Raw genomic sequence first — 115,343 nt, forward strand, 5'->3', positions numbered from 1 at the left:
GCCTCCACCTCGGCCGTCACCTCGGTCAGGGCGAACCCGGCCGCCCACATCGAGCCCTCGTCCAGCTTCGCCAGGTCGCTGAACCCGAGCGTCGCGTAGCGCGCCTTGAACTTCTCCGCGCTCTGGAAGAAGCACACGACCTTGCCGTCCAGCGCGTAGGCGGGCATTCCGTACCAGAGCTTCGGCTCGAGGACCGGGGCGCCGGCTTTGACGACCGCGTGGACGCGCTCGGCCATGATCCGGTCCGAGTCCTGCATCTCGGCGATCTTCGCGAGTACGTCCCGCTCAGCCTCAGCCGCCTTGTCCGCGCGCGAGGTGCGGCGGGCCGCCTTCTTCAGCTCTTGGGCGTGGTCCTTCATCGCGGCCCGCTCCTCGGCCGAGAATCCCTCGTGCTTGCTGCTTTCGGTGCTGCTCATGGCAGATCTCCCCCTTGAGAACCTGATGTGCTGCATCTTGGGTGCGTGGGTGGCGACCTGCCGCCACACCCCCATCGGCACGCACAGTGCCGATCATGGCTGAATATTGCGCGGAGCCCTCCCGGATTGTCAACGGCACGCTGCGTGCCGTTAGGGTGGCGACATGACCGACCCACCCGCCACGCCGAGGCGCCGAGGCGCCGCGCGCACCGAAGAGCTGCTGGAGGCAACCCTCGAACTGGCCGCGGAGGTCGGCTACGCAGGCCTGAGCATCGAGGCGGTCGGCCGAAGAGCCGGGGTCGGAAAACACACGATCTACCGGCGCTGGCCGTCCATGCCGACACTGCTGCTCGACGCGCTCAGCCGCGCGTGGACCAGCGACCTGGGCTACCGCGACACCGGGGACGTCCGCGCGGATCTGCGCGAACAGTTCCTGCGCTCGGGCCGCGCCCTCTCCAGCCCGCCGATCGGCCCCGTCTACCGCGCGGTCATCGCCGAGGCGCAGGCCGATTCCACCCTGCGGGCGACCCTGCACGAACGGTTCCTGGTCACCGTCGAGCAGCGCACTCTGGACCGGATCACCCGCGCCCAGCGCACCGGTGAACTGTCCGCGGAAGCGAACCTGGAATTCGCCGCGGAGGTGCTGTGCGGCACGCTGTACTACCGCAGCCTGCTGTCGACCCGCCCCATCGACGAGTACGCGGTCGACGGGCTGCTGGACATGTTCATGGCCGCGTATGGAACCACCGACTAGGACTCGAAGGCGCCTCAGGCAGGTTCCGCGGTGGTCCCGCGGACGACCAGGCGTGGGGTGAGGACGACTTCGCGGGGTTCGGTGCGGTCCTGGTCGAGGCGTTCGACGGCGGCGGTCACCGCGTGCCTGGCCTGCTCCTGGGCGCTCTGACTGACGGTGGTGAGATTGAAGCAGCTCAGCCGGGAGAGCGTGTCGTCGTCGTAGCCGACCACCGAGACCTCGCCCGGGACGGCGACACCGGCGCGCCCGAGGGCGGCCAGGACACCGATGGCACTCTGGTCGTTGAACGCCACGACGGCGGTGGGCAGTTCGGTGCCGCCGAGGAGGTGGCGGGCGGCGCGTTCGCCGGCCGCTTCGGTGTGGTCTCCGGTCAGGACCCGGATGTGCTCGTCGAGGCCATGGCGACGCATGGCCGTACGGTAGCCGCGCCGGCGGTCGGTGGCGATGACGCCCTTGCCGCCGTCGACGTAGACGATCTCGCGGTGACCGAGGCCGGCCAGGTGGTCGACGATCTGGCCGACACCTTCGTCGTCCGCGGTGCGCACGACGTCCAGGCCGACATCGGCTATCCGGCGGCCCACGGCGATCACGGGTGACTTGCGGTCGAGGGCCGCGAGCGTGTCGGCCGGGGCGGTGGGACCGAGCAGGATCAGGGCTTCGCTGCGGAACGCGAGCAACGTCTCCACGGCGGTGTGTTCGTCGCGGGTGCGGGTCAGGGTGCTCAGGACGAGGTCGTACCCGACCTCCTCGGCGGCCGTGTGCAGGTGCTCGACCAGTTCGGCGTGGAAGGGGCTGTGGATGTCGACCATGACTCCGAGCAGCCGGGTCCGTCGGCTGGCCAGCATGCTGGCGGTGCGGTCCACCTGGTAGCCGAGGTCGGCTGCCGCCTTGAGGACACGCTGCCTGGTCCGCTCACTCGGACCGGGCACACCCCGCAGCACCAGGGACACCGACGCCGTGGACACACCCACCCGAGCGGCCACGTCCTCCAGCCTGGGGCGCTTGTGCGTGCCGTTCCCATGACCCGCGGAACCCACATCCACCACTGTGCCTCCCCGGGCAATCTCCTCGCGCAACACCCTTGACACGCTCGCGAAACAAGGCTGATAGTACCAGAACTTAAAGCGCTTTAAATTGTCCTGTTGTACCGACGAAGTCAGCTCGTGAGCGCGGCACCGGATCATCCTCCCCACCCGCTTCCCGCAGCCCCGACCGAGGCCGTCGCGGCCACCCGGCCCACCCACGACCGGCGATCCCCATCCCCCTTCCCGTCGCTTCCAGTCGCACAGTGAGGTGCACCATGAACCGCACGTCTCGTCCTCGTACCCGCAGACTCGTCTCCGTCGCCGCCGTGGCCGCCGCGGCCGCCCTGGTCCTGGCGGGCTGTTCCAGCAGCTCCGGCGGCAAGAACGCAGAAGAGGAAGCCGGCAACGTCTCGGCGGGCAAGGCCGACACCCCCCGCATGACGATCGCGATGGTCACCCACGCACCCTCCGGCGACACCTTCTGGGACACCATCCGCAAGGGCGCCGAGGCCGCCGCCGCCAAGGACAACATCAAGCTCATCTACACCAACGACGAGACCGCGGGCGACCAGGCCAACCTGGTGCAGAACGCAATCGACCAGAAGGTCGACGGCATCGCCGTCACCCTGGCCAAGCCGGACGCCTTGAAGGCCGTGGTCGCCAAGGCCGAGAAGGCCGGCATCCCGGTCGTCGGCCTCAACGCGGGCCTTGGCGTGTGGAAGCAGCAGGGCCTGCTGTCGTTCTTCGGCCAGGACGAGTCCGTCTCCGGTCAGGCGCTCGGGGACAAGATCAACGGCACCGGCGCGAAGCACGCGCTGTGCGTGATCCAGGCCCAGGGCGACGTCAATCTCGAAGAGCGCTGCGCCGGTGTGAAGAAGACCTTCAGCGGCAAGACCGACATCCTCTACGTCAACGGCACCGACATGCCGTCCGTGAAGTCGACGATCACCGCCAAGCTCACGCAGGACAGCTCCATCGACGAGGTCGTCACCCTGGGCGCTCCGATCGCACTGACCGCGGTGCAGTCGGTGTCCGACGCGGGCAGCAAGGCGAAGGTCGCCACCTTCGACCTCAACAAGGACCTGACGAGCGCCATCAGCAAGGGCACCATCCAGTTCGCCGTGGACCAGCAGCCTTACCTCCAGGGCTACTTGGCGGTGGACTCGCTGTGGCTCTACAAGACGAACGGCAACTACAGCGGTGGCGGCGAGGCACCCGTGCTGACCGGACCGGCCTTCGTCGACAAGTCCAACGTCGCCAGCGTCGCCGAGTTCGCCGCGAAGGGCACTCGGTGACCAGCACGGCTCAGCAGGCCGGGCCGGCGGCGATCACGCCGCCGGCTCCCGGCTCCGGGAAGACCGACGGGCGGGCCGCGCGGCGCTCCCTGGCGCTTGGACTGCTCGCCCGTCCCGTGGCCGATCGGCCGCCGCCCCCACTGACACACCAGAAGGCACCGTCATGAAGATCGCCCTGGATCCCTACATGATCCGTAACGTCCCGTTGCTCGAACTTCCCGCTGTGGTTGCCGAGTTGGGCTACGAGTGGATCGAGCTGTCCCCCCGCGAGGACTTCATCCCGTTCTTCCGGCACCCACGCGTCGACGACGCCACCGTTCGCAGGTTCCGCAAGGCGCTGGACGCGGCAGGCGTCGGCATCTCCTCCCTGCTGCCGCTGTTCCGCTGGTCCGGTCCCGACGAGGACGACCGGCAGGCGGCCGTACGGTACTGGAAGCGCTCCATACAGATCGCCGCCGACCTCGGCGTGGACAGCATGATCTCCGAGTTCAACGGCCGCCCCGAGCAACCCGGCCGCAGCGAGGCGCAGTTCTGGAACTCGCTGGACGAACTGCTGCCGCTCCTTGAGCGGGAGGGCATCCGCCTCGCGCTGGAACCGCACCCGGACGACTTCATCGAGAAGGGCTACGACGCCGTCAACCTGATCCGCGGGATCAACCATCCCAACGTCAGCTTCCTCTACTGCGCCCCGCACACCTTCCACATCGGCAACGACGCCCCCGGCATCATCCAGTACGCCGGGGACCTGCTCACCCACGTCCATCTGGCCGACGCCCTCGACCACACCGCGTCCTCCGGGAACCGCTACATCCTCAACCCGCCCGGCACGACGGCCCGGGTCCACCAGCACCTGGACATCGGCCAGGGCGAGGTCGACTTCGACGAGCTCTTCCGCGAACTGCGCGCACACGGCTTCGACGGCACCCTCACCGCCTGCGTCTTCGCCTGGGAGGAACGGGCCAAGGAGTCCTCGGTGTTCATGCGCAAGAAGATCAACGAATACTTGGCGACCTGGTCCTGACGGAACGCCGGTTTCAACTTCCCCACTTCCGGCTGAGATCTGCCGATCCCTCCCCCAAGGACACACCATGACCACGCGCAGCAAGCCGATCTCCGTCGCGGTGATCGGAGCCGGCATGGCCGGCCGCAGCCACGCCGCCGGATACCGCAACGTCAACACGGTCTTCGGTGCCGGTCTGCCGCCCGTCCGCCTGGCCGCGATAGCCGACGCCAACGTCGAGCTCGGTGAGGACGCCGCCCGCCGCTACGGCTACGAGAAGGCGCTCCCCAGCTGGGAAGCCGTCGTCGAGGACCCCACGATCGACGCCGTCAGCATCGTCGTCGGCAACGCACTGCACCGCCCCATCGCGGAGGCGCTGGTCGCCGCGGGCAAGCACGTGCTGTGCGAGAAGCCACTGGCCGGGTCGCTCGAAGACGCCCGCGCGATGGCCGAGTTGGAGCGCACCGCCGATGTCGTGACCGCCGTCGGGTACACCTTCCGGCGGTCCCCCGGCATCGCCGGGATCCGTGACCATGTGCTCCACGGTGAGCTGGGCGATCTCACCCTGTTCAGCGGACGCTACTGGTGCGACTACGCGACCGACCCGAACGGGCCGCTGAGCTGGCGGTTCAAGGGCGGTGCCGGTTCCGGCGCGCTCGGGGACGTCGGCTCGCACATCATCGACGCCGCCGAGTACGTCGCCGGTCCCATCGTGTCCGTCTCCGGCGCCTTCCTCTCGACGCAGATCCCCAAGCGGCCGCTGCCGCTCGGCGCGGTCGTCGGGCACAACGGCGCTCCCGTCTCCGACGAGTTCGGCGAGGTGGAGAACGAGGACACCGCGTCCTTCACCGCCCGCTTCGAGTCCGGGCTCGTGGGCACCTTCTCGGTGACCCGCACCGGCTTCGGCCTGCCCAACGGACTCGCCTTCGACGTCCTGGGTGTGGGCGGCCGGGCCGCGTTCGACCAGCACCGGCCCGCCGAATACCTCTTGGACGACGCCCAGCCCGAGGCCCGTACGCGCGGCGCCCGGCAGATCATCGCCGGCCCACAGCTGCCGTACTTCGCGGGCGGGGTCCCGATGGATGCGCCGGGCGTGGGCGCCGGCAACGCCGACAACTTCACCTACCAGGCCCGGGCCTTCCTCGATCAGGTCGCGGGCGTCGCCGAGCCGCTGCCGGCCTGCGCCACGTTCGCCGACGCGCTGCGGACCATGGAGATCATCCGTGCGGTCGTCGACTCCTCCCGCAACGGCGGCGCGCTCACGCCGGTTCCGCCGGCCTCCGCCTGACCATCCGCATCGCCGTTTCCGCCGTATCGAAGGAGTACGCACATGGCCCTCAAGCTCGGCGCCTACACCGCCTGCCTGCACGACCGCCCTCTCCCCGAAGCCCTCGACATCCTCAAGGAGAACGGTCTGACCTCTGTCGAGGTCAACACCGGCGGCTTCATCCCCTCCCCGCACTGCCCGGTCGACCTGCTGCTGTCCTCGGCCACCGCCCGCGAGGAGTACCTGGCGGCCTTCGCCGACCGCGGCATGGAACTGACCGGGCTCAACTGCAACGGCAACCCGCTCAACCCGCTCCCGGGGGTCGGCCCGAAGCACGCCGACGACCTGCGCCGCACCATCCGCCTCGCGGGCCTGCTCGGCGTGAAGCATGTTGTGACCATGTCCGGCACACCGGGTTCCGACCCCGACGCCAAGTACCCCTCATGGGTGGTGAATCCGTGGGACGGCGTCTACATGGACGTCCTGGACTACCAGTGGGGAGTGGCCGTCGGGTTCTGGAAGGAGATCGACGCGCTGGCCCGGGAGAACGGCGTGCGGGTGGCCATCGAGATGCACCCGCACAACCTGGTGTTCTCCCCGGTCACCCTGAAGCGGCTCGTCGACGAGGCCGGCACGACGAACATCGGCGCCGAGATGGACCCCTCGCATCTGATGTGGCAGGGCATGGACATCGTCGCCTCCATCAAGTGGCTGGGCCCGCTGGTGTTCCACGCCGCCGCGAAGGACGCGACGCTCTGCCCCGGCGCGGACATCCGTGGCGTACTGGACACGTCGTTCACCCGCGTGCCCGCCGACGCGCCCGGCAAGGTGCCGACCGGTTACGGGTTCTGGTGCAACGCCTGGCCGGAAAACCCGGCGTGGAAGTTCGTCGCCGTCGGTGTCGGAAACGACGTCCCCTACTGGACGGAGTTTCTGCGCGCGCTCGCCGAAATCGACCCGGACATGGCCGTCAACATCGAGCACGAGGACGCCGCCTACTCCCAGACCGAGGGACTCGCCCTGGCCGCCAAGAACCTGCACAGCGCGGCGGCCGCTCTGTAATCCGCGGGGGAGTACGGCGGGTCCTTCCTGAGCTACGGCCGGACGTGCGGTACTTGGGCACCTCCGGCCGTGCAGCGCCGACAGTGACGGTGTGTCATTTCTCGGCGAGGATGGTCTTGCTCTGGTTCTGCATGTCCTTGAATATGCTGTCGCCCTTCTCCCCGGCGAAGTACGCCTCGAAGAGCGGCTCGAACTCGGCCTCCAGGGCTGCACCGTTGGTGAGGCTCGGGGCCGGGTAGAGGACCTTGTTGTTGAGCATGTCGGTGAACACCGACAGATCGACGCCCTCGGCCTTGAGGGCCTCCGCGGAGGCCTCCATGGAAGCGGGGATGGACGGGAAGAAGGTGCCGGTCAGCGACGCTTTGGACTGGCAGGCTTCCGAACCCATGTAGGAGACCCACTTCCAGGTCAGGTCGGGGTCCTTGGTGCCCGCCCAGATGTTGTTGCCGTTGGAGTTGCTGAACACCGCGCGAGTCTTGCCGTCGGGGCCGAGCACGGTGGGCGCGATGCCGACCTCGACGCCCGGGATCTTGGTGAAGGTGGATGCCGACCAGGAGCCGCCGGTCTCCATGGCGATCTTGCCGGAGGAGATCAGGTCGACGTCCGAGACGCTGTCGGTGAATGTCCCGATCGCCGGCGCGTATCCCTTTTCGACGAGGGAACGGACCCAGTCCATCGTCTTGATGAACGTCGGGTCGTCGTAGTTCAGGGTCGTGGGCCAGCTCGGCTTGTTGCTCAGCCGCCAGCCGGTGGTGGAGACGAAGGAGCTCCAGGTGGTGTCGCCCAGGAAGTCCTTGGCGGCTATCTGCCCGAAGCCGTACGTCTTGACGTGGTTCTTGTCGAACCCGGGCTCGTCGCCGCGGCGGCCCTCGGTGTCCAACGTCAGGTGGGCGATCATCTTGCCCACGGTGCCGCCGTCGTCGGGGTTCCAGTTGAGCGTGTCGACGTCCGCCTTGCTGTAGCCCGCGTCGGTGAGCATGTCGGCGTTGTAGTAGATGCCGGTCGCGGCCCAGTCCAGCGGCAGGCCGTACTGCTTGCCGTCGGTGTACTTCCACGAGTCCACGCCGACGGAGAAGCGGGACAGGTCGAAGCTGTCCTTCTTGATGAAGTCGTCCAGCGCCAGCAACTGGTTCTGGTCGGCGTACTCCTGGAAGTACGTGATGCTGTCCTGGAAGGCGTCGGGGGCGTTGCCCGCGACGAACCCGGCGGTCAGCTTCGTGAAGTAGTCGGCGACGGCGTACTGCGAGATCTTCACGGTCACGCCGGGGTTGGCCTTCTCGAAGTCCGTCGCGCAGACCTCGTACGCGGCGGCCTGCTTGTCGTCCCAGGTCCACCAGTTGACGGTCTGGGAACCGGAGCCGGAGTCCGAGCCCGAGGAGCAGGCGGAGACCACGGCGGTCAGGGTGAGGGCAGCGCCCAGCGCCACGACCTTGCGAACTCTCATGATTCCTTCTTTCGCTTTCTGGGGCAGTTCGGCTTTTGAGCCCGTACTTGAGGCCCTACTCGAGCCCTTACTTGAGGCCGTTGAAGCCGATGGAGTTGACGATGCGTTTGCCGAAGGCGACGAAGATCAACAGGATCGGCAGCGCCGCGATGAGGGCGGCGGCCATCAGTCCGGCCCAGTCGGGGGCGGCCTGAGGCGAGGACTGCTTGAACACGCCGAGGCCGAGCGTCAACGGCTGTACGTCCTGGGAACTGGTGACGAGCAGCGGCCAGAAGTAGTCGTTCCAGGCGTTGACGAACATCAGCAGTGAGACGGTCGCGATCGGAGCGGACGACATGGGCAGGATGATCCGGAAGAAGATCCGCAGTGGCCCGGCGCCGTCGATGATCGCGGCTTCCTCGATCTCGCTGCTGAGCCCGAGCATGAACTGCCGCAGGAAGAACAGCGTGAACGCCTGGAAGAGCCCCCCGGGCAGGATCAGCCCGGCGAACGAGTTCAGCAGCCCGAGGTCCTTGATCATCACGAAGTTCGGCAGCAGCGTGAAGACGGTCGGAACCATCAGGGCGGTGATGAGGATGTTGAAGACGAGGTCGCGGCCGCGCCAGTGCAACCGGGCGAAGGCGTAGGCGCCCGCGGCGGAGAACAGCACGATCAGGAAGGTCTGAGTGGTCGCGTAGACAAGGGAGTTGCGCAGGAACAGGGCGATGTCGAGGGAGGCGCCCGAGCCTCCCTGAGCCTGGGCCTCGGCGGCGGAGGCGATACCGAGGGCGCGTTCGAAGGCCCCCCAGGTGAAGCCGACCGGGAGCGGCGAGGAAGGGTCGGTCGAAAGGAGGTAGTTGTTGGACAGCGCCGTGCGCAGGATCCAGTAGAACGGGAAGAGCGTGACGGCCATGACGACCGCGAGGTACGTCCACGCCGCGATCCGGCCGGGCGAGGCTTTGCGGAACCGGCTCGGGGCATCCGGGCGCTGCCCGTTGCGCGTGGGTGCGAGGGTGAGGGCCATGACGGTTTCCTTCAGTTCAGATCGGATTCGTTGGCGCGGGCGAGTCGTAGCTGGGTGAAGGTGACCGTGATGAGCAGGGCGAACAGGGCCAGCGACATAGTGGCGGCGTAGCCGAAGTCGAACTGGCTGAAGGCCTTGTCGTAGATGTACTTCTGCAGCACGTTCGAGGCGTGGGCCGGACCGCCCTTGGTGGTGACCTGCACGATGTCGAAGACCTGGAAGGAGTTGATGACGGTCAGCACGACGACCATCGCCAGGATCGGGCGCAGCAGGGGCACGGTCAGGCGGCGGAACATCTGCCACTCACTGGCGCCGTCGACCCGGGCGGCTTCGTAGATGGTCGGCGGGATGGTCTGCAGGCCGGCGAAGATCAGCAGGGCGTAGTAGCCCATCCACTTCCAGACGCTGATCGCGGCGATGGCGGGGACCACCCAGTCGCCGCTGCCGAGGAACAGGATGGATTGCCCGGTCAGGTGCTCCAACGCGATGTTGATGATCCCCATCGTGGGGTCGAGCATCCACTGCCACACCAGCGCGGCGATCACGTTGGAGATGAGGAAGGGCAGCAGGATGACGCCGCGCAGTGTCGAGGAGCGGGTGACCCGGTGCAGCACCACCGCCGTCAACAGCGACATCAGCGTGCCGAAGACCACCGACAGAAGTACGAAGTAGACCGTGACCCACAGCGACTGCCAGAAGACGTCGTCGTGCACCATCGTCCGGAGGTTTTCCAGGCCCACCCAGCTCGGCGGGGACAGTACGCGGAAGTCGGTGAAGCTGAGGTAGATCCCGCGGAAGGTCGGATAGGCGTAGAAGACCAGGAAGCCGACGACCGACGGGACGATGAGCAGCAGCGCGACGGGCAGGTCCCTGCGGCGGGCCGCGAACGACCTGGTGGGCGTGGACCGTCGTACCTTCGCGAGTTTGCCGCCCTTCGCGGGCCGACCGTCCTTCTTCGTGAGCAGTGAGGTGGCCGTGGTGACCGCCGCCCCGGCTGCGCCGGACGATGGTTTCACCGGCGTCGTGTGGTTGCCCTTGGATGTGACCACCACGGCACTCTCCTTTGCGTGTGGTGCGTAGAGCGGGTGGAACGGTGAGCGTGAGTCAGACGGTGATCTTGTCGATGTCGGGCGCCCAGTCCACAGGGTTGGTGAAGGTCAGGGAGTTGCTGCCGGCCTTCAGCTCGATGGGCATGGTGATGGTCTGCGCGGTGTCCCAGTTGTTGTCGTTGGTGCCGGCGAGCGGGACCTGGACGGTTTTGCCGTTCACGGTGATCTCGATCCCCCGGCTGGAGTCGCCGTCGACGTAGTCGAGTTTCATCAGGTAGGTGCCGTCTTTGGGCGCGGTGACGTTGTTGACCGCCACGGCACCCCACGGGAGGTTGCCGACCTTCTTGCCGCCGGAGCAGCCCGAACAGTCGAAGACGCTCGCACTGCCGGTGAGGGTGTTGGCAGAGGCCTCGGCCTCATATCCGGTCGGCCCGCCGGCCGCGGGCGTGGTGACGGGGACGGCCTTGCTCGGGGCGGACCGTCTGCCCTTGGTGTCGTTCGCGACGACGGTGAAGGAGTAGCCGGTGGCGGCGCGCAATCCGCTGACGGTGGTAGCCGTGCCCTTGGTGGTGGCGACCTTCGTGCCGTTCGCGTAGACGGTGTAGCCGGTGACGGGTGAAGCGCCGGAGTTCACCTTGTCCCAGGCCAGCGACACGCTGTTCGCGGTGGAGGCGGTGCCGTGCACGGCGAGCGGGGTGCCGGGAGCGCTACTGCCCTTCGGGGTGAAGGTGAACAGCCGGGAGCCGTGCGCAGGAAGGGTCTCGGTGAGGCTTCCGGAGACGTTGCCGAGGTTCTTGTGGCTCCACAGATCGCGTACCGACGCCTTGCCGCTGATGCCGAGGTCGGAGAAGTCCGCGGTGACCTCGCCGGCCTCGCTCCCCAGGTTGAACAGGGCCACGGTGTAGCTGCCGTCGGCGTTGCGGGCGTACCAGACCTGCTGCTGGGAGTTCTGGTCGACCGGCTTGGCCGGGTTGCCCGCCTGGTTGACCGCGATGACCTCGTCGTTGGTGAGCAGCGACAGGCCGTACGCGTCGAGCTTGGTGAGGTCGTCACCGGAGTAGAGCGGCGCGGACTCGATCGCCCACAGGGTGGCGTAGCTCTGCCTCTCGGCATCGGTGATGCCGTCCATGGCTCCCACGCCGACGTTGAGGGCGTCGAGGTTGTTCCAGTAGCCGGGGCCCGCGTCGTCGATCCACTGGACGACGTCGTTCCAGCGTCCCTTGACGGAGTTGTTCCAGGTCACCAGCGTGTCGCAGTAGCACTCGACGTCCGTGTCGATCCGCGCTCCGTTGGAGTTGGCCTTCCACACGTCGGCCTGGGTGTGGCTCAGCGACCAGGACAGGGTCAACTCGATCGGGCGGCCCGTCTGTTGCAGCGCCGTGTGCCACGCCTTCACGTCGGAGGTGTTGTCGTGGTCCGCGTCGCCCTGCCACGAGCCCGGGCCGACGCCGTCGACCTTCAGGAAGTCCGCGCCCCAGCTGGCCAGTTGGTCGGCGAGGGAGTCGATGTACTTCTGCGAGCACGGATCGCTGAAGTCCATCTTGTACGCGTAGTTCCACCCGTTGGTCTTGCGCAGGTCGGGGTAGACGATGTCCGCGGTCGTGCAGCCGGGCGCGTTGTGGATGGGGGTCTTGCCGTCGTTGTACGCCGCGGGGTCGAGGCCGACCGCCAGGTAGAGGCCGAACTTCAGGTCCTTGGCGTGCAGATAGTCGCCCAGGGACTTCATGCCGCTGGGGAACGTGTCGCTGTTCGGTACCGGGCGGCCGTACTCGTCGAAGCTGGTGGCCCAGCCCGCGTCGATGTTGACGTACTCGTAGCCGTGGGACTTCAGCTTCGAGGCCATCACGTCGGCCTGCTCCTTGACGTGCTCCTCGGTGAGCCAAGGCACCCCGTAGCCGGGGTACTTGGTCGACTCCAGGCTCCAACTGCTCCAGCCCATGTACGGCTTGGCGGCCAGGATGGGTGTGGCGCCCTGGCCTCCGCCCGCAGGGGAGGGAGTGGCCGCGGACGCGGCGGTCGGCACCGCCATCGACGCCGCGAGGATCGTTGCGGCGACAACGGGCAGGGCGAGTTCCCTGATGCCTCTGGGGCGCAGTCTGTGGCGTGCGTAATCTGCGGGTTTTGCTGGACGAACCATGGGTTACTCCATCTCGGCGCTGAAATGGCACAGCGGACTGCCGGGCGAGTCCGTGTAGTGCCCATGCACGGTCAGCCGCATGAGGAATTGGTTGGCCGGGGCAGCTCGGGCCTGCCCCTCTTGCCCTCATCAGCGGTGGCCGTCCCGGAACACCGCTGAAGGGTGACAACAACGCGGCCGGACGGGGAGGAGACCGGCCGCCACCTGCGCCGGAGGAGTATCTGGTCCACCTGACGCAAGGTGCGGCGAATGTAGTCAGGCTTTCCTTCCAGCGTCAACATATTGCGCGACGCGAATAATGAACATTCGTCTAAAGAATGGGCCGGACTGGACCAGGAAATGGACTAAGAGGCGACTATCCGGGCTGTGCAGAATTGCTTTCTTATTTTCCGTTGGAAATGTATGGTCGCCGCATGACGCTCGCCGACCAGCCACCCGCGGCCGCCCTGGTCTTCCAGGCCCTGCTCGCCCACGGCCCCCTGACCCGGGCCGAGGTCGGCCGACGCACCGGACTGTCGCCCGGCGCGGTCACCAAGGTGGCCACTCCCCTGCTGGCGGACGGCTGGATCACCGAGTTGGGCCGGCCCGCCGTCGAGCGGGCACACGGCCGCCCCGCCACCCTGATCTCGGTACGCGCGCAACGTGCCCGCTTCTTCGGTGTGAAGGTCACGGCGGACGAGCTCATCGGCGTCGTCACCGATCTCGTGGCGCAGCCGCTCGCCACCGCTCGGGCCGGCCTCGCCTCGCGCGACGTGGGCACCGTCGTACTCGCCATCGCTCAGCTGATCGCGCGGCTGGGGAACGAGGCGGGAGCGCTGGAGGAGAGCGTGGTGCACGGTGTCGGCGTCACCATCTCCGGGGACGTGGACGGCCAGAACGGCACCGTGCAGTACTCACCGTTCCTCAACTGGCGCCGGGTGCAGCTCGGCAGGCTCGTCGAGGCCGCCACCGGACTCCCGACGGTGATCGAGAACGACGTACGGGCGCTGACCGTCGCCGAGCAGTGGTTCGGCGCCGGGGCAGGCCTGTCTTCGTTCGCTCTGGTCACCGTCGGCGCCGGCATCGGCTGCGGGCTGTCCCTCGGCGGCCGGGTGGTGTCGGGTGCGCACGGAGTGTCGGGAGAGCTCGGACATCTACCGGTGGGCGGCAGCGACCGCGTATGCACCTGCGGCAACACCGGTTGCGTAGAAGCCGTCGCCTCCACCCACGCCATCACCGAACAAGCCCGTCAGGCCAGTGGCAACCCCACTCTGACCATGGACGAAGCAGTCGGACTCGCACACGCCGGCGACCCCGCCGTACGCGCCGTCTTCTCCCGCGCCGGACACGCCATGGGTCTCGCCCTGGCCTCCGTCGCCAACCTCATCGGCCCCGAGCGCATCATCATCTCCGGTGAGGGCGTGGCTTCGTACGCCCTCTACGAGGACCAGATCCGGCAGACCTTCGGGGCCCAGGTGTTCGGTGCGGCCTCCGACTGCGACCTCGTGGTCAGACCGCTGCCGTTCGAGGAATGGGCCCGCGGCGGGGCCGCGGTCGCCGCCCAGCACCTCTTCGCGCCCACCAAGTGACGCCTGCGGACGACTCGTTCGCATGAGCCTGCAGACGACTCCTTCGCATGAGCCTGCGGATGACATCCGCCCTCCCGCATACGCACTCCCTCGACCGTCCGGCTTCCGCACTCCTGGAAAGTCCACGCCATGCTCAATCTCGCTTCCGAGTGGAAGTCCCCCGGCACCGACGCTCCGTCCGGCGCTCTCTGGTACGCCCGCCCGGCCACCCGCTGGTTCGAGGCGCTCCCCATCGGCAACGGGCGCCTCGGCGGAATGGTCTACGGAGGTACCGACCGGGAGAGAGTCCAGCTGTCGGAGTCGACGGCCTGGTCCGGCGAGCCGTCGACGGCCGATGTGAGCGCCACCGCACGGCAGTACCTCGCGGACATCCGCGAACTCCTCTTCGCGGGCCGCCACGGAGAGGCACAACAGCTCGCCACCGAACACCTCGTGGGCAGACCACAGTCGTTCGGGACCAACCTCCCCCTGCCCGAAGTGCAGTTGGACTTCCTCTCCGAGGCCCCGGTCCTGGACTACCGGCGGACCCTGGACCTCGACACGGGCGTCGCGTCCATCAACTACGAACAGGACGGCATACGCGTCACGCGCGACGTCTTCGCCTCGAATCCGCACGGCGTCATCGCGATCCGCCTCACCGCCGACCGGCCGGGTTCGATCGGATTCTCCCTCTCGATCCAGGACGGGGTGATTCCCGGACGCATCACGGCCACCGACACCGACGTCGTCCTCCGCGGCCACGCCTACGAGAACCTCCACAGCAACGGACAGCAGGGGGTCGCCCTGGAGATCCGCACACGCCTCGAAGCCGAGGGCGGTTCCGTCCGGTGTGTCGACAACACGGTGTACCTGGAGGGCGCGGACTCGGCTGTGGTCTACGTCGCCGTCGGAACGAGTTGGGCAGGGGACGACCCGGGGTTCCGTACCGACGTACTGCTGTCAGCGGCAGTGGATGCCGGGTACGCGGCGGTCCGCGCCGCACACATCGTGGATCACCAGGCCCTGATGCGACGGGTCTCCATCGATCTGGGAAGTGCCCCGGCCGACGCGGCGGCTCTGCCGACCGACGAGCGCCGTGCGCGGCTCGCTTCCGGGGAAGCCGATGCCGAACTCATCGCGCTGTACTTCCAGTTCGGCCGCTATCTGACCGTCGCCGGTTCCCGCCGCGACTCACCTCTGCCGCTGGCCCTCCAGGGACTCTGGAACGACGGCCTGGCCAGCAGCGCGCCCTGGACGAACGACTTCCACCTCGACATGAACACACAGCAGAACTACTGGGCAGCGGAGGTGACGAACCTCGCCGAGTGCCAGGAACCGCTGTTCCGCCTGATCGAGACCACAGCCGCACACGGGCGTACGACCGCCAAAGAGATGTACGGCGCTCCCGGTTGGGTCGCGCACACCGTCACCAACGCCTGGGGCTACACCGCACCTGGATCAGGCATCGGCTGGGGCCTGAATGTGACGGGAGGGGCCTGGATCGCCCTCCAGTTGTGGGAGCACTACCAGTACGGGGGCGACGAGGTCTTCCTGCGTGAGCGCCTCTACCCGGTCTTCCGCGAGGCCGCCGAATTCTTCCTCGCCCATCTGGTGGCGGAGCCGGAGCACGGCTGGCTGGTCACCGGCCCCTCCGAGTCACCGGAGAACTGGTATCTGGCGCCTGACGGAAGCCAGTGCTCGGTCTCCATGGGCGCCACCGCCGACCGGGTCTTCGTGGAGGCCGTACTGCGTATCTGCGCCGAGAGCGCGGAGTTGCTCGACGTCGATGCCGAACTCAGGGCCCGGATCGCCGAAGCGCGCCGTCGACTGCCCCCGTTCCGGATCGGGCGGCACGGGCAGTTGCAGGAGTGGCTGCACGACTACGAGGAGGCCGATCCGAGCCACCGTCACACCTCGCATCTGAGCGCTCTCTTCCCGGAACGGCAGATCACTCCGCGCGACACACCGGCCCTGGCACATGCCGCGGAGGTCACGATCGAGCGCAGGCAGCAGGCCCCGGGCTGGGAGCAGACGGAGTGGGTCGAGGCGAACTTCACCGTCTACTTCGCCCGCCTGCTCAAGGGCGACCGGGCACTCGCGCACCTCACCAACCTCATCACGGACGCGAGCGAGGCCAACCTGATGTCCTACTCCGCGGGCGGGGTGGCCGGGGCGGCGCAGAACATCTACTCCTTCGACGGCAACGCGGGAGGGACCGCCGGGATCGCCGAGATGCTGCTGCAGTCCGACGGGAGCGAGATCGAACTGCTGCCGGCACTCCCGGCGAGTTGGCGGGACGGATACGTCCACGGACTGCGTGCCCGCGGCGGCTTCACCGTCGATCTCCGCTGGCGCGACGGGCGCCTCGATGCCGCACGCATCCGCTCCTCCTCCGCCGCCGGGAGCACCCGACTGCGCTACGGCCAGGAGATCCTTGACGTGAAGTTCGACAAAGGGGAAGCGGTTGTCGTCCGTTCAAGCTGACGACAACCCCTTCTCCCGGTGGTCACTGGGCGATCTGACCGCCGTCGACGAGAAGCGTCTGCCCGGTGACCGCGGACCCGTCGAGGGCGATGAACGCCACGGCCGAGGCGATCTCATCCGCCTCGAGCAGCCGACGCATGGGGATCTGCTCGATCCACTGCGTCATCCGCTCCGGGTCGTCCATCCCGACCGTGTCGAGGATCGGCGTACGGGTACGGCCCGGCGCGACGGCGTTCACCCGTACCCCGTACTGTGCCCACTCCACCGCGAGCGACCGCGCCAGCTGGGCCACGCCGGCCTTCGCGACGTCGTACGCGACGTGGTACTCGGGGTTGGATCCGATGAAGGCCGCGATGGAGGAGATGTTCACGATCGATCCGGAACGCTGCCGGACGAAGTGCCGGCCGAACTCGCGGCAGGCCACGAAGGTGCCCGTCAGGTCGACACTGAGGATGCGGTTCCACACTTCGTCGGTCACGTCGAGGGCGTCGTCCTCGTGAGCTATCCCCGCGTTGTTGACAAGGATGTCTACGCGTCCGAACTGCCGCACCACCTCGTCGGCCGTCGCGGTGACGGCGAGCGGGTCCGACACGTCGAGCGGCAGGAACACGCAGCCAAGTTCCTTCGCCGCGGCGGCTCCTGTGTCCGGATTGCGGTCGGTGACGACAACGCGCACACCGCGGGCCACCAGGGCCGCGGCGATGGAGTAGCCGATCCCCTGGCCCGCGCCGGTGACGACGGCGACTCTCTCCTCGGACCGGTGCGGCTGCGACTCAGACATGTCAGTCCCTTTTCGTTCGTGTACGTCGGCTCTGCGCGCCCTGGGGCGGCTCTGATCGTGGAACGGATGCGGGCGCACGGCGACTCTGCGACCGCGCGTGCGTCACAACGTCCTGTCGGCTCCCACTCCCGGAATCTGCCAGCGGACCCGCGCGGACGGAGCGATCGCGGTCGAGGCGCCCGGACTCTGCGGACGCTCCAGCAGGCCCTCGTGGACGATGCTGCGTTCGACGAACGCCTCCTGGGTCCACGGGATGAACTCGACGAGGGGAGGCACTTCGGAAAGGACGGTGCCTGCCAGGTGCTGGTGGACCTGCATCATGTCGCCGGCGTGAGGTGCCAGCCGCAGTCCTCTCGACGCGGCATGGCCGGCGATCTGCAGCCACTCCGTGACTCCGCCGACCCGGGTGACGTCGACCTGTACGACCCGGATGGCGTCCGCCGCCATGAAGGAGGCGAACTGGTGGTAGGAGTAGATGCTCTCCCCGGCGGCGACGTCCAGCCGGGTGGAGGACTGCAGCCGGGCGTGTGCCTGAAGATCGTCGGCATGGAACGGCTCCTCGACCCAGTCCATCGCCGCTTCCTCGAGGGTCGGCATGATCTGGTTCGCCGTCGACAGGTCCCAGCGCTGGTTGGCGTCGCACATCAGCGTGACGTCGTCCCCGATCGCCTTACGGACGGCACGCACCCGTCGTGCGTCCTCCTTCCAGTCGGGGCGGCCCACCTTGATCTTCACCCGGGACCATCCGTGGTCGATCAGCGACGTGAGGTCCCTGACCAGGTCCGCGTCGGAGAGGTTCAGCCAGCCTCCGTCGGTGTTGTACGCCTCGATGCTGTCCTGCGTCCCGCCGAGAAGCTGCCACAGCGGCATGCCGGCGCGCTGCGCGGCGAGGTCCCACAGGGCGATGTCGACCATCGCCAGGGCCATGTGGACGACACCGGCGCGACCGATCCAGTGCGTCGGCAGCCAGTAGAGGCGCTTCCAGGTGCCCAGGATGTCTTCCGACGAGGTGTCGAGGAGAGCGTCGGCGTAGTACGAGGTGATCACGTCGGTGAGGAGTTCGGGGGCGCAGTGGATGCCGGAGATCCCGGTCCCGACAAGGCCGTCGGCGGTGCGGATCTCCACCACGGGCACCGTCCAGTGCGTCATGGCGGCTGTGGAGTCGGCGATGGGCCGCTGCAGGGGCACGGCGAGGGCATACGTCGTGACGGACGTGATCACCGCACCGTCGTCGCCGCGCGGAAGGTCGGCGCCGTGTACGGAGAGAAGCCCGCGGGCGATACCGAAGGAAGTCTGATCGGTCATTGTCCCAGTCGGCCATGGCCGCTGGGGCACGTCAACGTCGATATGCGTATGCGGGCGATCTGCCTCGCAGATGTCACGCCCATGGATTGTCGCGCGGACAGCGGTAAAGCTGTTGCCCTGAGGAGGTTTTGTCAATGGCACTCGAGTTGGCCTGGCTGCGTACATGGGTTGAAGTCGTGGATGCCGGCGGATTCACGCGAGCGGCTGAGCAGATGCACTTGTCGCAGCCGCGGGTCTCGGCGCACATAGCGAGTCTCGAACGCGAACTGGGTTGCTCGTTGATCGAGCGCCGGATAAGGCCGCTCACTCTCACCGACGACGGCCGTGCGTTGCTGTCGAGAGCCCGGGCCGTCCTCGCGGCAGCCGACGAACTGGTCACCGCGCGCCAGACGGACCGCGGCACCATCGCGGGCAACGTGAGCGTGGCGAGTTTCGCCAGCGGAAGCTCCGAATTCCTCCCGGGTGTCATCACCGAACTGCGGGAAAAACACCCGCAGATCCATGTCGCGGTGCTCGACGGAGACGTCGCCTTCATCGAGGCGGCACTGTCCGAGCGACGGGTCTCCGTGGCGCTCCGGCCGGTCCGCCCCGAGCCGCACGACCATGCGTTCACCATGCGTCCGCTGTGGCGGGAGCCGTTCGTCATGCTCGCTCCGACCGGCCATCCGCTGCTCGAGAAGAGCGAGGTGGATCTACAGGACTTCGTGAATCAGCGGGTCATCACCATCGGCAATCCGCTTGCCAACACGGTGGTCGGCTACGAAGCCGAAGTCGAGCTGAGCATCAAGGACACGGTCGCCCCCTACGGCACCGTCTCCCATCAGCCGACCACACTCGGCGCGATGGTGCGGGCCGGACACGGTATCGGAATCATCAACTACCTCGGTGCGGTGATGATTCAGCGTGAGGGCATGGAAATGCGCCCTATACACAACCTGAACCGATACCGAGATGTCGGTATCTGGTGGCATTCGCAACGCCCCTTGGGCGCGGCCGCACAGGCGTTTATCCGTGCGGTCATCCGGGCGCCGCGACCAGAGGGCACAACTGCTATTCCACCGCTCTGATTTCCGCGGTGCGATTCGCGGTTCGGATACCGGTCATCCGGGACTCACCATTGACGTGGCGGCTTCTCGGGGCAAGGTTGGTCGGCAGCGGTCCCCCGCGTGGGAGCAGCCCGATTGTCGGCTGCCGAAAGCAACGAACGGAGTCGGGCATGACCAATGTTCGGACCTACTCGGATCTCGATGTCGCGGTTCGCAGCGACACGTCGGACGTGGGCGAGGGACCCGTCTTCGATCCTCGCACCGGCCGGCTCGTGTGGGTCGACATCTACGGCTGCAAGGTCTACGAGGACGACTTGTCCAGCGGCCGGCAGACCGTGACCGAGGTCGGCATGATGGTCGGTGCCGTGGCGCCGCGTGCCGACCATGACGGCTTCGTCGCCGCGGTGTCCGACGGGTTCGGCTTCATCGTCGACGGTGAACTGAAGGTGGTCGACCCGGTCCTGCCCGAACCGAACCTGCGCATGAACGACGGCAAGGTGGACTCGCGGGGACGATTCTGGGCCGGCAGCAACGACATGAAGTTCGCCCCCGACCAAGGACGGTTGCACCGCTGGGACGGCGAGTCCCCGAGCGTCGTCGAGGTGGGCGGTCTGGTGCTGCCGAACGGTCTTGGCTGGAACGCCGACGACACGGTCATGTACCTCGCCGACAGTTACGCCAACCTGCTCTACCGGGCGGACTTCTATGCGGAGCCGGGGTCTCTCGGTCCTCTCGACGTCCTTGCCGAGACCGAGGGACCGGGCGTTCCCGACGGCCTGGCGGTCGACGTGGACGGCTGCTTCTGGGTGGCCATGTTCGGAGGCCGCGAGGTACGCCGATACGATCCGGCCGGGCGTGTGGTCGGGGTCGTACCGGTGCCCGCCCACCAGCCGTCGAGCTGTGTCTTCGGTCAGGACGGCCGTCTGTACATCACCTCCGCGCGCAACGGCTTGTCCGCCGAGGAACTGGCGCGCTACCCGCTGTCCGGTTCCGTCTTCGTCGTCGAGACCGGCACGACCGGGGTTCCCGTACAGCCGTTCCGGGCCTGAACTCCTCCGCCCGACCCGGGAGTTCACCGCTCCCGAATCCGCGACCGTCAAGCATTCGGCCACCCGCATCGTGTGCGGGTGGCCGTCTCCATGCCGCCGGGTGGCGCCCTCGTCTACCAGCGCAGGGTCACCGATTCGCCGCGCCCGAGCCGTACGGTCAGGGTCACTCCTCCCGCGGTGACCTCGGTGGTACGGCCGCCCACGCTGCGGATCACCGCTTGCCTGACCTTGCCGTCGCGCCAGGACACGTCAACTGAGAAGCCACCACGGGCGCCGACACCGGTGATCCGCCCCTTCTCGGCCCACGCGTCGGGCAGCGCGGGCAGCAACTCGATCCGGCCCGGCCGGGAGTGCACCAGCATCTCGACCATGGCCGACGGAGTGCCGAAGTTCGAGTCGATCTGGAAGATGCTGCTGGTGTCGTCGAGCGGCCATACGTCGAACAGGTTGAGGGCGGATCCGCCGGTGCTGCCCGTCGAGGGCCGCAGATTCGTCATGATCATCTCGTACGCCTTCTCGCCCTCCTTGAACCTGGCCCAGCACAGCGCACGCCAGGCGTTGGCCCAGCCGTACAGGCTCGTGCCACGGTCGGTGAGCAGCTTCCGGACACCGGTGAGGAGTTCGGCGGGTGAGGACTCCAGGCTGATGCGGTCGCCGGGGAAGAAGCCCATGAGCGGCGAGAGGTGGCGGTGCTGGACCTCGCCAAGGTTGTCGGGGGTCATCCACTCCTCCAGCCAGCCGGTGGTGGGGCTGACCTGCGGGAGATAGAGGCGGTCGCGCAGGCCGTCGATGACCTTCCGGTAGGCCTTGTCCTTGCCGAGCGTCGCACTCGCGGTGTGGAAGTTGGTGAACAGCGCCCACACCAGTTCCTGCGCGTAGGTGATGCCCATGGCATCCTGCGGTCCGTGCTCGGGTGACCAGTCCTTGTCGTTCACGAGGACCTCGCGCGACTGCCCGGTGGCGGGGTCGGTGACGGTGACGGGCACCAGCCGGGCTTCCCAGAACTCGCAGGCGCCCTTGAGCAGTGGGTAGATGCGGGCGAGCAGCCGGGTGTCCTGCGTGTACTCGTAGTGCTCGAAGATGGTGTTCACGAGCCAGGCGCTGCCGGCCGGGTGCCACTGCCAGCCCGAGCCGCCGTGGATGTTGGTGGAGATGCCGACGGTCCAGCCGGCGACCTTGCCCGAGGAGTTGCGGAAGCGGTTGCGCGGGTCGTTGAAGAGCCGCACCGTGGTGTCGGTCCAGGCCGGCAGTTGGGCCAGGCAGTAGTCGGTGAGGGCGTCGAAGCAGCTGGGCAGGCCGGTCCGGTCGGCCATCCAGTAGTTCATCTGGATGTTGACGTCGGTGTGGTAATCGCCCATCCAGCCAGGGGTGTTGGTGTCGATCCACGCTGCCTGCAGACCCATCGGTACGCTGTCGCGCGAGCCGCAGATCATCAGGTAGCGGCCGAACTGGAGGTAGGACGCCTCCAGTTCGGGATCGGGTGCGGCGCCGTCCTGGGCGCGGGTCTGGAGGCGGGTCCAGGTGTCGAGTTGGCGCTGCTGTTCGGTGGAGGTTCCGAGCGACAGTGTCATCGCGTCGAAGAGGTTCCGGTAGTCGGCTATGTGGGTGTCGGCGAGGCTGTCGGGCGTCTGACGAACCGCCGTACGGACCTTCTTCCGGGCCAGGGCCTGGGGGTCGACGGACGGGTCGCGGTAGCCCTGGGCGAAGTCGGGGGCGTAGTCGGTGCCGCCGCTGAAGATGACGGTCAGATCGCCGCAGCCGGTGAAGTCCACGCCGGAGCCCGTGACTTCGACCTGACCGGTGCCGCTGACCGCCGTGATGGCGGCGCCGTAGCGCAGGCCGTTGTCGAATTCGGCGCTGAAGGAAGCGGTGGCGTCGGAGGTGTTGGCGACCGTGTTCTCACCGTGGGTGCCGGCCAGGGTGATCCGACCGGTGTAGGTGCCGCCGCCGCTCTGCGAGAAGCGTACGACCACGACGTCGTCCGGGTGGCTGGCGTACACCTCCCGCCGGTAAGTCACGCCGTTCTGCGCGTAGGACGCCGTGACCAGGCCGTTGCTCAGGTCCAGGGCGCGGCTGTAGCCGGTGACGGAGTCCAGGGTGTGGCCGGGTATCTCGACGGTGAGGTGGGCGAGTTGAGTCAGGGTGCCGAACGCCGTCTGGTCGTAGGGGAACTGGCCGTCGCTGCTGAGCACGTCGTTGCGCCCGCCGGTCCACATGGTGGCGTCGGTGATGAAGAGCGCTTCGTCGGCGGGGTCCCCGCCGACGAGGGCGCCGAGCCGTCCGTTTCCGATGGGCATGCCCTGCTGGATCATGTTGCCCGCGGCTGCGGGCGCCGTGTGCCACAGGCGCACCGCCGTGCTGTCGTCCACCCGGGGGTCGGTGGCGGGCCGGTGCGGCTCGGCCGCGGCGGCGGTGAAGGCCGGCAGTCCCGCGAAGGCGGCGAGGGTTCCCGCGGCGCCGGAGCCGGTCAGCTCAAGGAATCTCCGCCGACTCGGGAAGTCCGGGTGGGCAGGCTGGCGCGAGCTCATGAGGGCTGTTCCTCCTGGGGAGTTCTGATGCGCAAAGTGCTGCTCAGAAAGGCAGGAGAAACATAGATCCGGTAATTGGGGAGCTCAAGGTCCCTGACATTCGCATAGAGCATCCTGGTTATTCGCGGAATGTCCTTCGCGTCGGTGCCGGTTCCCTCCCCCATCGAGGACCGTCGCGATCACAGCACCGCTCCGATCCGCCACGGGGCGATCTCCTCGGAGCCGAATCCAAGCAACTCGGACTTGCTCGGCTCGCCCGAGGCCAGGTCCACCAAGCGCTCGAACAGCCTTACGCCCGTGGTGATCTGCTCCTCGCGGGTGAACGCGGCCCCGGCGTCGAAGTCCATGTCGCCGGCCATGTGCTGGTACAACCGGCTGGTCGTGGTGATCTTGAGGCAGGGGGCCGGGCGGGAGCCGAACACCGAACCGCGGCCGGTGGTGAAGGCCAGCAGGTTCGCCCCGCCGGCCACCATGCCGGTCGCCGACACCGGGTCGTAGCCGGGGGTGTCCATATAGGTCAGACCAGGGGCCTCGACCCGCTGGGCATAGTCGACGACTGCCCGCAGCGGGCTGCTGCCGCCCTTGAGGACCGCGCCCAGCGACTTCTCCCAGATGGTCGTGATGCCCCCGTCGCGGTTGCCGCGCGAGGGATTGTTGTCCAGTTCGGCCCCGTTGGCGCGGACGTACTCATTCCACCACTCCAGGATCTCGTCGAGCCGATCGGCCAGTCCCGCTTCGGCGGCCCGCGCCACGAGCAGATGCTCGGCCCCGAAGATCTCCGGTGTCTCCCCGAGGATCGCCCGGCCTCCGGCGGCGACCAGCAGGTCGGCGGCAACTCCCAGAGCGGGGTTGGCGGTCAGGCCGGAGTAGGCGTCGCTGCCGCCGCACTGCAGGCCCAGGGTGAGCCCGGACAGCGGCAGCGGCTCCCGGCGAAGCCCGGCGACCCCCTCCGCGATCACCGCGACCTGCCGCAGCGCCTCGTTCACCGTCGCGACCGACCCGCCCAACTCCTGGATGGTCAGCTGCTCGACCGGGCGGTGCAGGTCCTCCAGAAAGTTCTCGGGCTGGTTGACCTCGCAGCCGAGGCTGACGGAAACGACCCCGACGAGGTTGGGATGGGCGGCATACCCGCGCAGGGTACGGCGCAGGATCTCGTCGCCCCGGCCGCCCTCCGCCAGGCCGCAGCCCAGGTCATGGCCAAGGGCGATCACCCCGTCCAGGCCGGGGGTCCCGGCGTGCGCGGCCTCCGCCGCCTGGGCGACCATTCGGGACACCGTGGCGGCGCAGTTCACCGACGGCAGGATTCCTATGTAGTTGCGGGTTGCCACGGCGCCTCCGGGCCGCTTGTAGCCAAGGAAATGGTCGCGCGTCGGGGCCACTGGCGGCGTCCACGGGACGGCGGTCTGCCGGGCGCCGCCGCGATTGGGCGAGGCCGCGCCCCTGACCTCCACGTTGTGGACGTGGACATGACTGCCCGGCGTGATCGGAGCCGTCGCGTACCCGATCACGGCTCCGTATTTCACGATCGCCCGGCCCGCCGGGATGTCGGTCAGCGCGACCTTGTGGCCGGCCGGAATGTCCTGAGTGATCGGGATCCGCACCGGATCGGCATCGCAGACCGCCCCCTCGCGCAGATCGTCCAACGTCAGTCCGACGTTGTCGGCGCTGCGGTCGGCCACCAGTAGCCGAGGCCGCCCTAAAGCGGGCACGAGGCCGTCCGTCGTCTCACTCACTCGAGCTCCTTCAAACTGACGTACGGCGTCCGCTGCCGAATCCGGCACCTTCCGCTGTCGTGGCGCAAACGCTAGGCGGCGATTGCTGCTGTTGAGAAGCGTGAAAATCGGATGGAAAACATCTGTCAGACGACTGACGCAGACAATTGCACGCGCAATGGCTCATGGCGACCACCATCCGGTGGTCCACTTCAACCTGCTCGGTCGCCGACCGGTGGACCTTCGCCGGCGCGGTGATGAGGGTTTCACGCTCAACGCCGACGCGTTCCGACGGCCCGAACAAGCCTGAGCCGCGAACTGCCGCGCACAAGAACCCCTCAACTCACTTCCGCCGCCCGGGAGTTCCAGCCTGCGCTTTCGCCACTCTGGACCCCCGTCGCCTCGAGAGTGACCCCCGCGCACTTCCTGCACGCTCCCTTGACAGCCCCTGCGCCCCCTCCCGAAACTACCGAACATTCGGTTGATGACTACGACTGAGTCAGCTGCAGATCCTCACCAACCTCAAGGGAGCCCCATGACAGGGTCCAAGGTCGGAAACAAGGTCAAGCTGTCGCGCACAGCCTCGGTACTGGCCGGCGGTTCGGCTGCGCTCGCCCTCTTGGTGGCGGGACAGACAGCGACCACCGCCGCGCCCGCATCAGCTTCTGCCTGGCAGCCGCCGGCGCCCACGTTCGCGACGAGCGCGCCCGTGCGCACCACCGTCACCATGGACGACGGCGTGAAAATCGCGGTCGACATCGTCTATCCGACCGACCCGAGCACCGGGGCACGCGCGTCGGGCGATTTCCCTGTGCTGCTGGCGCAGAACCCCTACGGCACGCAGCCTTCCGACCCTGCCGACAACGGCACCTACTTCGTTCAGCGGGGATACGTCTTCGTGGTCTCCGCGGTACGGGGCACCGGTGACTCCGGCGGACAACTCGACTGGTTCGGCGACCGGCAGGGCAAGGACGGAGCCAACCTCGTCAACTGGGCGGCCCACACGCTGTCGGGGTCCAACGGCAAGGTGGGGCTGGAGGGTTGCTCCTACCTCGGAGTGAACCAGTGGTTCACCGCCGCGGCTGTGGGCAAGAACTCCGCCCTCAAAGCCATCGCACCGTTCTGCACCGATTCGGACTTCTACAACGACCTCACGGCCAACGGCGGCATCCCCACCTCTTTCGTGGCCAACATCGCCCGAGCCCAACCACGCGGTCCAGAAGACGACCCTGCGACCGACCCGCAATCCGTGACGATCACCCAGCAGGCCAACGGCGGCTCACGCTCGTACAACGATGCCTATTGGCGGGCGCGAAACGTCCAGAAACTCATGCCGCGGATCGTGAGCAACAACATTCCGGCGCTCAGCCAAGCCGGGTGGGAGGACCTGTTCCCCGGTGGGAACCTCGGCGCTTATGTCGCGGCCCAAAACGCCTACTTTCACCGGCCGTTGACCGATCCGATCACACCGGGCGACCCCGTCACCGGCCGGTACCAGGCGATCGTCGGGCCCTGGACCCATGGCGAGCACGTCAACGAATCCACCCTGCAGGCCATTCGCCTGGAATGGTTCGACACCTGGCTCAAGAACGCACCCACCGGCATGGCCGCCACCTCGAAGCCCCTGCACCTGTTCGAGAACGGCGCGAACACCTGGATCGACAGTTCCGCATGGCCGCTGTCTCTGGACGCTCGGACCTACTACCTCGGCAACGGGTCGCTGACGGCAACCAAGCCCACGGAGCAGGGAAGCGAAAGTCTCTCCTGGGGCGCGTCGACCGCAGGAAACACGCTGACCTACACAACGGCCCCGCTCGCCGACACAGCCCTGCTCAACGGACCGGCCGACGTCACTCTCTACGCCAGATCAACGACCGTCGAGACCGAACTGACGGCCACACTGAACATCGTTGCGCCGGACGGCACGGTGACCAAGCAAGCCGACGGAATTCTCCTGGGCAGCCAACGCGCCGTGGACACCGGCGAAAGCTGGTACGGCAGGAACAAGGCACTTCTCAAGCCCAGCCACCCCTTCACCCAAGCCTCGCAGCAACCGGTGACACCCGGCCGGACCACCCGGTACGACATCTCCCTGCTGCCGAACTTCACCAGGATCCCGGCCGGTTACAGGATCCAGGTCACCATCAACAGCCAGCCGCCGGCCGACTTCCACTTCCCGGTCTCCCCCACCCCGCAGCAACTGGCCAACCTGACCGGCGGTCTGTACACCGTTGAACGCTCCGCGGAAGCGGCATCGTTCGTCAATCTTCCGCTGACATCACCCGGTGCGGCGGCCCCCAGCAACGACAACTGGGGGCCGGCGTCCTGACCCGACCGCGTGGGCACGGGCAGTAGCGGTTCAGAGCGGGTTGAGGCGGGCCTTGAGCAGGCAGAACTCATTGCCTTCGGGGTCGGTCAGGACATGCCACTGCTCCTCCCCCGTCTGGCCGATGTCCGCCGGGCGCGCACCGAGCTTCAGGAGGCGTTCGAGTTCGGCGTCCTGATCGCGGTCGGTGGCGTTGACGTCGATGTGCAGCCGGGACTTCCCCTTCTCCGGCTCATCCCTGCGACTGAGGATGATCGTCGGCTGCGGACCGCCGAACCCTTCGCGCGGCCCGATCTCCAGCGTGCCGTCGTCCTCGCGATCGAGCACGACGAAGTCCAGGACCTCGCACCAGAACCGCGCCAGCACCTCGGGGTCGCGGCAACCCAGCACGAGCTCACTGATACGACATGCCATAACGAAACCTGCTCTCAGCCTCGGAACTGCAGGGGAGGCCACAAGCGAACCTTGTGGGCTCCCAGCAGTGAAAACAACCCCGCGACCGTACCGGACGAGGCGCGCACCGGCGAAGTGATTTCAGGGTGCTTGACTTCAGTCGAACAGATCGGGCTGTTCCGCGGTGATCTGGTCCCACAGGGGGCGGAATTGGAACCAGCCCGGAAGCGCGCCGGAGATCTGTGAACGCACCATCCGCGCCGTCTCGGAGTCGATCAGCTTCGGCTTGCCGGCGGCCATGGCCAGGAGCTGCGCCTGGCAGGACCGCTCCATGGTGATGAAGTACCAGGCGGCCTCGGCCACGGACTGCCCGACCGTGAGCAGCCCGTGGTTCTGCAGGACGACGGCCTTGGCGCTGCCCAGAGCCACACCGATCTTGCGGCCCTCCTCCGTATCGTTCACGACCCCTTGATAGTCCGAGTAGAGGCCGTGATCCTCGAAGAAGGCACAGGAGTCCTGCGTGATCGGGTCCAGCCGGATACCCAGGCTCGAGAAGGCCTTTCCGTGCAGTGAGTGGGTGTGCGCGGCCGCGACCACATCGGGCCGCGCCCGGTGCACTTCGGAGTGGATGCAGAAGGCGGCGTTGTTGACCGGCCGCTTCCCCTCCAGCAGGGTGCCGTCGTGGTCGACGAGGATCAGGTCCGAGACCCGTATCTGGCTGAACGCCATCCCGAAGGGGTTGACCCAGAAGGCCGTGGGGTTCTCCGGGTCGCGTGCGGTGATGTGGCCGGCCACCCCTTCCGAGAAGCCGAAGCGGGCGAACACGCGGAAGGCCGCCGCGAGTTCCTGCTTTCGGACTTGCCGCTCCTCCTCGACGGACAGGTTCTCCGGCGGCAAGGGCAGGGTGACGCCCTCGGGCATGGGGCCGACGGATGCCTGCTGGACGGCTGTGGGTGTCAGGGACATGGGTTTCCTGCCTCTCAACGTTCCTACGGGTCGGGCTACTTCTTGTTCTTGTGGACGCGGCTACTGCTCGTTCGTGCGGGTGCCGCTACTTCTGGTCGGAGCGCAGGCGTTTGCCGTACATGGCATTCACCAGCCGCAGGATGAAGCGATACGACGAGGGGGCGAACGGGAGCATGTGAAGGTCGCGGCGCATCGGGAACCGGTTCACGGAGATCGCCTGCAGCTTGGTGTACTTGCGGAAGCCCTCGGCACCGTGCCGGACACCGACTCCCGACGCCTTCCAACCCCCCATGGGCAGGCCGAGGGCCAGGTAGTTGCTCTGGGCGTCGTTGATGGTGACGCAGCCGGCCTCCAGTCGCGCGGCCAGCTGCCGAGCGCGGGCCATGTTCGAACCGATGATGGTCGCCTGCAGGCCGTACTCGCTGTCGTTGGCCAGCCGAACGGCCTCCTCGGCGTCGGCGACCTTCATCACGGGCAGCGTCGGGCCGAAGGTCTCCTCGCGCATGCACTTCATGGTGTGATCGACATTGACGAGCAGCGTGGGTTCGAAGAAGCGACCGGGGCCGGGAGCCGCATGGCCCCCGACGAGGACACGCGCACCGCGACTCACGGCGTCCGTGACCTGGTCCTCGACGATCCCCATCTGCGGCGGGAAGGTCATGGCGCCCAGATCGGTGCTGCCCAGTCCCGCGGGCCTGCCCATGGTGACCTCACGGAACCGCTCTTCGAGCCGGGCGACGAACTCGTCGTACACGGGGGCCTCGACGTAGACCCGCTCGACCGAGGTACAGGTCTGGCCCGCGTTGAACAGAGCGCCGTGGAGGGCGACGTTCACGGCCCGTTCCACGGAGGCGTCCGCGAGGACGATCAGCGCGTCCTTGCCGCCGAGTTCCAGCGAACAGGGGATGAGCCGCTCGCCGGCCCGGGCCGCGACGGCGCGGCCGGTCTTCGTCGACCCGGTGAACATCACGAAGTCGGCGGCTTCGACGAGGGCCTGGCCGGTGGCGCCCGCGCCGGTGACGACCTGGAACACGCCGTCGGGCCAGCCGCATTCGCGGGTCATCTGCTCCATGAGGCGCGCGGTCAACGGGGTGTATTCGGAGGGTTTGAGCACGACGGCGTTGCCTGCCGCGAGGGCTGGGATGGCGTCACCGAAGGAGTTGATCAGCGGGTTGTTCCAGGGGCCGATGACCCCGACGACGCCGACCGGTGCCCGGCGGGTGTACATGCTGCGCCCCAGCACGAAAGGTGACAGGGACCGCACCTTCGTGTCGGCGAGGAGGCGTCGTGCGTGCTTGGCCCAGTAGGCGAAGGCGCTGACGCAGTAGACGACTTCGACGATCGCGTCCTCCTCCGCCTTGCCGTTCTCCGCGACGATGGAGTCCGTGATCTCCTGCCGGTGCGCCAGCAGCCAGCGGCGGCTGCGCGTGAACAGCTCCGCACGCGTTCGCGGGCTGAGCCGCGCCCAGCCGGCCTGCGCCTGCCTGGCCCGGAGGACCGCTGACACCACCTCTTCCGCGGGCGTGTCGGCCACGTGTCCGACCACTTCCCCGGTGGCGGGATTGTCCACCGCGATGCCCGCGGGCGCCGAGTCAGCGGCTGCGGTAACGGTTCGAGTCTGAGTCACGGAATCTCCTGCAGGAACGTTGACTTCGGTTCATCCAGAATGGGACGGTCGTTTGTGCAAGTCAAGAGTCTTGGACAATTGACCAACTTCATCGCAACGGGGAAAGTTCCCGCGTCGCCGCCAAGGAGCATTCGGAATGAAACGGACAGCGTCGATCACACTCAACGGCTTGGGCGTCCCCGAGTCGCTGCGTTGGCATGAGAACGCCCTGTGGTTCTCCGATCTCGCGCACGGCACAGTCCACCGCTGGGACGGGAGCGGAGAGGCGAAGACGATCGCCAAGGTCCCCGGACGCGCCGGCGGACTGGGCTGGCTCCCGGACGGGAGGATGCTGGTCGTCTCGATGGACGGCGGCTGCGTCTACCGCCTCGAGCCCGATGGACAGCTGGTCGAACATGCGGATCTGCGCCACCTCGTCGGCGGCCCGGTCAACGACATGCTCGTCGATCCGAAGGGGCGGGCATACGTCGGAAACTTCGGCTTCGACTACCACGCCTTCGTCCGGGAGCACCCGAACTCGATGCTCTACGCACCCCCGGGTCCCCCGAAGACCCCGATCGCCTGCCTCGCCCCGGACGGGGAACTGATCGGGCTGACGGAACCGACCCTGTTCCCGAACGGCTGTCTGCTCACCCCGGACGGTAGGACCTTGGTGGCCGCCGAAACCCTGGGCATGCGCCTCACCGCCTTCCCCGTCCATCCGGACGGCACTCTCGGCACCCCACGCCCCTGGGCAGCGCTGATCTCACCGCTGCTGTGGCGCATGGTGAACCATCCAGGGCTGCCCGGGCGGATCACGCGCAGAGTGTCAGCGGCGCTGGACCACCCGGCCATCGCCAAGCGTTCCTCGTCGCCGATCGCCCCCGACGGGATCGCCTGGCACAGCGACGGCGAAAGCATCTGGATCGCCAACGCCCTACGAGGTGAGTGCGTGCGCGTGGCGGAGGGCGGCCGAGTTCTGGATCGCGTCGCGACGAGCCAGAACACCTTGAGCTGCCTGGTCGCCGGGGGTGACGGCCGCACATTGTTCGCGGCGACCGTTCCGACCGACGACCCCGTCCGCGCCCGCGAGCTCAATGGCGGCCGCATCGAGATGTACCGACTGTGAACCGTCCGATAACGGTCCGGTTCAATCTCATGTCGGACAGTTGACTTGGACACTCGACCAAGAGACGCTGTGAGCATGAGCCGAAACTCGGAAAGAAGCCAGGTCGTGCTGGTGACTGGGGCCGCCGACGGGATCGGCGCGGCGATAGCCGCGCTGGCGGTGGCCCGCGGTCATCGCGTGATGCTGACGGACGTCAACGGGGAAGCCGTCCATTCCGCCGCCCGCCGACTGGGCGACCGCGCCGCAGGCTGCGTACTGGACATCAGGGACCCGGAGGGCTGGGCCAAGGCGTTCGACGCGACCGAAGCGCAGCTCGGTGCCGTCGATGTCCTGATCAACAACGCGGGGATCACCCACACCGGACATGCGCGGGACCTCAGCCTCCAGCAGCACCGCGACATCGTCGAGGTCAACCTGCTCGGGACCATCACGGGCGTGCATACGGCGCTCCGCCGCATGACCGAGCGGGGCAGCGGCCACATCATCAACGTCTGCAGCATGACCTCGTTCCTGCCCCTGCCGGGATACTCCACTTACGGCGCCAGCAAGTACGCGATGCGGGGCTTCCACCACAGCGTCGCGCTGGAGGAGCGGAACGGCCCCCTGGACTTCACGATCATCCACCCGCCGTCCACCCGGACGAAGATGCTCGACCAGGAGATGGCCGACCCCACGTCCGCGATCTCCTTTGCCGAGAAGTCGTACGCGCCGGAGCAGATCGCGAAGGCCGTCGTCGACGCGATCGTCTCCAAACCGCTTGAGGTGGTGTTCCCACCCCTCGCCGGACGCTTCCAGCGGATCGCCGGTGTGTTCCCGCGACTGATGCGCTGGGTGCTGCCTCGGGCCGAGGCCAGAGGCGTGCGCCAGAGGGAGCGGCTCGTCTCCGACGGGAAGACCTGCACGTCCGACGCGTCCGAGACCCCGCACCGGTCGGTTTCCTGACCGGTCCTGCCGCCGGCCGCCTTGACCGGCCGGCGATACGAACAATCCAGAAGGGTGCAGTTGTGAGCGCACATGTGGTGTCCCGGCCGGACGTGAAATCGGCTGTCTCCGCCCTCGCCGGCCTGAGCGAGGACCGGATGGCACAACTCTCCAGGGCGACCGAGCACTTGGATCCGCCGTTCGCCGTGGTGGACCTGGACGCCTTCGACGCGAACGCCGCTGAGCTGGCGCGCAGGGCCGAGGGCCGCGCCACCATCCGCCTGGCCAGCAAGTCAGTGCGCAGCCGCGACCTGATCACGCGTGCGGCCGAGCGGCAGGGCTACCACGGCATTCTCGCCTTCACCCTGCCCGAAGCCCTGTGGCTGGCCGAAGAGCACGCGGACGTGGTCATCGGATATCCGACAGCGGATCGCACAGCCCTGAAGCGGTTGGCGGCGGACGAACGTGCGGCCTCGCGCATCACTCTCATGGTCGACTCGGTCGGCCAGCTGGACTTCATCGACGAGGTGGTGGGCTCTTCCCGGCCCGACATTCGCCTCTGTATCGACCTGGACGCATCCCTGGAACTGGCGGGCGGCCGACTGCACTTGGGCCCGTACCGCTCTCCTGTCCACACTCCGCAACAGGCCGCGTCGCTCGCCCGGGCGATCGTGGGGCGAGCCGGGTTCACGCTCGTCGGTGTCATGTCCTACGAGGGCCAGATCGCCGGACTGGGTGACAATCAGCCCGGCTCTCCCCTCAAGCGACTCGCGGTCCGCGCGATGCAGCGCCTCTCCGCCCGCGAACTGGCCGACCGGCGGGCCGCGGCCGTCGCCGCCGTCGAAACCGTCGCACCGCTGGAATTCGTCAACGGCGGCGGCACCGGCTCCATAGAGCAGACCTCGTCCGAGGACGTCATCACCGAGATCGGTGCAGGCTCCGGTCTCTACGGCCCCGGGCTGTTCGACCACTACCGCCGCTTCCGCCCCCGGCCCTCCGCCTACTACGTCATGTCCGTCGTACGCCGCCCGGCAACCAGGATCGCCACTGTCCTCGGAGGCGGATGGATCGCCTCCGGCCCGCCCGGAAACGACCGCCTGCCCACCCTGAGCTGGCCCCAGGGCCTGCGGATGAATCCAAGGGAGGGGGCGGGGGAGGTCCAGACCCCGGTCCTCGGCGCGGCGGCCGAGGGGCTCCGGCTCGGTGACCATGTGTGGTTCCGGCATGCCAAGGCCGGCGAACTGTGCGAACGCGTGAACGTCCTCCATCTCGTATCCGGCTCGCAGATCGTCGAGCAGGTCCCGACCTACCGCGGTGAAGGCCACGCCTTCCTCTGACGTCCCCTTCCAGGCCCCTCATCCCCCGGAGGCCCGATGTCCACCGAGTCCGAATCCGCGGCGCCCCTCCTGGTGGCGTCCGTCGGGCCGGCTTCCGCCCAAGGACCGGCCGAACCCGTCTCGCGCAGCTGGACCACCTTGTTCAGCCTGGTCTGGTTCGGCTACTGGATGGCGAACCTCGTGCCCCTCCAGCTGCTGCTCCCGCAGCAACTGGAGGCGATCAGTCCGGCGTCCAAGGTGCGCGACTTCGCCATCGTCAACGGCATCTCCGGGCTGGTCGCACTGATCGCCCTGCCGCTGTGCGGGGCGCTGTGCGACCGCTCCCGCAACCGCTTCGGCCGACGAAGGATCTGGCTCGGCGCCGGTGCGCTGACATTCGCCGCCGGATTGATCGTCACCGGTGAACAGAGATCAGTGACAGGCGTGAGTGTGGCCTGGGGGGCCAGCATGCTGGGGCTGAGCGCCGCCACCGCCGGTCTGACCGCTGTCATCGCCGACCGCGTTCCCGTGCCGCAGCGCGGCATGATCTCCAGCGCCATATACGGTCCCCAGGCCCTCGGCGTGGTGGCCGGAATCGCCATCGTCTCGTCCTTCGGCCTCTCCTTCACACACAGCTACACCGTCCTCGCGGTACTCCTGATCCTCTGTGTCGTGCCCTTCTTGGCGGCCTACCGCGACACCACGTACGACACCGAGCCCCCGCTGCGGCTGCACCTGGTGATCGCTTCCATGGGCAGCTCGCTCAGGAACCGCGATTTCGCCTGGGCCTTCGGCGGACGACTGCTGGTCAACCTGGCCAACTCACTGGGCACTTGCTACATGCTGTACTTCCTCACCGACGACCTGAGGGTCTCGGACCCGGAGAGCAGTCTGCTGGCGGTCACCGTCGTCTACCTGCTCGCGGGAATCCTGGCCACCACGGTGGCCGGCGTGCTGTCCGACCGTCTCGGCCGACGACGGATCTTCGTCGCGCTGGCGGCCGTACTCCAGGCCGTCTCCGGCTTCCTTCTCGCCGGCTTCCCGAGCATGACGGTCGCGCTGATCGCGTCGGCACTCATGGGTGGCGGGTTCGGTGCCTACATGGCCGTCGACCAGGCACTGATCACCCAGGTCCTGCCCGACGCCGAGAGCCGGGCAAAGGACCTCGGCATCATGAGCATCGGCTCGGTCGTCCCCCCGACGCTGGCTCCCCTGATCGCCAGCTTCATCATCACCTCCAACCGCGGCTATTCCCTCCTGTTCACCGCCGTAGGTGTCACGGCGGCCGTTGGAGCGGCCCTCGTCTACCGAATCCGTTCCGTCAGATGAGGGCGCCCAGCTGACTCCCAACCGGCTTAGCCCGACTCGCAGTTGATGAAAAGACCAGAACCTGGAAGGACCCGGCAGATGGCGATCGGCACGAGCAGTACATGGCGCAACTGGGCCGGGAACGTCACTGCCCGTCCCGTACGGGAGGTGACTCCCGCCTCCGTCGAGGAGCTCTCCGCCGCCGTACGGAAGGCAGCCGACGACGGCCTGAAGGTAAAGGCCGTCGGCACCGGACACTCCTTCGCAGCCGCCGCCGCGACCGACGGCGTGATGATCCGGCCCCAACTCCTCACCGGCATACGGAAGATCGACCGCGAGGCGGGCACGGTCACCGTGGAGGCCGGTACGCCCCTGAAACACCTGAACGTGGCCCTGGCCCGCGAGGGACTCTCGCTCACGAACATGGGCGACATCATGGAGCAGACGGTTTCCGGGGCGACCAGCACCGGAACGCATGGCACCGGGCGTGACTCGGCTTCGATCGCCGCACAGATCAAGGGACTTGAGCTGGTCACGGCCGACGGCTCGGTACTCACCTGCTCGTCGAAGGAGAACCCGGAGATCTTCGCCGCGGCCCGAATCGGCCTGGGCGCGCTCGGAGTGATCAGCGCGATCACCTTCGCCGTCGAGCCGCTCTTCCTGCTCACCGCACGCGAGGAACCGATGACCTTCGACAGGGTCACGGATTCCTTCGACGAACTCATCGCGGAGAACGAGCACTTCGAGTTCTACTGGTTTCCGCACACCGAGAACTGCAACACCTTGAGCAACAACCGCAGCGCGGGCCCGACCGCCCCTGTCGGCAGGCTCAGAGGATGGTTCGAGGACGAGTTCCTCGCCAACGGCGTCTTCCAGGCGCTCAGTTCGCTGGGCCGGGCCGCGCCCGCCGCCATCCCCGGGATCGCGAAGATCACCAGCCGCGGTCTCTCGGCGCGGACGTACACGGACATCCCGTACAAGGTATTCACCAGTCCGCGCCGGGTGCGCATGATCGAGATGGAGTACGCCGTCCCGCGCCACGCCCTTGTCGAAGCCCTGCGTGAACTGAAGACCATGGTCGACCGCTCGGATCTGCGGATCAGTTTCCCCGTCGAGGTCCGCACGGCCCCTGCGGACGACATCCCGCTCTCCCCGGCGGCCGGCCGCGACAGCGCGTACATCGCCGTCCATCTGTACAAGGGCACGCCGTACCAGGCCTATTTCGACGCCGCCGAGCGGATCTTCACCGCGTACGAGGGGCGCCCGCACTGGGGCAAGCTGCATACGCGCGACGCCGATTACTTCGCCAAGGCCTATCCGCGTTTCGGTGAGTTCACCGCCGTACGGGACCGCCTCGATCCGGAGCGGCGCTTCGGCAACGACTATCTGCGCCGCGTGCTGGGGGACTGAGGACACCCGGCGAGCAGTACGGATCCGGCGATGAAGCCAGGTTTCAGTCCAGGTCGGGGTCGGGCTTGCGGGCGAGGGTCACGAGGTGCTCAGCGGTCAGCTGGAGCACCTCCCGGCTGCGTTCGCCCTCCCGGTCGACCAGCCAGCACAGGGTGACCCCGTCGAGCACCGCGTTCAGGTAGCGGGCGAGGACGGGCAGAGGCACCGTCCATTCGATGCCGGCGCTCGCGGCCGCCTCCTCCAGGACTTCCTCGTGAACCTCCAGGTAGTGGGCGTACTGCCGGCGCGCCAACTCCTCGAAGCCGGCCTGGCGCAAGGCGTAGTGGGTGAGCTCGTATCCCACCTGATGCTCGCCCGGGGCGAGCTCCACGCCCTCCCAGAACGCGTACAGACTCCCGGTGATGCGGTCGCCGAGATCACCTTCCCCGGCGAACGCCTTCCGTGCCGCCGCGCCGCTGCTGTTGGTAAATCGCGTGATGACCTCATCGAGGAGGTCCTCACGCGAGTCGAAGCAGTAGTGGAAGACCCCCAGCGGCATGTCGGCCTCGTTGACGATGGCGCGCGTCGTCGCCTTCGCCACTCCATCGCGGACCATCACCCGGATCGCCGCCGCGATCAGTGCTTCCCGTCGGTCCTTCGCTGCCATGCGGGCCATTCGGCTGCCGTTCTCCTGAGGTCGACTACGTTCACCTCACATGCTAACTCGCGTCTTGGACGATTGACCAAAACCCTGTGAGCTGCATGCTCGACTTCGAAGATCGGAAACGACCCATACCCTCATCCACAGGCCGACTGTGGAATCCGATGCTTCCCTCACCGCCGCTTCGCATGCCGGGTGAGTACCTGTGCATCGACGTCTTACGCACGGGAAACGAGGGGCTCGCCGGGCCGCCTCTAGCCTCACGGGGCATGACGGGGAACCGAATTCGCCGACCTGACCAGTCCGTCCGCATTCCCGGCTGGGGCTCCATCCGCGGCCGTGTGGCCATCGTCCTTGCCGTACCCACTTGTCTGCTCCTCGCCCTCACCGGGCTGGGCGTCGTCGACCGCGCCCATGACTGGTCCGCAGCGCGGGCCACGGAGTCGCAGGTCATCGTCCTGCTGCGGGTGCAGGACCTCGTCCGTGAGCTCCAGCGTGAACGCGGCCTCACCAACGGCCTGTTGGGCGGCGACGAGGAGTACCAGGACGACGTCCGCGAGGCGCGGGCGCGCACCGATGACGCCCGCACATCCTTGACGGGGGTGCTCTCGGCGGAGAGCGGTGATCTGCACGAGGCCGCAGCCTCCGCACTCCGCCGGGCCCAGCTCCCCCTCGCCGACCTCACTGGCACCCGTACCGGCGTCGACACCGGCACCGCCGACCGCACCGTCACCCTCCGCTTCTACACCGCGGCCGTCACCGCCCTGATCGACGCCGAATCGACCGGCGTGCCCGACGGCGATCGCGGTATCGCCCAAGGTGTGCAGGCGTTGCAGGCCCTGGCCCGCGCCACGGAGGCCGTCGCCCTCGAACGCGGTTCCCTGAACGGCGTGTTCGCCGCGAAGGGGTTCCGTTCCGGCGAGTACCTCGACTTCACCGAGATCCGGGCCACCCGTGTCGCCGACCTCGGCCAGTTCCGCCAACTCGCAGGCGGTGACGAGGAGTCCGCCCTCGACCGAGCCTTCAAGACGGCCGCGGCCCGCCGCGTCACCGCGTACGAGGCCAAGGCCGAAGCGGGCGCCGACGGCTCACCCCTCGATGTCGCCCCCACCCGCTGGTGGACCGACATGACGACGCTCGTCGACGATCTGCACGCCGTCCAGAAACAGGTCGGTGACGACGTACGGGCAGGAGCGGGCCGGACCGGCGACGCGGCCACCCGGCAGCTCATCGGCTTCCTGGGCCTGGGCGCGCTGATCCTCGCCGTCGCCTCCGCACTCGCGGTGTTCTCGGCCCGCTCCATCACCCGTCCCCTGGGCGCACTGGCCGACGAGGCGGACGCGGTCGCGGGCACCAGGCTCGCGGAGGCGGTCAAGCGCATCCAGGAGGCCGACCCCGACACCCCGCTGCCCGAGGATCCCGAGACTGCCGAAGTCCCGGGTACCGCACGGGAGATCACGCGGCTGGTCGCCGCCCTGCACAACGTCCAGCGCACAGCCGTCCGTCTCGCCGCCGAGCAGACCGTCCTGCGCCGCAACAGCACCGAGTCCCTGGCCAGCCTGGGCCGCCGCAACCAGTCCCTCCTCATCCGCCAGCTGGGCCTGATCACCACCCTGGAGAGCCAGGAGCTCGACCCTGACGCACTCGCCGAGCTCTTCGAACTCGACCACCTGGCCACACGCATGCGCCGCAACGCCGAGTCCCTGCTCGTCCTTGCCGGCGAGGAGTCCCCGGCGCGCCCCTGGCCCGGCACGGTCACCATCACCGAGGTGGTGCAGTCGGCCATCTCCGAGGTCGAGCAGTACCAGCGGGTCGCCGTCACCGACATCGAACACTGCCGCATCCGCGGCCACTGCGTCGCCGAACTCTCGCACCTGCTCGCCGAGTTGGTGGAGAACGCGCTGATGTTCAGCTCGCCCAAGCAGCCCGTCGAGCTCTACGGCTGGCGGGACGGCGGCGAGTACTGCCTCGCGGTCGTCGACCGGGGCATCGGCATGACGGCGGAGCGGATGGCCCAGGCCAACGCCCTGCTGTCCGGCAAGGGTGGCTCCCTGCTCGCGGCGCCCACCCGGTTCCTCGGCCACCATGTCGTCGGCGCGCTCTCCGATCGCCTCGGCGCCCATGCCGAGTTGCGGCCCACACAGGGCTCGGGCGTGACAGCGTACGTAGCCCTGCCCGCAACGATCGTCCAGGCAGCGGATACCTCAATCACCTCCGCAGCCCTGTGAGTTCACGCCGGTGCTCGCAGCCGTTCGCGTCACCGTGCCCGCGTGTCGTGTCACGGCGTGCGGGCTGTCATACGGTGTTGCTCCAGTCGTACGGCCCTCCGCCGCGCCACTCGATCAGCTCGGGGTCGTCGATGGCCGTATCCGTTGTGGGCAGACCCGCACGGTGAAGGTATTCCAGCACGTCGAACAGGCTGTACGCGGTGCCCATGCGCTCGCCCTGGACCGTCACCCGCCGCCCTCCGTCCGACTGTGGCGGAAGCACGACCACAGGGGGGCTCTCGTCCATAACTCCACCATGCGCCGGAACCGGCCGTCACGCAGCTCGGCGACCATCGCAGCGGTCTGACGCCGCTGGTCAGCGGGGTCGCCCGGAGATTTAGCGAGGGGCGTTCTGTACGGTGAGAATGTGCACCCCGGAAGGGTCCTGATCCTCCAGAACGCGCCAGCGGTGCGGGGTTCCGCCTGGGTAGAGCAGACTGTCACCGGCGTGGAGGCGGTGCAGTTCGCGGCCGCCGGGGCCCAGTAGGTCGATTTCGATCGCGCCGTGGACCACATAAAGGAACTCGTCGCCCGGGTGGTCGTAGTACTCCTCGAAGTCGGTGGGTCCTCCCGTGTATTCGACCGGATGGACGGCGAATTGGGGTGCCCCGAGCATCCGCGCCGAGCCGCCGCTGTTGACGACGGGGGTGCCGGTCCCTTCCCGTACGACATGGATGTCGGCGGGAGAGGTCGCCGAGTGCGCCAGCAGGGCCTGTTGGGTGGTGCCGAGCGCCTGGGCGATCCGGTGCAGCGAGGGCATGCTCGGGCGGGTCAGCCCGCGCTCCAGCTGGCTGAGGAAGGGGTGCGAAAGGCCTGCGCTGCCCGCGAGTTGGACCAGGGTAAGGCCGCGCTCCTTGCGTAGCCGTCGGATCGCGTTGCCGAGCTGCTGGTCCGGATCGGCGGGGGTTTCGGTGGGGCGGTCTGCCATGACGGAGATCCTAAGCGGTCACTTCGGAGTGGGATTTACTCCCGCGAAACACATACCTCTTACGCTCAATGTTGATGTGACGAACATTCTAGGCGAGGAGCCCGAATGACCGCGACCACCGCCGACCGGCCCGCCACGGCCGGATTCCTCGATGCCATGGCTGCCCTCGCTGGCGGCGTCTGCGTGGTGACCGCCGCCGCAGCCGATGGCACACCTGCCGGATTCACCAGCACCGCCGTGATGAGCCTCAGCCGCACGCCGGAGCTGATAGCGATCGGCGTCCAGCGCGGCAGCCGCACCCTGCCGCTGCTCCAGGACGGCGGCAGGCTCGCCCTCAACATCCTTGCCGCGAACGGCGAATCCGTCTCACGGCGGTTCGCCGATCCGGCCGCCGACCGGTTCGCCGGGCTGGATTGGACGACGGGAGAGGGAGGTGTGCCGCTGCTGCTCACGCAGAGCACGTACGCCGTCGTGTGCCGCGTACGGGAAGAGGTGGCGGCCGGGGACCACATGCTGCTGATCGCCGACATCGAGGAGATCATCCCCGGCCGAGGCCGGATCAGCGCCCTCGTCCACCACGCCCGCCGCTACCACGGCATCGGCGCATGAGCGGGCGCGACTGGTTCTCCGTACAGGAGACCGGGCCCGGGACCTTCCTCCTCGCCGAGCCCGGGCACGTCAACAGCTATCTCGTCGTGGGCGACGACCTCGCCCTGCTGTACGACACCGGGATGGGCATCGGGGACATCGGGCGCGAGGTGCGAGCGCTGACCTCGCTGCCGCTGCTCGTCGTCAACTCCCACCACCACTACGACCACCGGGGCGGCAACGCCTCGCTTGTGGGCGAGGCCAAGGAATTCGCCGTCCACGAGGCGGGCGGGAACCTGCACGGCGAGCCCGCACCGCGCGAGTGGCTCGAGATGTACGAGCACATCGCCCAGGACATGCGACAGCGCTACATCGAGCTGAGCGCACTCTCCGCCGAGGGCTTCTTCCTCACCGACTCGCGGATCGAGGTGCGGCCCGTCCCCGAACTGACCCAGTGGCGTATCGACGCGGTGCGACCGACGCGGCTGCTCAGGGAAGGGGAGCACCTCGACCTGGGCGGGCGGAGGCTGCACGTCCTGCACACTCCCGGCCACTCGCCCGACGGCATCTGCCTCTGGGAGCCGGAGAGCGGCCAGCTCCTCGCCGGCGACACCCTGATCAGCGGCCCTTTCTTCGCCCATGTGCCGGGCGCCGATGTACCCGCTTTCGCCGCATCGACTCGGCGACTGGCCGAACTCCCGGTCAGGACGGCGCTGTTGGGGCACAACTTCCGCCACCGTGAGGACCACTACTTCGTGGGACGGGTCGCCGAAGCCTTCGATCAGGTGGTAAGCGGACGGACCTGCCCCGTCCGCCGCCAGGACATGTTCGGCGCGCCCGCGATGTGGCACGCCTTCGACGGCTTCGCAGTACTCACGGCACCGGAGAACGGGGACGCACGATGACGGTGACGGCACTGCTGCTGCGCGGGGCGCGGCTGCCCGAAGGACAGGTCCGGGACGTACTGATCGAGGACGGGCGGGTGTCGGCCGTCGCACCGGCCGGTCAACTCCCCTCCATACGCGAGGAGATGGACCTCTCCGGCTTCATCCTGCTGCCCGCCCCCGCCGAACCCCACGCCCACCTCGACAAAGCCCTCACCTGGGACCTGGCCGGCGCCCCGCCCTGCGACCTGCCCGGGGCGGTCGCCGCCTGGCACGGCTATGCCGAGCAGGTGACGGAGGAGGACGTGCTGGTCAGGGCCCGCCGCGCCCTGGACGAGCTGGTCGCCAATGGTGCGACCGCCGTCCGCACCCACGCCGACGTCCTGCCCGGCCCCGATCCGCTCCGGGGGCTTCGGGCGCTGTTGCGGCTGCGCGAGGAGCTGAGCGAGCGGGTCGCACTGCAGATCGCCGTGCTGCACATCGAGGCACCCGACGAAGTCCTCGACGAGGCACTGGAGTTGGGGGCCGACCTGCTCGGTGGCTGCCCGCACCTCTCCGAGGACCCGCAGGCCGCTGTCGCCCGCGCCCTGACCATCGCCGAGCGGCACGGCGTCGGCGTCGATCTGCATGCGGACGAGCATCTCCGTCCGGATCCGAAGGATCTGCTGCTGCTCGCCCAGGCGGTACGGGAGCGGGGCTTCGCCCACGGTGCGACCGCCGGCCACTGTGTGGGACTGGGAGGCCTGGACCCGGCCGAGGCCGCCCGGATCGCCAAGGAGGCGGCGGCCTCCGGGATCGGGGTCGTCGCACTGCCGCTCACCAACCTCTACCTCCAGGGCCGCGACACCCCTGCCCGCACTCCACGCGGTCTGACCGCCGTACGCGCCCTCCTGGACGCGGGCGTGCCCCTGGCCGGGGGCGGCGACAACATCCGTGACCCGTTCAACCCGGTGGGCAGGGCCGATCCCCTGGAGACCGCTGGACTCCTCGTCGTAGCAGGTCACTTGACGCTGCCCGAGGCCGTCCACGCGGTGACCACCGGCGCCCGCACGGTCCTCGGGCTGCCCGCCGCAGGGCCGTACGAGGGTGCGATCGCCGACCTCCTCGCCGTACGGGCCGACTCGCTCTCCGGGGCTGTCGGTGCCTCGTACCCGGACCGGATCGTCTTCAAGGGCGGGAGAGCGGTGAGCCGCACCACGGTGACCCGCGAAGCGCTCTGACTGGTCCCGGGCGTAAACGCCCGGGACATCACCCCGAAACAAAGAATGTTGATGCTACGAACATCGGTGAATGCATCACAGGTCCAAAGGAAGGAGTCGACGTGGCGACAGCAGTGCAGACGGCGCTGAGCTTCGTAGCCGTCGACAAGCGTTTCGACAACCGGACCACCGCGCTCTCGGGAGTGGAACTCCATGTCGGTGCAGGGGAGTTCGTCGCAGTCGTCGGCCCCTCCGGATGCGGCAAGTCCACCCTGCTGCGGCTCGCCTCCGGTCTCGATGCCCCCAGCGCGGGCGAGATCAGCACCCCGGGCGGGGATATCGGCTACGTCTTCCAGGACGCCACCCTGCTGCCCTGGCGCAGCGTCCTCGCCAATGTGGCACTGCCCGCCGAACTGGCCGGCCGTCCCAAGGCCGAACGGCACGAGCGCGCCATGGACGCCATCCGTCTCGTCGGCCTCGACGGCTTCGAGGAGCAGTTGCCGGGACAGCTCTCGGGCGGGATGCGGATGCGCGTCTCGCTGGCCCGCGCGCTGATGATGAACCCCGCGCTCTTCCTCTTCGACGAACCTTTCGGCGCGCTGGACGAGATGACCCGGCTTCGTATGCAGGAGGAGCTCCAGCGGATCTTCACCGAGACGGGATTCGCGGGTCTCTTCATCACGCACTCGGTGACCGAGGCGGTCTTCCTGGCCAACCGGGTTGTGGTGATGTCGGCCCGACCTGGACGTATCACCGCAGAGTTCGAGGTCCCGTTCGCCCACCCCAGGCCCGCATCGCTCCGTTACGAACCGGAGTTCGCCGCGATCGCGGGCGCGGTCTCCGGGGCCCTGCGAGGAGAGGCCCAGTGAGTACGAACACCCCGGCTGCCACGGCCACCGACGCGCCGACTGCCCACGCAACCACTGCTGCCTCGGTCGCAGCCGGCCCGAACCCCGGCGCAACGTCCGCGGCCTCCGAACCTGCCGTCACCGGTCCGAGCACTGCCGCTCCGGCCCACGAGGCGAAGACCCCCGTGCACCAGCCCGATGCTGCCGCCGACGCCACGGTCGAGACATTCCCGGCCGCCGAGGCGTCCGTCCGCACACGGCGGGGCCCCGTCGCCCTGCTCGCCCCCATCGGCTCGCTCGCAGTCGCCATCGGCCTCTGGTACGCGGTGAGTTACCTGCTCCTCGCCCCCTCCCGCCGCTTCCTCGTGCCGCCCCCGCATCAGGTCCTCCAGGTCGCCGTCCTCGACTGGACCCACCTGCAGCCCATGCTCCAGGCCCTCGCCCTCACCGCGCAGGTCGCCCTCGCCGGACTCGCCATCGCCGCCGCCCTCGGCATCACCGGGGCCGTCGTGATGAGCCGCGCCCGCTGGCTGGAGCGCTCCCTCTATCCCTACGCCGTCATCCTGCAGACGGTCCCGATCCTCGCCATCGTCCCCCTCATCGGCCTCTGGTTCGGCTTCGGCTTCACCAGCCGGGTCGTGGTCTGCGTCCTCATCGCCCTCTTCCCGCTGATCGCCAACACCCTCTTCGGGTTGCAGTCCGTGGACCGCGCTCACCACGACCTCTTCACCCTCCAGAAGGCGAGCCGCTGGGACCGCCTGCGCAAGCTGGAACTGCCCGCGGCGCTCCCCGCCATCTTCACCGGGCTGCGTACCTCCTCCGGGCTCTCCGTCATCGGCGCGATCGTCGGCGACATGTTCTTCAAGCAGGGGGCGGCCGGAATCGGCACCCTCCTCGACATCTATCGCTCACGGCTCCAGTCCGAGGACCTCTTCGCCGCGATCATCCTGGCCTCCTTCTTCGGGGTCGCCGTCTTCGCGCTCTTCACGTTCCTGTCCCGCCTCGCCATCGGCTCCTGGCACGCGTCCGGCCGCTGAGCGCTCTCCGCTGGCTGTGCCGCGATATGCCGTCGGCCGTCTGCGACACCGTCCTGGCTGGTCGCGCAGTTCCCCGCGCCCCTTCAGGGCGCTTCCCAACCGCAGCGGACTTCACCCGAACTGCTCAGCCGTCCCCACCCCCTCTCCGCTTCCCCTCAGAGCCCCTTCCGGGAGACAGTCATGCCAATTTCCGCCAGAAGAAGCCTTGTTGCGGGACTGAGCGCCTCGCTCCTTCTCGCCGCCACCGGCTGCGGAGCCGGCGCCACCACCGCCGCCGGTTCGTCCACCGACCTCAAGCCTGCTCCCGCCGCTCAGCGCCTCGACAAGGTCTGCCCCGCCACCGTCGTCGTCCAGGCCGACTGGGAGCCCGAGGCCGAACACGGTCCGGTCTACAACCTCGTCGGCCCCGGCTACACCGTCGACACCGACAAGAAGCGGGTCACCGGCCCCCTCGTCATCGGCGGCAAGGACACCGGCGTCAAGATCCAGGTACGGGCGGGCGGTTCGGCCGTCGGATACCAGACCCCCGCCTCGCAGATGTACATCGACCAGTCCATCACCCTCGGCATGGTCACCACCGACAGCGCCATCCAGTCAGCGGGCAAGCAGCCCGTCACCGCCGTCGCCGCGCTGATGAAGAAGAGCCCGCAGGTCCTGATGTGGGACCCCGAGACCCACCCGGACTGGAAGACCGTCGCCGACATCGGCAAGAGCGGCGCCAAGGTCGTGTACCGCGACGGCGAGGTCTTCGCCCCGATGCTGGTGGCGAAGGGTCTCATCAAGAAGAGCCAGCTGGACGGGAGTTACGACAGCGCCCCGTCCCGCTTCGTCGCCGACCCCTCCATCGCGCAGCAGGGCTTCGCGACCGCGGAACCGTACATCTACGAGCACGAGGTCACCGCCTGGAAGAAGCCGGTCAAGTACCAGCTGCTGGCCGATGTCGGCTACACCGTCTACCCGGAGGCACTCTCCGTCCGCACCGGTGCACTGAAGAAGCTCAGCCCCTGCCTCAAGAAGCTGGTTCCCGTCATCCAGCAGTCGGCCGCCGACTTCGCCGCCGCACCGGACACCGCGGTCACGCTCATCGACGACATCGTCAAGCAGTACGCCACGAGTTGGGTCTACTCCAAGGGCACCGGCCAGTACGCCGCCAAGGAGATGGTCGAGCTCGGCATCCTCGGCAACGAGGCCGACGGATCGATCGCGAGCTTCGACAAGACGCGGGTGACCGACTCCCTGAAGACCTTCGGGCCGATCCTCACCGAGAGCGGCGTCAAGATCCCGGCCGGGCTCAGCGCCGAAGACCTGATGACCAACGAATTCATCGACACCAAGATCGGAATGAAGTGATGGCCGTCGACCCCAAGGGCACGACCCTGTCCGCCGCCGAACTGCGCCGGATGACCGAACTGGTCGCGGACGAGGCGGTATTGGACGCCGGAGGAAGTACCACGCACCGCACCCCCGGCATCGACGAATTCTGTACAGAGGCCGCCGCACTCCTGGGTGAGGATGCCGTCGTACGCGAGGACTCCGCCCTCGACAAGGCGTCCCGCGACTGGGCGCACATGTCGCCGATCCTCGCCGCCAAGCTCCCCGCCGGCCGCGCCGAGGTGGTGCTTCGCCCGTCGTCGTACGAGCAGATCCAGCCCCTCGTCGCCCTCGCCCACCGCCTGCGCATCCCGCTCACCCCGCGCGGCAAGGGCACCGGCAACTACGGCCAGGCGATCCCGCTGCACGGCGGCGCAGTCCTCGACCTCACCGGATGCGGACGCGTCCTGGGCGCGGGCGACGGGTGGATCAGGGCCGAGGCGGGCGCGAAGATGTCCGACCTGGAGGTGCATGCGCGCACGCTGGGCCAGGAGCTGTGGATGTTCCCCTCCACCTTCGGGACATCGCTCGGCGGCTTCCTCTGCGGCGGGAACGGCGGCACGGGATCGCTCGCCAACGGCACCAACGGGGACGGTTTCGTACGGGAGTTGACCGTCGTCCCGTGCACAGCGGAGGCCGAGCCCTTCACCGTACGCGGCGAGGAAGCCCTCCCGTACATCCACGCCTACGGCACCACCGGCATCACCGCGACCGCGACTGTCGCCCTCCAGCCGGCCCGGGACTGGACCGGCCTCTTCGCCTCCTTCGACACCTGGACCGCCGCCACCGCAGCGCTCTCCGACCTCGTACGCCTGGAGCCCGCCCCGCGCCTGGTCTCCCTCGACGAGCCCGGCCTCGTCGAGACCTTCGAGGCCGACCCGGCCCTCGACCCGGTCGCACTGAGCGTCCGCGCGATCATCGAGGAGCGGGCCGAGGACGACGCCCGGGCGATCATCGAGAAGCACGGCGGCCGGGTGACCGAGGTACGTCCCGCGCCGCGCGGTCCCGCCCTCATCTCCTCGCTCTCCTTCAACCACCCCACGTACCACCTGATGAAGGCCCAGGACGGCTACTTCCACCTGGAGATCGGCGGCGACGTACTGCTCGGCGACCCGGCGGCGGTCAAGGCCGTCTTCCCCGGGACGGTGCTGCACCTGGAGGGGATGCGCTCGGGGACCGTCGGCATGCTGATGGCGCACTACCAGGACGAAGCCACCGTGTACGAGGGGATCGCCGCCCTGGAGGCCTTGGGTGTCGGCATCCATGACGTCCACAACTGGTACGTCGACCGGCGCCTCGACCTCGTCCGTGCCACCGCCCGCACCGCCGACCCGCTGGGGCTGCTCAACCCCGGCCACCTCCTGGGAGCGCGCTGACCATGGCCTTCACCCGCTTCACCGACCTCAGCGGACCGTCGGTCACCGACCTGTCCGCCGACACCGTGGCCGTCCTTCCCGTCGGCGCGATCGAACAGCACGGACCCCATCTTCCCGTCGCCACCGACTACTTCATGGCCGAGGCGATAGCGGAGGGCGCTGCCCTGGCCGCCTCCGACAGCTGCGACATCACGCTGCTGCCGGGCCTCGCCTACGCCAAGTCCGACGAACACGCCTGGTCGCCGGGGACGCTGTGGCTCAGCGCCTCGACGCTCTTCGCGGTACTGGACGACCTCGGGCGATCCCTCGCCAAGGGCCCGGTCCGGCGGCTCGCGTTCCTCAACGCACACGGCGGCAACAGCGCGCTGCTGGGAGTCGCTCTGCGTGAACTACGCACCAAGTACGGCCTGTTCACCTTCCTGCTGCACGCCGCGCTCCCCGCGGACCAGGGCGGCGCGTCCCCGTCCGGCGAGCTGGGTCTGGGGGTGCACGGCGGGCGACACGAGACCGCGGCGATGCTCCACCTCCACCCGGAGACGGTGGACATGTCGCTGGCCGAGCGGAGTGTCCCCGAGCACCTGACCGCCTACGAGCACATCGGCTTCGGCAAGTCCGTCTCCTTCGGCTGGACGAGCGACGACTTCGGTACGGGCAACGGTGTCATCGGCGACCCGACCGGAGCCACCCCCGAACTCGGCCGCAAGCTCGTCGACACCGCCATCGCCGACAACGCGGCCGCACTGCGCGAATGCGCCCGCTTCCTGCCTTCCGCCTGACCCTCATCTCCTGACCGCCTTCTCCTGAACGCCTTCTTCCTGACCGCCTGACGTCGAGGACACCCGCCATGGCCATCCCCCCGCTCCACAAGCCGCTCAGCGAGATCACCGCCCACCACATCACCGCAGGCGACACGGTCAAACTCGCCGTCCTCACCGGACCGGCCGACGGCTCACCGACCACCGTCGTCTTCGAGGTGTGGGAGCCGGGCGGCGCCCAGCCGCTCAACTGGCACCCCGAGTCCGTGGAGACCTTCGTGGTACTCGCGGGCGAGGGCCGGGCGGTCAGCGACGAGCACGAACACGACCTCGCACCCGGCGACGTGCTGGTCCTGCCCGTCGGATCCAAGCACCGGATCACCAACACCTCGGCCACCGAGCGGCTCTACACCCTCACGATCATGTCCCCCGACGAGGGCTTCGCCGACCTGATCCAGCGCGGCCCCTTCGCGGTGCTCGACGACGCGGACCTGGCCGTCCTCGGAGCCGCCCGATGAGCGAACTCCTCGACGCCTTCTGGTCGTACGAACAGGCCCTCGGCGCCAATGACTTGGTGGGTCTCGACCACTGGTTCCTGGACGCCCCGGACACGGTGCGCGCCGAGGGCTCAATGGTGCTGACTGGACACGCGGCCATCTCGGACTTCCGCCGCGACCGCAGCGGGGGAGCCCCGGTCCGTATGGTCGAGCGCGTCCATGAGGTGCGGATCGCCGAGGACGTCGCCGTACTGACCGCCGAAACACTGCGGGCCGGCGGGACGCGCGGGATACAGACTCAGGTGTGGCGACTGACGGACGAGGGCTGGCGGATCGCGGCCGCGCACGTCAGCACGGTGCCGGGCCCGATGGCGGAGGAGGTTCAGGACCCCGCGGTGTGGCGGGTCGTGGGCGAGCCGCTGGTCGCCGGGGCGGAGGCGGGGCCGCTCGCCGGTGTACGTACTGCCGTCAAGGACCTCTTCGCCGTTGCCGGACAGCGGATCGGCGGGGGCAACCCGCAGTGGCTGGCCGAAGCGCCGGTGGAGCTCCAACACGCCGACGCTGTACGGGAATTGCTCAGCGCCGGCGCCCAGCTCGCCGGGATCGTCCAGACCGACGAACTCGCCTTCAGTCTCGCCGGGACCAACATCCACTACGGCACCCCCGTCAACCCCGCCGCCCCCGGCCGGATCACCGGCGGCTCCAGCAGCGGTCCGGCGGCGGCGGTCGCCCGCGGTTGGGCGGATCTGGGGCTGGCCACGGACACCGCGGGCTCGATCCGGGTCCCCGCCTCCTACTGCGGCCTCTACGGCTGGCGCCCCACCCACGGAGTCGTCCCCACCGGCGGCCTGCTCCCGCTGGCCCCGTCCTTCGACACGGCTGGACTGCTTGCCCGGGACCCGGACCTGCTGCGTACAGCGGCGAAGGTGCTCCTGCCCCGGGACGACGAATCCCCGATGACCACGCTTCTGGTCGACGACGCCCTCACCGCGCTCGCCGAACCCGAGGTCCAGGCATCCTTCGAGGCGGCATGCCGGGCACTCTCCCTCCGCACCGGCCTGGAGCTCGTCCGGACCGACACCGGCATGGCCCCACACCTGGAGGAGTGGTTGCCCGCCTTCCGTACCGTCCAGGCGGCCGAGGCATGGACCGCGCACGGGGCGTGGATCGAGAAGCACCCGGGCACGCTGGGGGCCGACATCGAGGCCCGGTTCGCCGGGGGGAGCCAGGTCACGGAGGGCGAACTGCGTGACGCCAACTCCGGGCTCCTGTCCGCCCGTTCGGTCATCGTCGAAGCCCTCCCGCCCGGCACCGCGCTCCTTCTCCCCGCCACGAGCAGCCCAGCTCCCCGCGCCGATGCGACACCGGCCGAGGTCGACACCGTACGAGCCGCAACCCTCCGCCTCACCTGCATTGCCTCGCTCGCCGGGCTGCCCGCCGTCACCATGCCCCGGCTGCGGGTCCGCGACCTCCCGGTCGGCCTCTGCGCGATCGGCGCACCGGGCACGGACCACGCCCTCCTGGAGCTGACCCATGCTTGAAATCGGCCCCAACTCCCGCAACTCCTGGCGCGCGGACGCCAAGCACGTCGACCTTCGTCGCCCGCAACGCCCGGCCCGCCCCGTGACCGTGGAGGCTCAGCCCCAGATCCTGACGCTCGACCTGGCCAGGACGGCGATCGTCGTCATCGACATGCAGAACGACTTCTGCTCGCCCGACGGCTGGCTGGCCTCGATCGGCGTGGACGTGTCCCCGGCCCGCACCCCCATCCCCGTACTCCAGCGGCTCCTCCCCGTACTCCGGGCGGCCGACATCCCCGTCGTCTGGCTCAACTGGGGCAACCGCCCCGACCGCGCGAACCTCCCACCCGGTGTCCTCCACGTCTACGACCAGGATGGAACCGGAGGCGGCCTCGGCTCCCAACTACCCACCGGGGCAAGGGTCCTGGAATGCGACAGCGCGTCCGCCGACATCACCGCACCCCTCTTCGCGGCACCCGGCGACCTGCACATCGCCAAGTACCGCATGAGCGGCTTCCAGGACACCGAACTCGACAGCGTCCTGCGCAATCTCCGCGCCGACACGCTCCTGTTCGCCGGAGTGAACGCCGACCAGTGTGTCCTCGCCACCCTCATGGACGCGGCGAGCCTCGGCTACGACGTGCTGATGCTTCAGGACGCGGTGGCCACCACCTCACCCGCGTACTGCATGGACGCCACCGTCTACAACGTTCGCCAGTGCTTCGGCTTCACCCTCACCGCCGCCGACCTCCAGGAAGCCCTGTGACGCTCCTCCAACCCCACTGCGGCCCCGTCGACGGCGACCACTACCTCCCCGCCGACCCAGCCGCCGTGCACTGGGGTCTGCTCCCCAACGCCCGCTCCAAGCCGGCCCTTTCGGTCCCTTCTGGCGCGAGCGTCAGCCTCGACACCATCAGCCACGAGGGCATCCTCGCCGACCAGGGGCGAGACCCGGCCGCCTTCTTCGCCGCGTCCGGCATCCACGGCATCCTTCACGACACGGCCGAACTCGCCGCTTCCACCCGACTTCACGACCCCGCCGTCCACGGCCCGCACGTGGTCACAGGACCCGTCCACATCCAGGGGGCCGAGCCCGGCGACGTACTCGAAGTGGAAGTCCTGCGCCTGCGCCGCCGCGCCCCCTACGGAGTGATCAGCAACCGCCACGGCAAGGGCGCGCTCCCCGGCGAATACCCTCAGGGCCCCGACCCGGTCAGCCTGGTCGCCACCGTCGACGACGACGGCCGTGGCCGCCTCCCCGTGGGCGACGGTCGCGACATCCGCTTCCCGCTCCGCCCCTTCCTCGGCATCATGGGCACCGCTCCCGCAACCGTTGCCCCGGTCCACTCGGTGCCTCCCGGCCCGCACGGAGGTAATCTCGACGTACGCCACCTCGGCGTCGGCGCCCGCCTCTTCCTGCCCGTCGCCGTCGAGGGCGCCCTCTTCTACGCCGGCGACCCGCACTTCTCCCAGGGCGACGGCGAAGTGGCCCTCACCGCCTTCGAAGCCCCGCTGCGCGCGACCCTCCGCCTCACCGTCCACCGCGACCCCGCCCTGCGCCGACTCGCCTCCCGCCTGCGCGCCCCCTTCGCAGAGACCGACACCGAGCACATCGTCATGGGCCTGGACACCGACCTCGACGAGGCAATGCGCCATGCCGTACGCGACGCCCTCACCCTCCTCGACGAGCGCTTCTCCGTTCCCGGACCGGTGGCCCTCGCCTACCTCAGCTCGGCCGCCGACTTCCAGGTCTCCCAGGTGGTCGACATCGTCAAGGGCGTCCACTGCCGCATTTCCAAGGCGGACCTGACCTTCTGACGCCGGGTGGGGACCCAACATCGCCCTCCGGCCAGGCGGCCGCCCATTGCAGGGCACCGAGGAGATGCGCCCTGAAGGCTGGATCGGCGTAGGCCTCGGGCGCATGGCCGAGTGCGGTGTAGAAGCTGCGCCCGCGGCCGTGGTGCCGGTACCAGACGAGGGGGTGGTCGGCCCCCATGCCGCCGCCGGTGTAGGTCGTCTCGTCCACGGTGGCCAGCACCGTGACGTCGCGGGGCGGCGCCCTGAAGTCGTACCACTCGTCGGTCCAGTGCCACTGCCGCGGAAGGTGTGCGGTGGCCGGGTGCGAGCGGTCGACCGTGACGACGGCAGGCTGCACCGGCGGATGCCCGGCGAACCGGGCGCCGAGGAGTTCACCGTAGGCGGGCCACTCGTACTCGGTGCAGGCGGCGGAGTGGACCCCCAGGAATCCTCCACCTCCCGCGACGTGTTCCAACAGCGCCGACCGGCCCGGTTCGTCGAGGACCTCGCCGCTGGTCGACAGGAACACGACGGCGTCGTAGCCGTCCAGGGAGCGCAGGGGCTCCTCGGTGGCGTGGACCACGAACCCGTGTTCGGCGCCCAGTCCACGGAAGGCGGCCACGCCGGCGGGTATGGAAACGTGCCGGTACGCGGCGGTCGCCGTGTACACGAGGATCTGGCGGTCAGACATGCGTGCTCCGGTGCGAGGAGGGATTCATCGGCGGGTGAGGGACACCCGGCAGCGCAGGACGTGCTCGCCGGGATCGAGTACGCCGCGCAGTGTCGGCAGGGCTGTGCGCGGGTGCAGGAGATGCGAGCCCGGCAGCGGCAGTACGACGACACCTTCGCGGGGTGATGTGTCGGCGGCGAGGCAGACGATCTCGCTCACGGCGGTGTCGGCCGTCGCCCGGGCCAGGCCGGGGTGCTCCGTGACGTTGTGGGGTGTCGCTCCGAGGCCGGTCTTCGGGACGCAGAAGGCGCCTTCGGCTGTGTAGAGCCGGCAACCGGTGGTGATGCGGTGCTCGCGCAGGTGCCCGCCGTCGGTGTGCCGCAGCCGGGTCTCGACGGTCACGTCCGGCCATGGCTGCCAGCGCACGACGAGCGTGTCGCCGTCGATCCGGGACTCTCCCCCGGAACGCGTGCGCCAGCCTTCGCCGTCGTCGGACAGGGCCAGCGCGCTGTCGAAACCCCCTTGTTCCAGGGTCGGTTCGCCCGTGGGCACACTGAAGGCGGCGAGCGTGGAGTAGGCGAACTTCGCGTACTTCGCGGTCCCGCCGCGGGGGTTCCAGGCGGGCGCGTTCTGCCCGGCGAGCGCGACGACGTCCCCCGCCGTGTCCCGCGCGAGAATCATCGCGGCGGCCGGCTGCCTGCTGATTCCGGGCGGCGGGACCGGCGCGGGCGTCGCCGTCCAGAACGGGTGGTCCTCGGTCGCGGCGAGGCTCGCGAAGACCTTCGTGCCCCAGTACGGGGAACCGCCGGCCAGGTACTGCTCGACGACGCCGGTGTTCGGGTAGGCGTAGCCGACGGTCAGGGAGCCGTCCTCGGCGAGGACCGGCCGCTGCCACCACCAGGCGAGGTTGCCTTGCGCCAGCGAGCGTGCCGTGCTCCAGCCGACGGCGGGCTGGTCCGCCGCGGCGAGGGCCGACCAGAAGGCGCCCTGGGCGAACCGGTAGCCGAGGCTGCGTCCGAAGGGCAGGGCGGCTCCGTCGGCGGCGAACCAGTGCTGGAACTGCGTGGCGAACTCGGCGGCCCGCTGCCGGTAGCGCCGGCTCCGCTCCTCGTCGACCGCTTTCAGCGAGGCCAGCAGCAGCCCGTAGAAGTGGAATCCGAACGGGACGTAGTAGTCGCGCGAACCGGGGCGCTCCGGTGTGCCGGGCCCGTCGGCGTACCAGCCGTCGTTCAGAGCGAAGTCCTCGATACGGTCCAAATGCGCGGCCATCCGCGTCTCGTCCACGGGCACGCCCACCGAGCGCAGCCCGACAGCGGCAAGCACCGGGAAGAAGCACCAGTTGTTGTCCCACGGCGTCGCCGAAGCCGCCGTCGACAGCCAGTCGGCGAGCTGCTGCCGTTGCCGTTCGGTGAGCGGGTCCCAGAGCTGGTGCCGTGCGACGGCGAGCGCGTAACCGACGGCGGCGGATTCGACGAGGCGCTGGTCCATGTCGGCCGGACTGCCGACGTACCACGGGTGTTCGGGGTCGACGGCGGAGGTCAGCGCGTGGCGCGCCTCCTCCCACTGCCGGTCCGCGCCGGACAGGCCGCCGGCGGCGTGCGCGGCGAGTCCCCACAGGGGGCGGGCGACGAGTTCGAACCAGACCGCCCAGTGGTCGCTCATGCTCGCGTGCACCGGCATCCGTCCGGGACCGGCAGCCGCCGTGCGCGTGGCGGGTGCGGCAAGGGCGAGCAGCGCGTCGGCCCAGCCTTCCCTGGTGGTGGGGGCTGGGCCGAACAGCTGTGACGGGGTGGGCATGGCCGTCATCGTAGAGATCGATCACAGGGTATGCAATCGGTTTCATCTGTTTCCTAAAACCAGTTCACCCGGTAATGACCTGCAAGAACGGCTGGTTCACCGAGCTGCTCCGGCTGGCCAGGAGGACGGCGACGCCGGCCGCGCTCTCGGCAAGGGCCACAGTCGCCGTCCCATCGCCCGCGTACTGGGTCTGGAGGTGGCCGGTGACCTCGATCGGGATCCAGTCCTTGGCGTTTCCGATCGATCCGGAGGACTGCGCGTCGCCGAGCGACGGCTGGGTGTTCCAGGTCAGGCCGGTCTCCGTCCAACTGTCGCTGCTCACCGCGTACCCGGTGAGGGTGGCCTGGGTGCCGGTGGAGTCGGAGGTGGCCCCGCGCACCCACAGCACCGCGCGCCTGGGTGTGCCCGCCAGGGCGGACAGGTCGAACTTGAGGAAGGACCGGCGGTGGTAGCCGGTGCCTGCGTTCTTGACGACCAGGTCGGTGGTGCCGCCGTAGTTGGTGTCGGCGTAGGAGCCGTCGCGGACGTAGGCGTCGGCGGTCGGGGCGAGGGCCGTGTACGTGCCGGCGGTGACGGTCGCGCCGGTGCCGAACGTCACGGTGCGGGAAGCGCCCTGCGCGCCGCCGACCTCCACGACCAGGGTGAGGGGAGCAAGGCCGACGACGCTGACGCCGTCGTCCGTGGTGCCCGTGGTGTATCCGCTGCGGGCGACGGTGACGGTGACGGTCGCGGCGGCGCGGGTGGGGTCGGCGACGCTGACCGACAGCGTGCCGCCGGACTCCCGTACGAGGACGGAGCAGGGGGCCGAGACGGTGATCGGGCCCGCGGTGCCGGCGACGAAGAAGTTGGCGGCGGTCACACCGGTGGCGGTGTCCGTGACCGCCTGCACGGAGGCGGTGTTGGCGAGGACGGTGACCGTCGGGGCGGCCGCGCGGGCGGCGGTGAGGCTGGGCGTGGCGCCGGGCAGGAGGATGTAGCTGTAGGTGGCGCCGACGGGGTCGGTGCCGTGGTCGACCCACAGGGTCAGGTAACGGCGGGTCAGGGAATCCGTCGAGCTCTCGGTGTTGATGTCGCTCCAGGCGCCGGTACGGGCCTCGCGCAGCGCCTTCAGGGTGGCCCCGCCTGGGAAGACATAGCCGGCGACCCCGGTGATCGACGCCCAGGAGGCAGCGGAGAAGGTGCCGGACCAGCCCAGCGTGGTCGACTGGGCGGTGCCGTCGATGGTGAGCGCATTGGAGGCGGCGGAGCCCAGGTTGCGGTTGTCGACGGTGGTCTCGACCGCATATCCGTCGCCGGCGGTGATCCCGGCGCCGAGGCAGACGACCTGGTCGTCGAGGCAGAACCAGGATTTCTTGGCGGCCAGCGTGGAGCCGAGGCCACGGGTGTCCTGGCCGAGCGCGCTGTACGTTCCGTCGGTTGCGCCGCCGGCCCAGACGGCTCCCGTGGGCGGGGTGGGCCTGGGGGTTCCCTGTCCGTCCGTCAGCGGGATGCGGGAGACGGTGGTACCGGGCAGGCGGTAGGGGTCGACGGTCGGCCAATAGGCGTCCGAGTACTGGCCGTTGCCGTAAGTGCCGCCCCACCAGTAGGTCATTCCGGAGCCGGTGTGCCAGCCGCGCAGGTTCTCGCCGTTGATGCACTCGTAGAACGCGGTTCTCGCGGAGCACATGGAGACGGCGAGGGCCCAGGAGGCGCGGCGGTGGGTGGCCCGGTCCATGCTGCCGAAGACCCGGGAGGCGACCGGTTCGGCGGTCGCGGTGATGGCGGTGTCGTCGAGGACGGACTTGCCAAGGGCCAGCACGGGCAGCGTCTGGTAGGAGTCCTCCAGGAACGGGGCCCAGTAGTCGCGCTCCAGCCAGCCCTTGGCCAACGCCTTCCAGCTGGCGGCCTCGTCGGTGGAGGCCGCGTCCGCCAGCATCAGGATGCTGCCGATGATGAGATGGCCGCGTACGTGGTCGTTCTGCTGGATGCCCAGCGGATTGTCCACGGTCTTGACGCCGCGGCTGATCGCCCGCCCGGACACGCCGTCCATCATCAGCCCGTTGAACAGGAACGGGGCGAAGGCGTCGGTGACGGCGTCGAAGAGCAGCTGCCGGTTGTCGTCGGTCACTTCCCAGGTCGATCCCGCCAGGAGCGAGAGCAGCCCGGCCAGTCCGCTGATCAGGACGGAGCCGTAGGACCCGGTGTAGGGCACGTTGGTGTGCTGGACGAACGACCCGTCGGCGTAGAGGCCGTCGCCGCTGCGGACCAGCGGGAACACGGCGGAGAGACCGGCGACGCCCGTGGCGATCTTCGCCGAGCTCTTGGCGAGGATGCCGCGGAGGATGAGCACGCGGCACAGGTCGACACGGTTGGCTCCGGTGCTGACGCCGCTGTAGGAGGCGACCGCGGAGTCCGGCACGAAGGCGTCGATCGCCGCCAGGTAGTTGGCGAGTTGGGTGCTGCCGAGTTCGGCGTGGACCAGGCAGGCGATGTCGAGCGAGAGCCGCGAGGCGCCGATCTGCCAGTCCCACCAGTTGTCGTACGTGGTGGTCGTCGGCGTGTACGCGGTGGCGTACATCCAGTCGAGGCCGGTCAGGACGGCGGCGAGGAGATCGGCGTCGCCCGTCAGCCCGGTGCCGTCGAAGGCCCATGCCTGGGCCATCCACTTCAGACGTACGTAGCTGGAGGTGACGTTGGCGCTGACGCTGCCGATCGGCAGGTCGTCCCAGAGTGAGGCCGTCGACGGGTTCATGCCGGACAGAAAGCCGGACGCGGTGCTGCCCGTGAGGGTGAACAGGGTGGCGAACGGCTCCTGCGTGGCGTCGTAGCCGGTACCCAGCAGGGTCCTGTCGATCCAGCGCAGGCGAAGGGTGTCGTACTCGTCGGCGGCGAAGGCCGGCGGTGAGCCGATCGCGGCCATGCCCAGGGTGATGCCCGCAGTGGCGGTGGCGAGGTGCAGCAACTGTCGGCGAGTGAGCATCGGGGGATCCCCTCCGCACCCCGTGCGGGGCGCGCGGTCGTACGGACGTGGGCGCCCGTCGTCGGATGGTTGGCCGGCTCCCCCGCCTGTCGGATGGGGCAGTTGGGCGGGGACGGTAAACCGGTTTCATCCAAGAGGGCAACCCCTCTGGCCTCAACTCACCCGGACTCACAGCTTTCTGACCACCGGAAGCCCATTTCTACAGAGAGCCTCTTGACGGATCGCCTCAACGCTCAATAGCTTGACGGCCATCTCACGTGAAACCGGTTGCACGTCATGAAGCAACCCCAGGCCGTGAAGCAACCCACCATCCCGAACCCCCAAGGAGCAGTGAACCGGTGAGCCGTCGCATGACCGTCGCCATCGCGATGCAGCCAGAGGTCGCCGCCCTCGCCCTCACCGAAGAGCTCACCGCTCGGCTGGACAAGAGCGTGGACGTCCAGTCCGGCATCATCGTCGACTTCGCGACCCCGGTCTCCCGCAGCCGCCTGGCGGACGTGGACGTGCTGCTCACCGGCTGGGGCTGCCCGCTCATAGACCAGGCCGTCCTCGACGCGGCTCCCCGGCTGCGCGCGATCGTGCACGCCGCCGGATCGGTCAAGCACCACCTCACACCCGAGGTCTGGCGGCGCGGAATCCTCGTGTCCTCGGCGGCTTCCGCCAACGCCTTTCCCGTCGCGCAGTACACCGTCGGCGCGATCCTGCTCGCCGGGAAGCGTGCCTTCCGGCTTGCCCACGACTACAGACAGGGCCGGTACAAGAACAAGCTCGCCGACGACACCGGCAACCATGAGCGCGTCGTCGGGATCGTCGGCGCGTCCCGCACCGGACGTCTCGTCCTGGAGCTGCTCGCCCCGCACGGCTTCCGGCTGCTGGTCAGTGACCCGACCCTGGACGCGCGAGCGGCGGCCGGACTGCATCCGGCCGGACAGGTGGAACTGGTCGACCTGGACGACCTGCTGGACCACAGCGACATCGTCAGCCTGCACGCCCCGGCCCTGCCCGAGACCCACCACCTGCTCGACGACCGCCGGCTCGCCCTGCTGCGCGACGGTGCCGTCCTGATCAACACCGCACGTGGACAACTGATCGACACCGAGGCGCTGTTCCGGCACTGCGCGGACGGCCGGATCGACGCAGTCCTGGACGTGACCGACCCCGAGCCGCTGCCCACCGGCCACCCGCTGCTATCCCTGCCCAACGTCATGGTCACGCCCCATGTGGCCGGGGCGATGGGCACCGAGATACGCCGACTCGGCGAGTTCGCCGTCACCGAGATCGAACGCCTCAGCGCCGACGAACCCCTGCGCGGGGGCATCCATGCCGACCAGTTGGCGCTGCTCGCCTGAGCCGAAACGGCCTTCCCCGTGCCGCCCTCGTCCACAACGAAGCCCGTACCAACCCCTTGCGCGGCGAACCTCGCCGCGCAACGAAGCCCGCACCAACCCACCACACAGCGAACCCCGTTGCACAGAGGAGCACCAGTGAACACCCAGCCCCCGAGCTTCTCGAGACGAAGCCTGCTGAGAGCGACAGCCGTCGCCGCTTTCGCCGTTTCCGGCTCCAGCCTGCTGGCCGCCTGCGCCTCCGCCGATGGCGACGCCGAATCCGGCTCGGCCAAGGGCAAGGTCAGCGCCACCAACCCGTTCGGCATCGACGAGAGCGCCGCGCTGGACGTCGTCGTCTTCAAGGGCGGTTACAGCGACGAATACGCCAAGTTCGACGAAAAGCTGTACTCCAAGAAGTACCCCAAGGCGAAGATCAGCCACTCCGGCATCACCGAGATCCAGACCGAGCTGCAGCCGCGGTTCGTCGCCGGCGACCCGCCGGACGTCATCGACAACAGCGGCGCCAAGAAGATCGCGATGGGCACGCTGGTCGCCGAAGACCAACTGGCCGAGCTGGCCGACCTGTTGAAGGCCCCCTCGGTCGACGACCCGGACACCACGGTCGAGGACACGCTACTGCCGAGCACGCTGGACGTGACCACGTTCGACGGCAAGGTGATGGGCCTCCCGTACGTCTTCACCGTCAACGGCTTCTGGTACTCCCAGACGCTGTTCGACAAACACGGCTGGACCTGGCCGACCACCTGGGACGGCCTGACCGAGCTGGCCGCCAAGATCAAGAAGGCGGGCATCGCCCCCTTCGCGTACGGCGGCACGACGGCGCCCGACTACTTCTTCAGCCCACTCATGGCCCTCGCGGCCAAGCAGGGCGGCGTCGACGTGATCAAGGCGATCGACAACCTGGAAGCCAAGGCGTGGCAGGCCGAACCGGTCAAGGCCGCCGCCGAGGCGATCGCGGGGCTGGCCTCGTCCGGGTACTTCCTCAAGGGCAGCGAGGGGCTGGACCACACCCAGGCGCAGACCGCTTGGGTGCAGGGCAAGGCCGCGCTGTACCACGCCGGTTCGTACGTCGAGAACGAGATGAAGGCGATCACCCCGGACGGGTTCGACATGGTCTTCGGCCCTGTCCCCCCGCTCACGGCGGACGGTGCCCTGCCCCAGAGCGCGCTGCACGCGGTCGCCGGAGAGATCTTCGTCGTACCGGCCAAGGCCAAGAACCTCCGCGGCGGCAAGGAGTTCCTGCGGATCATGCTCTCCAAGGAAGCCGCGTCCAACTTCACCGAGACGACCCACGCCCTCACCATCGTCAAGGGGGCCACGGGCGACAACGACTTCGGTTCCACCGCGCTGGGCTCGGTGCTGAAGGCCGTCACCGCGGCCGGGGACGACCTGTTCAACTACCGGTTCATGAGCTGGTACGCCGACTTGGCCACCACGCTGAAGTCCGAGGTCGCCAACCTGCTCGCCGGGCGCATCGACGCGGCCGAGTTCCTCTCCACGATGCAGGCCAAGGCCGACGACATCGCCGCCGACCCCTCCATCACGAAGTTCAAGATCTAGGACCCGTCCGGCGGATCATGCCGCAGACACGGAGGATCCGCCGTTCCTCGCCCCGCAGGAGCGGCGGACCCCGTCTCCCCCATCCCCGGAGTCGTTCGTGAACCACGGAAAAACCCGCATCATCCTTCTCTTCCTCGCACTGCCGCTCGCCTTGTACGGGGCGCTGGTGGTCTCCCCCTACGCGCAGGCGTTCTCGATCGCCCTGACCAGTTGGTCGGGGTTCACCGCCGACAAGCCCTTCGTCGGCCTCGACAACTTCCAACGCCTCTTCCAGGACCCGGAGTTCTGGCAGGCCCTGGGGCACAACGGGCTGCTCCTGCTGGTGGTTCCGCTGGTCACGATCGCGCTCGGGCTGTTCTTCGCCGCCATGCTCAACGTGGGCGGCTCGGACGGCAAGGTGGCGGGAGTCCGTGGTTCGGCCCTCTACCGCCGGGTCTACTTCCTTCCGCACATCCTCCCCGTGGTGATCACGGCGATCCTGTGGCAGTTCATCTACAACCCGCAGATCGGGCTGCTCAACGGCGGACTGGACGCGATCGGGCTGGGCGGGCTGGCACACACCTGGCTCGGTGACCCGGCCGTCGCTCTGTGGTCGCTGATCGCGGTGATGGTCTGGGCCGGCGTCGGTTTCTACGTCGTGCTGTTCAGCGCCGCGATGCAGTCCATTCCGAAGGACATCTTCGAGGCCGCCGACCTGGACGGCGCCGGACGTTTCCAGACGCTGACCCGCATCACCCTGCCGCTGCTGCGGGAGTCCGTCCAGGTCGCCTGGATCTATCTGGGCATCCACGCGCTCGACGCGTTCGCCCTGTTCATGGTCCTCACTCCGACCGGCGGCCCGGACAACTCCACCATGGTGCTCTCCCAGTACCTGTACCTGTCCGCGTTCGGGAACGGCAAGTTCGGCTACGCCACGGCGATCGGCGTGATGCTGAGCCTGCTCAGCCTGCTGCTGACGGCGCTCACCTTCCGCGGCTCCCGCGACAAGAACACGATCGAGTTCTGAGGCCCACCACGATGAAGACTTCGACTCACCCCACGCAGGCCGACGCGAGCCTGCCGAGCCCCACGCGCCAAGAGCACGATCGGGTCCCGAAGCCTGCCACGCCGCCAACTCCCCCGCTGCTCAAGCGCGTTGGCGCTCCCGCGGCCACGGGCGCGACCCACGCCCTGCTCGTCTTCTGGGCCCTGCTGTCCACCGTGCCCCTGCTCTGGGCCCTGATCAGCGCGTTCAAGGACAACCGGGAACTGTTCGGCAACCCCTGGCAGCTGCCCAGCACTTGGCACGCCGACAACTTCACCCGCGCCTGGTCCAGGGCGAGCATCGGCGACTACTTCGTCAACACCCTCATCGTCGTGCTCGGTTCACTGGTCCTCACGATGATCCTGGGCTCCATGGTCGCCTATGTGCTGGCCCGGTTCACCTTCCCCGGATGCCGGTTGATCTACTACGCGTTCGTCGCCGGAATGGCATTTCCCGTCGTGCTGGCCCTGGTCCCGCTCTTCTTCGTCGTCAAGAACCTCGGGCTGCTCGGCAGTTACCACGGCATGATCCTCGTCTACACGGCGTACGCGCTGCCGTTCACCGTCTTCTTCCTGACCAGTTTCTTCCGGACGCTTCCCACGGCGGTGGCCGAGGCCGCCCTCATCGACGGCGCCTCGCAGGAGGCCATCTTCTTCCGGGTCATGCTGCCCATGGCCAAGCCGGGCCTGCTGTCGGTCGGCATCTTCAACTTCCTCGGCATGTGGAACCAGTACCTGCTGCCGGTCGCGCTCAACACCGACCGCGACAAGTACGTGCTGTCCCAGGGGCTAGCGAACCTGGCCAGCCAGCAGGGTTACGAGGCGGACTGGAGCGCTCTGTTCGCCGGACTCGTCATCGCGGCGGTCCCTGTGATCGGCCTCTATCTCGCACTCCAGCGACGCATCCAGGCCGGTCTCACCGTGGGGATGCTCAAGTGAGCCCGTCACCCTCCGAGGAAACACACAGGCAACCGTATACTCCACACATGCACGACCCTCAGGACGCGCCTGCACGAGCCGCCACCATCCGTGACGTCGCTGCAAGAGCCGGAGTCTCCCCGGCGACCGTCTCCCGGGTTCTGACCGGCAGCCGCCCGGTGTCCTCCTCGGCGCAGGCGCGCATCCAGCGGGCCATCAAAGAGCTGGACTATGTGGTCAACGCCCAGGCACGTGCTCTGTCGGCCCCGCACTCGCGCACCGTGGCGATCCTGCTTCCCGGGCTGTCCTGGCAGTACCACAACCGGGTCGCGAGCGGTATCGAGCAACAGGCCGTCAACGAGAACCGGCTCTGCATCGTCTGTTCCACCAGAAGCGACCCGGACCGGGAGATCGCGCTACTGGAGACGCTGCGCCAGCACAACACCGAGGCGGTCGTGCTCATCGGCGGGACCGTCGTGACACCCCACTACGCGGAGCGGATCGCCCGCTTCGCCCGGATCCTCGACGCCAGCGGCTCCAGGCTGGTGCTCTGCGGACGGCCCGCCCCGGCACCTGACCTGCCGATCACGGTCGTGAACTATGACCATGAAGGCGGCGCCCACGCGGCCGTCAGCCACCTGCTGTCCCTCGGCCACCGGCGCATCGCCCTCCTCGGCGGCCCGCGTGACCACACCACGACCGATCTGCGGATCGCCGGTTACCGGCGCGCCCACGAGGACCACGGCATCACTCCGGATCCGGGCCTCCTCCACATCGGAGGGGCCGACCGGACGTTCGGCTATGAGACCGTGCGGTCCCATCTGGCCGCCGGGCGCCTGCCGTACACCGCGGCCTTCTGTTTCGACGACTACCTCGCGGCCGGCGCGATGACCGCCGCCCGTGAAGGCGGTCTGACACTCCCGGACGACCTGTCGCTCATCGGCTACAACGACGAGGCGATCTCCGCCGATCTTCCCCTGCCGCTGAACTCGGTGCACGTGCCCTTCGACGAACTGGGCCGCGCCGCCGTCCGGATGGCGCTACACCGCGACGACCCGATGTACAGCGACCAGAACGTCATGCTGGGCACGCACCTGGTCATGCGCCAGAGCGTGCGCTCCACCCGCGTGAAACCGTAGGCAGGCACTTTCGCCGGAGCGGACCGGACAGCTGGGCAAGCCGCTCACCCGGTCGGGCAGGCCCCCAACCGGCTCGGCTCCCCCGCCCCGCCGGGAACGCAAAAAGCCGCCCTCTCATAGATGAGAGAACGGCCTCCGACCTGCAACAAAGCTGGTCGGGACGACAGGATTTGAACCTGCGACCCCTTGACCCCCAGTTGTGGAGCCACTGCGAGCTCTGGTGCCTCCATCGGCGCGCTTCAAGCGAGAGTCGGCAAGTCAGCACATCTGCACGGTCCTTGCACACTGAGTCATCGGCGCCCGGCGGGAAATGCTCAGGTAACCGTGAGCTCAATCGTGTGCCGGCCTGTTGCCCCGTCAGGCAACGGCTTGTGCACCCGTCCTGTCTGTACCTGGCCGGTGTTGTCAGTGGCGCGTACTTGCAGGCGATGCTTGCCGGGCGTCGCCTGCCACGGCCAGCTCCATTGCCGCCATGTGTCCACCGACGGCACCGCCGCGAGCTGTGCCTGCTGCCATGGCCCGTCATCCACGCGGACCTCCACCGCGGACACCCCACGATGCTGCGCCCACGCCACCCCGGCCACCATCACCAGACCTTGCTCCAGACGCTTGCCCGCGGCCGGTGTGTCAATCCGCGACTGCGTCTTCACCGGAGCCAGCGCCGCGTAATCCCGCCGTACCCAATAGGCGCTGAAGTCCGAGAAACGACTCAGCTCCAGCTCCGTCAACCACTTCGTCGCGGATACGTATCCGTACAGTCCGGGCACCACCATCCGGACCGGGAACCCGTGCTCGACCGGCAGTGGCTCCCCGTTCATTCCGACCGCCAGCAACGCGTCCCGCCCGTCACGCAACGCTGCCGTCGGCGTTCCGGCCGTGTAGCCGTCCACGGAACGGCTCACCACCTGATCCGCCCCGCCGTCCGGCTCGACTTCATCCAGCAGATCCTTGATCGGTACCCCCAACCATCGCGCGTTACCGACCAACTCACCACCGACCTCATTGGATACACACGCCAGCGTGATGTACCGCTCCACCATCGGCCGTGCCAGCAACTGCTCGTACGTCAGCGTCAGCGGCCGTTTCACCCGGCCATGAACCCTCAGTCGCCAGTCCTTCGGTTCCATCTGTGGCACCGTCAAAGCGGTGTCGATCCGGTAGAAGTCCGCGTTCCTGGTCACGAACGACTCCGCTCCGGGCACGCCGACGGAGACCTTGGCGGGCAATGGCGGTGCCGGGCTCGACGGGGACGGAAGTACCACCGCGGCCCGGGCCGCGGCCACGCGCTGTGCCCAGAGCCGGCGTCCGCCCGGTACGGCCACCGCGGCCGCACCGATAGCCCCGACCGCCAGCGCGAGAAACCGTCGCCGGCCCGGGGGCTGTCCTGCACCGTCCATCACCGACATGTCGGCATCCGACGACGGCGAACGGGCGCCCTCCACAGGGGTGGGGGCTTCCTGCGCCACCACGTTCGTGTCCGGGCCGGTGTCCCCCAGGTCTGGTGCCGATACCGCAGCGCGGCGCGGCAGGGTGCGACGCAGCAGCACCAGAAGGCCTGCGGCGGCCAGTGCACCAACCACCGTCGGCAGCGGGTACGCCCACGTGGCGCTGGCCCGGGTGGCTGACGCGAGTACGCCGATCATCCCGAACACCGCGACGCCGGCCAGCCCGTATACGAGCCGACGCATGGCCAGTGCACCGATGAACGCGGCGAAGACCGCCAACACCAGCACGATTCCCGCCTGCAGCGCCAGCTTGTCGTACGTGTAGAACAGCGTGACCGCGAACTCCTTGACCGGAGTCGGCGCGGCGTCCACGGCGACACCGCCCACTGCCACGAGGGGTGCTGAGGGCCCGCCCGTCGCGGCTGCCACCAGCTCACCGACGCCCAGGGCGAGCGCGGTGGCCGCGACGCCGGCAAGCTCGCCGTACCACTGCTTGGGCGGTTTCACCGGTGCCGGTCGTCCTGTCATCGGAGTCTCCAAGTCGGTATCGGACAGTTGGTGGACGCTTATCGGCTGACCCGGCGTCGCCGGGAGATGCCGACGCCAAGCAGGGCCAGGCCGACGACCACCACGATCGGTCCGACGACCGCCCACAGCGTCACGCCGCTCATCGCTGAGCCCTTCATGACGTCGAGGCCCTGCAAGGTCCAGCCCGCGCCGAAAAGGACCAGCAGTGCACCGAGGACGAGGACGAACCAGTTCTTCTTCATGGGGTACCTCCAGGTGTGGAGCCGAGGTTCTCGGTTAAGAGCCTGACGGTTCGGTGGCCGCGACCGGAACAACGCTTGGTTGGACCCCGTTGTCAACCGATCGACGTACGCGCGGCCCCACCGGTGCGTGGACGTTCCTCGGCGCCGGGTCGGGCACTCTGGGTGTGAGCGCCCGTAAACTGGCGGGCAGATCTCGGCGGCTGAAGGTGGGCGGGACGTGACAGCGCGCAGCACCGTCGACTTCGGGTACCGCTACCGCGTCGGATGGCATGTCCTCATCGGCGCCGTCGCGATACCCCTTGGCGTCGCCATAGCGGCCGACGTCACCGTGGCGCTCGGACAACGCCTGCTTGCCCTCGGCACGCTCGCCGTCATCGTCGCCTGGTACGCCCTGGTCGCTCCGCTGGCTATGGAAAACCGCGACGAGCGTTGGGGTGCGGCCTATTTCGCAGTCCTGGCGGTCGCCTTCCCACTGCTGCTCGCCATCGCCCCGATCAGTGGCGCGCTGCTGTTCGCGCTCGGCCCACAGCTGTTCGTGATGGTCGCGAGGTGGCGGGTACGCATACCGCTGCTCCTTATCCTCTACGCCGAGCTCGCCTGGGCCATGCTGGCGCCGGTCGGAGTCGGCCGCTACACGCTGGCGATGATCGGCGTGACCGTTCTGGTACCCATGACCGTGACGATCCTCGTGGGCGCCTATCTGACCGGCATCCGCGAGCAGAACCGCAAACGGGCCGCGCTGATCGAAGAACTGACCCGGACACGGGCCGCGCTGGAACGCGCGGGCCACCAGGCGGGCGTCCATGCCGAACGCGAACGCCTGGCCGCCGAGATCCACGACACCCTGGCACAGGGCTTCACCAGCATCCTCATGCTCGCCCAAGTCGCACGGACGACCCTGCACCGGGATCCGGCGGCCGCCGACAGCCAGCTCGACATCCTTGAACAGACCGCCCGCGAGAACCTCGCCGAGGCACGCTCGCTGATCGCCGCCTTGACCCCGGTCGACCTGACCGGCCGGAGCCTCGCGGATGCACTGGACCGGCTGGCCGCCCGCCATACCCGCGATACGGGTACGCACGTCGAGGTGTCGATCTTCGGCGAGCGGTCCGGCGCACCGACAGGCACCGACATCGCCCTGCTGCGCACCGCGCAGGAAGCCCTGGCCAACGTAAGCAAGCACGCCGACGCCACAACGGTGCAGATTGAACTACGCCACGACGACGGCCTCATGGCGCTGGCCGTGACCGATGACGGTCAGGGCTTCGACCCGGCCACCGTCCGCGGTGGATACGGACTGCTCGGCATTGGCACCCGCGCCACCGGCCTCGGCGGGACCTGCGCGGTGCGATCAGCTCCTGGCCAGGGCACCACGGTACGAGTCGAGCTGCCGCTGGCCCCGGCCGAGCAGTCGGCGCGTAGCCTGCAGCCTGTGCCTGATCTCAGCTCCACACCCGACCACTGAGCGGGCGGAACCGGCTCGATGACTATCCACATCCTGATCGTCGATGACCATCCCGTCGTACGCTTCGGCCTCCGCGGCATGCTTGAGGCCTACGACGACCTGCGCGTCGTTGGAGAGGCAGGCTCCGGCGACGAGGCGATCGTCCTCGCCGCCGCGACGCGCCCGGACGTCATCCTGATGGATCTGCGGATGCCGGGCACCGATGGCGCCACCGCGACGGCGCGCATCCGCCAGGAGCACCCCGGCATTCGCGTGCTCGTGCTGACCACCTACGAAGGTGACGCCGACATCCTGCCGGCGATCGAGGCCGGCGCCACCGGTTACCTGCTCAAGGACACGCCGATCGGTACCCTCACCGACGCGATACGGGCGGCCGCCCGCGGCGAAACCGTCCTCGCCCCACTGGTAGCCGCCCGGCTGGTGACCCACATGCAGGCACCGGCCGGAGAGCAGTTGACCCCCCGCGAGGTTCAGGTACTCGGCCTCGTCGCGCGAGGTCTGTCCAACAGCGAGATCGGCCGACAGCTGTACATCGGCGAAGCGACGGTGAAGACGCACCTACTGCGAACGTTCGTCAAGCTGGGAGTCAACGACCGCACCGCGGCCGTCACCATCGCTCTCTCGCGCGGCATCCTCACCACACCACACCAGTGACGCTTCGCGACGACGAGCAGCGATCAAGGCCAGTCCGCCTGGCAGGCCCTTCGCGCCGCTCGCTCGCCCTGGTCGCCGGTGTGGGCCGCACCATCGGTATCGGCGTCAGCAGCAGATAGTCGTACCGGGTGGTCTCCGGGTGGTCCCCAGCACGCAGCGAGCGGTCCCAGCCCCACAGAAACCCGATCAGGTCTTCGCCGACCTCCGAGTAGAGGCGCCTATGAGCGGCGTGCTCAACCCGACGATCGGAAACGACCCAATACGAAAAGGGCCCCCACAGGCTCTCGCCCGCGAAGACCCTTCGCACCGTCGGGACGACAGGATTTGAACCTGCGACCCCTTGACCCCCAGTCAAGTGCGCTACCAAGCTGCGCCACGTCCCGATGCGTTTCACCCGGGGGTGACCCCGTGTTCATGCAGGTAAACCCTACCGCACCGGAGTGGCCGGACTTGCACGGGCGGTCACGGCCCCTTACAGGGAGGGCGGCATGTGGACCCCGGAGACGATTGAGGCGTCGTTCAGCCCCCGGGGTCCACTCGTCACGCGTTCGAGTCGAACGGGATACCGGAGGGCTCCGCCTGCTCCAGGTGGTAGTTGAAGTTGCCGTCCTTGAGGCCGAAGACGGCGCTGCCCCAGTTGGCCGAGGTCAGCTTGTCGCGCACGCCCGCGGGGTAGCCGTCCCAGCCGACCAGCCGGGGGAACTGCCAGGTGTGCTGGTGGTTCTCCGGCGGCTCGTCGTTGGAGTTCGCGGGGCGGAAGCAGTGGGTGCTGATCCCGTCCTTGTGGTACACGATCTTGGGGTGCGTGCCGTCCCAGCGGATCTGGTCGCTGCTGTAGGTATTGAAGTCGCCGTGGGCGGAGGTGGAGACGTACTTGGCCACGTTGTCCTGCGTCCACACCACGACGTGCTCCCAGTCGTGGCGGTGCCCGCCGAGGCTGCTGCCGGCCACGGCCTGGTCCTTCTCGAAGTAGAGGCCGTACATGATCGCGCACCAGCCGTTGTTGCACTTCTGGCGCGAGTACCCGTTGGTGTTGTCCAGGTCCCATGAGTCGCGGCACGAGCCGTTGAGAGCCCCGGTCGGGTTCAGGCCGCCGTTGAGGGTCCCGTCGGGGCCGATGGCCGGAGTGGGGTAGCAGCCATCGGTGTCGTAGTCATAGGCGGGCTGGAACGTCTGCTCCAGTCCGTTCGCGTTGGCCGGCAGGGCCGAAGGCGGGTCGGCGAGGGCGATACCCGGAAAGGCGACGACCAGCGCGACGGCGCTTCCGAAGACGATCGAAACCTTGCCGATGCGCGAATTTTTCTTCACTGCGTCCTCCTGATCGACCGCGGGGTGGGGGCTGTTCGAGCGGTCGCATTGACATGCTCGGATCAGCTTCCCGGCGCTCGGTCGAAAACTCCAGAGTCTGGAGGTGTCAGAGCGATGAAAGGTCAACTAATCCATGTCGACCAATCAGCGGGCACAGGTGAGTTACCAGCCCGCGCCGGCTGTGAGCGCGCACTCCCGGGGCAACCTGCCCAGCGGGACGGTGTGTTGGAGGACAGGAGCGTGTGCTCCGTCGAAGGACCCCTGGATCCACTACTCCGGCGGCGTAGGCGTGTCATGCGTCCGGTACATCGCCTGTACATCCAGCTCCAGTTGGACCGTCGGACCGACCACCGCGATGCCACGCGCCAGCATGGAACGCCAGTTGAGCGTGTAGTCCTCCCGGTGCAGTTCCGCCTTGGCCAGGGCCGCGCAGCGCAACTCCTCGCCGTAGCCGCCGTTGACCGTGCCGAGGTAGGTCGTGTCGAGTGCCACGGAACGGCTCACTCCGTGCATCGTCAGCGAGCCCTGCAGGGTCCACTTGCTGCCGCCGCGATAGGCGAAGCGCGTGCTGCTGAACTCGATGTACGGGAACCTCTCGACGTCGAGGAAGTCGGCGGAACGCAAGTGGTTGTCGCGGGTCACGTTCCCGGTCGTGATGCTCGACGCGTGGATGCGGACCTGGACCCGGGAGTCGGCCATGTCGGGGGCGATCCGGATACCGCCGTCGAAGCGTTCGAAACGGCCGTGGACGTTGGCCATGCCGACGTGCTTGGCGATGAAGCGGATCGCCGTGTGGGGCGGGTCGAAGAGCCAGGTACCGGATACCGGCAGTTCCAGGACGCGGGCGGTCTGCAGCCAGATCCGCTGCGTGGGGGTCGCCGCTCCGGCCTCGACGTCCACCGTCTCGCGGTGCGGTTGCAGCCCCTCGGCCGCGATCATCAGGCTGTAGCGGCCGGGCGGCAGCGCCGCGAGGAAGAAGCCGTAGGGGTCGGTGATACCGCGGGCCACGACGCGGTGCGAGTCCATCGCGGTGACCGTCACCTCGGCCGCTCCCATGGCCGCACCCATGGGGTCGAGCACCTCGCGGCCGAGCGCGCCGGCACCCTGCGGGAGAGGGAGCGAGAGGCCCGCCGCGTCGGCGGAGGCACCCTTGGATCGCAGGCGCCTGAGCAGAGCGAGGGCCATGGTGTTCACCTTTCTTCGCGAATGTTCAGGGCCGTGCGCGTGACCGCCGAGGCGTGTTCGCGGTCACCAGAGGCGCACACGACGAGCCGGGCGGGCGTGGAGGTCACGGCCCATTTGCGATCCTGAAGCACGTCGCGAGGTCTCGGGTGTCTCATCCTGAGACAGCGGAGGCCACTACTGGACGGCGTCGCTCCGGGGTTCCCAGCCTTCGTACGCCGCCGTCAGCAGACCGAGTACACCGCTCGCGGTGACCTCACGGGGGTTGGGGTACGCGGCCGCGGTGGCCTGTGCGGCGGCGACCGCCAAGTCGGCTTCTTTCAGGCCGAGTTCAGCGAGTGTGCGGGGAGCGCCGAGGTTTCCGGCCAGGTCGCGAAGCGTGCGGGGGACGTCGTCGGTGGCCAGGGCGCGGGACAGGGCCTTGATCGCCTCAGGAGCGGCGGAGGCGTTGTACGCGAGGGCGTACGGGAGGACCACCGTGTGGGTCTCGGCGTGCGGCAGGCCGAAGGTGCCGCCGAGCACATGGCACAGCTTGTGGTGCAGGCCCATGGTGGTGGCGCCCAGACAGGCTCCGCAGAGCCAGGCGCCGTACAGGGCGCGGCCGCGCGCGTCGAGGTCGTCGGGGGCGGCGGCCACCAGGGGAAGTGCCCCGGCCATCGCCCGTACGCCCTCCTCCGCCATCAGCGAGACGAGGGGCGAGGCGTCGGGCGCGTACAGGGCTTCGACGGCGTGCGCGAGCGCGTTGACGCCGCTGGTGACGGAGAGCGGGACGGGGAGCGCGAGGGTGAGCTCGGGGTCGTAGACGACGGTGCGGGGCTGGACGACGGGGTCGCGTCCGGTGCGTTTGGCGCCGTGCTCGGTGAGGCCCCAGACGGGGGTCATCTCGGAGCCGGAGTAGGTGGAGGGAACGGCGATCAGCGGCAGCCCCGTACGCAGGGCGATCGCCTTGCCGAGGCCGATCGCCGAGCCGCCGCCGACCGCGACACATCCGTCGGCGCCGACAGCCCGCGCCACCTCGACGGCCCGGTCGGCGACCTCCACGGGTACGTGCATACGGGCCTCGGCGTGCAGCCCGGCGCAGGAGTCGCCCAGCGCGTCCGCGACCGCGCGAGCGACCGCCGAGCCCCGGCTGCCGCACACCACAAGGACCCGGTGCAGCCCGAGCCGCGCGACCTCGCCCGGTGTCGCGGACACCGCCGCGCCGGGCCGGAAGACGACCCGGGCGGGCCGGCTCTCGTAGGAGAAGTCGAGCGCGGTGGTCATGACGGCTCCAGTACGAGGTCGAAGCGCGCGTGGCGGAAGGGGTTCGGGACGCCGAACTCCCGTGCCAGGGAAGGGTCGTCGGTGTCGGCGAAGTCCTGGATCAGGCTCTGCTTGACGGCGAACACCGCGTCGGAGTCGAGGTATTCGCTGCCCGCCACGAAGATGTGCGTGGTGACGGGGGTGTGGCCCTCGGCCGAGGCGATGAAGTGGATGTGGGCGGGGCGGTAGGGATGGCGGTCGGTCGCTTTCAGGAGCTCGCCGACCGGGCCGTCGGTCGGGATCGGGTACGGGCTCGGCACACAGCTGCGGAACCAGAAGCGGCCCTCGGCGTCCGCCGTGAAGAGTCCCCGTCCGTTCCCCGCCGGTTGGACGTCCGGCCTCTGCACGTCGTAGTAGCCCTCGGGGTCGGCCTGCCAGACGTCGAGTACCGCACTGGGGATCGGGGTGCCGTCCGCCGACAGCACCCGGCCGCTGACCACGCACGGCTCGCCGGTGCCCACCAGGTCGATGTTCGCGCCGAGTTCACGGACCGGCGACTCGGTCATGTGGAAGGGACCGAGGACGGTCGACTCGGTGGCTCCCGGATCGCGGTGGCCGTTGATGGTCTCCACGAGCATCGAGACACCGAGCACGTCGGAGAGGAGGATGAACTCCTGCCGGGTGTCGGTGCACATCTGCCCGGTCGCCGTCAGGAAGCCGATGGCGCGCTCCCACTCCTCCATCGTCGGCTCCGTCTCACGTACGAAGGCGTGGAGGTGCCGGGTGAGCGCGCTCAGAAGCTCGCGCACCCGGGGGTCGGCCGTCCGCTGCAGGCTGTCGACGACCTCGCCGGTGAGGTCGGCCGTGTATTCGGTGGTCATTCCACTCCCCTGGTCCCGTCAGGCATGTCCGACGGTCTCATCGGACAAGTCGGTCCCATCGGACAAGTCCTCTGAACCCTCAGGCATGTCCGAGGATCCGTCGCAACGCCGCCGACAGCAACCGCTCGGCGTCCTCGGACGCGGCCGTGTGCCGGAAGGCCACATACCCGTCCGGCCGTACGAGGAGGGCGCCCGCGTCGGAGATCTCGCTCAGCCGCGCCCAGTCGCCGTACGGGTCCTCGTACTCCTGCCCGGGACCGACGACGACGGTGGCGATGTCGAGGTCCTGTGCCTCGGCCGCGCGCACCCAGTCCTCGCCGCCGATGCCCGTGACGAGGGTGAAACGGCCTCGGCCCACCGTGTCGAGGGTGGACAGGGTGCGGGTCCCGGAGGTGATCCAGGCGTGCGGGAGCTTGGCGCCGGGGCGGGTGGAGGGCTGGTGGTACAGCTCCGGGTCGCGTTCGAAGCCGGGATCCTGCGAGCCGTCGGGGACGATCGCGTCGGACGTGTAGCGCTGGTTGAGGTCGACGCCGTGCGCGTTGAACTCGTACACCTTGAAGGCGATCGCCTCGCGCAGCGCCTGCCGCTGCTTGGCCGCGGCCTCGGTGGCGTCCTTGCGGGCGTCGATGTTGGCCCACAGCTGCTCGGGGGTCTGCGGGGAGAGCCCGTCGAGGGCCTCGAAGATGGGGGCGGTCTCGCCGATGGACTTGTTGGCGCGGGTGACGATCTGCTTGCCGACCGGAGCGCGCTCGGCGGTGTACGTGTCGAGCAGTTTCGGCGCCGCCGTGCCGGTGAGGACCAGCTTGAGCTTCCAGGCCAGGTTGTACGCGTCCTGGATCGAGGTGTTGGAGCCGAGGCCGTTGGACGGCGGGTGGCGGTGCGTGGCGTCGCCGGCGCAGAAGACGCGGCCGTTGGAGTAGGTCTCCGCGTACATCTCGTTGACCGTCCACGCCGAGGACGACTTGATGGTCACCGGGATGTCGTCGTCGCCGACGAGCTGCCGGACGACCGACTCGGCGTACTCGGTGGTCAGGTCGGGGGCGCCCGCCGTGACGTCGTACCCCCAGACGATCATCCACTCGTTCCACGGGCGGACGTTGCGGACCAGGCCCGCGCCGATGCCGCCGACGGTGGCGCCGGGAGCCAGCACCCAGTAGAGGGTGGAGGGCCGGTGAGCGGTGTACTTCGTGAGATCGGCGTCGAAGACGATGTTGATGCTGCCCGCGACCCCCATCTGACCGCCCATCGGCAGGCCCGCGTCCTCAGCGACCTTGGAACGGCCGCCGTCGGCACCGATCAGGTACTTGGCGCGGATCTCGTACGTGTCCCCGCGCAGCCGGTCGCGGACGGTGGCCGTCACGCCGTCGGCGTCCTGGGTGTGCGAGAGGTACTCGGTCTCGAAGCGCAACGAGGTGCCGCGGGCGACCGCCGCGTCGACGATCACCGGTTCCATGAGGTGCTGCGGCATGTCGCACATGCGAGTCGGGCTGGCGAGTTCGTGCGCCGCCTGGACGAGCGGGTCGTTGCCCCAGGAGCGGACGCGGCCCAGCTCCTCGCCCGCGAGGCTGGTGCAGAAGGTGGTGTTGCCCATCAGGTGCTGCGGGGTGGCCTGCGCGACGACTTCCTGCTCCACGCCGAGGTCGCGGAGCACCTCCATCGTGCGCTGGTTGGTGATGTGCGCGCGGGGGGTCTCGGCGAGGCGCGCGTAGCGGGTGGCGACGATGTTGGGTACGCCGTACGTGCTCAGGGCCAGCGCGGCCGAGGCGCCCGCGGGGCCACTCCCGACGATGAGTACTTCGGTCTCGACGGTGTGCACGGGAGAGGCTCCTGGGGGTGGGAACGAGCACGGGCCACTCTTGATCATGGGGTGCGGGATGGGGGTACGGGTGTCTCATTTCGAGACAGCGGGCGCCGCCCCAGGTCACAGGTGCCGCCCCGGGGTGGCGGTCCGCTTCCGCCATACGCCCGATACGGTGAGAGGCGTCGTGAGCATCGCCGAGCACTCCCCCGCCCTCTCCACTCTCGCGCCGCTGCGCCAGGCGCGTGAGCGGTTTCTGACGGGGCGCCCGCTGCCCGACGGAGTGCCGGACGAGATCGTCGCGGCCTGGCGGCGCGCCCGGTTCTTCGGTGTACCGCACGACTTGAAGGAACCCGCCGAGTTCCCGGCTGGCGCGCGGGCGGAGTCGGCCCTGCTGGCCGCGGCCCGTCCCGTCCTCGAGCGGCTCGCCCCCGCCCTCGACACCGGGCGCTCGTCCCTCGCCCTCACCGACGAGCGGCTGCGGGTGCTGTGGGCGGCCGGGAGCGCGCCCGGGGACCAGCCGTGCAACGACCTGTCCGAGCGGGAGGTGGGGCACAATAGCGCGGCCCTCGCCCTGCGCACCCGGCGTCGCGCCGAGGTGCACGGCCCCGAGCACTTCCTCGACCTGTGGCAGGACGTGTCCGCGGTGAGCGTGCCGGTGCTGGCCCCCGAGACCGGGCAGGTGCTGGGCACGGTGACCGTCGCCTCCGGGCTGTGCGCGGAGTGCTCACCGCATCCCGGAGCGGCACTCGCCGAGGCCGCCGCCGCGGCGGTGGAGGCCGAACTCCTCGCACGGACGCGGGCGGTTGAGCGCGTGCTCCTGGACGCGTACCTCAGCGCGACCCGCGGTCCGGCGCCCGCGGTGGTCGCCCTCGACGGGCGGAACCGGCTGGTCAGCGAAGCGGCGGCACGACTGCTGTCACCGGAGGGGCTGGAGGTGCTGGAGCGGGGCGCGGGGGCGGTGCTTCGGCAGGAGGCGGCGTCGGAGTCGTACGAGACGGGGCTGGGACTCGGGCGGGGTGCGCCTTGCGAGCCGCACGACGACACGGGGCTGAGGCTCGGACAGGGCGCGCCCTCCGAGCCGCACGACACGCGGCTCCGGCCAGGCACACCCTCCGCACCGCACGACACGCGGCTCCTGCGGGCCTCGCTCTCCGAGCCGCACGGCACGGGCCTCCAGCACGCCGCGCCCTCCGCACCGGGCGACACACCCCTCCCGGCCTCGCTCTCGGCACCGCACGGCACACCCCTCCCGCACGCCACGCCCCCCGAAACGCCCGACGCAAACCCACCGCAAAGCACGCCCTCCCCGTCCTACGTCGTCGAACTCCCCGACGGCTCGGGCTGCATCGCACGGTTCACTCCCGTGCGTCACCTGGGTTCCATCATCGGGCTGCTCGCCGTGCTCGAGCCGGTCGGCGCCGGGGCCATGCCGGTCGTGCCTCGCGCGGCGATCCCGCTCGCCGGGCGTTCCGGCCCCTGGCGGCTGGCTGTGGGGCGGGCCACGGAGCTTGCCCGGTCGCGGGAGCCGCTGCTGTTGACCGGCGAGCGCGGGACGGGGAAGACCACGCTGGCTCGGGAGTTGCTCGGGGGGTTCGCGCCGCTGGTCGTGGATGCGGCGGAGGGTGAAATCGACTCCGGGTACCAGGAGTTGGCGGACGGTCGGCCTCTTCTGCTGCGGCATGCCGAGCGCCTTGCCCAGCCGGACGTCGCCGCCCTCAACTCCCTGCTCCACGAGCACCCGGGCGCGCCCCTGCTGGTCACCTACACCCCCGGACCGCCTGCCGGCCCGTGCCTCCAGCGGCTCCTGGACACCCTGGCCGCCCGCGGGGTCGCCCTGCCGGCCTTGCGTGAACGCCCGGAGGACATCCGGGAGTTGCTCGCGGCCCTGGCTCCGAGGCCCGCTCCGGGGCAGCCTCCGCTCACCTGGACCCTCGACGCGCTGCGAGCCCTGGAGCAGCATCCGTGGCCCGGCAATGTCACTGAACTCGCCCATCTTGTACGGGCGTTGGCGGAGGACCGTCGGACGGTGGGCCCGGTCCGGCGTGCCGAACTGCCGGACCCCGTCCGGGAAGGTCCCGCGACGCGGCGGCTCAGCCCGATGGAGCATGCCGAGCGCACCGCCATCCTGGAGGCGCTGCGTCGCCACGGCGGCAACAAGGCGCGTACGGCGGCCGCGTTGGGGATCGGCCGGGCGACGCTCTACCGGAAGCTGCGCGGATACCGGGACTCGTCCGCGTAGGTCAGGGCGTTCAGAGTTCGAAGCCGATGAACCCGTCCTCCGCGTCCCGGTCCGGTGCCGTCACCGTGTAGCCGAAGCGGTCCTTGAGCCTGGCGTCGTCCCAGATCGCCGCCCGGTCACGGTAGTTGAAGACGAGCTCCTTCTCGGCGCCGCCGTGTTTCAGGATGCGGGCGATGGCGATCTCGTTGGGATGGTCGTGCCGTGCGCCGCTCGTCGATATGAGGTAGCGGTCGCAGTCGATGAGGTCGAGCAGTTCGTTGGAGAGGTTGTGGTCGCTGCCGTGGTGGGCGACCTTGAGGACGTCGACGTGGAAGCGGCCACCCTCCGCCTCGGCCAAGGGCCGTATCGACGCCACGAGCCGGCGGTCGTCGGCGTCGCCGGTGAGGACGACCCGCTTGTCCTCGAACTCGAAGAGCAAGCCGATGCTGCTGATGTTCGTCTTCGACGTGTCCGGCTTGAACACCGACGCGGCAAGCTGGTCCACGTTCACCCCGCCGAAGTGCTCGAAGCCGGGGACCGGGGGGATCTCGTCCGGGTCGCGGCCCGGGATCAGACCGTTCTTGGCGCACTCCTTGACCCACGCCGGCGCCAGCCGCTCCAGTTGCGCGCGGTCCGGTGAGAGCACGTCCATCGTGGAACCGTCGTCGAACCACGCGAGCTCCCGCCCCACTTCGACACTGCGCCCGCCGAAGGAGTCGTTCCACGGCACCTTCTGCTCCAGGAGCAGGCTGGTGAGTTTCTCGCCGTCCTGGGCGCCGAACCCCTCGGTGTCGAGGAGATGGTCGAAGCCGTTGAACCACACGTCGCCGAACTCCACCGGTCGGTCGGCGTCCTCCAGCAGGGCGAGCACTCCCAGAATGTGGTCCTGGTCGACATGCGTGACGACGAGGACGTCGACCAGGCCGTCCAGCCCGGCGAGAGTGGGCTTCACCAGCGGATACGTGCCCGAGCGGCCGCCGTCGACGAGGATCCGGCGGATGAAGGTGTCGTCGCCGTATTCCAGGAGCAGGCAGTCACCGTCCTCGCCGGGCCCCATGGTGAACCGAATCATCGCGGCCTCCCTCTTCCGTATCGGGCTGTCATCTCACTCGGCTGTCATCCGTATCGGCTGTCTCCCGTACCGGGCCGTCATTGCGGCTTCCCGTGCAGTGCGACGACCACGAACGGCTCGCGCATGTCGACGCGCCAGGACAGGCGACGGGCCTGCTCGAGCCGGTCGGCGCACGCCGGGTCGTCGGGGAACTCCGACAGCCCGTGGATGAGGCGGCTCAGGCCGAGGGTGAAGACGGGAACTCCGCGGTCGAAGGCCTCGATGAGCGCGTCGCGGGCCGCCTGCCGCTCCGCCTCGCTGTGCGCCCGGCGCAGATGGCGCATGGCCCACAGCAGGGAGCCGTCGCTCATCCAGTCGAACTCGTGCCGCAGCCGGGCGAGCCACGGATCCCAGCGGTGCGGTCGCTCGGTCAGCTCGCTGCCGACCAGGACGTACGCGCCGGCCACCGCCGCGAGCGGGTTCGGCATCCTGCCCTTGCCGTAGAGCATGGTCTCCGCGTCCCTGACCAGGGTGGCCGCCGAGTCGAAGGCGCCGCGGGCCATGTACCCAAGGGCGGGTCCGACGCGGCTGTCGCGCACGGTCACGGAGACCGCGCTGCCGGTCGGGCTCTGCCGTTCGTTGACCATGACCTCGATCTGCGCGGAACCCCACGGCGCCGGCAGCGTGACGACGTACTCGCTGCCCGCCAGCGAGACCACCAGGAACTGCCGTGGGCCCATGGGCCCACCGCCGAAGGTGGGCTCGCCGTCCTCGTCGACGGGGCCCTGCGCGCCGAAGCGGTAGAGCCGTGCGGCCGCGTCGCCCAGATGGAGACTGGCGATGGAGTGGGGCGCGGAGTGGGCGATCTCGAACACGGCCGACCGTGTCGGAGGCTCCTCGGTCAGCTTGAGCATCGACGCGAACTGCCAGCTCTTCACCTTCGGGTCGCCGACCCAGGCCGAGTGACCCGGTTCGACGATCGAGTCCCACTCCCAGACCCCGGACCGCGCTCCCTGGGAACGGGGAACGGGGATCGCCTCGCCGTCGTGGTAGGGCCCGTAGGACTCGATGTTGCCCATGAGGTACTGCCACGAGTGCGATTCGTAGGGCGAGGGCGCCGCGTGCAGCGTCACATGGGTGTCGGCGCCCTCCCGTACTTCGGCGTCCTTGGACAGCACGACGCCGGAGGGCAGTGTGGCGGACACCGTGTAGTGGCCTGGGCCGACCTCGTACCGCGTCGGTGGCGCCGAAGTCCCGCAGGGGAAGAGGACGTTGCGGTGGGCGGCGCCGCCCTCGGCCGAGTAGATGTTGCCGACGACCTTCGCGCCATCGGGCAGGTCCGACTCGTAGAGGCTCAGCGCGACGGTCACTCTCAGGCCGGCACTCATGGCTTCACCAGCTGTACGCGACGGAACACCGGTCGTACGGTGATGGACTTGGTCCGCACGTCCTGGTCACCGAGTCTCGCCTCGAAGTCGTAGTTCCCGAAGCGCAGTTCGATGGCCCACTCGCTCTCCGGGGCCGAGTCGTCGATGTCCTCCGCCGCCCGGCGCAGCCGCTCAAGGCCGTTCTCCCTGCAGACGAACTCGGCCTCGGCGTTGTCCCGTGCGGACGCGCACCCCACGTACACGGGGACGACCGGTGGGCCGGGCAGCTGGTGGAGGACGAACACGGGCAGTTCGCCGACCGAGGGGACCTGGACGCCCGCGACCGCTCCGGCGAACTCGGGTTGGTGCATGAAGTGGTCGATCGCTTCGAGGAGATGGGAGGTGTTGACGCGCCATTCGCCCTCGGGATCGTCGCTCGCCGCACCAGCGAGGCTTTTGAGCAGCGCCTCCGTGAAGAGGCTCACCTGCCCGGGGCGTGCGTGCGACCGGTCCCCGGCCAGGGTGGCGTAGTACGGGATGTGGAAGCGGCGCGGGAGGTCGAGCGGACGCGTCCCGGCGCCGAGCGGTGACCGCCCCGCGAACCGTGTGCCCGAACTCTCGATGAGCACATCGGAGTTGGACCGGCAGGCGTCGACGAAGAACACCTGCTGGGTGGCCTTGCAGCGTTTGAGTCCGTTCATCAGGCCGGCGAAGTCCAGTGCCCCGTTGAGGGGGTTGTGCTGGTCGGCGAAGATGTCGGCGGCGAGCAGGGCCATGTCGTCGCCCTGCGAGACGCCGTGTCCGCAGAAGTAGAAGACGAGCCGGTTGTCGACGTGGCTGTCACCGCGGTCGTACCACTGCGTGACCGCCGTGAGGATGTTCTCGATGGTGGCGTCGTCGACGTCGTGCGCGGCCTGGGTGCGGGGATCCACGAACGGGGCCGACTGTTCCTCGCTCAGCAGCAGGGCGAGGCTGCCGAGCGGTCGCCCGGGGTCGTGGTACTCGGAGAGGAGCCAGGTCGCGAGGGCACGTGCGGAGAGGGGCGGCGAACTGAGCTGCCGCATCCCGTCGGAATCCGCGACCGGTGCCTCGCCACCGGCGAGGTGGGGGTATTTGCCGACGCCGATGACCAGTGCGTGGGTGCACCGAGGGCCGGCCTGCTCATCGAGGTGAATTACCGAACCGGCCATGGATCCTCCGGAACCCGCGTGCGCCGGAGACTGCCCTAAGGACAGCATTTCATCTATTATATTGCGGGAAATTGGAATTGTCCTGGTATGGAATGCGTCCGGAAACGTGAGGCCCCTCATGGCGAAGAATCTCGTCATCTGCCTGGACGGCACGGGCAATCAGTTGAAGGCGAAAGGGAATACCAACGTCGTCCGGCTCTACGAAATGCTGGACCTCTCCGATCCCACCCGCCAGATCGCCTATTACGACCCCGGCGTCGGCACCTTCTCCGCCGCGGGCGCCTGGACTCCCGCCGGCCGGAGCGTGTCCAAGCTCCTCGGCCTCGCCTTCGGCTCCGGGATGAAGACCAACCTCGCCGAGGCCTACACGTATCTGATGCAGCGCTACCAACCGGGCGACCACATCTACGTCTTCGGCTTCAGCCGCGGCGCGTACACGGCCCGCGCGCTCGTGGGCATGCTCAAGGCGGTCGGCCTGATGCGACCCGGCATGGAGAACCTCGTCCCGTACGCCATCTCCGTGTACGCGAAGAACAAGAAATGGACCCGGCGCGACTGGGACCAACTCCACCGTTTCGCGGAGGCCTTCAGCAACGCGGTCGACGGGCGCTTCGGCATCCCCGTCACCTACCTCGGGATCTGGGACTCCGTGAAGGCCGCCGGTCTGCTGCGCTGGAACCTGCGGTGGCTGTACACCCGCCAGGTCCCGAACGTACGACGCGTCCGCCACGCGGTCTCCATCGACGAGAAGCGCAGGCCCTACGTCGAGTACCTCGTCCGGCGCGATGACAAGGAGCGGCCCGATGCGGTCCCGGTCGAGCAGGTGTGGTTCGCGGGGGTGCACTCCGACGTCGGTGGGACCTTCGACGACGATCCCAGGCTCGCCACGATCGCCCTCAAGTGGATCGTGGACGGGGCCATCGAGGAGCAACTCCTGCTGAAGAACGGGGCGTACGCGCGCGAGCTGCGTCTCGAGCCCGAGCACGCGCGGGGGAAGGTGCACCGGATGGGCTGGATCTGGGCTCTGCTCACCTACCGGCGCCGCAAACTGCCGCCGGGCGCTCATGTGCACGCGAGTGTCCGCGCGCGACTGGAGAAGGATGCGGGCTACGCAGAGCGGATCCCGTCCAACGCGGTCTGGTCCGACGACGAATGGCTCACCGCACGGGGCTGATTCATTCCAAGGCCGCCCAGTGGAGGAGTTCAACGAGGGCAACCAGTCCGGGCATCAGGCGCGGTCCCTGCCCCGCAGCCGCGGCGTGAAAGCCGCGTGGAAGAGCGTGGAGGCCGCTCCCACCGCCGCGGCCTCCGCGCTGAGCACGGAGCGTTCCACCTCGACGCGGCGCAGTCGGCGAGCGGTGGGGAACTCGTTGACCGTACGGCTGATTTCGTCGAGGTAGAACTCGGCGACGTCGTCGGTGAAGAACGGGCCGCCGAGCACGATCAGGTCGATGTCGAGCAGGTCGACGAGCCCGAGAGCGCCGCCTCCGACCGCGCGTGCCACCTCCCGCACGGCGGTGACCGCGGCCGTGTCGCCCGCGGCGGCGGCCCGGCCCACGGCCCGGTAGGCGGCGGTACTGCCGCCGTCGCCCGCGGGGCGCAGGCCGAGCCGAGCGGCGAAGTCCGCCACGGAAACTGGTGGGTTGCACTCCGGCAGCAGCTCGGGGCGGCCGTCGGCCGCCATCCGGCCCAGGGCGATCGCGCACAGCTGCCCGAACTCGCCGGCGTTGGCGCTCACCCCTCGGTACAGGTCGCCGTTGAGGTAGAGCCCGGAGCCGACGCCCGTCCCCAGGTACAGGTACGCGAAGTCCCGCGCCCTGCGGTCACGCCCGATCCACCGCTCCCCCGCCGCCGCGGCGAGCGAGTCCTTCTCGATGAGCACCCGGCACGGGAAGTGGTCCTTGAGGAGGTACAGCAGCGGCAGATCCTCCCACGCCGTCATGAGCGGCGGGTTGAGCACGGTGCCGGAGGCGATGTCCACCGGTCCCGGTACGGCCACACCCACGCCGAGCAGCCCGTCCTCGCGCACGGCGCCCCGCGCCTTCTCCAAGGCCTCGTGGCCGAGCGCGACGACCTGGGCGACGAACTCGCCGGGGTCGATGTCCGCGCTGACCGGCCGGGTACAGGTGCACACGATCGCGCCGTCGAGGTCGATGACGACGGCGGTGAGCAGTTCGGGGTCGATGTGCAGGCCCAGAGCGTGCGCTGCCGTGCCGCAGAGCCTGACCGGGGTGCGCGGCTTGCCGGAGGTGGCGCGCCGCTGCGCGTCCTCGGCGAGGATCCCGCGGTCCAGGAGCGAGCGGGCGATCCGGGAGACCGACTGCTGGGTGAGGCCGGTGCGGTGGGCTATCTCGCCGCGGGTGATGCTGCCGGAGAGGCGTACGGATTCGATGACCACGCACTCGTTGAACGAGCCCAGGTCGATCTGGTTGACGCCGCTGAACGACGGTGGGTGGGAGGGCAGTTCGGTCCGCCGCGATGCGCGCAGATGCTCGGCGACGTTCTCGCGCAGCCAGTGCGCGGGCTCGGCCGACGGCAGTTGCGTGTGCCGTTCCAGGGCAGCCACGAGGTCGAGGTAGACACGCCGGGAGGACTCGGGGTGGCTGGTGCTGTCGAGCGCGATCATGGCGCGCAGGAAGCCGCGCCAGGTGGTTCTGGCGGGCAGCTCGTGGAAGGTGACGGGGGTGTCGGCGGTGCGTGGCTCCCGAACCGCCGGGGAAGCCTCCTTCTCCCACAGCACTACGGCGTGCAGCGCGATGTCCGGGTGGTGCTCGGCCGCATCGGTCAGGTACGCGAGGAGCGTCAGGCGGTCGTCGGGCTCGGTCCCGGACGCGGTGGCGGTGGTGGTGGTCGCGGTGGTGGTCGCCGCGCGGAGTGTGCAGAGCGCCCGGTCCACGCCCTCCAGCACGTCCTCGCCGATCACTGTCGCGGCCGGGGCGGCTCGCGGCGCCTGGGGCCGGGTGCCCGTGAGGAGAACGGCGCGCAGCGGATCGACGTACAGGCCCATGACCCAGATGTCGGCGCCGGGCAGCGGTGGCCGGGTCGGGACGTGCGGGGCGGGTGACTCGTCGGGCGGGAGCTGCCAGCGGCGGCGGATCGATGCCACCGTCGCATGGGAGAGGCCGAGGTCGCGGGCGATGGCCCGGCTGGCGCCGCTGCCTCCGGGGGCCAGCAGGGCTCGGGTGATGACCTCCGCCTCGTCGACCGCCGCGGGCCTGCCGGTACGTGGGCGCTCCTGGAGGCCGGGCAGTCCGGCGCTCTGCCAGCGATGGCGCCAGCTCCCGACGGTCTGCCGTGAGACGCCGAGACGGCGGGCGATGTCGGCGTCACGCAGTCCTTCCTCGGCGAGCAGGACGACGTGGGCGCGGGTCGCGCGAGGGCCGCCGCTGTCGGCCCAACTGCGCAGCACTGCAAGGGTTTCGGGTGCGAGGCCCGCTTCGGGAGTCGGTTCAGGCACCGCTGTCCTCCTGGCGGTGTCCGGCCCGCCGGAGCCGCAGCGTGCGGATCTGGAACGGTCGCAGGGTGAGCGGAACACGGCCGTGCCGATGGGCGCGGGGCATGGGGTGTTCCTCCAGGAGGTCGGTCTCGTGGACCGCCTCGACGGGGAAGTCCACGGCGAGAGTGGCGTGCGCCCGGCCGCCGCGTGCCTCGTAGAGCCGTACGACGACGTCCCCGCTGCGGTCGTCGGCCAGTTTCACCGTTTCGACGACGACATCCGGGTGCTCCACGCGGACGAGCGGCGCCTGCGGGCCCGTGTCCGGGCCGGGTCGCAGCGGGAGGTTGAGGGCGTATCCCTCGGCGATCGCGTCGCCGAGGGTGGCGCCGGGGCGCAGTGTGTGGCGGAAGTGGTGGAGGCCCCGGTCGGCGTGCGGGTCCGGGCCTCTCGCGGCGCGTAGCAATGTGTGGCGTACGACGGTGGTGGTGCCGTCGTCGCGAGGGTGCCGGGCGACGTCGTAGCCGTAGGTGGAGTCGGCGGCCAGGGCCACGCCCCAGCGGTGCTCGCCGACGTGGATCCAGCGGTGGGCGGCGTCGTCCTCACGGGCCGTGTCGGCGTGGTTGTGCGTGGGGTGGGCGACGTGCCCGAACTGCACGTCGCAGTGGCTGAGTTCCGCGTGCACGTCGAGCGGCCAGGTCAGTTTGAGGGCGGTGTCCCGCTCGCGCCAGTCGACTTCGGTGTCCACCGTCAGGGCGCGGCTCCCCGCGGTGAGGGTCAGATCCTGGAGGAAGGTCGAGCGTCCGGTGCCGCGTCGGACGCGCACCGTCGCCAGCAGGGGTCCGCACGCCCGTAGTTCGACCTGCTCGGCGGCGCTCAGGTCGCGGCTGGCGCCGGAGTCGAGGTCCAGGGCGGCTTCGTCCCGCAGGAGTTGGAGGACGTTGCCCGCCGCACCGGGGGCGAGGGCATCCCGTCCGGTGGTCAGGTCGACGACCGAGCTGACCAGGCCCGCCACATCCACACACACCCTCAACAGGCCGTTGTCCATGACGTGTTGGCCGTCGACCGTGGTGTGCGCGGTGACGCGTGCGGTGCCGGCGTCGAGGGAGAGGCCGGTGCTTCCCGCGCCCAGGGCGGGTGCCTCGGCCAGGACCGCGACGCGCCCGTCGGGCAGGGCCTGTGACGTCCCGGACGCGGGGCCGGTGCCAGACGCGAGGACGAGGACCTCGCGGCGCGGGTGCGGCGCGGCGTTGAGCGCGGTGGCGCCGTCCGGTTCGCCGACCGCGCGCCGCACCAGGCGGGCGAGTCGGCGGTGCAGGTCTCGGTGCTCGTGTTCGGTGTCCTCGTGGACCCATGCGATGGAGGTACCCGCCAGGATGTGTCGGCTCTGCTGGAGCAGTAAGCGCCGCCACAGGGTGTCGAGTTCGTCGTACGGGTAGGGCACGCCGTGGCGCACGGCGGCGGTCGCCGACCACAGCTCCGCCTCGTGCAGCAGGGCTTCGCTGCGTCGGTTGCCGCGCTTGGTGCGTGCCTGACGGGTGTACGTGCCCCGGTGCGGGGCGAGGTCGAGTGCTCCCCGCCAGACGGGCGGATGCGGGTGCTCGTCCTGCGTCTCGCGGAAGAACTGGGCGGGATGACGCGTCGCGAGGCGTGGTGAGCCGTCCGGGTCGGTGAAGTCCGCCGCGGTGTGGGCGGGTTCGGGGCCGGTGAGTGCCGCGGCATCGGGTGCGAGGTGGGTGAGGAGCGTGGTGCCGTCGATGCCCTCCCAGCGGAAGGTGTCGTGGGGCGGCGCTGTCGGGTGGTCGGTGGCGGGGCGCCTGGTCAGGAACCAGCGCGCGCCCGCGAGGGCGGCGATCTGCGGGAAGGCGGCGGAAGCGCCTCTCGCCCCGGGGAGCCAGACGCCTTCACTGTCGGTGCCGAGTTCGTCGCGGAAGAAGCGGCGGCCGAGGACGAACTGACGCACCAGCGCCTCGCCGCCCGCCAGTTCGACGTCGGGCTCCACCCATGTGCCGCCCGCGGGCGCCCAGTTGCCGTCGGCGACGGCTTTGCGTAGCCGCTCGAAGACGTGCGGCTGCTGGTCCCGCATCCAGGCGTAGTGCTGGGCGGACGAGGCCTCGACGACGAGTGCGGGATACTCCTCGGCGAGTGTGACCAGCGTGCTGAAGGTACGGGCGCAGCCACGGACCGTCTCGCGTGTGGGCCAGAGACCGCCGGAGTCGAGGGGGGCTTGCCCGACTCCCGCGAACACATGCGCCGACGCGTGCGCGCGGTGGGCGAGTACGGGAGCGAGGACACGGCGGGCGGCCGCCGCGGTCCGGGCGACCGCGTACGGGTCGACGGTGTCGACCGCGCGCTCCAGGGCCATCCGTATCTCGTGCCGGCGCGGGTGTGCGGTGGGCAGTGCGCGCATGAGTCCGTCGAGGGTCCGCATGTCGTGCAGCAGGTGCCAGACGTCGTCGTCGCGTATGACGAGGTCCGCTCGCAACAGGCGGTACAGCGGCGCGTCCCCGGCGGTGACGGGATCGCCGTAGTGGACTCCGCTGCCGGTGGCCGCGTCGATGTACGGGTTGGCGGCGGCTTCGACGAGGAGGCGGACGGTTTCGCCGCCGCGGGCGGAGGCCGTGACGGGAACGGCACCGGTGCGCGGATGCAGGCCGTGCAGCGGGATGCCGTGTTCGTCGTGTACGAGAGCCTCCGCCTGGTGGCCGCTGGTACGGGCGGGGTCGGCACCGAGGTCGATGAGGGCTTCGACGCGGTGGCCCGCCCACCGTTGCGGAACGCTCGCGCTGGTGCGGAACCATGTCGTCGACCAGGGGCTGCCCCAGGGCTCCCCCACCGCGAACGGCGTGTAGTCGGCACGCAGCGCGACGCCGACGGGTACCGGTTCCCCGGGGATGTGCCAGGCGCCGACGTCCATGGGCAGTCGCTGCGGATACAGCGCGGGGTGGAGCCGTTCGCTGAGAAATGCGGCTATGCGCTCTTCGCCGGACTTTCTCCGGTCATGCATCGGCAGCCCTTCCTGTCCGGCCAGTAACCGCCATGTAAAACCATGTGTGTTATCAAGTCAACGCCTCTCACTCGTTCCTTCTTCTCGCAGATCGCGAGGCCATCTCCGGGAATTGTCAGGCGAATTCAATTCCACTGACGGACATCTTCGTCAATTAATTGGGATGACAGTCGAGATGGCAAAAGACGGCAGGAAGGCCGACGCCTTCCTGCCGCCCGTCCCCCCGGTCTAGAGGATGCGGTGGTCCACGCGCTCGGGCCGCTCACACGTCGTGGCCACCGGCAGGGACCTGCCGCCGTGGGCGGCGTCCAGCAGGGTGAGCATCACATCCAGTACGTGGTGGGCGAGTTCGGCCGATGCCCGATGCGGACGTCCCTCGGCGATCGCCTCGGCCATGTCGGCAAGTCCCGTACCGCGTCCTCCTGTCGGGTATCCGGCGGAGATCGGAAGGGGGGCCCAGTCGCCGCCCCTGTTCAGTTCGACCAGTCCCTCGAACCAGTTCGGGTCGGGGACGGAGAGCGAGCCCTCGGTACCGTGGACCTCGATGCGGGGCAGCCGGGCCGCCTGGACGTCGAAGCTCATGACGAGGGTGGTGAGGGCTCCGCCGGCGTGTTCCAGGATGCCGCTGACGTGGGTGTCCACCTCCACAGGCAGGCGGGTGCCGGCCCGGGGCCCGCTGCCGATCTCGCGTTCGGCGCGGGGCCGGGACGCGGCCCCGGTGACGCGTACGACCGGTCCGAGCAGGTGGACGAGGGCGGAGAGGTAGTAGGGGCCCATGTCGAGGAGGGGGCCGCCGCCCGGAAGGTAGTAGAAGCCGGGGTCGGGGTGCCAGTCTTCGGGCCCTGCCGATGCCATGAACGCGGTGGCCGCGACCGGCGTACCGATGAGTCCGTCGTCGACGGCCTTGCGGGCGGTCTGGGTGCCGGTGCCGAGAACCGTGTCCGGGGCGCAGCCCACCCGCAGTCCACCGGCCCGGGCGGCGGCGAGCACCGACTCGGCCTCTTCGCGGGTGGCGGCGAGGGGCTTCTCGCCGTAGACGTGCTTGCCCATCGACAGCGCGACCAGGGCGACGCCCGCGTGGGCCGCCGGGATGGTGAGGTTGAGGACGGCGTCCACGTCCTCCCTGCTCACGAGGTCGACGACGGAGCCGGCGACGTGCACGTCGCCGGGTGCCTGCATGGCGGCCGCCTTCGCCCGGTCGGGGTCGAGGTCGGTGACGGCGGTGAGCCGTACGGTGTCGAGGCGGGCCAGCGTGTCGAGGTAGGCCCCGCTGATCTTTCCCGCGCCGACCATGCCGATCCTCAGCGGCTCGCCCACAGCAGTCCCCTCTCGGTGAGCGCCCGCACCTCGGGCACGTCGAAGTCGTCCGGCTTGTGTCCGACGGCGGACACGAACACGCGGCCCGCGCCCCAGTTCCTGGTCCACACGGCGGGCATGACGACCGCCCGGTCGCGTACGTCGTCGGGTTCGAAGGTCGTCGTCGCCAGGACGTCGATGAGCGGGTCGGTGGCCAGCCAGTACTGCTCCGTGTGGACACGGAAGTCGCTCAGTCCGCGCAGCACCGGGTGGTCGGCGCGCTCGGGCACCAGGTGCACGGCGTGGTCGTGGAAGCCGGGCGGGTGCATGAGGAACTGCCCGCCGGTCAGGAGCTGGTAGCCGACATCGTCCCGGAAGGAGTCGACGATGCCGCCGTGCCAGCCCGCGAGCCCGGTGCCCGCGCGCACGGCGGCGGCGAGCCCGTCGCTCTGCTCCGGAGTGATCTCGCCCATGGTCCAGCAGTGCACGATCAGGTCGGTGGCCGCGAGGAGTTCCGCGTCCTCGTACACGTCGAGGGACTCGGAGGTCTCGACGGTGAAGCCCTGGTCCTTGAGGAACGGCAGGAAGAGGTCGGTGATGGTGATCGGCTGGTGGCCGTCCCAGCCGCCTCGGACGACGAGTGCTCGTCGCGGTGCGTTGTTCACGGATTCTGGTCGCGGTGCCTCGGTCGCGGACACTCGTCGCGATGCGTCGGTCACGGAAATCGGCCGCGATGCGTCTGTCGCGGATATTGGTCGCGGTGCGTCGGTCACGGTCGTTGTACGCTCCCGTCGGTGTTGCGCAGCAGGGCCCAGCGGTCGTGCTCCAGGGGTTCGGGCACGGGATGGCGGCGGGCCGCCGACTCGTCGAAGTCGACACCGTGCCCCGGGACTTCCGACGGTACGAGGACACCGCCCCGCGGGACGACAGTGCCGGGGAAGACTTCGGCGACAGTTGGCCGGAATGTCGCCGCCTCCTGCACTCCGAAGGCGTGGCTGGAGACGTCGAGGGCGAGGGTCGCGGCCTGCGCGACCGGGCTGACGTCGGCCGGACCGTGCGGTGCGAGCCGTACGCCGCGCAGCTCGCACAGGGCGGCGATCTTGCGGGCGGGGGTGAGTCCCCCGAGCGTCGGGACGCGTATCCGCGCGAAGTCGATGTCGGGTCCGTCGAGAAGCGCCGTGAACTGGGCGGTGTCGCTGAAGAGTTCGCCGACCGCGAGCGGTACCGGGGACACCGCGTGCAACCGCGCGAAGTGCCCGGCGTCCTCGGGCGCGAGGAGGTCCTCGACGAAGTAGAGGCCCGCGTCCTCGACCCGCCGCAGGAAGTCCCGGGCCTGGCGCGGATCGAGCCGCTCGTGCACGTCGTGCAGCAACTCGACGTCGTCGCCAACCAGTTCACGTACCCGGGTGAGGATCCGCGGGACGGTCCGCACATACGCGGCCGAGTCCCACGGGACGCGCCGGGCCCGTACGGCGTCCGGATCGACGGCCGCTCCCCCGGTTCCGTAGGTGTCCGCGCCCGGCACGGCGGCCTGGACGCGGACGTGCCGGAATCCGCGTTCCCGTGCTGCGGCGACCTGGTCGGCGATCTCCCGCTCGTCGGCGCCGTCGACGTGTGTGTAGGCCTCGGCGCCGGTGCGGACGCGGCCGCCGAACAGCGAGTACAGGGGCGCACCCAGCCGCTTGGCCTTCAGGTCCCACAGGGCGACGTCGACGCCGCCGAGGGCGTTGCCGGTGACCGAACCACCGCGCCAGTAGGCGCTGTTGAGGAGCAGCCGGTGAATGTCCTCGATGTCGTCGGGGTCCCTGCCGGTGAGCATCGGGGCGAGGTAGTCGTCGAGGACCGAGCGGACGGCGAGGGTGCGCTGCGGGTCGCTGGCGCAGCCGAGCCCGTAGAGCCCGGGCTCGTTGGTCTCGACGCGGACGACGAGGTGGGGGCAGCCGTGCGGGGCCGTGAGGAAGGTGCGTACGGCCGTGATGCGGATCTTGGCGCCACGCTCCTCGACCCAGGGAGCCGGGGCGAGGAGGGGAGCGCGGACGGGCGTGCGGGTGACAGGCTGAGCCATACGAACTCCCCGCGTACGGATAGCAGAATGACATACCGCCATCGGAACGTACGGAGCGCGTTGCGGGTTTGTCAACGGGCCTGTCAAATATGACACCGGGGTGGCCGGAACGCCATCCCCGGTCCCCCGGAAGCGCTCTCAGCGCTGCCCGATCCGCTTGAGGAGTGTCCGCAGGGAGTGCGCCGCCTCGGTCACGGCCTGTGCGACCTCCTCCATACGCGCGTCGTCCATCCTGGTGCGGGGCGCCGAGCAGCTGAGGGCGTCGCCGCCGTCCGGGGCGACGCCGAGCGCGACGGCCACGCACCGGATGTCCACCGCGTTCTCCCCGTCGTCCACGGCCCAGCCGCGCAACCTGGCCTGGGCGAGCTGGCCGAGCAGGGCCTCCGGTTCGACGACCGTGTCCGGAGTCAGCCGCTCCAGCGGCCAGTTGAGCCGGCGCTGCACCTCCGCCGGATCGTACTGGGAGAGCACGGCCTTGCCCAGGGCGGTGGCGTGCGCGGGCAGCCTGCGGCCCACCGCCGAGTACATCCGCAGGGCGTGCCGCGACTCGCGTTTGGCCAGGTAGACGATGTTCGTACCGTCGAGTCTGCCCAGGTGCACGGCCTCGCCCGTCTCCTCGGCGAGCGCGTCGAGGACGGGTCCCGCCAGGCTCGCGACGTCGTCGCCCTCCAGGTAGGCGGTTCCCGTAAGGAGGGCCTTGAGGCCGAGGCTGTAGCGGGTGCCGGAGGCGTCCACGCCCACCCAGCGGCGCGCCTCCATCGTGCGCAGGATCGCGTGCAGGCTGCTCTTCGGCACCGACATGGCGCTCGCCATCTCGGCGAGCGAGAGCCTGGCGCCGTCCCGCCCCAGGAGCTCGAGCACTTCGAGCACCCGAGCCGCGGACTTGACCTCTTCGACCTTGCGCCCGCGCGCTGTCGCTGTCACCGATTCCACTGACCCTCCGCCTCCCCGCCCCGGCGCCCCTCGGCCGACCGGTCAACACCTCATCGCAGCCTGCGTCTTGACGCTATATCACGACGACCCTAAGTTCGGTCACTCCAACGCTATTCGTCCTTCTGAACGGTCGAACCCTAGGTAGGGGCCCATGCGTATACGTATTTCACGAAAGGCCCGGCTTGTCTCGGCGGCCGTGGCCACGGCACTCTCGCTCACCTCCCTCACCGCCTGCGGCGGCTCCTCCGGATCGGGGGACTCCAAGTCGCTGGAGATGTGGACGTTCAAGCAGTCCCATGTGAGCGCACTGCGGGCCGCCGCGGAGGAGTTCGAGAAGGAGACCGGCATCTCCGTCGGCATCGAGGCCTACACGCCCGACGACGCGTATACGACCAAGGTTCAGAGCGCGGCGAAGACCGGAGACCTGCCGGACGTGCTCGAAGTGCACTCGGACGGCGAGGACCGGGTCCTCGGCGCCGCCGGAATCCTGTCGGACCTCGCCGGCGACTACAACAGCGACTGGTCCGGACGCATCCAGAAGGCGGTCCAGGAGTCGGGACTCGTCACGGACCAGCGGTACGAGAACTCCCTCAACGCGGAGGCCAAGGACCACGGCGTGGAAAAGGGCGCCCGCTACAGCGTGCCCCTGACGGTCGGCACCTTCGGCATCGTCTACGCCAACAAGCAGATGCTCGCCGACGTCGGCATCACCGAAGCCCCCGCGAACTGGGCGGAGTTCCTCGCCGCGCTCAAGGCGACCAAGGCGAAGGACGCCAAGAACGGCGGACTCTCGCTGGGCCTGAAGGTGCAGGCAACCGGCCTGACCTGGGTGCTCCAGCCGCTGGCGTTCGCCCAGTTGGGGCAGCAGGACTACGAGAAGCTGTGGGGCAAGGACGAGAGCGCCGACTTCGGCTCGGCGAACGGCAACAAGGTCCTGTCACTGTACGACGAGCTCACCCCGTACTGGATGCCCGGCTCCCAGAGCCTGACGATCGACCAGGCCGACCAGGCGTTCGCACAGGGCAAGTCGGCCTTCGCCGTGGGCGGCACCTTCACCCTCGCGTTCCTCAAGCAGAACGGTATGAACCCCGAAGACGTCCTCGCCTTCGGCCTGCCCGCTCCCGCGGACGGCGCCGTGCCCGACCGGGGCCTCGGCCCGCTCGCCCTGACGGGCCTCGGCGTGACCTCGACGAGCAAACAGCCCGACAACGCCAGGAAGTGGATGGAGTTCCTCTCCCAGCAGGACACCGCCACGCAGTTCGCCAAGAACTCCCTGGACCTGCCCGCCACGGAACTCGGCGCGGACTCCGCCAAGGTCCTCGGCCCCACCCTCAGCTCCATGGTCGACAGCTTCAAGGGCACACCCGAGACGACGTACGACCCCAGTCGCGGCGACGAGTTCCGCCCGATCGGATACGAGCAGGACGACGCCGGCGCGATCCTCGCGGACCTCACACCGCTCAAGCAGACCTCGGTCGAGGAGACCGCACAGAAGCTCCGGAGCCTCAACCAGTCGTACTGGAAAGCAGCAGGCCAGTGACGACCGCTCCCCGGCGGACCGTGCCGAAGGCGGTGGACGAGGAAGGCGGCATCCACCCGGTGAAAACCGTGGCCGCTCCCCCGCCGCACCGCCGCCGGCGCGGGTACGAAGCCCTGTCCGGGTATCTGTTCGTCGCCCCGGCCGTGGTGCTCTTCGCGGTGATGGGCCTGTACACGGTGGGCTACGGCTTCGCGCTGTCCTTCGCCACCTGGAACGGCTTCACCCCGAACTGGACCTGGGTCGGCCTCGACAACTACGCCGATCTGCTGTGGCGCGACCCGGTCTACGCCCCCCGCATACGGCACGCCACCCTCAACACCCTCTGGGTGATGCTCGCCGCGCCGGCCCTCACGGTCCTGGTGTCGTTTCCGCTGGCCGTGCTGCTGAACCAGGTCACGAGGTTCCAGACGGTGCTGCGGTCCGTGTACTTCCTGCCGTACGTCACCAGCGGCATCGCCGTGTTCTTCGCCTGGCAGTACATCCTGCAGCCGGACGGCGCGGTCAACTCCCTGCTCGGCAGCGTCGGTCTGGGCTCGCTGGAGCAGCCCCAGGGCTGGCTGGGCAATCCGACGACCGCGATGCCGACGATGATCGTCGTGACGGTCTGGGGTGCGGTGCCGGTCGCGATGCTGCTGTACCTCACGGGGCTCCAGGGCATCGACCGCAGCGTCCTGGAGGCGGCACAGCTGGACGGCGCGGGATGGTGGCGCACCAACGGGTCCGTGATCTGGCCGCTGGTCCGCCCCATCACGGCGATCGTGGTGCTGCTGAACCTGCGCGAGTCCCTGCAGGGGTTCCAGACCTTCCTGGTCATGACCAACGGCGGTCCTGGCGACCACACGAACGTCCTCGGTCTGGAGGCGTACCGCCTGGCGTTCCTCAAGAACCTCTCGCCCACGCTCGGGCTCGCCAGCGCGCTCGGCTGGATCCTCTTCGCCGCAGCCCTCGTCCTGGCCCTGATCAACCTTCGAGCGCTGCGGAGCAAGACATGACAACGATTTCTCCGACCCTCTCGAGCGGTGCCGGCGCCCGAAGGATCGCGGCCCGCACGGTCGTCGGCGTGCTCCTTGCCGCGTACGGCCTGGTCAGCGTCTACCCGTTCCTGTGGATGGTGTCGGCCGCCTTCAAGGATCAGATCGAGGTCGTACGCGGCGGGCACCTCATCCCCGACAACCCCACGCTCCAGACCTTCACCGACACCTGGAACGAGCTGCACTTCTTCGACTTCTTCCTGAACAGCCTGCTGGTGACCGGGTACACCGTGGTCCTCACGCTGGTGATCTACGCGGCCGCCGGATACGCGTTCGCGGTACTTCGCTTCCCCGGACGCGGGTTCCTCCAGAAACTCTTCGTGGCCCTGCTGTTCGTGCCCGGGATCACGGTGATGCTGCCGATCGTGCTCCTGGAGGACAAGTTGGGCATCCTCGGCACGCACTGGGGCCTTGTCCTGCCGTTCGTCAACGGCGGCGCCCCGCTGTCGATCCTCCTGATGACCGGCGCGTTCATGGCCGTGCCCGGCGAACTGCGGGACGCGGCGCGCGTCGACGGCGCGAACGAGCTGCGGATCTTCACCAGGGTGTACCTGCCGCTCTCCCAACCGGCGCTGATCACCGTGGCGTTGCTCACCGCCATCCCGACGTGGAACGAGTTCCTGCTCACGCGTGTGTCCCTGAACGACCCGTCGACGTACACGCTCCCCCTCGGCCTCCAGACGCTGTCCGCGGAGAACGTGCCGCACTACAACAACCTGATGGCAGGCGCCCTGATCGTCGTCATCCCGGTGATCCTGCTCTTCCTCAGCCTCCAGCGGTACTTCGTCAACGGCCTTGTCGGGGCGGTGAAGGGCTGATGCGGGTCCTGGTCACCGGGGCCGCCGACCATATCGGGCAGCACGTCCTGGAGGAGCTGTTCGCGGCCTCGTACGAGTACGAGATCGTGGCCACCGATGTCGTACCCTTCGAGGCCCCCTCGGCCGAGCGCGTCCACATCGGGGACCTTCAGGACCCCGACCTGGTGCGCAAGGCCGTCGACGGTGTGGAGGCGGTCGTCCACCTGGGGGCGATACCCCACCCCAACACGGCAGATCCCAGCGCCCTGTTCGCCACCAACTGCCTCACCGCGCACCGCGTCCTGGACGAGGCGGGCCGCGCGGGGGTACGCCGGATCGTGGCCGCCTCCAGCATGGCGGCCGTCGGACTCGCCTGGTCGCCCGTACCGGTCTCGCCCCTGTACGTACCGCTGGACGAGGAACACCCGCTGCTCATCCGCGATCCCTACGGCCTGTCCAAGGCCGTGCTCGAGGAGACCGCCCGCAGTACGCACCGCCGCTGGGGTACGGACATCGTCTGCCTGCGCTTCCCGTTCACCGGCAGCGGCGAACGGCTGCACGGCCAGCTCGCCAAGGTCGCGGCCGACCCGGGAGCCCACCGGCACGACCTGTGGGGCTGGCTGCACACACGGGACGCGGCGGCCGTGGTGCACCGGGCGCTGCGGGCCGACTTCACGGGATGCCATGTGCTCAATGTCGCTGCGGCCGACACCTCCTCCCCGCTTCCCACCGAGGAGTTGATGGACCGCTTCCACCCGGACGTGCCGACGTTCTCGGCGCTGCCCGGCCGCACCTCCCTGTTCGACACGACGGCCTGCGCCGAACTGCTCGGATTCGTCCCGCGGTACGGCCGGCCCGGCAACCAAGGAGAGTGACATGCACGATCCCCGACACCAAGAGTCCCTGTCCCGAAGAGGGTTACTCGCGGGCGGCGCGGCAGCCGGCGCCGCCGCACTCGTCGCGGGGGCGGCCACCCCCGCCGCCGCGAGACCCAAGGGCGTCTCCGCGAACGCGCACATCTTCTACTACCCGTGGTACGGCTCCCCGCGAGTGAACGGCGAGTGGCGGCACTGGCAGCAGGGCGAACTCAGCCCGCCCGACGACATCAGCGCCAACTACTACCCGGTGCTCGGCCCCTACGACTCCGGCGACCTGCACGGGGCGGTCGCCCGGCACATGCGCTGGCTGCGCCGGGCCGGGACCGGCGTACTGGTCAGCAGCTGGTGGGGGCAGGGCAGTTACGAGGACCGGATGGCGCCCGTCGTCCTGGACGCGGCAGCCGCCGAAGGGCTCCAGGTCGCCTGGCACCTCGAGCCGTACGAGGGCCGGGACGCCGCGTCCGTGGTCGCGGACATCCGCTATCTGACCGACCTCTACGGCGACCACCCCGCCTTCCACCGCGCCGCCGAGTACGGCGGACGGTGCGCCTACTACGTCTTCTACAGCCTGCTCTCCGTCGACTGGTCGGCGCTGCACGAGGTCGAGGACATCGCCATCGTCATGGCACAGACCTGGGACCTGTCCCGCATCGGCGACTTCGGCGGCGTCTACACGTACGACGCCATCGCGACGGCCAACCGTCCCGACTGGACCGGGGTCGCGGCGTTCTGCGCCGAGCGCGGCATGGTGTGGGCGCCGTCCCTCGGCCCGGGCTATCTGGACGACCGGGCGGTCCCCGGCAACACGACGCCCACCCTCGACCGGGCCGACGGCCGCACCTACGACCTGGAGTGGGAGTACGCGCTGGAAAGCGGCCACGGTGAGGCGCCACCGGACTGGGTGAGCATCACCTCGTTCAACGAGTGGCACGAGGGCACGCAGATCGAACCCGCGACGGCCCGTACGCCCGGCGCCCTCGACTACCTCTCCTACGAGGGTGCCTACGGACGGCGGGGCGCACGCGCCGAGACGGCGTACGTGGACCGGACCGCCCAGTGGGTGGCCCGGTTCGAGGCCGCGCGAGCAGCCCGTTCCTGAGCAACGCGCTCGCTGCCCCGGCGTCTCGTGCGCGCCGGGGCAGCGAGCCGCCGTACTAGGGCAGCAGGTTGATCTTGAACGCTGGCGTCGTGTTCTTCACGTCCAGCGCGTTGTCGCTCAACTTCAGGTTGTGGAAGGTGACTTCACCGACAGCCGGTCCCTGCCCGGCCTCCGGCATCTCGTTGGCCCACAGGCCGAACCCGGACTTGGCGTCGTAGGCGTCGCCGCTCTTGTGCGCGCCGGAGATCGTCACGTCCGTGAGGATGGTGTCCTTGATCGGGAACTGTGGTTGTCCTCCTACGTAGTTGGTCTGGAACATGATGCCGCTGTACGTCGGATCGACGATGTCGACGTTGTTGACGCGGATCCCCTGGAAGACCTTCGACGCGGAGAACATCCAGATGCCGGGGAAGGTCTGCGCTCCCCAGAAATGGCCGCCCGCCCGCACGATCGAGATGTTCTCCAGGGTTGTCGGCGCCGTGCCGAAGCCGTTCATCGGGTAGCCGAAGTCCAGCGAACTGACGGTGATGCCGGAGTAGACGAGGATGTCGGCGATGTGGATGTTGCGGAAGGTGTTGTCGTAGCCGCCGTAGACGGCGATGCCCGCCGCGCGCCATGTCAGGATCGCCGTGAGGTTCTCGAAGATGTTGTTCTTCTCGTCGGCCCCGCCCGCGTCGATCGCGGAGAACAGCGCGAAGCTGTCGTCGCCGGTGGCCCGCGCCTCGTTGTTCACGACGTGGTTGTCCGTGCTGCCGTTGGTCATGTTGACGCCGTCGGCGAACATGTCGCGGATCCGCGAGTTCTTGATGGTGATGTTGTCGGTGTTGGCGCCCCAGTAGAGGCACACCATGTGTTCGTTCCAGATGTTGTCGATGGTGATGTCGGAGACGTTGGAGAAGTCGAACACCTTGCCCGGACCGTCGATGCGGGACGTGTAGTTGCCGAAGTACGCAAAGTTCGCGAACGACGACCCCTTGGCGGTGCCCTCGGCCCGGAAGCCGATGTCGGTGTTCTCCTGCGAGGACGGCGCTCGGAAGCGCGTGAACCAGGGCCCGGCGCCGACGACCTTGACGGCCTTGCCGTACACCTGGAACTTGCTCGACGTCTCGTAGTCACCGGCCGGCAGATAGACGCCGACGAGCGTGCCCGTGGTGTCCATGCGCACCTTGTCGAGCGCGTTCTGCACGTCCTGGTGCGAGAAGCCTGTCGGCACGGTGTACGTCGCCGGGTCCGGGTTGGCGATCGGCGAGACCTGCTCCAGGCTCACGAAGTCGATCGCGTACGTGGAGGAGTTCGCGGCGTCCTTCTGGAGCCGGATCTTGCTGCCGGCCGGGACGGTCTGGCCGAGCATCAGGTTCGCCTCGTCGTAGATGTGGCGTGGCGCGCCCGAGCCCGGCGAGTTGCCGGGGCCGGCCTCCGCCCCGTACAGCCAGGCGTACTTGGACGTCAGGTCGATGGCCTTGAGGAAGGTGCCGTTGACGTAGACGTTCAGCGTGGAGTTGGTGCCGCCGCCGCCCGCGGAGTCGGGGAGGGAGAAGCGGGTCACCAGGGTGTTGGTGCTGGCCTTGGTGGTCCATTCCACGTAGTTGCCGGTGCTGTTGAGCGTGACGGCCTTGCGGCCCGAGGCCTCGCCGGCGATGTCTCCGACGGTGCGGTTGGGTCCGACGGTCTGGGCGCCGCCGCCCACGGTGCCGTCCTCGGCCTCGTAGTTGTCGAACGGCATGCTGGCGCCGCGGCCGACGAACAGCGACTGGCTGCTGGTGTTGTTGGCGCGCTTGACCTCCAGTTCGTTGGCGTCGGGGTCGATCACCGTCTTCACGGTGAACTTGCCGTTGCCCGCGGTCCAGGTGCCCAGGTTCACCGGTGCGGCGGTCGCGCCCGCCGCGATCGCGCCACTGTGGGCGCCGGTGAGGGTCTTCACCGTCGCGCCCGAGGCGTCGAGCACGGTGAGGGTGATGCCGTGGCTGCCGGCCGCGGTGGCCACCGTGCCCTGGTTCTTGAGGGCGACGGAGAAGGTGACCGTGTCGCCCTCGGAGGGCGAGCTCGGCGACCAGCTGACGGGTGAGGCCACCAGGTCGGAGCTGGATACCGGCCTGACGACCAGGGCAGTGGGGCTGGTGTAGGAGTTGTTGGCCTCGTTCTGCTCGATGACCTTGTTGTCCGGGTCGGCGGTCGCGCTGACCTGGTAGGTGCCGGCCTCGCGGGCGCCGATGTCGGCGGTGACCGTCGCCGACGCGCCTGCCGCGATGGCTCCGACGGCTGCGGTGCCCACCTTGGTGGAGCCCAGCTGGAACTGGACGTCGGTGGCGCCCGAGGCTTCGGTGCCCGCGTTGCGCACGGTCGCCGTCAGCTTCACGGCGTCGGACTCGACGGGACTGGCCGGGGCCGAGGTGATACCGGTGACCTGGAGATCCGGGTTCGGAGCCGGAGTGCCGAGGACCTGGAACTCGGCGACCTGCCCGGCGGGCGCCCCCGAGTTGGCGGTGAACACCAGCTGGACGTCCGCGACGCGGCTCGTGACAGGAATCCGCACCGTGTTAGCGCTTGCCGGGTCGAAGGCGTAGTCCTTCGCGGCGACCAGGCTCGTGAACGCGGTGGCGTTCTGCTCCCGCCCGAGCACCTGGATCCGCTGGGTCCGAGTGGCCCAGGCGGCGTCCGGACTCAGCTTCAGGACAACGGTGTTGACATCGGCGTTCGCGCCGAGCTTCACGGTCAGGCTGTTCGGGTAGCCCGCACCGCCCTCCCAGTACGTGCTGGTCTTGTCGTCGTTGGCGTTCTCCGCGACGAACGTGAAGACGGAGGACGAGGCCGTGATCGCCTTGCCGACAGCGAGGTTCGCGTCGTCGGTAGTAGAGCCGTTGCGGGTGACGGTGTTGCTGTTGGCGGACTGGTTGCCCGCCGCGTCCTTGGCCCGCACGTAGTACGTCACCGTCGCCGACGCGGGCTGCGTGTCCGTGTACGTCGTGACGTTGCCGGCGACGCTCTGCCGCAGGGTGCCGTTGGCGTAGATGTCGTAGGCGGTGACCCCGACGTTGTCCGTGGAGGCCGTCCAGGTCAGCTTGACCTGCCCGCTGGTGGCCTCCGTGAAGGCCAGGCTGGCGGGTGCGGTCGGGGCCTGGGTGTCGCCCGAATCCCCTGTGCGGGTCACGGTGTTGCTGTTGGCGGACTGGTTGCCCGCCGCGTCCTTGGCACGGACGTAGTAGGCGACGGTCGCCGAGGCGGGCTGGGTGTCGGTGTACGTCGTGGCGGCACCGTCGACCGAGGTCCGCAGCTCACCGTTGGCGTAGATGTCGTAGCCGGTGACTCCGACGTTGTCTGTGGCTGCCTGCCACGTCAACTTGATCTGCCCGGTGGCGGGTTCGGTGTAGACCAGCGCGGTGGGCGCGGTCGGTGCTTCGGTGTCACCCGTGGTAGGCCCGTACACCTCCAACTCGGAGAGCTGGCCCGCTGGTTGCCCCGTGTTGGCGGTGACGAGGACCCGTACGTAGCGCGTGGTGGTGGCGTTGAAGCTCAGGGTCTGCGACTGGTCGTTCGCCGCGTTGAAGGCAAGCGCCTGCGAAGCGGTGAGGTCGCTGAACTCCGAACCGGTCGTGCTGCCCTGGAGTTTGAGGGTCTGTGTCCGCGCCCCCCAGTTGGCCGGCAGCCGCAGCGTCACACGGTCCACGCGCAGGGACGAGCCGAGGTCGACCTGAACCCACTGCGGGAGGGCGTTGTTGCTGCTCTCCCAGTAGCTGGCCCGGTTGCCGTCGCCCGCGTTCGCGGCCACGTACGTCTGCGTGTAGCTGCTCGCTGTGAACTGCTTGCCCGCGGCCAGGTTCCCCGAGGAGTCGGTCGCGCCGTGGACCTCCAGTTCGGAGAGCTGTGCGGCTGCCCAGCCGGTGTTCGCGGTGATGTTGACGCGCACGAAGCGGGTCTGGGTGGCCGGGAACGAGATGGTCACCGTGTTGGCCGCGCTCGGCGTGAAGGCGTACGACGCAGAGGACTTGATGGTGTCGAAGCTCGTGCCGTCGGCACTGCCCTGCACGGCGAGCGTCTGGTTGCGGCTCTCCCAGGAGGCCGGGAGCTTCAGTACCACCTCGTCGATGCGGGCCGTGGCGCCGAGGTCCGCCTGCGCCCACTGGGGGAAGCTCGATCCCGAACTCTCCCAGTACGTCACGGCGTTGCCGTCCGTGATGTTGGCGGGCGTGTACCCGGAGTTGGAGCTGCTCGCGGTTGCCGTCTTGCCCGCGGCGAGGTTGGGGCCTCCGGCCGCCGTCGCGGTCGTGGTGAGCGCCGGAAGCCCGATGAGGGCGAGTGCGGTGGTCAGCAGAGCGGCCAGCAGGCGGCCTCTCCAGCGATGTCTGGTCATGGTTCTCCTGCCCTTGAGCGGTGTCGTCACGTGGGAAGCGGAGGACTCACAAGAGAGCGAGAATCGTCTTTTTGCGTTCAGTTATTGAAGATTTGCATGGTGATGTTGTTGAGTCCACAGTCCGTGCAGAGATAGTTGCTCACTGCTGTTGGCGGGGACGCAGCGCCGGACGCACGGAAGCAGGGCCCGGCCGCTGTGCGGCCGGGCCCTGCTGGGTGAGGTTGCGGCGAGTCGCTAGACCCGGGCGGTCGGGTCGTCCGCGGGCGGGACGGCGGTAGCCGCGTCGAACTCGTGCTGGAGGCGGTCGCCCTCGATGTCGAGGTCGGGGATGTAGGTGCCGAACCATTTCGGGTGGTACCAGATCTTCGCGCCGATGATCGCCATGAAGGCGGGCACCAGGGTGAGCCGGACCACGAAGGCGTCGAGGAACACGCCGGCGGCGAAGCTGAAGCCGATGGCCTTGATGGTCGGGTCGTCGGTGAACATGAAGGCCACGAAGATGCTGAACATGATCAGCGCGGCGGCGGTCACCACGCGGGCGGCGAGACCGGTGCCGCGTTCCACGGCCCTGACGGCCCGACCGTTCTTGGTGAAGTCCTCCTTGATGCGGGAGACGACGAACACCTCGTAGTCGCTGGAGAGTCCGAAGATGATCGCGAGCATCAGGAGCGGCAGGAAGCTGATGGTCTGGCTCGGCGTGATGCCGAACAGGTGCTGTCCCCAGCCCCATTGGAACATCGCAACCTGCGCGCCGAACGCGGCGGCCACCGACAGCAGGAACCCGACGATCGAACTGATCGGCACGAGGATGGTACGGAACGCGAACGTCAGCAGAATGAACGCCAGGCCGACCACGACGATCAGGAACACCGGCAGCGCCGAGGAGAGTTTGCTGGACACGTCGATATTGGAGGCGGTGGTGCCACCGACCAGGATCGTGGCGCCCGAATCTCCCGCGATCGCGTCCCGGTCGTCCCGGATCCCGTTCACAAGGTCGGTGGTGGCGTCGTCGTTGGGGCCGGTGCTCGGGGTCACCCGGATGACGGCGACGCCGTTGTCCACCGCCATCGGCGCGGCGGCCACGACGCCGGGGATCTTGGCGAGCCGGTCGGTGATCGGGGCCGCCGCGGCGGCGTTCGGAACACCGTCGGCGACCACCAGGAGGGGGCCGTTGAAGCCCGCTCCGAAGTTGGCGGTGGTCAGGTCGTAGGCCTTGCGCGAGGTGTCGCTCTCCGGTTTCGACGATCCGCTGGGCAGTCCCAGGTCCATCTTGAGGGCGGGCAGGGCGAGCACCACGAGGAAGGCGATCCCGCCGATCAGCAGGGGTACTCGGCCGCGAACCACGAACCGCGCCCAGGTGGCCCCGAAGGTGCGCTCCGGTTCGTTGGCGGCGATCTGGGCGACGTTCTCGTGGTGGCCCGGGCGCAGCGGGGTGCTGATGAACCGCGCCACCTTGTTCCCGGCGAAGCCCAGCATGGCGGGCATCAGGGTCAGGGCGATCAGCAGTGCGACCAGGACGGCCCCCGCGGCGGCGACACCCATCACGGTCAGGAAGGGGATGCCGACCACGGCGAGCCCGCACAGCGCGATCATCACGGTCAGCGCGGCGAAGACCACCGAGCTGCCCGCCGTACCGGCGGCGAGAGCGACCGAGTCATCGATGCTCATGCCGGTGAGCAGGTTGTTGCGGTGCCGGGCCAGGATGAACAGTCCGTAGTCGATGCCGCAGGACAGTCCGAGCATCGTCGCCACGGTCGTCGAGGTCGAGGCGATCGTCATGACGGACGCCAGCGCGGACACGGTCATCAAGGTGACGACAAGGCCGATGACCGCGGTGAGGATCGGCAGCCCGGCCGCCACGAAGGCGCCGAAGGTGACGGTCAGGATCAGGAAGGCGACCAACAGGCCGATGAGCTCGGGCAGTTCCGAGATCTCCTGGTTCCAGCCGGGGTAGACACTCCCGGAGTACTCGACCTGCACACCGGCGTCCCGCGCCGGGACGACGGCGGCCTTGACCGCGTCCAGGGTCGATTCCTTCACATCGGTCGGCTGCGCCTCGAACTGCACCGACCCGAGTGCGACATTGCCGTTCTCGGAGATCGCCTTCGACTCGAAGGGGTCGGTGACCAGGCCTACTTGCGGCACCTTCTTCAGATTGACGATCGCGGCTTCGATACCCGCCTTGTAGGACGGGTCGGTGACCTTGATGCTGCCACTGGTCGCGAACACGATCTGGGTCTGGCCACCGCTCAGGGCAGGCAGCTTCTCCTTGAGCAGGTTGGTGGCCTGCTGCGACTCGGTTCCCGGAACGGTGAACGTGTTGTCGGTCTTGCCGCCGCCCACGGCTGAGAGGGTGATCGCGGTACCGGCCGCCAGGACCCACAGGGCGAGGACGAGGCGGCGGCGCCGGAACGCCCAGCGGGCCAGGCGGAACAGGTAGACGGACACGAATGCTCCCGACGTAAAGGGTCGGCCGTCGTCCAGTGGGGCGAAGAGCCACCGATGGGCGAAGAGCCGCGCTCTCCGCCCACTCTCGGATCGCCCTCGGCCCACCGCGAGAAATGTGGGCCATCCGGGGGAGCCTCGGCCCAACGCCACAGGGGCCTCGGTGTCCTGGCTCTCCGGGGTGTAGGCGGTGGCGGAGGAGGCGCCCCAGGCGCTGCGCGCGGCGGTCGCGGGGGCCGGCACACCGAGCGACCCGCCCGAGCGCGCCCTCGCCAGGTTCGTCCTGGCGATCCGGCCGGTCGGCGACCGCTACCGGATGCTGATCGGGCTCGCACGACGAGACCTCGGTGTGCAGCGCGTGGCGGAGTTATCGCCCCCGCCCGCGAAGCGGTCATCGCCATCCTGGAGCGGGGTCAGTCGTACGGCGCGTTCCAGCGCAACGTCCCCCCGAGGGAACCGGAAGCCGCGACCCCGTGCGACCCGCTGTTGCCCATGCGCTGCCCGAACGCGGCGTCGTGCAGAAACCCCTTGCGGCGGAACCGGGTCAACTCGCCTTTCGCACACGTGTGCTGCGCTAGTCTCACGGGCACACGCGCCACGCTAGAGACCGGGATCCCCATGCCAGACCTCCATCGCAACCGGTCCGAAACGATGGCCTATGCGGCGTCCGGCATGGCACCACCGCCCCTGGTCCCGCTGCGGAAGAACGATCCGAGACAGGCAGGCCCGTACCGGTTGGAGTCGGTTCTCGGCAGCGGCGGAATGGGCCGGGTCTATCTGGGCCGCGACACCACCGGCGGGGCGGGCATCGCAGCCGTCAAGGTGATCCGGCCCGAGTACGCGGAAGACCCGCTGTTCCGCAAGCGCTTCGAGCGGGAGGTGGGCGCGCTCGGCCGCGTCCAGGGGGCGCACATCGTGCGCCTGATGGGAAGCGGTTGCGACGAGGACCTGGTCTGGGTCGCCACCGAGTACATACCCGGGCCCACCCTCTCGGAGGTCGTCACCGAGCGCGGTCCGATCGACTCGGCGGCGGCATGGCGGCTGCTCGCCGACGTGGGACGGGCGATCGAGGCCATCTGGCGTGCGGGGCTCGTCCACCGCGACCTCAAGCCGTCCAATGTGATCCTGGGAGCCGACGGTGCCCGCGTCATCGACTTCGGCGTCGTCCAGGCCACCGACGGCACCTCGATCACCGTCACGGGCCAGAACGTGGGAACCCCCGCCTACATGTCCCCCGAACAGGTCAGGGGCAAAGAGGTGACCGCCGCCTCCGACGTCTTCTCGCTGGCCTCCACCCTCACCTACGCCGTCGCTGGAGAAGCGCCTTTCGGCGAGGGTACGGGCGTCGACGTCCTGCACCGGGTGGCCTTCGAACCGCCCCGGGAGGCAGCCCTCGACAAGGTGGCGGCCGTCGATGCGGACCTCGGGGCGTTCATCCGCACCTGCCTGGACAAGGATCCCGAGCGGCGCCCCTTACCGGAGACGGTCTTCAGGACCGCCATCGGCCACCAGCTGTCCGCACCGGCCGGGAGCCCACCGCGCCCCGCCCCGAAGCGCCCGAGCATCCCCGCCCAGCGGCCCGCCGTCCTTCCCTCCGCGCCACTCGCGGCCCCGCCCGCCGACGACACCGTCAAGCCCGGCGCCCCTGCCGCCCCCGCATCCAAGAAGCGCAGGACGGTGATGGTGGGCGCCGCGGCGATGGCGGCCCTCCTCGTCGCCGGAGGTGCCACCGTGGCACTGCTGCAGGACGACGAGGACCGCACAGACGGCCGGACATCGGCCGCTCCCGTTCCCCAGACGTCCCCGGCCCTGACCGAAGTGCCGACCCCGGCGCCGAGCAGTTCCCCCGCGGCGCCCGCGCCCTCGAAGGGGGACCAGGCGACGGAATTTTCGTCGGCCCCGCCGGTCACGCTGGATCCGTCGACACTGGACATCCGGTCCGACGCGTGCCCCGCCACGATCGCCTCGGCGGCAAACGGCGACTGTGTGCGCGCACTGCAGCTCCTCCTCGCCGGCTACGGCCTGCACGTCACGGTCGACGGGCAGTTCGGGAAGGAGACCGTCGCCGCGGTGAAGGCCCTCCAGACCGAGGCCGGGGCAGTCGTCGACGGGAAGGTCGGCGCCAAGACCAAGGAGCTTCTCTACGGTCAGCCGCGCGGCCCGTTCCGGCTCGGCTCGCTCACCGTGACCCAGAGCGTCAACGCCGTCTCGGTCGCGAGATGCCTCGCCGTCGGCACCGGAGGCCTGAACGCCGAGGTCTGGGGGTGCAAAGACACGGCCGCTCAGCGGTGGGGTCTGTATCGGGTGCCCGGCCAGAACTCCCAGTACATCGTCGTCAACCAGGGCAGCCACCGCTGTCTGGACGCCGGCGGCTACGAAGAGACCGTCCGGGTCGGCAACTGCGACGGGCAGAGCTCCCAGAGATGGCGGCTCGGCGACGGCGGGACACTGGTCAGCGTTCCGGACGGCTTTTGCATGGACGCGGAGGCCTCCACCTCCGGCAAGGACGGTCAGCGAGTCCAGAGCTGGGGATGCGCGGGCAGCACCAACCAGGTGTGGAACTGGTCCTGACGCACCATCAAGCTTCGGACACCGAGCTGGTGTTGTCGTGACGGCCCGGGCGACTAAATCACCTTCCGCAAGTGTCCGGCGTCGGGTTCCATCACGTCACCTCCAATCCAGAGCGCTCATCCGGGTGAGAGCCGGCAGCTTCCACAGCGCGCTCGCGATCGCCTCGGCCCGAGACCGGCCGACGACCGGAGGTACCAGCTCGTCGAACTTGTCGCGCAACTCCCGGTCGCTCAGAGGGTCGTCGGGGTCTCCCCTACGGGTGAGCCGTAGCCGTTCGTACGAGACGCCCTGGCGGTCGGTGACCTGTACGCGGGCGGCCCGGCGCCCGGGGGCCATCAGGTCCAGCTCCGGATCGACCCGTGCCGTGGTGCGGGCCATGAGGTCCCGGATCGCCGGATCCCGCAGTGCCTCGGATTCGAAGGCGCGCAGCCGTACGCTGCCCAGGACCAGCGCGGCGGCGACGGTGTAGGCCAGGCTGAACCGGGCCTCGCCGGGCTCGCGAGGGTCGACCCGCCCGGCGACGCGGGTGGCGGTCGCGTAGGTCTCGATCTCGATGCCGGCGATGTCCTCCACCCGTGGGCCGTCGGCACGCAGTTCGAGTGCGGCGTCGATCGCAGCGAACGTGTGCCCGCAGCAGGCGTGGTACTTCACCGTCGTAGCCGTGACGCAGAACGGATCGCCCAGTCCGTTGACGGACAAGTCGGTGACCCCGGCGGTGGCGACGCCGAAACCGGCCGGCCCCTCCAGGACGTCCAGGGCACCCGCGAGCCCCTTCTCGGCGGCGAGCGCGGCCACCACCCCGGCCTCGGCCGCATGCCCCGAGTACAGCGGCTTGCCCGTGGACGGCGGCGACCGGAAGGTCTGCTGGAGGCCGGCGGCCATGGTCGCGGCGAGTGCCAGCGCGCCCGCGAACCGGACGGTGTCCAGTTGGAGCAGCTCCGCCGCCGCGGCCGCGGCGCCGAAGGTGCCCACCGTTCCGGTGGTGTGCCAATGCCGGTAGTGGGCTGGCCCGACGGCGAGCGCGATCCGCGCACCGATCTCGTACCCGATGGTCACGGCGCGGAGGAAGTCCTCCCCGGACACGTCGAGTTGATCGGCGACCGCGAACGCCGCAGCGATGGTCGGCGCACCGGGATGGTAGAACGCGTCGCGGTAGATGTCGTCGAGCTCCGCGGCATGCGCAGCCGTGCCGTTGAGCAGCGCCGCGGTCCGTACGTCGGCAGGCCGCCTCGAAGGAACGAGCCGGGCAGGACCGGGACTTGGGGCGAGCGCCTCGGTCAGGCCTCGGGCGGCCGGCGTGACGGAGCCCGGGACCGTGGCCGAGACCCAGTCCACGACCGCGCGCACGGCCGCGTGCCGTACCTCTTCCTCGAGCGGCGTCGCCCGCGACCGCGAACTCGGCGAGTTGCTCGACGACAGTCATGCCGACTCCCTGCTCGACTAGAACTGGGCTTCGTACTGGGCAGGGTCGATGCGCGCCTCGATGAGCAGCGGCCCCGTCAGGCCGGCCAGCCCGGTCGTGGCCTTCTCCAGCTCGGCCACCGACGTGACGCGCACCCCGTCGCAGCCCATCGAGCCCGCGAGCGCGACCAGATCGATGTCGTCCAGCCGGGTTGCCGTACTCGGATAGCCGAGCGCTCGCTGCTTGAGTTCGATGCGGTTGAGGCTGCCGTCGACGAACACCACCACCGCGAGCCGGAGTTGACGCGCGACGGCCAGCCGGAGCTCGGTCGCGGCCATCGCGAAACCGCCGTCACCGATCAGCGCGACGACCGGGACCTCGCCGAGCGTCATCTGCGCGGCGATCGCACCGGGGAGCCCCAGACCCATCGCGGACAGGCCGTTGCTCATGAGGACGCTGCGGGGCCGACGGGCCTGCCAGCCCTGGCCGACGAGCAGCTTGTGCGAGCCGACGTCACAGGTGACGACGGTTTCCGGGGGTGCACTCGCGCGTACGACGTCGATGACGTCGGTGGGGTTGAGGCGACCGGCAACCCGGCCCGCTTAGTACGCCGTACGAAGCCGTTCGCGGTGCGCCGCGACGTCCCGTTCGCTCCACCGGGGCTCGCCCCGCCACCCGTCCGCGAGCCAGTCCAGGCTCGCGGAGACGTCCCCGACCAGCTCGCAGTCGCTGGGGTAGATCTGGTCGACGTTGGCTGTGGTGTCCACGTGCAGCACCGGTACCGCCAGAGCCCACGGATTGATCAGCTCCACGGGGTCGAATCCGGCGGCGACGACGAGGTCGCTGTCCGCCAGGAAGTCCCACAGGACCTGGTTGCACGCCATGTCGAGGACACCGGCGAAGAGCGGGTGGTCTTCCGGGAACACCCCCTTGGCCATCGGAGACACCACCACCGAGGCCGAGATGCTCCACCCCCTCGGCGCCAGAGTGGACGTGCTCGAAGGGCCGGCGGGACTGGCCGCCGAACGCAAGCTGCTGCGCAGCGTGTTCTATGACGGCACCTACCTCTGAGTTGGAATCCAGGTAGTCGACTGGCCTGGCCGTGGCCTGACGATGATGGCCGCATCGACCGACGTATGGAGTGCGATCGCCACAAGGAGCTCAGTCACGCCGCACACCGTGGTACCTGTCGGCAGTCGGGCAGACCAAGCCGACGGCCTCGATAGGCTGCCCGGGACCAGTGCAGAAGGGGAACCAGCAGATGAATCGGGTTGCGGTGCTCTCGGCGGGCTCGTGGGGCACGACCATGGCGGCCCTGTTCGCCGACGCCGGCAACGAAGTCCTCGTGCACGCCAGGCGTTCCGAAATCGCTGACGCGATCAACTCACGCCACGAGAACCCTGCCTACCTGCCGGACATCGTCCTCCCGGACACGCTGCGCGCCACGACCGACCCCGCAGCTGCCCTCACCGACGCCGACCTGGTGATCCTTTCGATCCCCGCCCAGACCCTCCGCGACAATCTCGCGACCTGGGCCCCGCTCATCGAACCGCACGCCGTAGTGATCAGCCTCATGAAAGGCGTCGAGACCCACTCCGGACTACGCATGAGCCAGGTGATCACCCAGGTCACCGGCATTCCCGACCAGCGCGTCGCGGTCATCTCCGGCCCGAACCTCGCCCGGGAGGTCGCCGCCCGCCGGCCCGCCGCTTCCGTCATCGCCTGCCCCGACGAGACCGCCGCCAAGAACATCCAGGCTGCCTGCCACACCCCCTACTTCCGGCCCTACACCGCCACCGACGTCGTCGGCTGCGAGCTCGGCGGCGCCGTGAAGAACGTGATCGCCCTGGCAGTGGGGCTCGCCACCGGCATGGGCCTCGGCGACAACGCGAAAGCGCTGCTCATCACCCGCGGCCTCGCCGAGACCGCCCGCCTCGGAACCGCCCTCGGCGCCGACCCGCTGACGTTCTCCGGACTCGCAGGCGCGGGCGACCTCATGGCCACCTGCTCCTCACCGCTGTCCCGCAACAGAACCTTCGGCGAACACCTGGGCCAGGGCCTGACGGTCGCCGAGGCAACCGTCGCCACCAGCCAGACCGCCGAGGGGGTCAAGTCCTGCCAGGCGATCCTCGACCTGGCCCGCGGCCACGGCATCGAGATGCCCATCACCGAACTCGTCGCATCCGTCATCGAAGGACGGGCCACCGTCAAGGAAGCGGCCAGCATGCTCATGGCGCGCACACCGAAGCCTGAGCGGTACGACAGCTGAAGATGACGGCCGGTCACCGGTCCCGACCGCCTGGTGATTCTCAGAAAGCCCAGCTCGTACGACGATGTGGAGCACCGAGCATTGCGGCTAGGGTCCGCCCCATGAAAGCAGCGGCGCACAGCCGGTACGGCCCACCGGACGTGGTCCGGATCGCCACGGTGGACAAGCCCTCGTACGGGGACCTCGACGTTCTCGTCCAGGTGCACGCGACCACGGTCAACCGGACGGACTGCGCCTACCGGGCCGCCAGGCCCTTCTTCATGCGTCTGCTCACCGGCCTTGCCCGGCCGCGGCGGCCCGTGCTCGGGACCGAGTACGCGGGAGTGGTGGAAGCGGTCGGCAGCGGCGTCACCACCTTTGCGGTGGGCGACCGGGTGTTCGGGTACAACGAGGGCGCGTTCGGAACCCATGCCGAGTATCTGTCGGTCCCGCACAGCGGTGCCATTGCAACGATGCCGGCCGGCGTGACCTTCGAGGAGGCCGCTCCCGGTACCGAGGGCTCGCACTACGCGCTGGCGTTCCTCAGGACGGCGGGCGTCCGGGAAGGACAAGACGTCCTCGTCTACGGAGCGACCGGCGGCATCGGCTCGGCGGCGGTGCAGCTCCTGAAGCAACGCGGGGCGATCGTGACAGCGGTGTGCGAAACAGCGAACCTGGATCTGGTGAAGGGCCTGGGCGCGGACCGGGTCGTCGACTACACGGCCCAGGACTTCACCAGCGACGAGCAGCGCTACGACGCTGTGTTCGACGCGGTCGGCAAGAGCACGTTCGGCCGTTGCAGGCGGCTGTTGAAGCCCGGCGGAGTGTATCTGTCCTCGGAGCTGGGCCCCTGGTGCCAGAACCTGCTGCTGCCGCTCGTCACGCCCCTGTTCCGCGGCAGGAAGGTGAAGTTTCCCTTTCCGAAGCAGGATCAGGAGATGGTGCGGTACTTCGGGGACCTGATGGAGGCGGGTGAGTTCAGGCCGGTCATCGACCGACGCTACCCGTTGGAGCAGATCGTCGACGCCTACCGGTATGTCGAGACCGGGCGGAAGATCGGCAACGTCGTCATCACCGTCGTACCGCCGGACTGAACTCATCCCGCCTCGTTCTGATGGTTCGTCAATTCGCCGCGTTCATCAGGTCGAGGGCGCTGTGCTGGCGGGCGGCGTCGGTTGAGTCCAGTGGTCCGGCCCAGTGCAGCCCGTACGCGTCGAGGGCGTTGCGGTCGTTCGCGTACGCGGCGTCGGCCTGCCGCCGGATGTACGACGTGTAGGGGCGGTCGGACAGCCGGGCGTTGAAGGCACTCAACCCCCGGACGTACGCGCCCTTGAATGACGGGCCGTCGCCGCCGCAGCCGCTCGTCTCGCACGGCTCCCGCAGGATTCCGCCCGGGTTGAGGAACGCGGACGAGGTCGAGGCGTCTCCGATCTGGCGGCCGGCGGTGAGCAGGGTGGAGTCCCCGGTCGCCCGGTGCAGCTCCGCCAGGCCGCCGAGCAGCACGCCCTGGTTGTACGACCAGGTGGTGTCACCGTTGTTGCCACAGGTCGACAAGTTGATGCCGTCGTTGACCAGATGGGAACTGTTGATCATGCCGGTGCCCTTGAACCACGCCCACTCGGCGTTGGCACGGCCGAGGTAGACCGTGTCGCCCGCGATGCGGTTGTGCAGGGCGGCGTTCAGCTCCAGGTAGAGGGAGTTGGCGATGGCGTTCTTGTAGGTCTTGGCGGTGCTCCACCACACGCCACCGCCGCACGTGGAGTCCCAGTACCGCGCCATGTAATCGGCGTCGGCGCGGGCGGTGTTGAGGTATCTGCTGTCGCCGGTGAGGTCGTACGCGGCGACCCAGGCCAGCCCCCACCAGCCCGTGTCGTCGATGTAGTCGTTACGGAACTGGCCGCCCTGCGCGCCCAGTTGGCGGTCGTAGGTATTGGCGATTGCGTACCTGTAGCTGGGCATTCCGGTGACGCGGATGTTGTCGATGAGGGCGGTCAGGGCGTTGGCCGAGTTCCACCAGCCGGTGGTGTCGAACAGGCCGGTGGAGTTGTTGTACGACTGCATCAGCGCGGTGGCCGCGGCCGTGGGACGGCTGTACGCGTTCCAGGTCGTCCGAGCCCACGCCGTGCAGGCGATCTCGGGACGGTCACCGGCCTTGCCGCAGGCGCGCAGGGCGCCTACGCCGAGGTTGCCCCAGTCGTCGACGTTGTACATCAGGGTGCGCCAACCGCTCTGCCCCGAGGGGATGGTGGTGTCGCCGAGCTTGCTGCCCGAGCTCCAGGTGCGGCCGCCGTCGAAGGAGCGGTCGAGCCAGACCTCGTCGGTGGGGCTGCCGTTGCTGATCGAGGCCCAGCCCATGGCGTCGGTGTCGTCGAAGTGCAGGGTGAGGGTGCGGGAGTAGATGGTGGCGGTGACCGGCTGCCGGTCCCCCGGGGACAGGGCCGGGTCGCGGGCGTCGCAGTACTTGTTGCAGATCGTCGCCTTGGGGGCAGCGGTCGCGACGCCGGTGGTGAGCGGGATCAGCAGGGCCAGGGCGGCGATCAGGCCGGTCCCGATTCTCCGGATGCGTCTTGCTGCTGAGTTCATGCCGGCTCCAGGGGTGTGGGGGATGCGGGAGGTCAGCCCAGGCGCCACTGCTGGTTGGCGCCGCCGTTGCAGGTCCAGAGTTCGAGTTCGGTGCCGTTGACGTTGCCGGCGGCCTGGTCGCCGCCGGTGACGTCGAGGCAGAGTCCCGACTGGGTGCCGGTGATGGTGCCGTTGGGGTTGAGGCTCCACTTCTGATTGGCGCCCCCGGTGCAGGTCCAGAGCTGCACCTTGGTGCCGGCGAGGGTCCCGTTGTCGCGGGCGTCCAGGCACTGCGTACCGCCGTAGAGCCGGAGTTCACCGGCGGCGGTGATGGTCACGGCCTGGTTGGCGCCGCCTCCGCAGTCCCAGATCTCGATCTTGGTGCCGGGGGCCGTCCGGTTGTCGTACGCGTCCAGGCAGCGGTTGGAGGAGGCGCCGACCAGTGGGCGGGTGGTACCGACGCTGGTGCCGCTGCCGACGGACACCCGGTACATCACCGAGCCGTGGCCGGGGACGCTTGCGGAGATGTTTCCGCTGGTGCTGCTGACGACCTTGGACCAGAGGTTGTTGAGCCGGTAGGAGGACGCCGCGGGGAGACCGGCCGCCGTGGCGGAGGTGTTGATGGTGGCGGCGGAGGAGTTCTCGTTGAAGAGGACCACTGACCGGTCGCCGTTGGCCAGTTGCTTGGTCAGCACGTGGAGGCCTCCCGAGGAGGAGATCTCGGTGCCCTGCTTGCCCAGGGAGTCCTGGTCCACGGCGATGACGTCCTTGTTGCCGTAGAGGGAGAGGGTCGCGGCGGAGGTCTTGCGCATGTCGTTCCCGGCGATCAGTGGCGCGGCCATCTCGGCCCAGAGGCTGAAGTGGGCGCGGTCCTCGGTGAACGACATGCCGTTGCCGACCTCCAGCATGTCCGGGTCGTTCCAGGCTCCGGGCTTGGCGTACGGGGCGAGCTTGACGTTGGCCTTGTAGATCGACACCACCGTCGAGAAGTTGACGTTGATGTCGTCGGTGGTGCGCCAGCTGTTGCCGACCCCCGCACCCCAGGTCCACACGTCGGCCAGGCCCCAGTTGCAGAGGCTGTAGACAATGGGGCGGCCGGTGTTGGCGAGGGCGTCGCGCATCGCGGTATAGCGCTGCTGGTCGGGCACGTTCTGGTGGTTGCAGTTGTCGTACTTGAGGTAGTCGACGCCCCAGGAGGCAAAGCTGTTGGCGTCGGTCTGCTCATGGCCGAGGCTGCCGGGGTAGCCGGCGCAGGTGGCGCTCCCGGCGCTCTCGTAGATACCGAGCTTGAGGCCCTTGCTGTGCACGTACGCGGCGGTGCCGCTGATGCCGCTGGGGAACTTGACCGGGTCGGGCACCAGTTGGCCCGCGGAGTTGCGGGTCGAGGACATCCAGCAGTCGTCGATGTTGACGTACTGGTACCCGGCGTCCTTCAGACCGGAGGAGACGAGGTAGTCGGCGGTCTCCTTGACCAGTTGCTCGCTGACATTGCAGCCGAACGCGTTCCAGTCGTTCCAGCCCATCGGAGGCGTCCTGGCCAGGCCGTTCTCGAGCGCCTGGGCGCGGGGCGCGGTACCGAGGACGAGCAGCGGCGGCGCGAGCACGAGAAGCAGGAGCAGCACGAGCGCGGTGCTCAGCGGCCCCAGGGATCTCGACCGTCCTGACGGTCTTGCAGAGATGGTCATGTCGCTGTCTCCTGCGTGCCTGTGGGGGGCGGACGGGACAAGCTGCGCGGACCTCTGGAAACGTATCCATCGCGAAGGTGCCACCACCCCGGTTCACACGTCAATGGTCTGGGCCAAATCCGTCACACCCGCCAACTACTGCCGCTGTTCGGACCGTTGACGACTCCATAGCACCATGACAACGTTTCCATCACCCCGCACCCGTATCCGAATGGAGACGTTCCCATGCGCAGGTACCCCTCCCGCCGGGCACTGGTCGGCTCCGGTCTGACGGCCATGGCCGCGGCCACGATGACCACGGCCTCCACCGGAAACGCGGCCGCAGCGGACAGCGGCAACGCCGAGGAATCAGAACACCGTTCCCGCGCGCTGTCCCGCGCCAGAGCCGCCTACTCGGCCCTGGAAAGACACTTCGGCACGACGGACGGATCCGGACTGGTCCGTGAGCAGTACCCGGCGGCCTCCGGCGACAAGCCGTACTCCTACGAATGGCCCTTCTCCCAGGTGCACATCGCCGCTCTGGACCTCGCGGCGGTGGACAAGGCCTACGAGTCGGAGCTGACCGTCCGCGCGAAGGCCCAGGAGCACTACTGGAACGCCGGCGGAGGCACGACCGGGCTGCCCGGATACGACTCCTATCCCCGCGCCCCGTACGGCACGGGCGGCGACATGTTCTACGACGACAACGAGTGGGTCGGCCTGGCGAAGGTCCAGCGCCATCTGCAGACCGGGGACCCGGCCGCGCTGGCCCGCGCGAAGGAGATCTTCGAACTCGTCCGGTCCGGCTGGGACACCGACACCACCCACGCCGCACCCGGCGGCGTCTTCTGGACCCAGGCAACCTGGAGCCACGACCGCAACACCGTCTCCAACATGCCGGGCGCCCAACTCGCCCTGCGCCTCCACCTGATCACCGGCGAGAGCGGCTACCTGGACTGGGCAAGACGGTTCTACGACTGGACGAACACCCATCTGCAGAGCCCGGGCGGACTGTACTGGGACCATCTCGACCTCCAGGGCACCATCGAGAAGACCGTCTGGTCGTACAACCAGGGCGTGCCGGTCGGCGTCAACGTCCTGCTCCACCGGGCGACCCGCGAACGCGTCTATCTGCGCCGGGCCGAGCGCATCGCCGAGGCCGCGTACGCCTACTACGTCACGCAGGGGCGGCTGTTCAGCCAGCCGGTGTTCTTCAACTCGATCTTCTTCAAGAACCTGCTGCTCCTGGAGTCGGTGTCCGGAGACGGCAGATACCGCCGCGCGATGGCCGACTACGCCGACCAGGTGTGGTCCACCATGCGCGATCCCTCGACCGGCCTGGTGCACTTCAACTCGTCCGGCGGCACGGAGGCGATCCAGCAGGCGGCCTTCGCACAGCTCTACGCCGTGCTCGCCTGGCCTCGCGACCTCTGGCCGACGCTCTACTGAGACTGAGACTGCGGGCCGAGTTCCCCTGTGCCCCGGGCGATGAGCCGCACCGGCAGCACCGTCCTGCGGGACGGGGCGCCCTCGCCGTTGATGCGGTCGATGAGCAAGTGCGCTGCGTGGCGGCCGAGTTCCTCGGTGTCGGAGGTCACCACCGTGACCGGGGTCGGGAGCATGTCGGCGAGCTTGAAGTCGTCGAATCCCACCACCGCGACGGGCGCGCCCAGTTGCTGGCTCGCCCGCAGAACGCCCTCGGTGAGGAAGCCCGTGGTCGAGAAGATCGCCGTCGGTGGTCGCGCCGACGTCAGCAGGGCGTGGGTGGCGGCGGAGGCATCGTCGGTCGTGCCGCGCCGCAGGGTGACGACCAGGTCGTCGTCGGCGGGGATGCCGCTGCGCCGCAGGGCCTTGCGGTAGCCGCGCAGTCTGCGGCCGGTGGTGTAGTACGAGGGCGCGACCAGGATCGCGATCCTGCGGTGGCCGTGGTCGATGAGGTGCTGGGTCGCCGCCGCTCCCCCGCCCTCGTTGTCGACCACGACGACATCGGCCTCGGCGCCGGTGGCGGGCCGGTCGACGAAGACGATGGGCACGTGGTCGTGGGCGTTG

The 115,343-nt window shown here is 69.2% G+C and carries 92 protein-coding genes and 1 tRNA gene (2 of these 93 cut by a window edge); 48 read left to right on the plus strand and 45 right to left on the minus strand.

Annotated elements, in window-relative coordinates:
* Positions 1-416, minus strand: the 5' portion of a protein-coding gene (locus OG246_RS34635; RefSeq protein WP_266472566.1) for an iron chaperone. It extends 37 nt beyond the left edge of the window; the window shows 416 of its 453 coding nt (coding positions 1-416); the start codon lies at positions 414-416; its stop codon lies off the left edge, out of view.
* Between the two features lie 163 nt (positions 417-579).
* Between OG246_RS34635 and OG246_RS34640 the strand changes: the two genes are divergently transcribed.
* Positions 580-1,170, plus strand: coding sequence for a TetR/AcrR family transcriptional regulator (locus OG246_RS34640; RefSeq protein WP_266472568.1), 591 nt, complete (start codon positions 580-582; stop codon positions 1,168-1,170).
* A 14-nt stretch (positions 1,171-1,184) separates the two neighbouring features.
* Here OG246_RS34640 and OG246_RS34645 read toward each other — a convergent pair whose 3' ends face one another.
* The gene (locus tag OG246_RS34645; RefSeq protein WP_266472569.1) at positions 1,185-2,153 is read right to left on the minus strand and encodes a LacI family DNA-binding transcriptional regulator; all 969 of its coding nucleotides are present in this window, start codon (positions 2,151-2,153) and stop codon (positions 1,185-1,187) included.
* Between the two features lie 317 nt (positions 2,154-2,470).
* Here OG246_RS34645 and OG246_RS34650 point away from each other — a divergent pair, with 317 nt between their 5' ends.
* From OG246_RS34650 to OG246_RS34665, 4 genes are all read left to right on the plus strand, one after another.
* A complete protein-coding gene (locus OG246_RS34650) occupies positions 2,471-3,490 on the plus strand; it encodes a sugar ABC transporter substrate-binding protein (RefSeq protein ID WP_266472570.1) in 1,020 nt (339 codons plus the stop codon).
* 163 nt (positions 3,491-3,653) lie between these two features.
* Positions 3,654-4,511 carry a sugar phosphate isomerase/epimerase gene (locus tag OG246_RS34655; RefSeq protein ID WP_266472571.1) on the plus strand — a complete coding sequence of 286 codons (858 nt, stop codon included), beginning with the start codon at positions 3,654-3,656 and terminating at the stop codon, positions 4,509-4,511.
* Positions 4,512-4,578: 67 nt separating this feature from the next.
* Complete coding sequence (locus OG246_RS34660; protein ID WP_266472572.1) at positions 4,579-5,778, plus strand: Gfo/Idh/MocA family protein; 1,200 nt, start codon at positions 4,579-4,581, stop codon at positions 5,776-5,778.
* Between the two features lie 42 nt (positions 5,779-5,820).
* A complete protein-coding gene (locus OG246_RS34665) occupies positions 5,821-6,819 on the plus strand; it encodes a sugar phosphate isomerase/epimerase (RefSeq protein ID WP_266472574.1) in 999 nt (332 codons plus the stop codon).
* A 94-nt stretch (positions 6,820-6,913) separates the two neighbouring features.
* Here the strand turns inward: OG246_RS34665 and OG246_RS34670 are convergent, their stop codons facing one another.
* The 4 genes from OG246_RS34670 to OG246_RS34685 form a co-directional block, all read right to left on the minus strand.
* Positions 6,914-8,263 (minus strand): sugar ABC transporter substrate-binding protein, encoded by a 1,350-nt coding sequence (locus OG246_RS34670; RefSeq protein WP_266472576.1) that lies wholly within the window; start codon positions 8,261-8,263, stop codon positions 6,914-6,916.
* Positions 8,264-8,330: 67 nt separating this feature from the next.
* The gene (locus OG246_RS34675) at positions 8,331-9,266 is read right to left on the minus strand and encodes a carbohydrate ABC transporter permease (protein ID WP_266472578.1); all 936 of its coding nucleotides are present in this window, start codon (positions 9,264-9,266) and stop codon (positions 8,331-8,333) included.
* Between the two features lie 11 nt (positions 9,267-9,277).
* Entirely contained in the window at positions 9,278-10,318 is a 1,041-nt protein-coding gene (locus OG246_RS34680; RefSeq protein WP_266472580.1) for a carbohydrate ABC transporter permease, read from the minus strand.
* Between the two features lie 52 nt (positions 10,319-10,370).
* A complete protein-coding gene (locus OG246_RS34685; RefSeq protein WP_266474936.1) occupies positions 10,371-12,344 on the minus strand; it encodes a fibronectin type III domain-containing protein in 1,974 nt (657 codons plus the stop codon).
* Positions 12,345-12,865: 521 nt separating this feature from the next.
* On the opposite strand from OG246_RS34685, the gene OG246_RS34690 reads away from it, so the two are divergent.
* Together OG246_RS34690 and OG246_RS34695 are read left to right on the plus strand one after the other, a co-directional pair.
* Positions 12,866-14,020: an ROK family transcriptional regulator gene (locus tag OG246_RS34690; protein ID WP_266472581.1), complete on the plus strand. Its 1,155-nt coding sequence runs from the start codon at positions 12,866-12,868 to the stop codon at positions 14,018-14,020.
* 129 nt (positions 14,021-14,149) lie between these two features.
* Positions 14,150-16,483 (plus strand): glycoside hydrolase N-terminal domain-containing protein, encoded by a 2,334-nt coding sequence (locus OG246_RS34695; protein WP_266472584.1) that lies wholly within the window; start codon positions 14,150-14,152, stop codon positions 16,481-16,483.
* A 22-nt stretch (positions 16,484-16,505) separates the two neighbouring features.
* Here OG246_RS34695 and OG246_RS34700 read toward each other — a convergent pair whose 3' ends face one another.
* Positions 16,506-17,264 (minus strand): SDR family NAD(P)-dependent oxidoreductase, encoded by a 759-nt coding sequence (locus OG246_RS34700; RefSeq protein WP_266472587.1) that lies wholly within the window; start codon positions 17,262-17,264, stop codon positions 16,506-16,508.
* Between the two features lie 102 nt (positions 17,265-17,366).
* Positions 17,367-18,569 (minus strand): mandelate racemase/muconate lactonizing enzyme family protein, encoded by a 1,203-nt coding sequence (locus OG246_RS34705; protein ID WP_266472589.1) that lies wholly within the window; start codon positions 18,567-18,569, stop codon positions 17,367-17,369.
* A 134-nt stretch (positions 18,570-18,703) separates the two neighbouring features.
* Between OG246_RS34705 and OG246_RS34710 the strand changes: the two genes are divergently transcribed.
* Together OG246_RS34710 and OG246_RS34715 are read left to right on the plus strand one after the other, a co-directional pair.
* The gene (locus OG246_RS34710; RefSeq protein WP_266472591.1) at positions 18,704-19,636 is read left to right on the plus strand and encodes a LysR family transcriptional regulator; all 933 of its coding nucleotides are present in this window, start codon (positions 18,704-18,706) and stop codon (positions 19,634-19,636) included.
* A 149-nt stretch (positions 19,637-19,785) separates the two neighbouring features.
* Positions 19,786-20,664, plus strand: a complete 879-nt coding sequence (locus OG246_RS34715) for an SMP-30/gluconolactonase/LRE family protein (RefSeq protein ID WP_266472592.1) — start codon at positions 19,786-19,788, stop codon at positions 20,662-20,664.
* Positions 20,665-20,777: 113 nt separating this feature from the next.
* Here OG246_RS34715 and OG246_RS34720 read toward each other — a convergent pair whose 3' ends face one another.
* Together OG246_RS34720 and OG246_RS34725 are read right to left on the minus strand one after the other, a co-directional pair.
* Positions 20,778-23,192, minus strand: a complete 2,415-nt coding sequence (locus OG246_RS34720; RefSeq protein WP_266472593.1) for a glycoside hydrolase N-terminal domain-containing protein — start codon at positions 23,190-23,192, stop codon at positions 20,778-20,780.
* Positions 23,193-23,371: 179 nt separating this feature from the next.
* On the minus strand, positions 23,372-24,925 hold the full coding sequence (locus OG246_RS34725; RefSeq protein ID WP_266472594.1) for a UxaA family hydrolase: 1,554 nt from the start codon (positions 24,923-24,925) through the stop codon (positions 23,372-23,374).
* 514 nt (positions 24,926-25,439) lie between these two features.
* Here OG246_RS34725 and OG246_RS34730 point away from each other — a divergent pair.
* Positions 25,440-27,233 carry a CocE/NonD family hydrolase gene (locus OG246_RS34730; protein ID WP_266472595.1) on the plus strand — a complete coding sequence of 598 codons (1,794 nt, stop codon included), beginning with the start codon at positions 25,440-25,442 and terminating at the stop codon, positions 27,231-27,233.
* Between the two features lie 30 nt (positions 27,234-27,263).
* Here the strand turns inward: OG246_RS34730 and OG246_RS34735 are convergent, their stop codons facing one another.
* The 3 genes from OG246_RS34735 to OG246_RS34745 form a co-directional block, all read right to left on the minus strand.
* Entirely contained in the window at positions 27,264-27,644 is a 381-nt protein-coding gene (locus tag OG246_RS34735) for a VOC family protein (protein WP_168515557.1), read from the minus strand.
* A gap of 135 nt (positions 27,645-27,779) precedes the next feature.
* On the minus strand, positions 27,780-28,589 hold the full coding sequence (locus tag OG246_RS34740) for a class II aldolase/adducin family protein (protein ID WP_266472597.1): 810 nt from the start codon (positions 28,587-28,589) through the stop codon (positions 27,780-27,782).
* 85 nt (positions 28,590-28,674) lie between these two features.
* The gene (locus tag OG246_RS34745; protein WP_266472599.1) at positions 28,675-30,216 is read right to left on the minus strand and encodes an aldehyde dehydrogenase family protein; all 1,542 of its coding nucleotides are present in this window, start codon (positions 30,214-30,216) and stop codon (positions 28,675-28,677) included.
* A gap of 136 nt (positions 30,217-30,352) precedes the next feature.
* Between OG246_RS34745 and OG246_RS34750 the strand changes: the two genes are divergently transcribed.
* The 5 genes from OG246_RS34750 to OG246_RS34770 all read left to right on the plus strand — a co-directional run bounded on the left by OG246_RS34750 (position 30,353) and on the right by OG246_RS34770 (position 36,279).
* Complete coding sequence (locus OG246_RS34750; RefSeq protein WP_266472601.1) at positions 30,353-31,324, plus strand: SMP-30/gluconolactonase/LRE family protein; 972 nt, start codon at positions 30,353-30,355, stop codon at positions 31,322-31,324.
* 75 nt (positions 31,325-31,399) lie between these two features.
* Positions 31,400-32,266 (plus strand): SDR family oxidoreductase, encoded by an 867-nt coding sequence (locus OG246_RS34755; protein ID WP_266472603.1) that lies wholly within the window; start codon positions 31,400-31,402, stop codon positions 32,264-32,266.
* A gap of 137 nt (positions 32,267-32,403) precedes the next feature.
* Positions 32,404-33,582: an amino acid deaminase/aldolase gene (locus tag OG246_RS34760; RefSeq protein ID WP_266474938.1), complete on the plus strand. Its 1,179-nt coding sequence runs from the start codon at positions 32,404-32,406 to the stop codon at positions 33,580-33,582.
* Positions 33,583-33,618: 36 nt separating this feature from the next.
* Positions 33,619-34,890, plus strand: a complete 1,272-nt coding sequence (locus OG246_RS34765) for an MFS transporter (RefSeq protein ID WP_266472604.1) — start codon at positions 33,619-33,621, stop codon at positions 34,888-34,890.
* A gap of 78 nt (positions 34,891-34,968) precedes the next feature.
* Positions 34,969-36,279 carry a D-arabinono-1,4-lactone oxidase gene (locus tag OG246_RS34770; RefSeq protein ID WP_266472605.1) on the plus strand — a complete coding sequence of 437 codons (1,311 nt, stop codon included), beginning with the start codon at positions 34,969-34,971 and terminating at the stop codon, positions 36,277-36,279.
* 43 nt (positions 36,280-36,322) lie between these two features.
* Here OG246_RS34770 and OG246_RS34775 read toward each other — a convergent pair whose 3' ends face one another.
* Positions 36,323-36,925 (minus strand): TetR/AcrR family transcriptional regulator, encoded by a 603-nt coding sequence (locus tag OG246_RS34775; protein WP_266472607.1) that lies wholly within the window; start codon positions 36,923-36,925, stop codon positions 36,323-36,325.
* 263 nt (positions 36,926-37,188) lie between these two features.
* On the opposite strand from OG246_RS34775, the gene OG246_RS34780 reads away from it, so the two are divergent.
* Positions 37,189-39,147, plus strand: coding sequence for a nitrate- and nitrite sensing domain-containing protein (locus OG246_RS34780; protein WP_266472608.1), 1,959 nt, complete (start codon positions 37,189-37,191; stop codon positions 39,145-39,147).
* Positions 39,148-39,214: 67 nt separating this feature from the next.
* Here the strand turns inward: OG246_RS34780 and OG246_RS34785 are convergent, their stop codons facing one another.
* Positions 39,215-39,433, minus strand: coding sequence for a hypothetical protein (locus tag OG246_RS34785; RefSeq protein ID WP_266472610.1), 219 nt, complete (start codon positions 39,431-39,433; stop codon positions 39,215-39,217).
* A gap of 90 nt (positions 39,434-39,523) precedes the next feature.
* Positions 39,524-40,114: a helix-turn-helix domain-containing protein gene (locus OG246_RS34790; RefSeq protein WP_266472611.1), complete on the minus strand. Its 591-nt coding sequence runs from the start codon at positions 40,112-40,114 to the stop codon at positions 39,524-39,526.
* A gap of 105 nt (positions 40,115-40,219) precedes the next feature.
* Here OG246_RS34790 and OG246_RS34795 point away from each other — a divergent pair, with 105 nt between their 5' ends.
* The 12 genes from OG246_RS34795 (at position 40,220) to OG246_RS34850 (ending at position 52,007) form a co-directional block, all read left to right on the plus strand.
* Positions 40,220-40,723: a flavin reductase family protein gene (locus OG246_RS34795; protein WP_266472612.1), complete on the plus strand. Its 504-nt coding sequence runs from the start codon at positions 40,220-40,222 to the stop codon at positions 40,721-40,723.
* Complete coding sequence (locus OG246_RS34800; RefSeq protein WP_266472613.1) at positions 40,720-41,607, plus strand: MBL fold metallo-hydrolase; 888 nt, start codon at positions 40,720-40,722, stop codon at positions 41,605-41,607. The genes OG246_RS34795 and OG246_RS34800 overlap by 4 nt, the downstream gene beginning before the upstream one ends.
* Positions 41,604-42,806, plus strand: coding sequence for an amidohydrolase family protein (locus tag OG246_RS34805; RefSeq protein ID WP_266472616.1), 1,203 nt, complete (start codon positions 41,604-41,606; stop codon positions 42,804-42,806). Before OG246_RS34800 ends, OG246_RS34805 begins: the two co-directional genes overlap by 4 nt.
* A 101-nt stretch (positions 42,807-42,907) precedes the next feature.
* Positions 42,908-43,654 (plus strand): ABC transporter ATP-binding protein, encoded by a 747-nt coding sequence (locus tag OG246_RS34810; RefSeq protein WP_266472617.1) that lies wholly within the window; start codon positions 42,908-42,910, stop codon positions 43,652-43,654.
* A complete protein-coding gene (locus tag OG246_RS34815; protein ID WP_266472618.1) occupies positions 43,651-44,670 on the plus strand; it encodes an ABC transporter permease in 1,020 nt (339 codons plus the stop codon). The genes OG246_RS34810 and OG246_RS34815 overlap by 4 nt, the downstream gene beginning before the upstream one ends.
* Before the next feature lie 180 nt (positions 44,671-44,850).
* Positions 44,851-46,020 (plus strand): hypothetical protein, encoded by a 1,170-nt coding sequence (locus OG246_RS34820; RefSeq protein WP_266472620.1) that lies wholly within the window; start codon positions 44,851-44,853, stop codon positions 46,018-46,020.
* Positions 46,020-47,417 (plus strand): FAD-binding oxidoreductase, encoded by a 1,398-nt coding sequence (locus OG246_RS34825; protein WP_266472622.1) that lies wholly within the window; start codon positions 46,020-46,022, stop codon positions 47,415-47,417. The genes OG246_RS34820 and OG246_RS34825 overlap by 1 nt, the downstream gene beginning before the upstream one ends.
* Before the next feature lie 2 nt (positions 47,418-47,419).
* The gene (locus OG246_RS34830; protein ID WP_266472624.1) at positions 47,420-48,193 is read left to right on the plus strand and encodes a creatininase family protein; all 774 of its coding nucleotides are present in this window, start codon (positions 47,420-47,422) and stop codon (positions 48,191-48,193) included.
* A 68-nt stretch (positions 48,194-48,261) separates the two neighbouring features.
* Positions 48,262-48,690, plus strand: a complete 429-nt coding sequence (locus tag OG246_RS34835; RefSeq protein ID WP_266472626.1) for a cupin domain-containing protein — start codon at positions 48,262-48,264, stop codon at positions 48,688-48,690.
* A complete protein-coding gene (locus OG246_RS34840; protein WP_266472628.1) occupies positions 48,687-50,210 on the plus strand; it encodes an amidase in 1,524 nt (507 codons plus the stop codon). The genes OG246_RS34835 and OG246_RS34840 overlap by 4 nt, the downstream gene beginning before the upstream one ends.
* Positions 50,203-50,955, plus strand: a complete 753-nt coding sequence (locus OG246_RS34845; protein ID WP_266472629.1) for a cysteine hydrolase family protein — start codon at positions 50,203-50,205, stop codon at positions 50,953-50,955. The genes OG246_RS34840 and OG246_RS34845 overlap by 8 nt, the downstream gene beginning before the upstream one ends.
* Positions 50,952-52,007: an acetamidase/formamidase family protein gene (locus OG246_RS34850; protein WP_266472630.1), complete on the plus strand. Its 1,056-nt coding sequence runs from the start codon at positions 50,952-50,954 to the stop codon at positions 52,005-52,007. Before OG246_RS34845 ends, OG246_RS34850 begins: the two co-directional genes overlap by 4 nt.
* Here OG246_RS34850 and OG246_RS34855 read toward each other — a convergent pair.
* The 3 genes from OG246_RS34855 to OG246_RS34865 all read right to left on the minus strand — a co-directional run bounded on the left by OG246_RS34855 (position 51,961) and on the right by OG246_RS34865 (position 57,412).
* Positions 51,961-52,677 carry a ThuA domain-containing protein gene (locus tag OG246_RS34855; RefSeq protein WP_266472631.1) on the minus strand — a complete coding sequence of 239 codons (717 nt, stop codon included), beginning with the start codon at positions 52,675-52,677 and terminating at the stop codon, positions 51,961-51,963. The two genes, OG246_RS34850 and OG246_RS34855, sit on opposite strands and share 47 nt — an antisense overlap.
* Positions 52,678-52,701: 24 nt before the next feature.
* Complete coding sequence (locus tag OG246_RS34860; RefSeq protein ID WP_266472633.1) at positions 52,702-54,453, minus strand: DUF2264 domain-containing protein; 1,752 nt, start codon at positions 54,451-54,453, stop codon at positions 52,702-52,704.
* A gap of 64 nt (positions 54,454-54,517) precedes the next feature.
* Positions 54,518-57,412, minus strand: a complete 2,895-nt coding sequence (locus tag OG246_RS34865) for a polysaccharide lyase family 8 super-sandwich domain-containing protein (protein ID WP_266472635.1) — start codon at positions 57,410-57,412, stop codon at positions 54,518-54,520.
* 338 nt (positions 57,413-57,750) lie between these two features.
* Between OG246_RS34865 and OG246_RS34870 the strand changes: the two genes are divergently transcribed.
* The 5 genes from OG246_RS34870 to OG246_RS34890 all read left to right on the plus strand — a co-directional run bounded on the left by OG246_RS34870 (position 57,751) and on the right by OG246_RS34890 (position 63,401).
* Positions 57,751-58,761, plus strand: coding sequence for a hydroxyacid dehydrogenase (locus OG246_RS34870; protein WP_266472637.1), 1,011 nt, complete (start codon positions 57,751-57,753; stop codon positions 58,759-58,761).
* Positions 58,762-58,896: 135 nt separating this feature from the next.
* On the plus strand, positions 58,897-60,321 hold the full coding sequence (ngcE, locus tag OG246_RS34875) for an N-acetylglucosamine/diacetylchitobiose ABC transporter substrate-binding protein (RefSeq protein WP_266472639.1): 1,425 nt from the start codon (positions 58,897-58,899) through the stop codon (positions 60,319-60,321).
* 97 nt (positions 60,322-60,418) lie between these two features.
* Complete coding sequence (locus OG246_RS34880) at positions 60,419-61,327, plus strand: carbohydrate ABC transporter permease (RefSeq protein ID WP_266472644.1); 909 nt, start codon at positions 60,419-60,421, stop codon at positions 61,325-61,327.
* 11 nt (positions 61,328-61,338) lie between these two features.
* Positions 61,339-62,283, plus strand: a complete 945-nt coding sequence (locus tag OG246_RS34885; RefSeq protein ID WP_266472645.1) for a carbohydrate ABC transporter permease — start codon at positions 61,339-61,341, stop codon at positions 62,281-62,283.
* Positions 62,284-62,330: 47 nt separating this feature from the next.
* Positions 62,331-63,401 (plus strand): LacI family DNA-binding transcriptional regulator, encoded by a 1,071-nt coding sequence (locus OG246_RS34890; protein ID WP_266472646.1) that lies wholly within the window; start codon positions 62,331-62,333, stop codon positions 63,399-63,401.
* 314 nt (positions 63,402-63,715) lie between these two features.
* Here the strand turns inward: OG246_RS34890 and OG246_RS34895 are convergent, their stop codons facing one another.
* A complete protein-coding gene (locus OG246_RS34895; RefSeq protein ID WP_266472648.1) occupies positions 63,716-65,374 on the minus strand; it encodes a molybdopterin-dependent oxidoreductase in 1,659 nt (552 codons plus the stop codon).
* 38 nt (positions 65,375-65,412) lie between these two features.
* On the minus strand, positions 65,413-65,616 hold the full coding sequence (locus OG246_RS34900; RefSeq protein ID WP_266472649.1) for a hypothetical protein: 204 nt from the start codon (positions 65,614-65,616) through the stop codon (positions 65,413-65,415).
* A gap of 217 nt (positions 65,617-65,833) precedes the next feature.
* Between OG246_RS34900 and OG246_RS34905 the strand changes: the two genes are divergently transcribed.
* Both OG246_RS34905 and OG246_RS34910 read left to right on the plus strand, forming a co-directional pair.
* Entirely contained in the window at positions 65,834-67,081 is a 1,248-nt protein-coding gene (locus OG246_RS34905) for a sensor histidine kinase (protein WP_266472651.1), read from the plus strand.
* An 18-nt stretch (positions 67,082-67,099) separates the two neighbouring features.
* Positions 67,100-67,735 (plus strand): response regulator transcription factor, encoded by a 636-nt coding sequence (locus OG246_RS34910; RefSeq protein WP_266472653.1) that lies wholly within the window; start codon positions 67,100-67,102, stop codon positions 67,733-67,735.
* Between the two features lie 309 nt (positions 67,736-68,044).
* On the opposite strand, the gene OG246_RS34915 is transcribed toward OG246_RS34910, so the two are convergent.
* The 6 genes from OG246_RS34915 to OG246_RS34940 all read right to left on the minus strand — a co-directional run bounded on the left by OG246_RS34915 (position 68,045) and on the right by OG246_RS34940 (position 74,164).
* Positions 68,045-68,118, minus strand: a tRNA-Pro gene (locus OG246_RS34915).
* Between the two features lie 157 nt (positions 68,119-68,275).
* Entirely contained in the window at positions 68,276-69,043 is a 768-nt protein-coding gene (locus OG246_RS34920; RefSeq protein WP_266472656.1) for an NPP1 family protein, read from the minus strand.
* A gap of 270 nt (positions 69,044-69,313) precedes the next feature.
* Positions 69,314-70,228 carry a YceI family protein gene (locus tag OG246_RS34925; RefSeq protein ID WP_266472658.1) on the minus strand — a complete coding sequence of 305 codons (915 nt, stop codon included), beginning with the start codon at positions 70,226-70,228 and terminating at the stop codon, positions 69,314-69,316.
* A 174-nt stretch (positions 70,229-70,402) separates the two neighbouring features.
* The gene (locus tag OG246_RS34930) at positions 70,403-71,488 is read right to left on the minus strand and encodes a maleylacetate reductase (protein ID WP_266472660.1); all 1,086 of its coding nucleotides are present in this window, start codon (positions 71,486-71,488) and stop codon (positions 70,403-70,405) included.
* Positions 71,485-72,348, minus strand: coding sequence for an intradiol ring-cleavage dioxygenase (locus OG246_RS34935; protein WP_266472662.1), 864 nt, complete (start codon positions 72,346-72,348; stop codon positions 71,485-71,487). The genes OG246_RS34930 and OG246_RS34935 overlap by 4 nt, the downstream gene beginning before the upstream one ends.
* A gap of 79 nt (positions 72,349-72,427) precedes the next feature.
* Positions 72,428-74,164 (minus strand): FAD-dependent monooxygenase, encoded by a 1,737-nt coding sequence (locus OG246_RS34940; RefSeq protein ID WP_323178359.1) that lies wholly within the window; start codon positions 74,162-74,164, stop codon positions 72,428-72,430.
* Positions 74,165-74,333: 169 nt separating this feature from the next.
* On the opposite strand from OG246_RS34940, the gene OG246_RS34945 reads away from it, so the two are divergent.
* Entirely contained in the window at positions 74,334-76,388 is a 2,055-nt protein-coding gene (locus tag OG246_RS34945; RefSeq protein WP_266472666.1) for a helix-turn-helix domain-containing protein, read from the plus strand.
* Between the two features lie 10 nt (positions 76,389-76,398).
* On the opposite strand, the gene OG246_RS34950 is transcribed toward OG246_RS34945, so the two are convergent.
* From OG246_RS34950 to OG246_RS34960, 3 genes are all read right to left on the minus strand, one after another.
* Positions 76,399-77,439 carry a ComEC/Rec2 family competence protein gene (locus OG246_RS34950; RefSeq protein WP_266472668.1) on the minus strand — a complete coding sequence of 347 codons (1,041 nt, stop codon included), beginning with the start codon at positions 77,437-77,439 and terminating at the stop codon, positions 76,399-76,401.
* Between the two features lie 77 nt (positions 77,440-77,516).
* On the minus strand, positions 77,517-78,806 hold the full coding sequence (locus OG246_RS34955; RefSeq protein WP_266472670.1) for a hypothetical protein: 1,290 nt from the start codon (positions 78,804-78,806) through the stop codon (positions 77,517-77,519).
* Entirely contained in the window at positions 78,803-79,975 is a 1,173-nt protein-coding gene (locus tag OG246_RS34960) for a caspase family protein (protein WP_266472671.1), read from the minus strand. Before OG246_RS34960 ends, OG246_RS34955 begins: the two co-directional genes overlap by 4 nt.
* Positions 79,976-80,093: 118 nt before the next feature.
* On the opposite strand from OG246_RS34960, the gene OG246_RS34965 reads away from it, so the two are divergent.
* Positions 80,094-81,149: a DUF2235 domain-containing protein gene (locus OG246_RS34965; RefSeq protein WP_266472673.1), complete on the plus strand. Its 1,056-nt coding sequence runs from the start codon at positions 80,094-80,096 to the stop codon at positions 81,147-81,149.
* 54 nt (positions 81,150-81,203) lie between these two features.
* On the opposite strand, the gene OG246_RS34970 is transcribed toward OG246_RS34965, so the two are convergent.
* The 6 genes from OG246_RS34970 to OG246_RS34995 all read right to left on the minus strand — a co-directional run bounded on the left by OG246_RS34970 (position 81,204) and on the right by OG246_RS34995 (position 90,700).
* A complete protein-coding gene (locus tag OG246_RS34970; RefSeq protein ID WP_266472675.1) occupies positions 81,204-83,432 on the minus strand; it encodes an ROK family protein in 2,229 nt (742 codons plus the stop codon).
* Positions 83,425-86,415 (minus strand): glycoside hydrolase family 38 C-terminal domain-containing protein, encoded by a 2,991-nt coding sequence (locus tag OG246_RS34975; RefSeq protein WP_266472676.1) that lies wholly within the window; start codon positions 86,413-86,415, stop codon positions 83,425-83,427. Before OG246_RS34975 ends, OG246_RS34970 begins: the two co-directional genes overlap by 8 nt.
* 228 nt (positions 86,416-86,643) lie before the next feature.
* On the minus strand, positions 86,644-87,732 hold the full coding sequence (locus tag OG246_RS34980; protein WP_266472677.1) for a Gfo/Idh/MocA family protein: 1,089 nt from the start codon (positions 87,730-87,732) through the stop codon (positions 86,644-86,646).
* The gene (locus tag OG246_RS34985) at positions 87,717-88,376 is read right to left on the minus strand and encodes a ThuA domain-containing protein (protein ID WP_266472678.1); all 660 of its coding nucleotides are present in this window, start codon (positions 88,374-88,376) and stop codon (positions 87,717-87,719) included. The genes OG246_RS34980 and OG246_RS34985 overlap by 16 nt, the downstream gene beginning before the upstream one ends.
* Positions 88,377-88,480: 104 nt before the next feature.
* Positions 88,481-89,776 (minus strand): enolase C-terminal domain-like protein, encoded by a 1,296-nt coding sequence (locus OG246_RS34990; protein ID WP_266472679.1) that lies wholly within the window; start codon positions 89,774-89,776, stop codon positions 88,481-88,483.
* Between the two features lie 138 nt (positions 89,777-89,914).
* Complete coding sequence (locus tag OG246_RS34995; protein WP_266472681.1) at positions 89,915-90,700, minus strand: IclR family transcriptional regulator; 786 nt, start codon at positions 90,698-90,700, stop codon at positions 89,915-89,917.
* Between the two features lie 160 nt (positions 90,701-90,860).
* Between OG246_RS34995 and OG246_RS35000 the strand changes: the two genes are divergently transcribed.
* The 5 genes from OG246_RS35000 to OG246_RS35020 are packed head-to-tail and all read left to right on the plus strand — an operon-like array spanning position 90,861 to position 96,054.
* Positions 90,861-92,249, plus strand: coding sequence for an ABC transporter substrate-binding protein (locus OG246_RS35000; RefSeq protein WP_266472683.1), 1,389 nt, complete (start codon positions 90,861-90,863; stop codon positions 92,247-92,249).
* Complete coding sequence (locus OG246_RS35005) at positions 92,246-93,241, plus strand: carbohydrate ABC transporter permease (RefSeq protein ID WP_266472684.1); 996 nt, start codon at positions 92,246-92,248, stop codon at positions 93,239-93,241. The genes OG246_RS35000 and OG246_RS35005 overlap by 4 nt, the downstream gene beginning before the upstream one ends.
* The gene (locus tag OG246_RS35010; RefSeq protein WP_266472685.1) at positions 93,238-94,098 is read left to right on the plus strand and encodes a carbohydrate ABC transporter permease; all 861 of its coding nucleotides are present in this window, start codon (positions 93,238-93,240) and stop codon (positions 94,096-94,098) included. The genes OG246_RS35005 and OG246_RS35010 overlap by 4 nt, the downstream gene beginning before the upstream one ends.
* Entirely contained in the window at positions 94,098-94,952 is an 855-nt protein-coding gene (locus OG246_RS35015) for an NAD(P)-dependent oxidoreductase (protein ID WP_266472686.1), read from the plus strand. The genes OG246_RS35010 and OG246_RS35015 overlap by 1 nt, the downstream gene beginning before the upstream one ends.
* Before the next feature lies 1 nt (position 94,953).
* Positions 94,954-96,054 carry a glycoside hydrolase family 99 protein gene (locus OG246_RS35020; protein WP_266472688.1) on the plus strand — a complete coding sequence of 367 codons (1,101 nt, stop codon included), beginning with the start codon at positions 94,954-94,956 and terminating at the stop codon, positions 96,052-96,054.
* 55 nt (positions 96,055-96,109) lie between these two features.
* Here OG246_RS35020 and OG246_RS35025 read toward each other — a convergent pair whose 3' ends face one another.
* From OG246_RS35025 to OG246_RS35035, 3 genes are all read right to left on the minus strand, one after another.
* Complete coding sequence (locus OG246_RS35025; protein WP_266472689.1) at positions 96,110-100,402, minus strand: discoidin domain-containing protein; 4,293 nt, start codon at positions 100,400-100,402, stop codon at positions 96,110-96,112.
* Positions 100,403-100,636: 234 nt separating this feature from the next.
* Positions 100,637-102,850, minus strand: a complete 2,214-nt coding sequence (locus OG246_RS35030; RefSeq protein ID WP_266472690.1) for an MMPL family transporter — start codon at positions 102,848-102,850, stop codon at positions 100,637-100,639.
* 410 nt (positions 102,851-103,260) lie between these two features.
* Entirely contained in the window at positions 103,261-103,437 is a 177-nt protein-coding gene (locus OG246_RS35035) for a hypothetical protein (protein ID WP_266472691.1), read from the minus strand.
* 82 nt (positions 103,438-103,519) lie between these two features.
* On the opposite strand from OG246_RS35035, the gene OG246_RS35040 reads away from it, so the two are divergent.
* Positions 103,520-105,418 carry a protein kinase gene (locus tag OG246_RS35040; protein WP_266472692.1) on the plus strand — a complete coding sequence of 633 codons (1,899 nt, stop codon included), beginning with the start codon at positions 103,520-103,522 and terminating at the stop codon, positions 105,416-105,418.
* A 96-nt stretch (positions 105,419-105,514) separates the two neighbouring features.
* Here OG246_RS35040 and OG246_RS35045 read toward each other — a convergent pair whose 3' ends face one another.
* Positions 105,515-106,753, minus strand: coding sequence for an MmgE/PrpD family protein (locus OG246_RS35045; RefSeq protein ID WP_266472694.1), 1,239 nt, complete (start codon positions 106,751-106,753; stop codon positions 105,515-105,517).
* On the opposite strand from OG246_RS35045, the gene OG246_RS35050 reads away from it, so the two are divergent.
* A complete protein-coding gene (locus OG246_RS35050) occupies positions 106,734-106,862 on the plus strand; it encodes a hypothetical protein (RefSeq protein WP_266472695.1) in 129 nt (42 codons plus the stop codon). The genes OG246_RS35045 and OG246_RS35050 overlap by 20 nt on opposite strands.
* Here OG246_RS35050 and OG246_RS35055 read toward each other — a convergent pair.
* Positions 106,859-107,383, minus strand: a complete 525-nt coding sequence (locus OG246_RS35055; RefSeq protein WP_266474940.1) for a thiamine pyrophosphate-dependent enzyme — start codon at positions 107,381-107,383, stop codon at positions 106,859-106,861. The genes OG246_RS35050 and OG246_RS35055 overlap by 4 nt on opposite strands.
* Positions 107,384-107,422: 39 nt before the next feature.
* Entirely contained in the window at positions 107,423-107,758 is a 336-nt protein-coding gene (locus OG246_RS35060; RefSeq protein ID WP_266472698.1) for a hypothetical protein, read from the minus strand.
* Here OG246_RS35060 and OG246_RS35065 point away from each other — a divergent pair.
* The 3 genes from OG246_RS35065 to OG246_RS35075 all read left to right on the plus strand — a co-directional run bounded on the left by OG246_RS35065 (position 107,751) and on the right by OG246_RS35075 (position 110,162).
* Positions 107,751-107,891 (plus strand): hypothetical protein, encoded by a 141-nt coding sequence (locus OG246_RS35065; protein ID WP_266472700.1) that lies wholly within the window; start codon positions 107,751-107,753, stop codon positions 107,889-107,891. The genes OG246_RS35060 and OG246_RS35065 overlap by 8 nt on opposite strands.
* A 190-nt stretch (positions 107,892-108,081) precedes the next feature.
* Positions 108,082-109,089 (plus strand): NAD(P)H-dependent glycerol-3-phosphate dehydrogenase, encoded by a 1,008-nt coding sequence (locus OG246_RS35070; RefSeq protein ID WP_266472701.1) that lies wholly within the window; start codon positions 108,082-108,084, stop codon positions 109,087-109,089.
* 101 nt (positions 109,090-109,190) lie between these two features.
* Complete coding sequence (locus OG246_RS35075; RefSeq protein WP_266472703.1) at positions 109,191-110,162, plus strand: NAD(P)-dependent alcohol dehydrogenase; 972 nt, start codon at positions 109,191-109,193, stop codon at positions 110,160-110,162.
* A gap of 28 nt (positions 110,163-110,190) precedes the next feature.
* On the opposite strand, the gene OG246_RS35080 is transcribed toward OG246_RS35075, so the two are convergent.
* Both OG246_RS35080 and OG246_RS35085 read right to left on the minus strand, forming a co-directional pair.
* Complete coding sequence (locus tag OG246_RS35080; RefSeq protein WP_266472704.1) at positions 110,191-111,651, minus strand: glycoside hydrolase family 76 protein; 1,461 nt, start codon at positions 111,649-111,651, stop codon at positions 110,191-110,193.
* A gap of 32 nt (positions 111,652-111,683) precedes the next feature.
* Positions 111,684-113,315, minus strand: a complete 1,632-nt coding sequence (locus OG246_RS35085) for an alpha-galactosidase (RefSeq protein WP_266472705.1) — start codon at positions 113,313-113,315, stop codon at positions 111,684-111,686.
* A 225-nt stretch (positions 113,316-113,540) separates the two neighbouring features.
* Here OG246_RS35085 and OG246_RS35090 point away from each other — a divergent pair, with 225 nt between their 5' ends.
* Entirely contained in the window at positions 113,541-114,743 is a 1,203-nt protein-coding gene (locus OG246_RS35090; protein ID WP_266472707.1) for a glycoside hydrolase family 76 protein, read from the plus strand.
* Here the strand turns inward: OG246_RS35090 and OG246_RS35095 are convergent.
* On the minus strand, positions 114,737-115,343 hold the 3' portion of the coding sequence (locus OG246_RS35095) for a LacI family DNA-binding transcriptional regulator (protein WP_266472708.1). The gene runs 395 nt beyond the window's last position; only the last 607 of its 1,002 coding nucleotides appear in the window; its start codon lies off the right edge, out of view; its stop codon occupies positions 114,737-114,739. The two genes, OG246_RS35090 and OG246_RS35095, sit on opposite strands and share 7 nt — an antisense overlap.

This window comes from Streptomyces sp. NBC_00620 (assembly GCF_026341825.1).
Lineage (GTDB): Bacteria > Actinomycetota > Actinomycetes > Streptomycetales > Streptomycetaceae > Streptomyces.

Excerpts from the sequence above, each read along its gene's own strand:
- OG246_RS34760 (WP_266474938.1), top strand. The coding sequence starts at position 32,404 with ATGGCACAACTCTCCAGGGCGACCGAGCACTTGGATCCGCCGTTCGCC.
- OG246_RS34895 (WP_266472648.1), bottom strand. The coding sequence starts at position 65,374 with ATGACAGGACGACCGGCACCGGTGAAACCGCCCAAGCAGTGGTACGGC.
- OG246_RS34730 (WP_266472595.1), top strand. The coding sequence starts at position 25,440 with ATGACAGGGTCCAAGGTCGGAAACAAGGTCAAGCTGTCGCGCACAGCC.
- OG246_RS34690 (WP_266472581.1), top strand. The coding sequence starts at position 12,866 with ATGACGCTCGCCGACCAGCCACCCGCGGCCGCCCTGGTCTTCCAGGCC.
- OG246_RS34695 (WP_266472584.1), top strand. The coding sequence starts at position 14,150 with ATGCTCAATCTCGCTTCCGAGTGGAAGTCCCCCGGCACCGACGCTCCG.
- OG246_RS34925 (WP_266472658.1), bottom strand. The coding sequence starts at position 70,228 with ATGGCCCTCGCTCTGCTCAGGCGCCTGCGATCCAAGGGTGCCTCCGCC.
- OG246_RS34765 (WP_266472604.1), top strand. The coding sequence starts at position 33,619 with ATGTCCACCGAGTCCGAATCCGCGGCGCCCCTCCTGGTGGCGTCCGTC.
- OG246_RS35040 (WP_266472692.1), top strand. The coding sequence starts at position 103,520 with ATGGCACCACCGCCCCTGGTCCCGCTGCGGAAGAACGATCCGAGACAG.
- OG246_RS34685 (WP_266474936.1), bottom strand. The coding sequence starts at position 12,344 with ATGGCGGTGCCGACCGCCGCGTCCGCGGCCACTCCCTCCCCTGCGGGC.
- OG246_RS35060 (WP_266472698.1), bottom strand. The coding sequence starts at position 107,758 with ATGGCCAAGGGGGTGTTCCCGGAAGACCACCCGCTCTTCGCCGGTGTC.
- OG246_RS34670 (WP_266472576.1), bottom strand. The coding sequence starts at position 8,263 with ATGAGAGTTCGCAAGGTCGTGGCGCTGGGCGCTGCCCTCACCCTGACC.
- OG246_RS34780 (WP_266472608.1), top strand. The coding sequence starts at position 37,189 with ATGACGGGGAACCGAATTCGCCGACCTGACCAGTCCGTCCGCATTCCC.
- OG246_RS34885 (WP_266472645.1), top strand. The coding sequence starts at position 61,339 with ATGAAGACTTCGACTCACCCCACGCAGGCCGACGCGAGCCTGCCGAGC.
- OG246_RS35000 (WP_266472683.1), top strand. The coding sequence starts at position 90,861 with ATGCGTATACGTATTTCACGAAAGGCCCGGCTTGTCTCGGCGGCCGTG.
- OG246_RS34910 (WP_266472653.1), top strand. The coding sequence starts at position 67,100 with ATGACTATCCACATCCTGATCGTCGATGACCATCCCGTCGTACGCTTC.
- OG246_RS34785 (WP_266472610.1), bottom strand. The coding sequence starts at position 39,433 with ATGGACGAGAGCCCCCCTGTGGTCGTGCTTCCGCCACAGTCGGACGGA.
- OG246_RS34790 (WP_266472611.1), bottom strand. The coding sequence starts at position 40,114 with ATGGCAGACCGCCCCACCGAAACCCCCGCCGATCCGGACCAGCAGCTC.
- OG246_RS34965 (WP_266472673.1), top strand. The coding sequence starts at position 80,094 with ATGGCGAAGAATCTCGTCATCTGCCTGGACGGCACGGGCAATCAGTTG.
- OG246_RS34975 (WP_266472676.1), bottom strand. The coding sequence starts at position 86,415 with ATGCATGACCGGAGAAAGTCCGGCGAAGAGCGCATAGCCGCATTTCTC.
- OG246_RS35080 (WP_266472704.1), bottom strand. The coding sequence starts at position 111,651 with ATGAACTCAGCAGCAAGACGCATCCGGAGAATCGGGACCGGCCTGATC.
- OG246_RS34700 (WP_266472587.1), bottom strand. The coding sequence starts at position 17,264 with ATGTCTGAGTCGCAGCCGCACCGGTCCGAGGAGAGAGTCGCCGTCGTC.
- OG246_RS34860 (WP_266472633.1), bottom strand. The coding sequence starts at position 54,453 with ATGCCCACCCCGTCACAGCTGTTCGGCCCAGCCCCCACCACCAGGGAA.
- OG246_RS34840 (WP_266472628.1), top strand. The coding sequence starts at position 48,687 with ATGAGCGAACTCCTCGACGCCTTCTGGTCGTACGAACAGGCCCTCGGC.
- OG246_RS35010 (WP_266472685.1), top strand. The coding sequence starts at position 93,238 with ATGACAACGATTTCTCCGACCCTCTCGAGCGGTGCCGGCGCCCGAAGG.
- OG246_RS34750 (WP_266472601.1), top strand. The coding sequence starts at position 30,353 with ATGAAACGGACAGCGTCGATCACACTCAACGGCTTGGGCGTCCCCGAG.
- OG246_RS34865 (WP_266472635.1), bottom strand. The coding sequence starts at position 57,412 with ATGCTCACTCGCCGACAGTTGCTGCACCTCGCCACCGCCACTGCGGGC.
- OG246_RS34990 (WP_266472679.1), bottom strand. The coding sequence starts at position 89,776 with ATGGCTCAGCCTGTCACCCGCACGCCCGTCCGCGCTCCCCTCCTCGCC.
- OG246_RS34735 (WP_168515557.1), bottom strand. The coding sequence starts at position 27,644 with ATGGCATGTCGTATCAGTGAGCTCGTGCTGGGTTGCCGCGACCCCGAG.
- OG246_RS34755 (WP_266472603.1), top strand. The coding sequence starts at position 31,400 with ATGAGCCGAAACTCGGAAAGAAGCCAGGTCGTGCTGGTGACTGGGGCC.
- OG246_RS35025 (WP_266472689.1), bottom strand. The coding sequence starts at position 100,402 with ATGACCAGACATCGCTGGAGAGGCCGCCTGCTGGCCGCTCTGCTGACC.
- OG246_RS34650 (WP_266472570.1), top strand. The coding sequence starts at position 2,471 with ATGAACCGCACGTCTCGTCCTCGTACCCGCAGACTCGTCTCCGTCGCC.
- OG246_RS34830 (WP_266472624.1), top strand. The coding sequence starts at position 47,420 with ATGGCCTTCACCCGCTTCACCGACCTCAGCGGACCGTCGGTCACCGAC.
- OG246_RS34825 (WP_266472622.1), top strand. The coding sequence starts at position 46,020 with ATGGCCGTCGACCCCAAGGGCACGACCCTGTCCGCCGCCGAACTGCGC.
- OG246_RS34800 (WP_266472613.1), top strand. The coding sequence starts at position 40,720 with ATGAGCGGGCGCGACTGGTTCTCCGTACAGGAGACCGGGCCCGGGACC.
- OG246_RS34805 (WP_266472616.1), top strand. The coding sequence starts at position 41,604 with ATGACGGTGACGGCACTGCTGCTGCGCGGGGCGCGGCTGCCCGAAGGA.
- OG246_RS34845 (WP_266472629.1), top strand. The coding sequence starts at position 50,203 with ATGCTTGAAATCGGCCCCAACTCCCGCAACTCCTGGCGCGCGGACGCC.
- OG246_RS34660 (WP_266472572.1), top strand. The coding sequence starts at position 4,579 with ATGACCACGCGCAGCAAGCCGATCTCCGTCGCGGTGATCGGAGCCGGC.
- OG246_RS34900 (WP_266472649.1), bottom strand. The coding sequence starts at position 65,616 with ATGAAGAAGAACTGGTTCGTCCTCGTCCTCGGTGCACTGCTGGTCCTT.
- OG246_RS34890 (WP_266472646.1), top strand. The coding sequence starts at position 62,331 with ATGCACGACCCTCAGGACGCGCCTGCACGAGCCGCCACCATCCGTGAC.
- OG246_RS35015 (WP_266472686.1), top strand. The coding sequence starts at position 94,098 with ATGCGGGTCCTGGTCACCGGGGCCGCCGACCATATCGGGCAGCACGTC.
- OG246_RS34715 (WP_266472592.1), top strand. The coding sequence starts at position 19,786 with ATGACCAATGTTCGGACCTACTCGGATCTCGATGTCGCGGTTCGCAGC.
- OG246_RS34640 (WP_266472568.1), top strand. The coding sequence starts at position 580 with ATGACCGACCCACCCGCCACGCCGAGGCGCCGAGGCGCCGCGCGCACC.
- OG246_RS34930 (WP_266472660.1), bottom strand. The coding sequence starts at position 71,488 with ATGACCACCGCGCTCGACTTCTCCTACGAGAGCCGGCCCGCCCGGGTC.
- OG246_RS34775 (WP_266472607.1), bottom strand. The coding sequence starts at position 36,925 with ATGGCAGCGAAGGACCGACGGGAAGCACTGATCGCGGCGGCGATCCGG.
- OG246_RS35090 (WP_266472707.1), top strand. The coding sequence starts at position 113,541 with ATGCGCAGGTACCCCTCCCGCCGGGCACTGGTCGGCTCCGGTCTGACG.
- OG246_RS34705 (WP_266472589.1), bottom strand. The coding sequence starts at position 18,569 with ATGACCGATCAGACTTCCTTCGGTATCGCCCGCGGGCTTCTCTCCGTA.
- OG246_RS34665 (WP_266472574.1), top strand. The coding sequence starts at position 5,821 with ATGGCCCTCAAGCTCGGCGCCTACACCGCCTGCCTGCACGACCGCCCT.
- OG246_RS34820 (WP_266472620.1), top strand. The coding sequence starts at position 44,851 with ATGCCAATTTCCGCCAGAAGAAGCCTTGTTGCGGGACTGAGCGCCTCG.
- OG246_RS34935 (WP_266472662.1), bottom strand. The coding sequence starts at position 72,348 with ATGACCACCGAATACACGGCCGACCTCACCGGCGAGGTCGTCGACAGC.
- OG246_RS34835 (WP_266472626.1), top strand. The coding sequence starts at position 48,262 with ATGGCCATCCCCCCGCTCCACAAGCCGCTCAGCGAGATCACCGCCCAC.
- OG246_RS34795 (WP_266472612.1), top strand. The coding sequence starts at position 40,220 with ATGACCGCGACCACCGCCGACCGGCCCGCCACGGCCGGATTCCTCGAT.
- OG246_RS34710 (WP_266472591.1), top strand. The coding sequence starts at position 18,704 with ATGGCACTCGAGTTGGCCTGGCTGCGTACATGGGTTGAAGTCGTGGAT.
- OG246_RS34770 (WP_266472605.1), top strand. The coding sequence starts at position 34,969 with ATGGCGATCGGCACGAGCAGTACATGGCGCAACTGGGCCGGGAACGTC.
- OG246_RS34960 (WP_266472671.1), bottom strand. The coding sequence starts at position 79,975 with ATGGCCGGTTCGGTAATTCACCTCGATGAGCAGGCCGGCCCTCGGTGC.
- OG246_RS34950 (WP_266472668.1), bottom strand. The coding sequence starts at position 77,439 with ATGATTCGGTTCACCATGGGGCCCGGCGAGGACGGTGACTGCCTGCTC.
- OG246_RS34855 (WP_266472631.1), bottom strand. The coding sequence starts at position 52,677 with ATGTCTGACCGCCAGATCCTCGTGTACACGGCGACCGCCGCGTACCGG.
- OG246_RS35075 (WP_266472703.1), top strand. The coding sequence starts at position 109,191 with ATGAAAGCAGCGGCGCACAGCCGGTACGGCCCACCGGACGTGGTCCGG.
- OG246_RS34740 (WP_266472597.1), bottom strand. The coding sequence starts at position 28,589 with ATGTCCCTGACACCCACAGCCGTCCAGCAGGCATCCGTCGGCCCCATG.
- OG246_RS35085 (WP_266472705.1), bottom strand. The coding sequence starts at position 113,315 with ATGACCATCTCTGCAAGACCGTCAGGACGGTCGAGATCCCTGGGGCCG.
- OG246_RS35020 (WP_266472688.1), top strand. The coding sequence starts at position 94,954 with ATGCACGATCCCCGACACCAAGAGTCCCTGTCCCGAAGAGGGTTACTC.
- OG246_RS34655 (WP_266472571.1), top strand. The coding sequence starts at position 3,654 with ATGAAGATCGCCCTGGATCCCTACATGATCCGTAACGTCCCGTTGCTC.
- OG246_RS35070 (WP_266472701.1), top strand. The coding sequence starts at position 108,082 with ATGAATCGGGTTGCGGTGCTCTCGGCGGGCTCGTGGGGCACGACCATG.
- OG246_RS34720 (WP_266472593.1), bottom strand. The coding sequence starts at position 23,192 with ATGAGCTCGCGCCAGCCTGCCCACCCGGACTTCCCGAGTCGGCGGAGA.
- OG246_RS34955 (WP_266472670.1), bottom strand. The coding sequence starts at position 78,806 with ATGAGTGCCGGCCTGAGAGTGACCGTCGCGCTGAGCCTCTACGAGTCG.
- OG246_RS34675 (WP_266472578.1), bottom strand. The coding sequence starts at position 9,266 with ATGGCCCTCACCCTCGCACCCACGCGCAACGGGCAGCGCCCGGATGCC.